102 protein-coding genes and 6 pseudogenes (2 of these 108 only partly in view) are annotated in these 115,343 nt (G+C 43.2%); 78 read left to right on the top strand and 30 right to left on the bottom strand.

What is annotated here, in order from left to right; all coding sequences use genetic code 11:
- The 3 genes from HUG20_RS11305 to HUG20_RS11295 all read left to right on the top strand — a co-directional run.
- On the top strand, positions 1–498 hold the 3' portion of the coding sequence (locus tag HUG20_RS11305) for a tripartite tricarboxylate transporter substrate binding protein (RefSeq protein WP_200084793.1). Its footprint begins 471 nt before the window's first position; 498 of the gene's 969 nt are visible here — the last part of the coding sequence; its start codon lies beyond the left edge, outside the window; it ends in the stop codon at positions 496–498.
- 220 nt (positions 499–718) lie between these two features.
- Entirely contained in the window at positions 719–1,708 is a 990-nt protein-coding gene (locus HUG20_RS11300; protein WP_200084792.1) for an NAD(P)H-quinone oxidoreductase, read from the top strand.
- 46 nt (positions 1,709–1,754) lie between these two features.
- Positions 1,755–3,164, top strand: a complete 1,410-nt coding sequence (locus HUG20_RS11295) for an NAD-dependent succinate-semialdehyde dehydrogenase (protein ID WP_200084791.1) — start codon at positions 1,755–1,757, stop codon at positions 3,162–3,164.
- A gap of 397 nt (positions 3,165–3,561) precedes the next feature.
- Here the strand turns inward: HUG20_RS11295 and HUG20_RS11290 are convergent, their stop codons facing one another.
- Positions 3,562–3,888, bottom strand: coding sequence for a helix-turn-helix domain-containing protein (locus tag HUG20_RS11290; protein WP_200084790.1), 327 nt, complete (start codon positions 3,886–3,888; stop codon positions 3,562–3,564).
- Between the two features lie 867 nt (positions 3,889–4,755).
- On the opposite strand from HUG20_RS11290, the gene HUG20_RS11285 reads away from it, so the two are divergent.
- The 7 genes from HUG20_RS11285 (at position 4,756) to HUG20_RS11260 (ending at position 10,925) form a co-directional block, all read left to right on the top strand.
- Entirely contained in the window at positions 4,756–5,487 is a 732-nt protein-coding gene (locus HUG20_RS11285; protein ID WP_200084789.1) for an RraA family protein, read from the top strand.
- Between the two features lie 244 nt (positions 5,488–5,731).
- The gene (locus HUG20_RS11280) at positions 5,732–6,445 is read left to right on the top strand and encodes an SDR family NAD(P)-dependent oxidoreductase (protein WP_200084788.1); all 714 of its coding nucleotides are present in this window, start codon (positions 5,732–5,734) and stop codon (positions 6,443–6,445) included.
- A 31-nt stretch (positions 6,446–6,476) separates the two neighbouring features.
- Positions 6,477–7,643 (top strand): type 2 periplasmic-binding domain-containing protein, encoded by a 1,167-nt coding sequence (locus HUG20_RS11275; protein ID WP_200084787.1) that lies wholly within the window; start codon positions 6,477–6,479, stop codon positions 7,641–7,643.
- Positions 7,644–7,781: 138 nt separating this feature from the next.
- Positions 7,782–8,576 (top strand): tripartite tricarboxylate transporter permease, encoded by a 795-nt coding sequence (locus tag HUG20_RS19540; protein WP_281392401.1) that lies wholly within the window; start codon positions 7,782–7,784, stop codon positions 8,574–8,576.
- The gene (locus HUG20_RS19535; RefSeq protein WP_281392400.1) at positions 8,533–9,255 is read left to right on the top strand and encodes a tripartite tricarboxylate transporter permease; all 723 of its coding nucleotides are present in this window, start codon (positions 8,533–8,535) and stop codon (positions 9,253–9,255) included. The genes HUG20_RS19540 and HUG20_RS19535 overlap by 44 nt, the downstream gene beginning before the upstream one ends.
- Complete coding sequence (locus tag HUG20_RS11265; protein ID WP_200084786.1) at positions 9,252–9,737, top strand: tripartite tricarboxylate transporter TctB family protein; 486 nt, start codon at positions 9,252–9,254, stop codon at positions 9,735–9,737. Before HUG20_RS19535 ends, HUG20_RS11265 begins: the two co-directional genes overlap by 4 nt.
- 60 nt (positions 9,738–9,797) lie before the next feature.
- On the top strand, positions 9,798–10,925 hold the full coding sequence (locus HUG20_RS11260; RefSeq protein WP_200084785.1) for a M24 family metallopeptidase: 1,128 nt from the start codon (positions 9,798–9,800) through the stop codon (positions 10,923–10,925).
- 237 nt (positions 10,926–11,162) lie between these two features.
- Here the strand turns inward: HUG20_RS11260 and HUG20_RS11255 are convergent, their stop codons facing one another.
- Positions 11,163–11,582, bottom strand: coding sequence for a sigma-70 family RNA polymerase sigma factor (locus tag HUG20_RS11255; protein ID WP_200084784.1), 420 nt, complete (start codon positions 11,580–11,582; stop codon positions 11,163–11,165).
- Positions 11,583–11,971: 389 nt separating this feature from the next.
- On the opposite strand from HUG20_RS11255, the gene HUG20_RS11250 reads away from it, so the two are divergent.
- The 5 genes and pseudogenes from HUG20_RS11250 to HUG20_RS11230 form a co-directional block, all read left to right on the top strand.
- The gene (locus tag HUG20_RS11250) at positions 11,972–12,898 is read left to right on the top strand and encodes a 5'-nucleotidase (protein ID WP_200084783.1); all 927 of its coding nucleotides are present in this window, start codon (positions 11,972–11,974) and stop codon (positions 12,896–12,898) included.
- Positions 12,899–12,914: 16 nt separating this feature from the next.
- On the top strand, positions 12,915–13,085 hold the full coding sequence (locus HUG20_RS11245; protein WP_200084782.1) for a nucleotidyltransferase domain-containing protein: 171 nt from the start codon (positions 12,915–12,917) through the stop codon (positions 13,083–13,085).
- 262 nt (positions 13,086–13,347) lie between these two features.
- A complete protein-coding gene (locus HUG20_RS11240; protein ID WP_200084781.1) occupies positions 13,348–14,496 on the top strand; it encodes a DegT/DnrJ/EryC1/StrS family aminotransferase in 1,149 nt (382 codons plus the stop codon).
- Positions 14,497–14,756: 260 nt separating this feature from the next.
- Positions 14,757–15,593, top strand: coding sequence for an RpnC/YadD family protein (locus tag HUG20_RS11235; RefSeq protein WP_200084780.1), 837 nt, complete (start codon positions 14,757–14,759; stop codon positions 15,591–15,593).
- Between the two features lie 316 nt (positions 15,594–15,909).
- A pseudogene (locus tag HUG20_RS11230) lies at positions 15,910–16,686 on the top strand (DegT/DnrJ/EryC1/StrS family aminotransferase); the annotation flags it as partial.
- A 152-nt stretch (positions 16,687–16,838) separates the two neighbouring features.
- Here the strand turns inward: HUG20_RS11230 and HUG20_RS11225 are convergent.
- The 4 genes from HUG20_RS11225 to HUG20_RS11210 all read right to left on the bottom strand — a co-directional run bounded on the left by HUG20_RS11225 (position 16,839) and on the right by HUG20_RS11210 (position 19,746).
- The gene (locus tag HUG20_RS11225) at positions 16,839–17,057 is read right to left on the bottom strand and encodes a hypothetical protein (protein WP_200084779.1); all 219 of its coding nucleotides are present in this window, start codon (positions 17,055–17,057) and stop codon (positions 16,839–16,841) included.
- A 1-nt stretch (position 17,058) separates the two neighbouring features.
- Positions 17,059–17,355, bottom strand: a complete 297-nt coding sequence (locus HUG20_RS11220; protein WP_200084778.1) for a hypothetical protein — start codon at positions 17,353–17,355, stop codon at positions 17,059–17,061.
- Positions 17,356–18,078: 723 nt separating this feature from the next.
- Positions 18,079–19,029 carry an Rpn family recombination-promoting nuclease/putative transposase gene (locus HUG20_RS11215; RefSeq protein ID WP_200084777.1) on the bottom strand — a complete coding sequence of 317 codons (951 nt, stop codon included), beginning with the start codon at positions 19,027–19,029 and terminating at the stop codon, positions 18,079–18,081.
- 480 nt (positions 19,030–19,509) lie between these two features.
- Positions 19,510–19,746, bottom strand: a complete 237-nt coding sequence (locus HUG20_RS11210; RefSeq protein WP_200084776.1) for a sigma factor — start codon at positions 19,744–19,746, stop codon at positions 19,510–19,512.
- A gap of 234 nt (positions 19,747–19,980) precedes the next feature.
- Between HUG20_RS11210 and HUG20_RS11205 the strand changes: the two genes are divergently transcribed.
- The 8 genes and pseudogenes from HUG20_RS11205 (at position 19,981) to HUG20_RS11170 (ending at position 27,886) form a co-directional block, all read left to right on the top strand.
- On the top strand, positions 19,981–20,646 hold the full coding sequence (locus tag HUG20_RS11205) for a transcriptional regulator (RefSeq protein WP_200084775.1): 666 nt from the start codon (positions 19,981–19,983) through the stop codon (positions 20,644–20,646).
- A gap of 139 nt (positions 20,647–20,785) precedes the next feature.
- Positions 20,786–20,971: a hypothetical protein gene (locus HUG20_RS11200; protein ID WP_200084774.1), complete on the top strand. Its 186-nt coding sequence runs from the start codon at positions 20,786–20,788 to the stop codon at positions 20,969–20,971.
- 650 nt (positions 20,972–21,621) lie between these two features.
- A pseudogene (locus HUG20_RS19530) lies at positions 21,622–21,874 on the top strand (DegT/DnrJ/EryC1/StrS family aminotransferase); the annotation flags it as partial.
- A 188-nt stretch (positions 21,875–22,062) separates the two neighbouring features.
- A complete protein-coding gene (locus HUG20_RS11190) occupies positions 22,063–23,457 on the top strand; it encodes a GntP family permease (RefSeq protein ID WP_200084773.1) in 1,395 nt (464 codons plus the stop codon).
- A 277-nt stretch (positions 23,458–23,734) separates the two neighbouring features.
- Positions 23,735–23,965 carry a hypothetical protein gene (locus tag HUG20_RS11185; protein ID WP_200084772.1) on the top strand — a complete coding sequence of 77 codons (231 nt, stop codon included), beginning with the start codon at positions 23,735–23,737 and terminating at the stop codon, positions 23,963–23,965.
- Positions 23,966–24,103: 138 nt separating this feature from the next.
- A complete protein-coding gene (locus tag HUG20_RS11180; RefSeq protein ID WP_200084771.1) occupies positions 24,104–25,717 on the top strand; it encodes a glutathione ABC transporter substrate-binding protein in 1,614 nt (537 codons plus the stop codon).
- A gap of 986 nt (positions 25,718–26,703) precedes the next feature.
- Positions 26,704–27,741, top strand: coding sequence for a hypothetical protein (locus HUG20_RS11175; protein WP_200084770.1), 1,038 nt, complete (start codon positions 26,704–26,706; stop codon positions 27,739–27,741).
- On the top strand, positions 27,725–27,886 hold the full coding sequence (locus tag HUG20_RS11170) for a hypothetical protein (protein WP_200084769.1): 162 nt from the start codon (positions 27,725–27,727) through the stop codon (positions 27,884–27,886). The genes HUG20_RS11175 and HUG20_RS11170 overlap by 17 nt, the downstream gene beginning before the upstream one ends.
- Positions 27,887–28,323: 437 nt before the next feature.
- Here HUG20_RS11170 and HUG20_RS11165 read toward each other — a convergent pair whose 3' ends face one another.
- Complete coding sequence (locus tag HUG20_RS11165; protein WP_200084768.1) at positions 28,324–28,467, bottom strand: hypothetical protein; 144 nt, start codon at positions 28,465–28,467, stop codon at positions 28,324–28,326.
- A gap of 787 nt (positions 28,468–29,254) precedes the next feature.
- Between HUG20_RS11165 and HUG20_RS11160 the strand changes: the two genes are divergently transcribed.
- The 12 genes and pseudogenes from HUG20_RS11160 (at position 29,255) to HUG20_RS19175 (ending at position 41,687) form a co-directional block, all read left to right on the top strand.
- The gene (locus tag HUG20_RS11160; protein ID WP_200084767.1) at positions 29,255–31,288 is read left to right on the top strand and encodes a hypothetical protein; all 2,034 of its coding nucleotides are present in this window, start codon (positions 29,255–29,257) and stop codon (positions 31,286–31,288) included.
- 422 nt (positions 31,289–31,710) lie between these two features.
- A pseudogene (locus HUG20_RS19985) lies at positions 31,711–31,887 on the top strand (IS1634 family transposase); the annotation flags it as partial.
- Positions 31,888–31,957: 70 nt separating this feature from the next.
- Positions 31,958–33,877, top strand: a complete 1,920-nt coding sequence (locus HUG20_RS11155; protein ID WP_200084766.1) for a BglG family transcription antiterminator — start codon at positions 31,958–31,960, stop codon at positions 33,875–33,877.
- 98 nt (positions 33,878–33,975) lie between these two features.
- On the top strand, positions 33,976–34,293 hold the full coding sequence (locus tag HUG20_RS11150) for a PTS sugar transporter subunit IIB (RefSeq protein ID WP_200084765.1): 318 nt from the start codon (positions 33,976–33,978) through the stop codon (positions 34,291–34,293).
- The gene (gene celB / locus HUG20_RS11145; RefSeq protein WP_200084764.1) at positions 34,286–35,632 is read left to right on the top strand and encodes a PTS cellobiose transporter subunit IIC; all 1,347 of its coding nucleotides are present in this window, start codon (positions 34,286–34,288) and stop codon (positions 35,630–35,632) included. The genes HUG20_RS11150 and celB overlap by 8 nt, the downstream gene beginning before the upstream one ends.
- Before the next feature lie 15 nt (positions 35,633–35,647).
- Positions 35,648–35,980: a PTS lactose/cellobiose transporter subunit IIA gene (locus HUG20_RS11140; RefSeq protein WP_200084763.1), complete on the top strand. Its 333-nt coding sequence runs from the start codon at positions 35,648–35,650 to the stop codon at positions 35,978–35,980.
- Positions 35,981–35,985: 5 nt separating this feature from the next.
- Positions 35,986–37,299, top strand: a complete 1,314-nt coding sequence (locus tag HUG20_RS11135) for a 6-phospho-beta-glucosidase (RefSeq protein WP_200084762.1) — start codon at positions 35,986–35,988, stop codon at positions 37,297–37,299.
- Positions 37,300–37,535: 236 nt separating this feature from the next.
- On the top strand, positions 37,536–39,080 hold the full coding sequence (locus HUG20_RS11130) for an exo-beta-N-acetylmuramidase NamZ family protein (protein ID WP_211199984.1): 1,545 nt from the start codon (positions 37,536–37,538) through the stop codon (positions 39,078–39,080).
- Between the two features lie 210 nt (positions 39,081–39,290).
- Entirely contained in the window at positions 39,291–40,295 is a 1,005-nt protein-coding gene (locus HUG20_RS11125; RefSeq protein ID WP_200084760.1) for an N-acetylglucosamine kinase, read from the top strand.
- A gap of 233 nt (positions 40,296–40,528) precedes the next feature.
- Positions 40,529–41,080, top strand: a complete 552-nt coding sequence (locus tag HUG20_RS11120) for an FAD-dependent oxidoreductase (RefSeq protein WP_200084759.1) — start codon at positions 40,529–40,531, stop codon at positions 41,078–41,080.
- Positions 41,081–41,104: 24 nt separating this feature from the next.
- Positions 41,105–41,464: pseudogene (locus HUG20_RS19520) on the top strand (2-oxo acid dehydrogenase subunit E2).
- A complete protein-coding gene (locus HUG20_RS19175) occupies positions 41,370–41,687 on the top strand; it encodes a 2-oxo acid dehydrogenase subunit E2 (RefSeq protein ID WP_281392395.1) in 318 nt (105 codons plus the stop codon). The pseudogene HUG20_RS19520 and the gene HUG20_RS19175 overlap by 95 nt, the downstream one beginning before the upstream one ends.
- A gap of 390 nt (positions 41,688–42,077) precedes the next feature.
- On the opposite strand, the gene HUG20_RS11110 is transcribed toward HUG20_RS19175, so the two are convergent.
- The 7 genes from HUG20_RS11110 to HUG20_RS11080 all read right to left on the bottom strand — a co-directional run bounded on the left by HUG20_RS11110 (position 42,078) and on the right by HUG20_RS11080 (position 50,345).
- The gene (locus tag HUG20_RS11110) at positions 42,078–43,460 is read right to left on the bottom strand and encodes an aminotransferase family protein (RefSeq protein WP_200084758.1); all 1,383 of its coding nucleotides are present in this window, start codon (positions 43,458–43,460) and stop codon (positions 42,078–42,080) included.
- Between the two features lie 117 nt (positions 43,461–43,577).
- Entirely contained in the window at positions 43,578–44,684 is a 1,107-nt protein-coding gene (locus tag HUG20_RS11105; RefSeq protein ID WP_200084757.1) for an arginase family protein, read from the bottom strand.
- Complete coding sequence (locus HUG20_RS11100; RefSeq protein ID WP_200084756.1) at positions 44,659–46,044, bottom strand: APC family permease; 1,386 nt, start codon at positions 46,042–46,044, stop codon at positions 44,659–44,661. Before HUG20_RS11100 ends, HUG20_RS11105 begins: the two co-directional genes overlap by 26 nt.
- Before the next feature lie 42 nt (positions 46,045–46,086).
- Complete coding sequence (locus tag HUG20_RS11095; protein WP_200084755.1) at positions 46,087–47,517, bottom strand: cytosine permease; 1,431 nt, start codon at positions 47,515–47,517, stop codon at positions 46,087–46,089.
- A 16-nt stretch (positions 47,518–47,533) separates the two neighbouring features.
- Positions 47,534–47,698: a hypothetical protein gene (locus HUG20_RS11090; protein WP_200084754.1), complete on the bottom strand. Its 165-nt coding sequence runs from the start codon at positions 47,696–47,698 to the stop codon at positions 47,534–47,536.
- Positions 47,699–47,712: 14 nt separating this feature from the next.
- On the bottom strand, positions 47,713–48,867 hold the full coding sequence (locus tag HUG20_RS11085; RefSeq protein WP_200084753.1) for an iron-containing alcohol dehydrogenase: 1,155 nt from the start codon (positions 48,865–48,867) through the stop codon (positions 47,713–47,715).
- Positions 48,868–48,881: 14 nt separating this feature from the next.
- The gene (locus HUG20_RS11080) at positions 48,882–50,345 is read right to left on the bottom strand and encodes an aldehyde dehydrogenase family protein (RefSeq protein WP_246476389.1); all 1,464 of its coding nucleotides are present in this window, start codon (positions 50,343–50,345) and stop codon (positions 48,882–48,884) included.
- Between the two features lie 276 nt (positions 50,346–50,621).
- Here HUG20_RS11080 and HUG20_RS11075 point away from each other — a divergent pair, with 276 nt between their 5' ends.
- From HUG20_RS11075 to HUG20_RS11060, 4 genes are all read left to right on the top strand, one after another.
- On the top strand, positions 50,622–52,175 hold the full coding sequence (locus HUG20_RS11075) for a C69 family dipeptidase (RefSeq protein WP_200084752.1): 1,554 nt from the start codon (positions 50,622–50,624) through the stop codon (positions 52,173–52,175).
- Positions 52,176–52,531: 356 nt separating this feature from the next.
- Entirely contained in the window at positions 52,532–53,788 is a 1,257-nt protein-coding gene (locus HUG20_RS11070; RefSeq protein ID WP_200084751.1) for an alcohol acetyltransferase, read from the top strand.
- A 6-nt stretch (positions 53,789–53,794) separates the two neighbouring features.
- A complete protein-coding gene (locus HUG20_RS11065) occupies positions 53,795–54,451 on the top strand; it encodes a DUF6320 domain-containing protein (RefSeq protein WP_200084750.1) in 657 nt (218 codons plus the stop codon).
- Positions 54,452–54,466: 15 nt separating this feature from the next.
- Complete coding sequence (locus HUG20_RS11060; protein WP_200084749.1) at positions 54,467–54,625, top strand: hypothetical protein; 159 nt, start codon at positions 54,467–54,469, stop codon at positions 54,623–54,625.
- Positions 54,626–54,872: 247 nt separating this feature from the next.
- Here HUG20_RS11060 and HUG20_RS11055 read toward each other — a convergent pair whose 3' ends face one another.
- Both HUG20_RS11055 and ggt read right to left on the bottom strand, forming a co-directional pair.
- On the bottom strand, positions 54,873–55,889 hold the full coding sequence (locus tag HUG20_RS11055; RefSeq protein ID WP_200084748.1) for a P1 family peptidase: 1,017 nt from the start codon (positions 55,887–55,889) through the stop codon (positions 54,873–54,875).
- A gap of 195 nt (positions 55,890–56,084) precedes the next feature.
- A complete protein-coding gene (gene ggt / locus HUG20_RS11050) occupies positions 56,085–57,701 on the bottom strand; it encodes a gamma-glutamyltransferase (RefSeq protein ID WP_200084747.1) in 1,617 nt (538 codons plus the stop codon).
- Positions 57,702–57,907: 206 nt separating this feature from the next.
- Between ggt and HUG20_RS11045 the strand changes: the two genes are divergently transcribed.
- Together HUG20_RS11045 and HUG20_RS11040 are read left to right on the top strand one after the other, a co-directional pair.
- Complete coding sequence (locus HUG20_RS11045) at positions 57,908–58,474, top strand: hypothetical protein (protein WP_200084746.1); 567 nt, start codon at positions 57,908–57,910, stop codon at positions 58,472–58,474.
- A gap of 4 nt (positions 58,475–58,478) precedes the next feature.
- Positions 58,479–58,679 (top strand): hypothetical protein, encoded by a 201-nt coding sequence (locus tag HUG20_RS11040; RefSeq protein ID WP_200084745.1) that lies wholly within the window; start codon positions 58,479–58,481, stop codon positions 58,677–58,679.
- 148 nt (positions 58,680–58,827) lie between these two features.
- Here HUG20_RS11040 and HUG20_RS19980 read toward each other — a convergent pair whose 3' ends face one another.
- Together HUG20_RS19980 and HUG20_RS11030 are read right to left on the bottom strand one after the other, a co-directional pair.
- Complete coding sequence (locus HUG20_RS19980; RefSeq protein WP_200084744.1) at positions 58,828–59,148, bottom strand: substrate-binding domain-containing protein; 321 nt, start codon at positions 59,146–59,148, stop codon at positions 58,828–58,830.
- Positions 59,036–59,542 (bottom strand): substrate-binding domain-containing protein, encoded by a 507-nt coding sequence (locus tag HUG20_RS11030; protein WP_200090480.1) that lies wholly within the window; start codon positions 59,540–59,542, stop codon positions 59,036–59,038. The genes HUG20_RS19980 and HUG20_RS11030 overlap by 113 nt, the downstream gene beginning before the upstream one ends.
- Before the next feature lie 169 nt (positions 59,543–59,711).
- Here HUG20_RS11030 and hisD point away from each other — a divergent pair.
- From hisD to HUG20_RS11005, 5 genes and pseudogenes are all read left to right on the top strand, one after another.
- Positions 59,712–60,984, top strand: a pseudogene (gene hisD, locus HUG20_RS11025) (histidinol dehydrogenase).
- Positions 60,985–61,109: 125 nt separating this feature from the next.
- Positions 61,110–62,429 (top strand): GntP family permease, encoded by a 1,320-nt coding sequence (locus HUG20_RS11020; RefSeq protein ID WP_200084743.1) that lies wholly within the window; start codon positions 61,110–61,112, stop codon positions 62,427–62,429.
- A 558-nt stretch (positions 62,430–62,987) separates the two neighbouring features.
- A complete protein-coding gene (locus HUG20_RS11015; RefSeq protein ID WP_200084742.1) occupies positions 62,988–63,731 on the top strand; it encodes a DUF7916 family protein in 744 nt (247 codons plus the stop codon).
- Between the two features lie 45 nt (positions 63,732–63,776).
- On the top strand, positions 63,777–64,298 hold the full coding sequence (locus tag HUG20_RS11010) for a DUF6933 domain-containing protein (RefSeq protein WP_200084741.1): 522 nt from the start codon (positions 63,777–63,779) through the stop codon (positions 64,296–64,298).
- Positions 64,279–64,833, top strand: a complete 555-nt coding sequence (locus HUG20_RS11005; RefSeq protein ID WP_200084740.1) for a plasmid pRiA4b ORF-3 family protein — start codon at positions 64,279–64,281, stop codon at positions 64,831–64,833. The genes HUG20_RS11010 and HUG20_RS11005 overlap by 20 nt, the downstream gene beginning before the upstream one ends.
- 359 nt (positions 64,834–65,192) lie before the next feature.
- Here the strand turns inward: HUG20_RS11005 and HUG20_RS11000 are convergent, their stop codons facing one another.
- Together HUG20_RS11000 and HUG20_RS10995 are read right to left on the bottom strand one after the other, a co-directional pair.
- The gene (locus HUG20_RS11000) at positions 65,193–66,089 is read right to left on the bottom strand and encodes a DUF4339 domain-containing protein (protein ID WP_200084739.1); all 897 of its coding nucleotides are present in this window, start codon (positions 66,087–66,089) and stop codon (positions 65,193–65,195) included.
- A 511-nt stretch (positions 66,090–66,600) separates the two neighbouring features.
- Positions 66,601–67,467 carry a GNAT family N-acetyltransferase gene (locus tag HUG20_RS10995; protein WP_200084738.1) on the bottom strand — a complete coding sequence of 289 codons (867 nt, stop codon included), beginning with the start codon at positions 67,465–67,467 and terminating at the stop codon, positions 66,601–66,603.
- Positions 67,468–67,810: 343 nt separating this feature from the next.
- Between HUG20_RS10995 and HUG20_RS10990 the strand changes: the two genes are divergently transcribed.
- Positions 67,811–68,050, top strand: coding sequence for a hypothetical protein (locus HUG20_RS10990; protein ID WP_200084737.1), 240 nt, complete (start codon positions 67,811–67,813; stop codon positions 68,048–68,050).
- On the opposite strand, the gene HUG20_RS10985 is transcribed toward HUG20_RS10990, so the two are convergent.
- Positions 68,043–68,930 (bottom strand): fructose bisphosphate aldolase, encoded by an 888-nt coding sequence (locus tag HUG20_RS10985; protein WP_200084736.1) that lies wholly within the window; start codon positions 68,928–68,930, stop codon positions 68,043–68,045. The two genes, HUG20_RS10990 and HUG20_RS10985, sit on opposite strands and share 8 nt — an antisense overlap.
- Before the next feature lie 211 nt (positions 68,931–69,141).
- Here HUG20_RS10985 and HUG20_RS10980 point away from each other — a divergent pair, with 211 nt between their 5' ends.
- The 6 genes and pseudogenes from HUG20_RS10980 to HUG20_RS10955 all read left to right on the top strand — a co-directional run bounded on the left by HUG20_RS10980 (position 69,142) and on the right by HUG20_RS10955 (position 75,749).
- Positions 69,142–70,992 (top strand): sigma-54-dependent Fis family transcriptional regulator, encoded by a 1,851-nt coding sequence (locus tag HUG20_RS10980; RefSeq protein ID WP_200084735.1) that lies wholly within the window; start codon positions 69,142–69,144, stop codon positions 70,990–70,992.
- 184 nt (positions 70,993–71,176) lie between these two features.
- A complete protein-coding gene (locus HUG20_RS10975; protein WP_200084734.1) occupies positions 71,177–71,743 on the top strand; it encodes a DJ-1/PfpI family protein in 567 nt (188 codons plus the stop codon).
- 26 nt (positions 71,744–71,769) lie between these two features.
- Entirely contained in the window at positions 71,770–73,482 is a 1,713-nt protein-coding gene (locus HUG20_RS10970) for an amidohydrolase family protein (RefSeq protein WP_200084733.1), read from the top strand.
- 49 nt (positions 73,483–73,531) lie between these two features.
- Positions 73,532–74,560: an NAD(P)-dependent alcohol dehydrogenase gene (locus HUG20_RS10965; protein ID WP_200084732.1), complete on the top strand. Its 1,029-nt coding sequence runs from the start codon at positions 73,532–73,534 to the stop codon at positions 74,558–74,560.
- 37 nt (positions 74,561–74,597) lie between these two features.
- Positions 74,598–75,173 (top strand): annotated as a pseudogene (locus HUG20_RS10960) (cupin domain-containing protein).
- Positions 75,174–75,254: 81 nt separating this feature from the next.
- A complete protein-coding gene (locus HUG20_RS10955; protein WP_200084731.1) occupies positions 75,255–75,749 on the top strand; it encodes a VanZ family protein in 495 nt (164 codons plus the stop codon).
- Positions 75,750–75,902: 153 nt separating this feature from the next.
- Here HUG20_RS10955 and HUG20_RS10950 read toward each other — a convergent pair whose 3' ends face one another.
- A complete protein-coding gene (locus HUG20_RS10950) occupies positions 75,903–77,876 on the bottom strand; it encodes an acetoacetate--CoA ligase (protein WP_200084730.1) in 1,974 nt (657 codons plus the stop codon).
- A gap of 146 nt (positions 77,877–78,022) precedes the next feature.
- Here HUG20_RS10950 and HUG20_RS19170 point away from each other — a divergent pair, with 146 nt between their 5' ends.
- A complete protein-coding gene (locus tag HUG20_RS19170) occupies positions 78,023–79,870 on the top strand; it encodes a tetratricopeptide repeat protein (protein ID WP_246476388.1) in 1,848 nt (615 codons plus the stop codon).
- Between the two features lie 24 nt (positions 79,871–79,894).
- Here HUG20_RS19170 and HUG20_RS19515 read toward each other — a convergent pair whose 3' ends face one another.
- On the bottom strand, positions 79,895–80,029 hold the full coding sequence (locus tag HUG20_RS19515; RefSeq protein ID WP_281392394.1) for a hypothetical protein: 135 nt from the start codon (positions 80,027–80,029) through the stop codon (positions 79,895–79,897).
- Between the two features lie 188 nt (positions 80,030–80,217).
- Positions 80,218–81,102 (bottom strand): DMT family transporter, encoded by an 885-nt coding sequence (locus tag HUG20_RS10940; RefSeq protein ID WP_246476387.1) that lies wholly within the window; start codon positions 81,100–81,102, stop codon positions 80,218–80,220.
- A gap of 99 nt (positions 81,103–81,201) precedes the next feature.
- Here HUG20_RS10940 and HUG20_RS10935 point away from each other — a divergent pair, with 99 nt between their 5' ends.
- Positions 81,202–81,687, top strand: a complete 486-nt coding sequence (locus tag HUG20_RS10935; RefSeq protein WP_200084728.1) for a thermonuclease family protein — start codon at positions 81,202–81,204, stop codon at positions 81,685–81,687.
- A gap of 747 nt (positions 81,688–82,434) precedes the next feature.
- Here the strand turns inward: HUG20_RS10935 and HUG20_RS10930 are convergent.
- Positions 82,435–83,268, bottom strand: a complete 834-nt coding sequence (locus HUG20_RS10930) for an alpha/beta hydrolase (RefSeq protein WP_200084727.1) — start codon at positions 83,266–83,268, stop codon at positions 82,435–82,437.
- A gap of 211 nt (positions 83,269–83,479) precedes the next feature.
- A complete protein-coding gene (locus HUG20_RS10925; protein WP_200084726.1) occupies positions 83,480–84,601 on the bottom strand; it encodes an AbrB family transcriptional regulator in 1,122 nt (373 codons plus the stop codon).
- Positions 84,602–84,819: 218 nt separating this feature from the next.
- Here HUG20_RS10925 and HUG20_RS10920 point away from each other — a divergent pair, with 218 nt between their 5' ends.
- The 22 genes from HUG20_RS10920 (at position 84,820) to HUG20_RS10815 (ending at position 109,365) form a co-directional block, all read left to right on the top strand.
- On the top strand, positions 84,820–85,020 hold the full coding sequence (locus HUG20_RS10920) for a hypothetical protein (RefSeq protein WP_200084725.1): 201 nt from the start codon (positions 84,820–84,822) through the stop codon (positions 85,018–85,020).
- Between the two features lie 142 nt (positions 85,021–85,162).
- On the top strand, positions 85,163–86,752 hold the full coding sequence (locus HUG20_RS10915) for an ATP-binding protein (protein ID WP_200084724.1): 1,590 nt from the start codon (positions 85,163–85,165) through the stop codon (positions 86,750–86,752).
- Positions 86,749–87,447 carry a response regulator gene (locus HUG20_RS10910; RefSeq protein WP_200084723.1) on the top strand — a complete coding sequence of 233 codons (699 nt, stop codon included), beginning with the start codon at positions 86,749–86,751 and terminating at the stop codon, positions 87,445–87,447. Before HUG20_RS10915 ends, HUG20_RS10910 begins: the two co-directional genes overlap by 4 nt.
- An 80-nt stretch (positions 87,448–87,527) precedes the next feature.
- Entirely contained in the window at positions 87,528–89,216 is a 1,689-nt protein-coding gene (locus HUG20_RS10905) for an SLC13 family permease (RefSeq protein WP_200084722.1), read from the top strand.
- A 336-nt stretch (positions 89,217–89,552) separates the two neighbouring features.
- Positions 89,553–90,983 (top strand): SLC13 family permease, encoded by a 1,431-nt coding sequence (locus HUG20_RS10900; RefSeq protein WP_200084721.1) that lies wholly within the window; start codon positions 89,553–89,555, stop codon positions 90,981–90,983.
- Between the two features lie 85 nt (positions 90,984–91,068).
- Positions 91,069–91,254 carry an aldolase/citrate lyase family protein gene (locus HUG20_RS10895; protein ID WP_200084720.1) on the top strand — a complete coding sequence of 62 codons (186 nt, stop codon included), beginning with the start codon at positions 91,069–91,071 and terminating at the stop codon, positions 91,252–91,254.
- A gap of 340 nt (positions 91,255–91,594) precedes the next feature.
- Positions 91,595–91,759, top strand: coding sequence for a hypothetical protein (locus HUG20_RS10890; RefSeq protein ID WP_200090597.1), 165 nt, complete (start codon positions 91,595–91,597; stop codon positions 91,757–91,759).
- Positions 91,696–92,244 carry a GntR family transcriptional regulator gene (locus HUG20_RS10885; protein ID WP_200084719.1) on the top strand — a complete coding sequence of 183 codons (549 nt, stop codon included), beginning with the start codon at positions 91,696–91,698 and terminating at the stop codon, positions 92,242–92,244. Before HUG20_RS10890 ends, HUG20_RS10885 begins: the two co-directional genes overlap by 64 nt.
- Before the next feature lie 97 nt (positions 92,245–92,341).
- The gene (locus HUG20_RS10880; protein WP_200084718.1) at positions 92,342–93,493 is read left to right on the top strand and encodes a CaiB/BaiF CoA transferase family protein; all 1,152 of its coding nucleotides are present in this window, start codon (positions 92,342–92,344) and stop codon (positions 93,491–93,493) included.
- A 27-nt stretch (positions 93,494–93,520) separates the two neighbouring features.
- Complete coding sequence (locus HUG20_RS10875; protein WP_200084717.1) at positions 93,521–94,042, top strand: MaoC family dehydratase; 522 nt, start codon at positions 93,521–93,523, stop codon at positions 94,040–94,042.
- A 15-nt stretch (positions 94,043–94,057) separates the two neighbouring features.
- Positions 94,058–95,215 (top strand): acyl-CoA dehydrogenase family protein, encoded by a 1,158-nt coding sequence (locus HUG20_RS10870; protein WP_200084716.1) that lies wholly within the window; start codon positions 94,058–94,060, stop codon positions 95,213–95,215.
- A gap of 73 nt (positions 95,216–95,288) precedes the next feature.
- Positions 95,289–96,167, top strand: coding sequence for an HpcH/HpaI aldolase/citrate lyase family protein (locus tag HUG20_RS10865; RefSeq protein WP_200084715.1), 879 nt, complete (start codon positions 95,289–95,291; stop codon positions 96,165–96,167).
- A 41-nt stretch (positions 96,168–96,208) separates the two neighbouring features.
- Positions 96,209–97,051 (top strand): fumarate hydratase, encoded by an 843-nt coding sequence (locus tag HUG20_RS10860; protein ID WP_200084714.1) that lies wholly within the window; start codon positions 96,209–96,211, stop codon positions 97,049–97,051.
- Between the two features lie 16 nt (positions 97,052–97,067).
- A complete protein-coding gene (locus HUG20_RS10855) occupies positions 97,068–97,631 on the top strand; it encodes a Fe-S-containing hydro-lyase (protein ID WP_200084713.1) in 564 nt (187 codons plus the stop codon).
- Complete coding sequence (locus HUG20_RS10850) at positions 97,628–98,686, top strand: tartrate dehydrogenase (protein ID WP_200084712.1); 1,059 nt, start codon at positions 97,628–97,630, stop codon at positions 98,684–98,686. The genes HUG20_RS10855 and HUG20_RS10850 overlap by 4 nt, the downstream gene beginning before the upstream one ends.
- Before the next feature lie 571 nt (positions 98,687–99,257).
- Entirely contained in the window at positions 99,258–100,427 is a 1,170-nt protein-coding gene (locus HUG20_RS10845) for a TAXI family TRAP transporter solute-binding subunit (protein WP_200084711.1), read from the top strand.
- Positions 100,428–100,460: 33 nt separating this feature from the next.
- Complete coding sequence (locus HUG20_RS10840; RefSeq protein WP_200084710.1) at positions 100,461–102,368, top strand: TRAP transporter permease; 1,908 nt, start codon at positions 100,461–100,463, stop codon at positions 102,366–102,368.
- 15 nt (positions 102,369–102,383) lie between these two features.
- The gene (locus tag HUG20_RS10835; RefSeq protein ID WP_200084709.1) at positions 102,384–104,516 is read left to right on the top strand and encodes an acetate--CoA ligase family protein; all 2,133 of its coding nucleotides are present in this window, start codon (positions 102,384–102,386) and stop codon (positions 104,514–104,516) included.
- Positions 104,517–105,165: 649 nt separating this feature from the next.
- Positions 105,166–106,962, top strand: coding sequence for an acyl-CoA dehydrogenase family protein (locus HUG20_RS10830; RefSeq protein ID WP_200084708.1), 1,797 nt, complete (start codon positions 105,166–105,168; stop codon positions 106,960–106,962).
- Entirely contained in the window at positions 106,949–108,199 is a 1,251-nt protein-coding gene (locus HUG20_RS10825) for an MFS transporter (RefSeq protein WP_200084707.1), read from the top strand. Before HUG20_RS10830 ends, HUG20_RS10825 begins: the two co-directional genes overlap by 14 nt.
- 376 nt (positions 108,200–108,575) lie before the next feature.
- Positions 108,576–108,776, top strand: a complete 201-nt coding sequence (locus tag HUG20_RS10820) for a hypothetical protein (RefSeq protein WP_246476385.1) — start codon at positions 108,576–108,578, stop codon at positions 108,774–108,776.
- Between the two features lie 406 nt (positions 108,777–109,182).
- Entirely contained in the window at positions 109,183–109,365 is a 183-nt protein-coding gene (locus HUG20_RS10815) for a hypothetical protein (RefSeq protein WP_200084706.1), read from the top strand.
- A 155-nt stretch (positions 109,366–109,520) separates the two neighbouring features.
- Here the strand turns inward: HUG20_RS10815 and dsdA are convergent, their stop codons facing one another.
- From dsdA to HUG20_RS10795, 4 genes are all read right to left on the bottom strand, one after another.
- Positions 109,521–110,885: a D-serine ammonia-lyase gene (gene dsdA, locus HUG20_RS10810; RefSeq protein WP_200084705.1), complete on the bottom strand. Its 1,365-nt coding sequence runs from the start codon at positions 110,883–110,885 to the stop codon at positions 109,521–109,523.
- Between the two features lie 46 nt (positions 110,886–110,931).
- Entirely contained in the window at positions 110,932–111,384 is a 453-nt protein-coding gene (locus HUG20_RS10805) for a hypothetical protein (RefSeq protein ID WP_200084704.1), read from the bottom strand.
- Between the two features lie 3 nt (positions 111,385–111,387).
- Positions 111,388–112,212, bottom strand: a complete 825-nt coding sequence (locus HUG20_RS10800) for a DUF3100 domain-containing protein (RefSeq protein ID WP_200084703.1) — start codon at positions 112,210–112,212, stop codon at positions 111,388–111,390.
- Between the two features lie 71 nt (positions 112,213–112,283).
- Entirely contained in the window at positions 112,284–113,735 is a 1,452-nt protein-coding gene (locus HUG20_RS10795) for a M20 family metallopeptidase (protein WP_200084701.1), read from the bottom strand.
- A 151-nt stretch (positions 113,736–113,886) separates the two neighbouring features.
- Here HUG20_RS10795 and HUG20_RS10790 point away from each other — a divergent pair, with 151 nt between their 5' ends.
- A protein-coding gene (locus HUG20_RS10790) for a helix-turn-helix domain-containing protein (protein WP_200084699.1) crosses the window boundary here: on the top strand, positions 113,887–115,343 show its 5' portion. It continues 583 nt past the right edge of the window; the window shows 1,457 of its 2,040 coding nt (coding positions 1–1,457); it begins with the start codon at positions 113,887–113,889; the stop codon falls past the right edge of the window.

Genomic DNA, 115,343 nt, shown 5'->3' with positions numbered 1-115,343 from the left:
AGTGATCCTGCTCCTGGAGGACTTAATGGTTTGGTTGTTGATTTACTAGACAGAGAAGAAAACGGGGAACTTCAAATTGAAAGTGTGCCATATGATGGTGGCGGTGAATCGACTTCTGCAGTATTAGGGGGGCATGTAGATTTTACGTCGAACAATCCATCTGCAGTAGTATCTGGTTTGGACAGTGGAGATCTTAAGTTGATTGCTTCAATGAGTGACGTTAGGTTTGAAGACGAACCCGATGTACCTACAGCTGAAGAACAAGGGTATGATGTGAATGTTACATCATGGTTCGGAATAGGCGGACCAGAGGGCCTTCCAGAGGAAATAATAGAAACTTGGGAGGAAGTTATACAACAAACTTTGGATGATCCAGAATTCCAAGAGGCAGCTGAGTCTTTAGATACGCCGTTAGAGTGGATGCCCGGTGATGAATATGAAGAACTTATTGATGAGAATTATGAATTATACGGTGAGATCATTTCTGATGAAAATTAACTTGTGAGATGAATCAGGTAGTGCACACATGACTTTTAAGCCCACTTAAAGACAGTGGGCTTCAGTCAAAATGTATAGTGTTTTCAAGGCCATTGGACGGTTCCATGCACTCGAAGTAGTTAAGCTAAAATAATAAAATTTCTAGAGTTGGAACCATTGTCGCACATTTTCATTCGAATAACGAGTTTTGGGAAAACATAAGTAATGAGGTGTTATATAAGTGAAAGCAGTATTAATAAAAGATAGCACTCATGATTTATATGTTAGTGATGTTGAAGATCCGAGCTGTTATGAAAACGATCTATTAATAAAAGTAATAGCGACCTCCATTAACCGAGCAGATTTACTCCAGCGAAAAGGTCAACATCCTCCGCCTAAAGGAACTTCGAATATTCTCGGTTTAGAAATGTCTGGGGTGATTGAAAAAAAGGGGGCTGGTGTGACAGATTGGTGCGTGGGTGATCACGTCTATGCTTTATTACCTGGCGGTGGTTACGCAGAGAAAGTTGTCATTCCATCGGATATGGCAATGAGGATACCTGCTGGATTGTCATTTGAGAAAGCTGCTGCCATTCCTGAGGCTTTTTTAACTGCATATTTAAACCTAATCCAACTGGCACAGATTAAAGAAGAAGAGTATGTTCTTATTCACGCTGGCGGTAGTGGTGTGGGAACTGCTGCTATTCAGATGGCTAAAGATATAGGAGCTAAGATAATTGCTACAACAGGATCTTCAATTAAAGGGAATCACTGTTTATCTTTAGGAGCAGACTATGTTATCAACTATAAAGATGGAGATTTCTCAACAAAAGTGTTAGATATTACTAAGGGCAAAGGTGTAAATATAATTATGGATTTCATCGGTGCATCATTCTGGGAATATAATTTACGCTCTATTAGTATGGATGGTAGGTGGATTTTGGTTGGGTCGCTTGGAGGGAGAGACGTTTCAAAAGTCAACTTAGGTTCTTTCTTACAAAAACGAATTAATTTTTTCGGTTCTACCCTACGTTCACGTTCTTTGAGGTATAAAATAGATCTCGTTCATAGATTTGAAAAATTTACAGATGGCAAGTTCAATAATGGGAGTATTGTGCCAGTAATCGATAGTGTATACAATTTAGAAGAAGTTGAAGAAGCTCATAAACGCATGGAACAAAATCTTAATATGGGAAAAATTGTATTAAGAGTAAGCTCTAGTAGAGGGTAATCTTCAGGCAGTTAAATACTTTAACATAATTTGAGGGGTATGATCTATGAAATGTCTTATAAACGGAAAATGGAAAGGGAATGAACTTGAACAAATCGACGTGGTTAACCCCGCGACGGGGGACGTTCTCGATACGATCCCCAAAGGTGGTGAAAAAGAAGCAGAAGCCGCAGCGACGGCCGCATATGAGGCGTTTCCGGCATGGTCCAAGCTTGCCGCCGCGGACAGGAGTGCGAAACTAGAGAAATGGTTTGAATTGATCGGTGAGAATCACGAAGACCTCGCGCAAACGATGACGAAAGAGCAAGGGAAAGCGATTAAGGAAGCGCGCGGCGAAATTTCTTATGCGAATTCATTTATCAAATGGTATGCCGAGGAAGGGAAGCGCAACTACGGGGAATCGATCCCGGCTTCTGCACCGGACAAACGATTGTTTGTCACCCATCAACCTGTGGGGGTCGTGGCATCGATTACACCGTGGAATTTTCCGGCGGCGATGATTACGCGTAAAATCGCGCCGGCACTCGCAGTCGGTTGCACAGCTGTCATTAAACCTGCAACGCAAACCCCGTTAACAGCTCTCAAATTGGCCGAATTGGCGGTGGAAGCAGGCATTCCCAAAGGGGTTGTCAACGTTGTCACCGGTTCATCCAGAGAAATTTCCGAGGCGTGGCAACAGGACAAACGCGTGCGCAAGCTTACCTTCACCGGTTCAACGGAAGTTGGCAAAACGTTAATGAGCGGCGCATCGGAAACGATGAAGAAAATATCGTTGGAACTTGGCGGCCATGCACCATTAATCGTTCTTGAAGATGCGGATATTGACAACGCGGTTGAACAGGCAGTGACCTCGAAATTCCGTAACGGAGGTCAAACTTGTGTCTGTGCGAACCGTATTTACGTGGCGGAATCGATTGAAGAGACGTTCACGAATAAATTTAAGCAAGCCGTTGAAGGTTTAAACGTCGGCGATGGTCTCGGTGATAATACTGACATTGGGCCTTTAATCGACGAAGATGCCGTTGACAAAGTCCTCTCCCATATCGAAGATGCCGAGAAACAAGGGGCAAAAGTTGTTACGGGCGGCAAAAAGAAAGATGGGCTCTTTTTAACGCCAACAGTAATTAGCGGGGTAAACGAAGACATGGCTTGCATGAATGAAGAGACGTTTGGCCCGCTCGCGCCTATCGCTACCTTTAAAACCGAGGAAGAAGCGATTGAACGGGCAAATAACACCATCTACGGATTGGCGGCTTATTTATTTACGAGCAATGTGTCTAAAGCGATCCGCTTGAGCGAACAACTGGAGTACGGCATTATCGGCTTAAATGATGGTGGTCCGTCCGCCGCACAGGCACCATTCGGCGGCTGGAAGCAAAGTGGTATCGGGCGAGAAGGAGGTCATCATGGCATGGATGAGTTCCTGGAAACAAAGTACATTTCTCTTAAAATTTAATATTCGTTATAAACAATAAAAGGTATAGCGAGGCACAAACATGATTCCATACCAAGAATCAAATCTACTATAAAAGAACTTTTAATTCAACTGAAATCTAATATACTCCAACAAAATCCTGCACAACTGATTCTTAGGCACATGTGTGGGATTTTGTTTACAATTAATACAAAGAGGGGGTCTACTAAGTAAGACTGATTATTTTTGATAGTATTGTGATATTGTAAAAGTGGGGATTGCAATTGATTGGCTGGGTGATGTGCGGTGTGAAACCGGGCATCACCCAGCCAATTTTACGTTGAAGTACTCACAATGGCAGTAGTGGATATTGCTTTCGCTCTCGTGTTTGCAACGTTATTACGATGTAAAAGTGGAAACAACTTTTAACAATAGCTTACTATTCAAGGTTATTTTTCTTTGCTCTTTTTACTGTAGATTGCAGAAATTGATTAAGGTACTCCCGTTCTTCTGATGAGAGTTTTTTAGCTGTTTCAATTAATTGAAGAATGTCTGTGGGGAGGTGGTCATCTTCATCTGCAAAAAATTCGGCTAACGGAATATCAATAGCTTTGCAAATATTGACGATTACGTCTATTGGCGGTTGCTTTCCACCAAGTTCTATTTGTGAAAGGTAGGGCTGAGATATTTGGATTTTTTCAGCTAGTTCAGTTAATGTCAACCCAGTATTTTTTCTAATTTCTCGGATCCTTTGACCAATTTCCATGATAAACCCCCATTTTATTACAACCAGTAATGGTGCCCTATGGAAAGCATATGTTTATCAAGGTATAACAGCAATAGAAATAGGTATAGTTTACTAATAGCAATATAAATGTTGACAAAATATTTCTATTTGTTATAATTGAAACAAGTTTAAAGCTGAAATTATAAATAAGCTGGTTCAATTATTATTAAAATTTTGTAAAGGATAGTACACAACACCTGAAGGAAATATATAAAAGGGTCTTTAATCTACATCACACATGTGGGGAATCAGGATCCTGATATATGTATAAAGAATTCTGCGACTGATGTTAGGGGTAATACAGATATCTCTTGGATATGACTCTCGGGATCAGAGAATCTTCTATAATGCTTAGTATCACATTGGGTAAAAATATTATGATCCAATCTGATGAAAGGAGAACATATCTTTAATATGTCCCTAATTATCAATAGAACTGTTACCCGCTAGACGATTGAAAATATCTAAGTAGCGCTTTTTCTATTATCCTCTATATCCGTACGCTTATGCGTACAACAATTTCTGTTATTGTAATGTACTATTATATTGAGTTGTAAATGGAAGGGGATTTTTGAAGTCTGATGGAAATAAGCCTTGTACTAGTAGTCTTTTCTGCTATAACGTTCTTCATTACATTGGAATTTCCTTTGGAACCTGCATTATACCTAAGGGCAATTTTAATTCTTGTTTTTATCCTAAGCTTCATTCCTATTATACGGTCCAAAAAATGGATGCTAAATGACATGAAGTAGATGGTTGTAATTTGTTAAATCACTTTGTTTATGTCCCTTGTTATTAATGATAACTAAGGGTAAACATAAAAAAACAATTGAGGGAGGAATTAAAATGATCGAACCTAAAGACGCGGGTTGGGAACAAATCTATCCTGAGGTGGGACTTAAAATCAATATGGATTTTGAAAGGCCTTCACAGGAGACAGTAGAAAGGTTTCGAGATTTTTTTGTGCCTGATATCTCAGATTGGGTTGGACCACTTTATTCAATGGATACTTCCATTAAACAGGGGTACAAACCAATGAAAAAAGTAGTAGGAACAGCTTTTACAGTTAAAATTCCACCTGGTGATAACCTCATGGTTAAAAAAGCGTTAACTTTAGCTGAGCCAGGTGATGTGATAGTTGTTGACGCAAGAGGACAATCCTCGTATTGCTGTGGAGGCGGGGGAATGCTACTAATCGCTAAAAGACGAGGTATTTCTGGTTTAGTCGTTGATGGCCCTTATCGCGATATGAGCCAAATTCAGTCCTTTGATTTTCCAGTATTCAGCAAAGGCGTTCAACCAGCTACGGGACCAAAACGAGGACCTGGTGAAATAGGTGTACCAGTGAACTGTGGGGGTGTCATTGTTCATCCAGGTGATATTATAGTGGGTGATGAGGATGGTCTTTGCTGTGTTCCTCAACAATATGCCGATCGAATTATTGCCAAATGTGAGAATATACCAATCAAGGAAAACGAAGAAGATTGGCCTGATGTTGTAGAGAAAAACAAAGAAAAAGACGCTTATTATGATCGTGTATTAGAAAATCGTGGTGTGGAGATTATTAGGAAGAAATAGGAGAAAATATTGTGCGCGACATTAAACATCATGATAATTGAATTTACTCGCTCATTCGGGATGAGGGTTTACCTTTATGAAAATAGGTAATGATCCACAAAAAATTATTAGATAATTACTAATATATTTATCTCTATCCCGTTTGAGGTTGTATTAGCAATGATTATGCAATATGAACTACATCTTAAGAACCGAGAATGGAATAAGGAACGACCATTTCAATCAATTCGTCGGAGGTATATTTATGAGAAAAGCAGTTATTATAACAGGTACATCAAGTGGGTTGGGAAAAGAAATATTTGACTTATTAACTGACCTATCTCCCATGTTAATCATTAGTTTATCAAGGCGATTTTTGGATTCACAATTAGATCTAGCTAAGTCAAACAAACATATTGGATTAATCAAACAGGATTTCGATCAACCTGAGCAATTGCTACAAACGAAGGAAATTTCTCAAAAACTATCTGCTTTTAACGTTGAAGAGATTATCTTTATAAATAATGCAGGAATAGTGGAACCTATTGGTAGTATAGAAGAGTTTGAACCAGATAAAATTCGGAAATCTATTGATGTTAACTTTACTTCGCCATTGTACATTACGCAAATGTTATACAAAGAAAGTTTAAAGTTAAAGACAAAATTCAGTATACTCAACATTTCATCGAAAGCAGCGACCCAGACCTATGATGGATGGGCTCTCTATTGTGCCACTAAAGCAGGAGCTAAAATGTTCTACGACGTTATTGATGAACAGCACAAGGATAATCGAAACGTAGAGGTAACGACTATCGATCCAGGTGTGATGGATACCCAATTGCAAGAAAATATACGCCAAGCTGAGAATGTATACTTTCCAAACAGAGGTCACTTTGTAAATTTAAAAGAAGAGCATCGTTTGCCAGCACCAGAGCAGGTTGCCCGAGATATTTTGAGTAAACATGTTCTTGATAAATGAAATTGCCGTAAAGCATAAAAGATGAAAGTGAGTGAACTTAATTGAAGGGGCTGAAATCATGAGGAGTAAGAAATGCTGTATTCTATTAACGAGTATTTTAATGGTTTTTGCTACAGGATGTGGTTCAGAAGGATCGGAGGGTTCAACAGATGATTCAGCGGAGTCTATAGACGAAGAAGCTTCCGAATTTTACGAGAATGGAGATGTCATTGAGCTCGTTATACCCTTCTCAACTGGAGGAGGATCTGATACTGCTAATCGGTATATGGCTCCATTTATAGAAGAATACACGGAAGGATCTCCTTCCATTCAACCTGTTAATATTCCGGGAGGCTCATCTATGACCGGAAGTAATGATTTTGCCATGCGCGAACCTGATGGTTACAGCCTGCTAGGGGCTAATCCTGCTGTTGTAATACAAGATTTGATCGGGAGACCAGAGGCTGAGTACGATGTAACTGATATGGATGTGATTATGAGTGTGCCGGGAGTCAGTGTGGTAGCAATTAGCACCGCAACCGGTTATGAAGAACCTGAAGACTTGCTAGCGTTCGGGGATGAAGATATCCCATATGGGCTTGCCGATCCAATTGCAGACCTCCGTCATATCCTCGCGTTTGAATTGTTAGATATAGCTGACAAGATGGATTTCGTTTCTGGTTATGATGGTGGTGGTGCTACCTTGATGGCTTTGGAACAGGGTGAACTGGGTCTTACTCTACAAGGGAATAACACTTATTTTAATGATATGATGCCCATGGTAGAGGAAGGGACTATTATCCCTCTTTTTCAAACAGGAATATTGAATGAAGAGGGTGACTTTGAAAGGGATCCTGAGGTAGATCTTCCAACCATACAAGAGTTTTATGAGGAATTACATGGTGAGGAACCTTCTGGTGAATTATGGGAATCCTATAAGCTTTTTCAAGGCTCGTTAGGCCAAATGTCTCGAAGGGTTTACATTCCAAACGATGCTCCTGAAGAGGCTACTAGAGCTTTGAAGGATGCGGCAGAGGATGTTGCTGAAGATCCAGAATTTTTAGAAGGAGCGGAGGATGCTTTGGGCACTACAAATGTTTTGGTGGGGGAAGAACTTGAGGCAGCTTATGAAAGAGAACAAGACTATATAGATCCTGAAACTATAGATTTTGTAAAGAATTTGTTAACTGAAGAATACGATGTGGAAGGATTAGACTAAAAACTTTTTGCGATAAAGTCCAGGAGCGGATGCGCCCTTTTGTGGAAGAATGGGCGCTTCTCGATACCATACGAACCGCATAGGCAATCAGCGCTGAAAGATAACATCTAATTTTATTTTAGTAAGAGGGGAATTAGAATGATTGAGGCAGCTATGCAAGCTTTAGCTACTGTATTAGATCCTATCAATTTATTATTCATGCTTCTAGGTGTGTTGATAGGTATACTCATTGGAATTCTACCAGGACTGGGCGGGACTGTTGGAATAGCGCTTGTACTTCCTTTCGTATTTGGGATGGATCCCAACTCTGCCATAGCGCTTATGATCGGTGTACTCGCAGTCACTCAAACGTCAGATACATTCCCCTCGGTTTTGTTTGGAATACCCGGAACAGCTGGATCCCAAGCCACGATTGTGGATGGTTATCCATTGGCTCAACAAGGACACGCCAGAAGAGCTTTATCAGCTGCTTTTATTTCATCGATGTTTGGAGGTATTATTGGAGGCATCGTCTTATTTCTAGTTATTCCAATTATTAGACCGGTGATTTTGAGTTTCGGTTCCCCAGAACTTTTCATGCTAACATTATTAGGGATCTGTATTATGGGTATGTTATTAGGAAAAAAACCTACACAAGGCATCTTAATAGGGCTTGTAGGACTATTATTAGGTACTATTGGAGCAGCACCAGCTGCGCCTGAATATCGTTTTACATTTGATTGGTTATATTTGTACGATGGAATACCCTTGGTTGTTCTCGTGTTGAGTTTTTTCGCCATACCGGAACTCATTCAACTTGTATCCTCGGAAAAGAAAATATCAAGTACAGGAAAACTTGAAGGAAGCAACTATCAGGGTCTCGTGGATGTATTCAGAAACAAGTGGCTAGTTGTTAGGAACATTAATGGGAGCTATACCTGGAGTCGGATCTAGCATTATAGACTGGATTGCTTATTTTTTTGCTAAAAAAACAGTTAAAAATAATGAAAAATTCGGAACGGGAGATATACGTGGCGTAATCGCCCCTGAAAGTGCCAACAATGCGAAGGATGGTGGAATATTAATTCCAACATTACTATTTTCGATTCCTGGAAGTGGTACCGCAGCCGTTCTTATGGCAGGGCTTATTCTTATGGGCGTACAGACTGGGCCGAGCATGGTTGATGAAAATATGCCAATAACTCTTTCCATCATATGGACACTAGTTATTGCGAACATTTTCGCCACGGGTTTGTGCTTTTTTATAGCAAAGCCAGTAAGTTTGTTAACTACGATTAACCCTAATAAATTTGTCCCCTTTCTACTCGTAATCATAAGTGTCGGTGCATACCAAGCTTCTCGAGATTGGGGAGATCTTTTGTTGCTTTTAACATTGGGTTTCCTTGCCTGGATTTTGAGAGAATTGGATTGGCCTAGAATACCCTTGATTATTGGAGTCGTTTTGGCAATTCCATCTGAACAATATTTATTCATTTCAATAGGTCGTTATGGATTTGATTGGTTGACACGTCCGGGTGTTATCATCATTGGGGTTATTATATTTTTAGTATTTTTGTACGGTCCTTTGGTCAACTTTATTAAATCTTATAAAAGTAAGAGGGCTAAAAAATGATAAAGCTCAAATTATCGATTGTTTTCTGCATTATCCTATTTTTAATATTTGCTAGTGTAACTTGGATATCCCTGGATTTTTCACCCACAGCTATGTATTTTCCATTAGTTGTTGGCGTTGCCGGTACTTTATTTTCAGCAATTAATATTTTGTCACAAGTGCGAACATTATTTCACTACAAAAGGCAAGGGGCAACACCGAACGATCAAGAAAACGGGAATGAATATGAGATTCCTATGACTCACAAATTCAAGGTGGCCGCTATTAACTTTCTTTGGGTGGCCAGTTTCTTTCTGTTAATTTTTATTTTAGGTTTTAAAATCGCTGCTGCAGGTTTCATTACTGCTTTTTTGAAAAAAAGAACTGATTTCAATTGGTTAGCCATTATTGTAAGTGTCGTTCTGATTGTTGGGCTATTAATTATTTTCGAAAATGTTATGGCGCTAGAATTTCCGAAAGGAATATTACATGTGCCCTTATAAAATTAACCATATCTAAGAGAGTGGATACTTCTAGATATTGCTATATGAGGAGTTGGTATAATGAATAATTATCATAAACGAATCAATGAATTGAGGAGCTACATGTTAGAGAAAAGCATAAGTTTAAGTATAGTAACAGACCCAGATCATCAGTACTTTTTAACAGGCTTTAAAGCATTTACTTACTCTCGTCCTATCACACTTTTAATTGATGAAAAACGTACACAGTTTATAATACCAAGTCTTGAAGAGAATCATGCTCATAAAGCTGTTGTTGATGATTTACAGGTTTATTTTGAGTATGAAGTAGATAAAGGAAGTAACTCGTATTTTACGACACTTAAAAACGCTATTGAAAGTGTTAGTTCACAAACGCTAGCGCTTGATATTGATAGCGCACCGATTACACTCACTCAGTATGTTATTCCTCAAAGCGCTACGATCAAAGATATCGGCCAAAGAATCGTGGAAATGCGTTATATTAAAGAGGACGAAGAAATTGAACATATCCGTGAAGCAAGTCGTTGGATCAATCAAGCTATGCAAGTTTCGTTACAGTATAGTAAACCAGGTGTTAGTGAACTCGAAATTGATGATCAAGGAAATTCGTTTTTGTATAGCGAAATCCCAAAGACCCATCCAAACTCCACTATTCAAATTATTGGTATGTCGCCATCGGGTACTGAACGAAGCGTAATGCCACATGTTTTTTCTAATTCAAGAAAATTGCAAAAAGGAGACGTCATGATCCATACGCGTCAGGTGGGCATTGATGGTTATCGAACAGAACTCGAACGTACTATTTTTATCGGTGAGCCAACTAATAAACAAAAGAAGGCATTCAATACAATGGTAGAGGCACAAAGTGCTGCTATTGAAGCCCTTAAACCAGGTGTTCGTGCCGGGGACATTGACGATATTGCCCGTAACATTTTCATTAGGGAAGGATACAAAGATTATGCAGTGCATAGAACTGGACATGGCATTGGTTTGAGCCCGCATGAAGAACCATATATACGTTTTGATAATGATCTTATCATTCAAGAAAGGATGGTATTCACAATAGAGCCAGGCATTTATATCCCCAATGTTGGTGGTTTTCGACATTCTGATACACTTGTTGTGTCCAGATATGGTTGCGAATGGTTAACAGATTATCCACGTGATTTAGAGTCATTGATACTGTAATTTTTTATTGGATGTTCAAGGACAATGACAAGAAGAACCATTTCTGCGTGCCTGTGGCACCAACACTAAAAACCCTTGAGATTATGTTTCCCAAAGGAACATTATTGTTTTCGTATAGAAGCCTGCAGCGTAGTAACTGCAGGCTTTCGATTCATTTTACATATTTTCTTAGTTTCGCAAGTGCTCCTTTCCGCCAGCCTTTAACGGTTTCGACGGAAACGTTGTACTTGGCGGCGATCATGCGCGGGGGAGGTCGTGCACGGCGTGCTCGATAACCCAACGTTGTTCGCGGTCGGATAACCGGTTTAAATATGGGGCTAAGGTGTCTACATCTGACATCCAGGATTCTGACATGGCCATGTCCACATTTTCCTGATCATTGGAACTGAAGGAGTGCCGATCGTAATAATTGGCATCCTTTCTCAGCATCGCCAACATTTCTCCTCTGACACGAAGGAAGGCATAAGCGGGAAATGATCCTCTTTCACCATCATGGTGTTGGTATGCAAGCCAAAGTCCTACATAGCCTGCTTGCAAAAAGTCCTCATGGTTGCTGTGAATGTGGAGTCGTTGAAGCATCCCATGCACTAACGGTGTGTACTGTTGATAGATGTCTTCGAATGAATACTGCTGACGGGCCGATTGATGATTGTTCACGGAAATTCCTTCCCGGAACGGCGCCGTCCCCCAGATTATTCCCCAGGGTACTATAACTATAGCACCAAACGATTCATAAATCAGTATAAATTCTGATAATTTTAAATAAAAATTACTTCTTATGGACTATTATATAAATTGAATTTCTGTCGCTTTCACTTCTTGGTATAATAGTGTTATCAAGACACGTGCCGTGGTTGTGGAGGATTGTAGCGGTGGGTGTCGATGTTATGTATTATTCCTGATGAAATGTTAGTCTTGGGTGTCCGCCGCAAAACCAATGAAGAATGATACATAGACCATCGTGATGTCGAGTTGGAGGCGCGGACGGGGGTTTCTTTTATGCAAGAGCTAGAAATGTTCATCTAAACGGAAGGAGTAGTGCCACAGTGCCGTATTCTTTGGAAGGAAAGCTGGTCATAGCTGTTGCGTCCAGTGCACTTTTTGATTTGTCGGAGTCAGATAGAGTTTTTCGCGAAGAGGGTGAAGATGTATATCGTGAGTACCAACGGGAAAATGAGTATTCATCGTTGGATCCGGGTGTGGTATTTCCATTAGTGAAAAGGTTGTTAAGTCTGAATCAAGGTTCTGCAGATCCTTTGATCGAAATTGTGTTGTTCTCTCGAAATGATCCTGATACGGGTCTGCGGGTCTTTCGCTCCATCGAAAAATATGAGCTGCCTATAAGTCGAGCCGTTTTCACAGCAGGCAAAAACCCATTTTCATACATGGAAGCATTTAATGCCTCTTTATTTTTGACTGGGAATCAAGCGGATGTTGAAGAAGCACTTTCAGAAGGGTTACCGGCGGGTGTCGTGCGTTCAACAAATTATGAAGATAATGTTGATGATAACGAGCTGCGTTTGGCCTTTGATTTCGATGGCATTATTGCTGATGATTCATCTGAGAGAATTTACAAGGAATCCGGAGACTTGTCGGTTTACCAGGAACATGAAAAAGAACATGGCTTGGAAGCAATGGCGGAGGGGCCTCTTCATGGTTTTCTAAGTAAAATCCATTTAATCCAAAGCAAAGAGCTCTCAAGAGAAGAAGATACATCTGTGAAGCCTAAGATCAGGATTGCTGTCATTACAGCGAGGAATGCGCCTGCTCATACCCGTGTCGTTACCACTTTAAGGAAGATGAATATAAGAGTAGATGAAGCCATTTTTTTAGGTGGAATGAGTAAACGGAAGGTGTTAGACATATACAAGCCACATATCTTTTTCGATGATCAAGCTGCAAATATTGATGATGTGGCCCATGCTTTTCCCTCGGCTCATATACCTTATGGGATTACGAATAAACCGAAGTAGACAATGAAAAATTGACATGGTTGTTTTATTTGGTTCTTATGGGAATGGCACAGCACATACTGACAGTGACATCGATGTACGAATGGAACCCATATTGGTGGAAAAAAATAAGGATCGCAGCGGTTTTTTGGTAGAAATTATGAAAACAGGTCAAGTCATTTATAAACGAGATCAAGCCTTCGCGTAAGTGGTCGTTTCCGTACCAATATAACGCTGAGGCTTTTTTGTGCTCAAAATGGGATGAAATGTTTAATAAAGTTCGTGTTTTTCACGGTTCTTTGCAATGAAAATTCGCCGATGGCTCTTTTAATTTTATGGTAAAAAAGAGATAATAGGAATAGATACGTGTCGATTTCTGGAAGGTTTGTGGGCGATTGTAGCGCTGGGATCCGGGGTTGTTGTTACAGACTGGATTAGAGTAAGTATTATACATAGAAGAGGGATTTATTATGTCAAAACAACAAGACCGCATTTTTTTATCTGCTCCGCATATGGGCGGAAATGAACAAGGATACATACAAGAAGCGTTTGAGCGAAACTGGATCGCGCCGCTCGGCAACAATGTGAACGCGTTTGAAGAAGCGTTGGCGGCGTACAATGGTGTTGCCGGTGCGTCCGTGCTGAGTTCGGGGACGGCGGCGATTCATTTGGCGTTGCGGCAGCTTGATGTGGGCGAGGGGGATGTTGTGTTTTGTTCCTCGCTGACGTTTGTGGCTACTGCGAATCCGATTTTGTATCAGGGTGCGCGGCCGGTGTTCATTGATTCCGAGCCGGCGACGTGGAATATGTCGCCTGGGGCGTTGGAGCGTGCGTTGGGGGAAGCGAGTGACGCCGGTGTTTTGCCAAAAACTGTCATTATTGTGAATTTGTATGGGCAGAGCGCGCGGATGGATCGGTTGATGGAGATTTGCCGGGCGTATGGGGTGCCTGTTATTGAGGATGCGGCGGAGTCGTTGGGGAGTGAGTATTTAGGCCGGAAGAGTGGTACGTTCGGCGATTTTGGTGTGTATTCGTTTAATGGCAATAAAATTATTACGACGTCGGGCGGGGGAGCGCTCGTGTCCGGTGATGTGGGAGCATTGGAGCGGACGCGGTTTTTGGCGACGCAGGCGCGGGAGCCGGCGCTACACTATGAGCATAGTGAGGTTGGGTATAATTATCGGATGAGCAATATTGTCGCTGGTGTCGGGCGTGGGCAGTTGGACGTTCTGGATGAGCGTGTGGCGCAGCGGCGGGGTGTTTTTGAGCGATATTATGATGCATTTGGAGATATGCCTGGCGTTGCGTTTATGCCTGAGTTGGAGGGCAGTAAGTCGAACCGGTGGCTGACGGCGTTGACGGTGGATCCTGAGAAGGCGGGCGTGAGTCATTTGGATATTATTGAAGCGCTGAGTGCGGAGAATATCGAGGCGCGGCCCGTGTGGAAGCCGATGCATCTGCAGCCGTTGTTTGAGGATGCGGCGTATTATGAGCATGAGGACGGGTGGAGTGTGTCGGATGAGCTGTTTCGGTATGGATTGTGCTTGCCTTCTAGTTCGAGTATGACGGAGGGGGAGCAGAGTAGGGTGATTGGGGTTGTTGAGAGGTTGTTGAGGTAATGAGATGATCATCTTGGCCATAGTAATATTTAAACCTAAAAAACCGGCAGGTGGATCCTCGCCGGTTTGAATATTTTTTAGTCTAACCAATCGCCCGTAATCATGCACCGTACGTCTAATGACTCTCGTTCATGATTTACAGTAATGATAATCCCAGCGACTATTTTAGAACAAATGTTTGTTATATGTTACGGAGTCTGCTATTATAATAATTGAAATAGTACAACTGGCAATCACCTTTAAGCAAAGGAGACAAAAATATGTCTGAAGGGATTTCGTATCATAATAAAGATGTACTATTTAAATTTTTGAGTGAATTGTATAAGGATACAACATTAGATGTCTTTGGTTTGCAAGACATGCCCAAGATTAAACAGTTATTGCCCAGCAACCTTCCAAAGGTGAGTGCTAATGAAAAGCGCTCGGATACCCAGTTTTTACTGGAAGATGGATCTATCCTCATGTTGGAATATGAAAGCAATCATTCAATCATTGAAAATCACATTAAATACCTTGACTACACTCAAAGGATTTTGGATCGAGCGTATAGAGAGGGCAAAAGCATTAAACCTATTCATATTGTGGTTATCTACACAAGCGATGTAGCGAGAGTTGGAAAAGGTTTAAATGCTGGGGATGTAGGGATCCAATCGAAACCCATATTGCTTAGCGATTATAATGGAGATGTGATACTGGAGAAAATAAGTGATAAAATAAAAAGAGGAGAGGAATTGACTCATGAGGAACTCATGAAACTGAGTATCCTCCCCTTAATGCATACCACGAAGAGCCGCGAGGAGAACGTGCGGGATTCTGTAGAATTGGCAAAACAAATCAAAGATGAACGGCAGCAAATGCAAGTTATTGCAGGCATACTCACAGCAACGGATAAATTTGTTAGCAACGAATTCGCTACAATGTTAAGGAGGTGGATGGGAATGACTAAGGTTGGAAGACTTATCGCTGAAGAAGCAAAAAAAGAGAAGTCTAGAGATATTGCAAGGCGACTGTTAAAGAAAATGTCTTCGGAAGAAGTCGCCGATATCACCGGTTTAGACATCGATGAAGTAAATGAAATTGAGGAGAAAAATGAATAAAAGTGTGATGCCAAGCTAATTAATATAGCTTGGCTTTTAACCGAAAAAAATACCCTTAATATAAGAGATAATTGGCATTGGGCGTGTGTCGATTTCTGTGAGGCTTGTGTTTGAATAAAGCAGAGTGTGACCTGGGGCCGATGTTACATATTGAATCCCTGCTATGCTTAAACCGATGAGATGACAGCGAAACCGATGAATGATTATAAATAGAAAATGGGTTTCATTACAACATAGCAATCGAAAACGCATTTTTTTATTTGACTAAGAAGCTTTTGAGTAAAACTGGATCGTGCCGTTGGTTAACAAAGTGAACGCATTGGAAAAAGCATTGGCTACGTATAGCGGCGTGCGGACGTTGCCGAAGGCTGTGATTGTCGTGAATTTGTATGGGCAGAGTGCGCGGATGGATCGATTGATGGAGATTTGCCGGGCGTATGGGGTGCCTGTTATTGAGGATGCGGCGGAGTCGTTGGGGAGTGAGTATTTAGGCCGGAAGAGTGGTACGTTCGGCGATTTTGGTGTGTATTCGTTTAATGGGAATAAAATTATTACGACGTCCGGCGGAGGTGCGCTGGTTTCCGGTGATGTGGGAGCATTGGAGCGGACACAGTTTTTGGCGACGCAGGCGCGGGAGCCGGCGCTCCATTATGAGCATAGTGAGGTTGGGTTTAATTATCGCATGAGCAATATTGTTGCCGGTGTGGGGCGCGGGCAGTTGGACGTGTTGGATGAGCGTGTGGGGCAGCGCCGGGCTGTTTTTGCGCGGTATGATGAGTCGTTGAGTGGGTTGCCGGGGGTGGCGTTTATGCCTGAGTTGGAGGGCAGTAAGTCGAATCGGTGGCTGACGGCGTTGACGGTGGATCCTGAGAAGGCGGGCGTGAGCCATTTGGATATTATTGAGGCGCGGCCGGTGTGGAAGCCGATGCATCTGCAGCCGTTGTTTGAAGGGGCGGCGTATTATGCGCATGAGGACGGGTGGAGTGTGTCGGAGGCGTTGTTTGGGTTTGGATTGTGTTTGCCTTCTGGGTCGGGGATGACGGAGGGGGAACAGGATAGGGTGATTGGGGTTGTTGAGGGGTTATTGAGATGATCTTTTCAACATTAATTGTTAAATGAAACTCAACCTTTGGCTCACGGCGCTGATGGTGGGTCCCGAAGAAGCGGTGATTACACACTTGGATATTGTCGAAGCGTTGGGTGCGAAGAATATTGAGTCGCATAAAATATAAAAAAAATCCTCGATTATTTCGAGGACTTTGATTCATCTGCTTTTAATTTAGAGGTGTCTATATAAGAGGGGACATTTGGGTCCTTTTCCTTCATTTCTTTGATGATGCGGCGTGTTTCTTCCCGTTTCTCTTCAGATTCTTGAGGGATGGCATAAACGCCGTTTAATTCAGTATCGATATAGTGGGCTAATTCACCATCAGTCATTTCTGAAAACTCGCGACTTGTAGACATCCTATCGCTCTCCTTTCTTCAAGTATAACTGAACGAGACGGGTTGAGGCAATGGTTGATAAAGCCATGCGATTTGGCCGTATAATTTCTGCTCCATATCGTTGATAATGTGAAATCACCGATGGATGATGCTTAATATGAATTGCAATATATCCGTAAAATCCATGGTCAAAACTAATAACTGCGGCAGCAGTGAGCAATGTTGGTGTCACTTTTAGTGCAGACTGTTGATGATGATTGGAAGGAGCGGACTCAAGAAGCTCGATAAGAATAAACCCTTCGTCCACCACATAGGACATCAATGCTTGAACTTTTGGATCTTCATTTACTTTTAAGGATAGGATGTTTCGATTTGGATAAATATACTCCTCATGCCAATCAAAAATCTAATCCCTTGTTTCCATGACGTCCGGTTCTGTGGCAGGTAATACACACCCATCGTACACTTCTTGATCATCTTTGGTTCCAACAATTACCTTCATATCATAAATAACTCCTCTTTTACTAACGGTGTGTACTGCTTTGAGATGTACTCGATTTGGCGGACCGATTGATTATTGCTCGCGGAAATTCCTTCTCGGAATAACGCCGCCCCCCCCCCCCCTTATTCCACATAGCATTATAAATATACCACTAAACGACCTATAAATACAGATAATTAATGGAATATATTTGGTTCTTAAGAATTAAAAAAGTAATAATCCGCAATCTTTTATGGAGAATAGTAAAAATCAAGGTAGGTAATGTGTTGCAATAAAATAGGTAAGCGAGGGGCTTAATATACTAAAATGAATCAAATGCACCTACGGCCGTTGTTTGGGGGGAGCAACCCGGATGATGAGGGGTGGAGTGTGTCGGACGAGTTGTTTGGGTGTGTTTGTGTTTGCCGTCGGGGATGGGGAGGAGTTGGAGGGGTGATTGAGGTTGTTGAGCGGATGTTGAGATGAGCATGCACGGATCTTCGACTGCATCATATCATATGGAAAGGACCCCAAGAAAATTCTGGCGTCCTTACTCAGCTGTTATTGCATCTCCCGCTGGATTTCAATGACTCTTTTCACATCAAGACCCGAGCCCTTGGCTACTGTCTCAACGTCCATACCCATTGTCAATAATCTGCGGGCAGTCGCTTCATTTGCCTTTTTCTTTCCTCTCTCTTCTCCTCTTTCCACAGCTTCCTGTTCGCGAAGTTCGTATTCTCGTTCCGCGGCTTCTTGATCCATAAGTTCTTTTGATCGCTCTTCATAGGCAACACGCTGTTCCTTTGTCGAGCTGAGTTCTTCCCAGTGGTTGAAAGCATCGTATAGAGTTTCGTCTTTCATGGCTATTGCCCCCAATTCCTTGTAAATGTCAGCATAAACCTTATCGTTTTTGCGATCAACAATGCCGAGCATCAAAAGCCACCGAGCCAAGACATCACTCCATGGGTCGAGTTTATTGGCTTTCCAATCGTTGATTAGTTTGGGCATTTCGATAAAATGAAATTCCATGTCATTGGTCAATCGGAAGTTTTCTTCGTCTTCATATAAGTGGTAGGTGGTATGAAATCGATCAGTTCGATCAAAGATATCAAAATTCAGAATGTTAATGGCGATGACCGGATGCAATTCTTTATAAGCCATCCTTTTTTTAAAGGACCGGCGGTAGGTGCCTGCCCAATAATACATGGAACGTTTAATCATGTCGTGCCGATTTGTGAATTGAATCTCAACATTAATGACTTCACCGGCATCGGTCGTCACTAACAAGTCTAGCCTCGAACGCTTATCATCACGGTCTTCTCCACCTGCTTCCGTGTTTTCGAAAGCAATATCTATGATGTGATTTCTACCGGTTTTTTGCAAAATGGCGTTCAGAAATACAACGGTAATCTCTTTGTTTTTTTCATTGCCAAAAAGCTGTTTGAAGGCGTAATCTATCTTGAGGTCCATGAGTCGTTCGAGTGGGATTCGTTTCAGCACCTTTGATTTCATTAATACGCCACCTTGCTATGATTTACTTTTATTATAGCATATTCACGGTGTATTGAAGTCGAATATATTAATGAAATAATGCTAGTACTTGGGATTTTAATGTCAATGAATGGGTTGGGGTGAAATGTAGCGGTGTGGCCACCGGAGCTTTTGTTATAACCCTCTTATTTTAGAATGAAATGAAACCTGACATAATTGTATCGAATATATGTGCCTTTAACGCTTGCTTTCGAATGTCCAGATGCTAGTTGTCGAATGGAAAGGCGAGTTCCGGGACCGATGTTACAGACTGTACCCCTGCTGAGGCTGAAACCGTTGGGATAGCCGCGATACCGATGCATCTTCTTAAATAGACGAGGGATGTTATTGTGGTCGACAAAAAATGGTTCTTTTTACTACCACAGCAAAGCATTCGACGGCGATTATGTGAGGGGCTTGATCCGTGGATGGTGAGATCAATCATCCATAGGTGCTGTCTTTTCATAACATTGTCAGCATTTCGTATTTGACGCGCATAAACGCGTACGAAGAGAAGGGTCCTTTCGCTTCATCATAATCCCGATATGCATACCAAAGACTCAAATAGCCAACCTGTAAAAAATCGTCATGATTGCTATGGATGTAGAGTCGGCGGATCATACGATGGACGAGCGGGGTATAGTCGTGATAAATGACGTCAAACGGAGGGCAAGGCGAGGGGGTTCGAAAGCTGTTCATTGATAGTCCTTTCGGAGCAGCGTTGTTCGATGATTTACCTTGGTACTTATAGCAATAAATTGGGAAAAAGGGTGTAATTGAAGAGGAATAAAATCGCACATTTGTTTTCTAATAATTCAAATATCTCGTTTTCCTTTTGCGATTAGAACATTTGTTTGTAATGCAACTTCTGTTATGATATGATCATGCTACATTACCAAACTTATGTTCCTTTTAAATGAAGGAGGAAAAGTTATGACAGAAGGCATTTCATATCATAATAAAGATGTGCTGTTTAAGTTTTTAAGTGAGCTTTATAAAGATGCAACTCTAGATGCTTTTGGTATTCAAGGATTACCTAAAATCAGTCAGTTATTACCGACGGCCATGCCGAAAGTTCAGGCAGATGAAAGGCGCTCGGATACACAGTTTCTGTTGGACGATGGCTCTGTTCTTATGCTGGAATATGAGAGCGATAATCGTATCGATGAAAACCATATCAAATATCTCGACTACGCTCAGCGAATTTTAGACCGAGAATATCAAGAAGGAAAAGTGGTCCGAGCCATTCGCCTCGTGGTGATATACACGAGCGATGTGGTCAGCGTGGGAGAGCGCCTGAACGCTGGGGATATAGGGGTTCAGTCAAGAGCTGTTCTGCTTAGTGAGCATAATGGAGACGTGATCTTGGAGAAGATAAGTGATAAAATAAAAAGAGATGAACCACTGACTCATGAGGAACTGATTAAGTTGAGCTTTCTTCCTTTAATGAACAGTACGAAGTCTCGCGAAGAAATGGCACGGGAATCCATTAATTTGGCAAGAAATATACCGGATGAACGGGAACAAGTCCAAGTCATCGCCGTTATACTGACAGTAACTGATACAGTGAAACTTCCATCAGAGGCGGTTTCCCTCTGATGGTTAGTTGAACAAATCGGGGTGTTAGTCGCTCGTTAACTCTCGCTTCCGGGTTTGAAGCGGGAGTTTTACGGGCGCTTACCACCGGGATAAATTTATAGATGATGAATTTTCTACCAAGATAAGGGAGTGGTTAAGCATGACGAAGGTTGGAAGGATCATTGAGAAGGAGATTGAGCAAGAAAGAGAAGCAGCTGTCAAAGAAACTAAACGGGAATTAGCAAAGAAAATGCTAAAGAGATTTTCAGTTAAAGAAGTTGCTGAAGAAACTGGATTAGACATTGAGGAAGTCGAAAAACTCATAGAAGAAAGCGGGGGTTGGTAGTGCATGGCGTGCTCGATGCTCCAACGTTGTTTGTGGCCGGACAACATGTTCAGGTAAGGGGTGAGGGTGGTCTACATCTGATCTCCAGGATCCTGTATCTGTGTGCACTTGAGCAGGCTCCTGATCATTGGAACTGGAAGCATGCCGGTCGTAATAAGTGGCACCCATTTTCAGCATTGTCAGCATTCCTCTCACTAATGGCGGGCCGATTGTATTGTGCTCACGGAAAATCCTTCCCGGAACGGCGCCGGCGCCGTTCCCTAAGCTATTCCCCAGAAAGTATTATAATTTTTGATAATCAGTAATAAAAATTGATTTTTATGGACTATATGAAAAAATAAATGAAATCCATCAGTCATGCTTTGCATTTTTTGGTACAATAGTGTTTGTGTTGGACACGTGTTGATGTTTGGCATGGTTGTGGAGCAATGTAACGGTGGAGCCGTTGTTATGTATCATATGTATGATGGACTGTTAGCCTTTGGCGCACGTGAAAACCGATGAAGAATGATGGATAGAGGCAGGATGTTATTATCTCATAACAACAAGATTGCATTTTTTTATAAAAATACATACAAAAAGCGTTCGATTTAAACCGGACTGCACCGCTGGAAAACAACATGCAGGAATTTGAGAGGGTGTTGGGGCGGGGAGAGCTGCCTGGGTTCGTGATTGTCGTGAATTTATACGGGCAAAGTGCGCGGATGTGCCGGTCGTATGGCGTTCCTGTTATTGAGGATGCAGCGGAATCGTTGGGGAGTGAGTATCGCGGGCAGAAGAGTGGTACGTTTGGCGACCCAGGCGCGGGAGCCGGCGTTACACTATGAGCACAGTGGGGTTGGGTTTAATTATCGGATGAGCAATATTGTTGCCGGTGTGGGGCGCGGGCAATTGGACGTGCTGGGTGCGGCGAATATCGAGGCGCGCTCCGTGTGGAAGCTTATGCATCAGCAGTCGTTGTTCTGATACGAGTTGTGTTTGCCTTCAGTGTCGAGGATGACGGGAGGGGGGGGGGGGGAGTAGAGTTATTGAGGTTATTCAAAAAGTGGTAAACAGTAAATAGTTTTTATTAAGTATATGAGAGGGTGCCTATGGATCCGTTACTATTCGTTATAATTTTAGTTGTAAGTTTACTTGTTTTAGTCCTGATGATTGTTAAGTTAAATGTCCACCCGGTTCTGGCGCTTTTGTTGACAGCAATAGGGATGGGGGTTTCTTTTGGCTATTCGCTTCTTGAGACGATCGAACTCATCAATGAAGGCTTTGGTGCTACGATAGCTAGTGTTGGTTTAACAATTATTTTAGGTGCTATTTTGGCAATGGGAATACAAGATACAAGAGCTGCTGACTCTATCGCTCATTTTTTCAATAAGTTATTTAAGGGTAAGCGTTTGGAATTGGCTCCATCCTTAACTGGATTTATTATATCTATTCCGGTTTTTGGTGATGTTGCGATGGTGCTGTTGGCTCCCATTGCTTCTAGAATGGCGCATTTGCATAAAATATCAATGTCAACGATGGCTACTTTTACTGGGTTAGCGCTGATAGTGACACATGCTCTTGTTCCTCCTACACCCGGAATTCTCGCTGCATCGTTATCCGTTGGTGCTGATCTGGGTTTTGTTATTTTTTGGGGAGTGATACTGAGTATCATCGCATTTTTCGGAACGTGGTTGATTATGAAAAAATGGGTAGCCAAAGAGTTCATCGTTCCTCTTGAAAAATTTACTGAGGATATTGGACATGCAAGTGCCAAGGTTAAATTTCCGCCGGCATTTATAGCATTCATGCCATTGGTGTTGCCTGTTATTTTTATATCCTCTGCCTCATTTGCGGATGCGTATATGGCAGAAGGGTCATGGATACATACTGTCTTAACAACAATGGGTGACCGTGTTGTAGCGTTGTTGATCGGTGTTATCTTTGTGATGATGCTTGCGTTTCTTTACAAGCAAAATGTACGGGCTTCAGCGATTAAAAATAGTTCTGATATTGATAATGATACCTCATTTCATAAAATCATATTCAACATATGGATAAGCAGGGGATTAGTTATTGCGATTCTTCCGCTACTAATCACGGCTATGAGTGGGGCGATGGCAGATATAGCTAGTTCCATGGATTCAGCTGAAAAATTAGCAAATATGATTGCTGAAACAAATATTATACCTATTTTAATTCCATACTTTATTGCTGTTATTCTCATGACATTTATCGGATCAATCACAACCTCCGCTATTGCAGCAACAGCCATTACGTCTCCAATGATGGGTGTGCTGGGATTGTCGCCCGAAGTACTTGTACTGGCAGCTGGAGCGGGGACGTTAACATTAATTTTCCTAAACAACAGCGGATTTTGGGTTATGAGCCAGTTTTTTAACCTGACGACAAAGCAAGGAATCAAATATGTTTCTTTACCACCAGCAATGGCATCAGTAATCGCCATCATCACATTGATTATTTTTGACAGCATTGGAATTGTATGAAATATATACAGACAAGGACTATCTGAGTGGGGAGCTCTGCTGCCGGGCGTATGGTGTGTGCCGATGATTAAAGATGGAGCGGAACCCTTGAGTAATGAGTTCAATGGAAATAAAATTATCACCTCTCAGGGCGGTGTCAACGTTTCCAACGAATCGTAGGCACTGGATGTTCCCCTTTTCTGGCAACCAATCCCGTGAACCAGTGCTCCATTACCAACATGGGTGCCTGTGATTGCGCTCGTGTCGGGCGCGGGCAATTGGAGTGGTGGATGAGCGTGTGGCGTATTGGAGGGTAGTTTTTGCACGGTATGATGAGGCGTTGAGTGGGTTGTCGGGGGTGGATTTTATCCCTGAGCTTGAATGGAGTAAGTCGAACCGTTGGTTGACGGTGTTGACGATGGACCTTGAAAAGGCGGGCGTGAGTCATTTGGCTATTATTGAAGCGTTGAGTGAGGAGAATATCGAGGCGCGGCCGGGGTTGGGGATGACGAGAGGGGAGAGTGATTGAGGTAATTGAAAGGATAATATCTGAGGATTTTCAAATTAAATCTACATATTTAATAACGCTAAAGACGGAGATCACGAACTTGTTATTCGGAATCGGAATAGAAGATTTTCAAACCAACGAAGAAGGAGCATCGGTGCTGTGAAAAGGCCAGAACGACGTTTTGTGGGTGGAGTTCTCTTATTTTTATTATCTGGGCTACTCGTAGCCTGTTCGGATGAACCACAAGAAGAGGGAGAAGGTAGTGGCGAAACGAATAACAGTGACAGCGGAGGCGATGACCTGGTGTTGACAGTGGTTGCGGATGCAGTTGATCTTGATCCACATGGTTCTAATGATACGTCGTCCGCACATATCCGCACGAATCTCTATGACAAACTTGTTGAATACGATGAGAATATGGAGATTCAACCAGAGTTAGCCGATGGTTATGAGCAGATAGATGATCACACCTGGGAATTTAGATTGAAAGAAGACGTTACCTTTCATGATGGGGAACCATTTGATGCAGAAGATGTGGTGGCAACGCTTGAGCGGGTGACTGATCCGGAATTTGCCTCTGAAAAAATGTTTTTATATGAAATGATTGAAACGGTAGAAGCTATTGATGATTATACTGTTCAAATTACTACAGAGTATCCATTTGCTCCACTACCTGCTAATTTGACACACGATGGTGGAGGAATGATGAGCGCTAAAGCCATTGAAGAAGAGGAGGATGGCGGACGTAATTTGAATACAGAGCCAGTAGGAACAGGTCCATTTAAATTGGAAAACTGGGCTCAGGGTAACGAGGTTATTCTCACACAGTATGATGACTATCATGAAGGTCCGGTTTCTCTGGATTCGGCCACTTTTCAAGTTGTTGATGAAGAATTAACCCGAATCAGCATGGTAGAAAACAATGAAGCACATGTAGCTGATAATGTTGAACCAGAACAAGCGGGACAGTTAGAAAGTATGGAAGGAGCAGATAGTTCTTCTACCGAAAGTTGGCGCATGGATTATATTGGAATGAATAATAATGCTGAGCCATTTGATGATTCGGAAGTTCGTCGTGCGATTTCTATGATGATTGATAAAGATACCATTATAGAAGGAATATACGATGGATACGGAGGACAAGCGATCGGACCTTTAAATCCTCTTGTCTTTGGCTATAGCGAGGATATCGATCCTATAGAGTACGATGTGGAAGAAGCACAATCATTGATGGAAGATGCCGGTTATGAAGATGGTTTTGAAGCTACGTTATTGGTAGAAGACGCTGATCAACTTAATCTTCAGGTTGCTGAAGTTGTTCAAGACCAACTTCAAGAAATCAATGTCGATCTTTCCATTGAGCAACAAGAGTGGGGTTCATTACTTGAAACTACGGGCGCTGGTGAATATGAAATGGTTATGCTTGGTTGGACGACTGTAACAGGCGATGCGGATAATGGGTTGTATCCAGTTTTTCACTCAGATAATCAAGGACCTTCAGGAAACCAGACATTCTATTCGAACGATGAAGTAGATGAGCTTTTGGAAGCCGGGCGCCAGGTAGACGAAGAAAATGAAGATGAGCGTCTAGAAATATATGAGGAAGCACAACAAATTATTATTGATGATGCCCCCATCGTACCAATCATTTACGATGATTTTCGAATAGGTATTTCTGACAGCGTTGAAGGGTTTATTCAGCTTCCAAGCGGCCTTTTTGACTTACGGGAAACTGAAATTGTAGATGAAGGGGTTGATCAAGGAGGTTATTAATTAATGGTGCTAGTTGAATGGTTAAATGAGCATGATGAGTAATAACCCAGAGTATAAAAACCGGCACGCATGACCGCCGGTTTTTTTGCGTTTATTTAAGTATTGAATACCGCCAAGGAAATGTACCACTCATTGCAGAGTCCGTTACCATGCAAAGTTGCTGCTCCTGTAGCCGCAGGCTAGGTGAAAGGGACCATTACAATCCTGACAGATTCAGAACTGCACAAATATACCTTGCCGAAATGGCGTCATATATGGTTAAGCCAAAATTGGTATTTGCAAAGTCGAATCATTTGTTAAGTCGATCGCCCAAGATTGTTGCTTATGATGTCGTAGACTTTGAATAATGTGATTTTAATATATTCAATTTCTAAACGAAATAAAAGGTCTATGTCCTCCTTGATGATATCATGTATATCCATATTGTATCCCTTTTCAAGCCATCTAACATATTCAGGCGGAAGATCATCGCGATGATTGCCTAAAAGGTCAATGCCGCCTTTTTATATTCTTAAAATGATTCTATATTCGAGATAATCATCAGTCTACACAAAAAATAGTTTCAGCGTAAAATGTATTCGCTTTTATACTTTATAGTAAATATTTTTAAAATAATAAAATAGGCAAAATCGATCATCATAACGCACAAATCACAATAATGGGCGAAGCAAGTATGGATGTTATTTTACTTAAGATAAATTGGCGTAGATGGTTGGGGACAATGATGAAAATACTGCAATCGTCCAGCGGGATGCTTACTTTGGAAAGTTCCAATCTACGGTGATGTAGCCGAGAGCCGTTGTTTTTTTGCCGAAGAATGTTTCACTTATCATGTTTCCGATCACAAAACACGAACATATGTGTTATAATATAGAAAAATCGGAGGCTTGCCCATGTGTAATGAGCCTAATCTAGACCATAAAATGTACCATCTAAAAGAGCATCTGAGCCCACTAATAGAAACCTCGAAAAGGAATTATCGTGTTGTGAAAAACAAGCGAGGAATGGAACGCATGTGGTTGCCACTTTTGCTTTATCACCCTTTGAAACAACTTTGGAATTTGGTGATTTTGGGAAAATCGAGAATTAAAGTGACGCCGGTTATCAACATCATCACCATTTTGCTAGCTTTTTTAGCAACTGTACCGGCGCTTCCAACTGTACTCGCAATACAAGGCTACATCACAGATACTACGACTTATTGGTTGGTTATTTTGTTGGTTTGGTATCTCTTGACCGTGGGATACACATTGGTTCAAATGACGAATTGGAAAAATGATTATTTTTTTCACATTGATGCCTACAGAAGAATTCGGAGCAATGAGTATAACATTATCGAACCCTTCTTAGATGACGATTCATCCCTTTCTTCAGCCATTGATTATATGATGAGAAACAGTGGGGATAAGGCTGTAAGAGCAATTTATCAAGAAGTTACGAAGAGAACCGATGAGATACAAGATGAAAAAGATAAATATGTAAAGCTACTTGAAAGCAATGAATCAAATGTCGTCATGTTAAGTGATTTCGTTAAAAACCTTTCTGAAAACTTTAGCCTTATTGAAGGAAAAAAGCTGGATTTTGAACATTTATATCTTTTGAATTTTCACTATACTGTGTTCCATCTCGATAAGAACAGCGAAGAATTGCATTTGCTGTATCAGTATTATCCAAGAGGAGACATACCGAATAAACTGTATGTCACCGATACAAATAGCATAGCAAGCCAACAATTCAACACCATTCATTCTGACGGCATTTATGAAAGCGATATTGGGATTTCATTTCGCGTTAATATACACTATTCAAGTGAAAGTTGGATAGTAACCTTCTACAAGGGATCAAAAGAGAAGGATAGTGAGTTGAATATCTTAAGGCGAGGAGATATAATAGAAGGACAAGCTTTGCTCTCGGAACTGAACTTTCATCAAATCATTGAGACTCATTGTAACTTAATTGAGATGAATAGAAAATGTAATCTATTAAGAAGCGAAAGGGTGTGTTCTTATGACAACAACCCGTAAAAAGAGTATTCGCAATCGAAAGGAAAAATCAGAAACACAAAAAATGATTGAACGACGTCAAGAAGAAAGAAAATACGAACTGGAACAAAGCAAGAAGAAAACAGAAGAGTTTAAAAAACGTATCAAAGAGTTAGCAGGACAATAGTACGAACAAAAAGCCTTTATTTTTTAAGGGTCAACACTAAAATCAATGGTTGATATTCGTGATTAAATAGGGAATGCTGAATAGCGGAAAAAGACTGGCACATAAGTATTTTCCGTTCGTCCGCGGAAAGCGAAGCCATGGAAGCGGCATCCCGGCTTCAGCTGATAGCTGCAAGTTGTTCAGCATTCCCTAAATATGGTAATAACACTAGTGAGCGAAGGAAAAACACGTAGACTCCTGTGGGAAAGCGCAGGGCGAAGACCCCGCAGGAAAAAAGCGAATTCTTTTTTTCCGAGGAGGCTGAGCTCGGGGCCCATGGAAAGCGTAGTGTTTTTCCGTAGCGGTCACTACCAATCATAATTGCCCCTAGTTTTTCAGCCATAGATTTTGGTGAAGAGCCTTTTTTAACGAGGCTTTTTTATTTTAGGAATGGAAACTTATTTTTCCATGAGCTTCTTTCTGAGATTTGTTTGAAACTTTGCTGTTTTTGCCCTGGATTTTTCAATTTCGGCCCTTCGCTGCTTCTGTTTTTCTTTCAGCTTCTTCCTACTCTGCTCAAAGCGCCTCTCTCTTTCCTTCATATAAACCTCCATACCACATGCAATCTTTTACATAAGGCTATCTGATTTACCTCCATTGTGTCCGAAAACACAGAGAAGTATAACAATCCCAGTGAGCAGGAAAATGTCGAAGGACGGGGGAATGATTGATGAACAAAGAAGCTTTGGAACGGGTCCGTTGTTACAGATCATATTCTTGATGAAACAATAGCTTGGTGTACCCGAATAATCAATTAAGTTGTTTACAATAAATATGTTATGTAACTATAAGTAAACAACAATAATGCTTATTTTTAACAAGGGCTGAAAAGCGATACATTCGGAGATTTTGTCATCGGAATTGCCCGTTTCGATAGGGTAAACAGAGATACATGATCAACCTGTTGGGCATCCAAGCTGAGAAGATGGGTATGAGTCATTGGATATTATTGAAGAGCTGAGTGTTACACGCATGATGAGGGGGTGGAGTAGTTTTTAATGAAACGTCCTCAAACAAAAAACCTCAATTAAATGAAAACTTAATCATTTTTACGATCCTCATTATTATGTTATATGACTTCATTCATTAGACGGTCTGATCTTAGTTTGGATAGTTCCATCCTTTTTTAGGAAAATATATAATAAGGTGCACGGTCGGTGTTTATTAATAAGCAATGAAATATAATGAACAATGATAATTCATTGAATTATTTATTTTTAAATATTTACTACTTGCATATTATTATGATATTGTAATAATAAGATAATTGATAACATCAATTACAGTATTAACAATATGTTAAACTATTCAAAGGAGGGTGTTACAGTCATGCATAATATACTCCCGTTTCAACCCCCAAAGTCTAGAGAGTGGAGTGCAAAAGTTTTTGCAATTCCCAGAATACCTCGCTCAAATCAAGGGTATCCAGAATCTCTTGCTAAAATATTACATGCAGTACAAATCCGAACACCAAAGGGTTCTATCATCACAATACCAGGAAGTGACTCTAGAAAATCACTTGAAGAATTATGTATAACATTAAGACCTACTGGTTTGGTGTATCAAAATGCACCAGGGAGTAATTGGGAAATAGCAGATGAAGCTCTATATTGGTTAGAACATAAGGATGACTTATATCTTGCATTATATCTGAATGCAAATATTAGATTTATTTCGGAATTATTGAATGCTCTTATTCAACGTGCAAATACTACTAAAGAACTTTTAGAAATTGCAAATAACTATTATTTTTTAAGTTGGAAAGGGAAGGCACAAATCCATGACCGCCTTTCATGGCTTCGAGATCTTCAATTAGTTGAATTTAAGGATCATTTAAATCAATATTGTATATCAACATTAGGAGAAAAGTTATTATCAGTAGCTCCCCCTGTTAACCCTGAAATTTTAAGCATAAATACTGATGAGACGATTGATGAAGAAAAATTACAAGTTTCAGATTGGGCGTTGAGATTATGCGATTTATCAGAACATGAACTTCAGTCACGAATGCCATCGATTGGTTATATTCCTGGAAACAACCATAATATTCATCAAACAATAAATGGATATTTACAGCTGATGCAACAGCCAATTTCCAAAGAGTCCATAATCAATTATTCTCAAAAAACTTATTCAATTAATGCTTCTTCAGTTGGAAGTGTATTATCAACTTTGACCAATGCTAATTTAATTGAAAAAATATCCAAAACTCATTATGAAACCACTTTATTAGGGAAGCAACTTATAACAGATGACTTTCAATTAAATCTCATTTGTTGTCTACATAATAGATTTCTCTTTTTTTTAGAGATTTTACAAGAACTTCAAAAGAGCAGCCTTTCTACAAAAAACTTACCCTCAATCGGTGTTGTATCTTATGGTTTACCAAATGAAAATGTCGATGGGGCGCGAAAACGAATTAATATCTTAAAAGGTGCAAAGCTCATTCAACATTCAAAAAACAACACATTCACTTTGACGGAACGTGGAAAAAAACTCCTTACTAAAGTTAAAACTCAACAATCCAAGAGTATAAGTAGTCATGAAAAAGAAACTAGTATAAATTCTTTAAATAAAATTGATTTAGGCGAACTTTTGACTGAATTGAGACAATCTTCGTATGACTCGGACAATCATCAAAGATTTGAGAAAGCAATTTGGAATGCTTTTTCCTACTTGGGCTTTGAATCTGAGTTGTTAGGAGATCGAGGGGAGACTGATGTATTGATAAAAGCACCAACAGCCCCTCAATTCACATACACAGTCGCTGTTGATGCTAAAACAGCCAAAAACGGTGTTATTAGTGATGGGCCAATTGACTTTGATACATTACTAGAACATAAAAAGACACATAATGCACATTTTTCAATAATAGTAGGTTATGAATTTAAGGGTCAACGAATTTTTGAACGTGCTAAAAATCATGGTGTAGTATTATTTGATGTTAAATCGCTCGAACAACTGATTAGATGGCATATCGATGTGCCATTGCAATTTGAAGCGTATAAGAAATTGTTTTCTGAAGCGGGCAAGGTAAATCTATCACTTATCGAGAGTGACAGAAAGTTGATGATAGAGAATCGTATACTTTTTCAAAATATCTTAAAATGTCTATCAGATGAAAGTACGGATGCTGAAACTAAGGGATTGTTATCCTCACGAGATATTTATCAATTATTGAAACATAAATCAGATTTTGAAAAGTCGCCTAAAATTAAGGAAATACAGGATATGTTAGAGTTTTTATCATCACCACTAATTGGTTGTGTTGGAAAAACTGAGGATGATTATTTTGCACTTGGTTCACTTGATGATGCAGCCACAAAGTTTGAATTTTATCTAGAAGCAGCCCGAAATATATAATGTGCGCGTTCATTGCGAAAGATCCGAATCTATTGAGCGATCTCGTATTCGGATCCCAGCTTAGCGAAGTCCGCTATAACTACCGCATGAACAACACTATCGTGAGCGTCGGGCGGAGATCCGCGGATGCTCACAGGGCAATTTTTATGTGCTATTGGATGATTTTCCGGGCACGTTTTAGTCGAATCGTTGGCTGACGGTGGACTCCGGGATGGTAGGTGAGTTAAATGTAAATAGTAATAGCGTTTTAATAAATAATTAACTAAAAATCTCAAATCACGTTAAAAGTTCCTCCGGCGAATTGGAAGGCAAGCTCGACTTGTTGCTAGGTTGAGAAAACAAATCGAAAGGAGTTATAATATGGAATTATTGTTGACGATGACAAAATAGATTTAGATATTATGAATGAAAAAAGCCGTAGTAGCGTCCGCCGTGACGAGCGTCCGGGGAAACGCGAGAAGCGCGGACGCCCGAAAAAAAGGGAAGCACCACCTCCGCCGGTCACCGTCTATCGCGTGCAATGAGAGCTGCAATCGCCATTAGATGAAACCATCGAAAAGCTTTGTAAAGAAGCGTCCATCTTTATTCTTGTCACGCATCAGTTTTATGTCCCTGGGTGGATCCCCGCGAAATCTGGGACATGAATATTTCTAAAGGTAGTGATTAATAGTGAAGGAGCGGCATCTCGATATTCTTGATATTTTGCAAAATGAATCGATGCCTGTAACCAGCAGTATGCTTTCAAAGCGATTGTTTGTATCTAGTCGAACAATTCGAAATGACCTTCATGCTCTTCGACCCCTTTTGGAGTCAGGCGGAGCAAAGTTATATATAAATCGTGGTGAAGGTATTAGACTAGAAATTCAAAATAACCCTAAGTTTCAACAATTATTGAACGATGAACGAGCATTTGTCAGAGAAAATGTTTCCACTCCTAAAGAGCGCGTGGACTATCTCATTAGAACTTTACTTTTCACCAAAGACTTTCGCAAAGTTGATGATCTGGCAGATGAAATGTTCATCAGCCGTGGAACATTATTGCTTGTTTTACAGCGGGCTAAAGAGATCTTCAAGGAAGCAAGCCTTGGAATTATAAGCAAACCATATCATGGAATAAAAATTGACGGCGATGAGGCACGGATTCGCTTTTTTATTTCAAATTACAGTGAACAATTTGAAGTAGGTACCAAAGAAGGTTTTATCAAAACAAAAGATTTATCCATTGTAAAAAGAATTATTTTGCAAATAATTGATTGCAATTTCATTAATATGTCTGATATTGGATTCCAAAATTTAGCGACGCACATTGTTATAACCATATCCAGGATAAAGAAAGAACACTTGGTTGATTTTCCCTATATGGAGATGGAAAAGATACGTAATCATCAAGAATATCTAGTGGCTAAAGAAATCTCCTTGGAAGTAGAAAAAGAATTCGATGTTCTTTTATCCGAGGAAGAAGTGGCATATATAGCTATTCATTTGAGGGGAACTAAATTAGTGGGGATCAATCCCGATAGTCAGGAAGCCACTTATTATATCGATGAAAACACCAAGGCATTGACCTATAGAATGCTAAGAAAAATTTCAAGTTCTCTGGACTTTAACCCGTTAAAAGATGAAGAATTATTCCTGCATTTAGCCCTTCATATGAAGCCAGCAATAAACCGTTATAAATACCATATGAATATGAAAAACCCTATATTAAAGCAAATTAAGACCAAATATTCGTGGGCTTTTGAAATTGCCTTGGAAGGGTCTTTAGTTTTAAAAGAACAGCTAAATATTGAAATTAATGAACATGAAGTCGGTTATATTGCCCTCCATATACAATCAGCAATCGAGAGAAATCAAACTTATAGCAACTCAACGAAAAAGTGTCTCATTGTATGTGCATCTGGGGTTGGCAGTGCCCAACTTATTCGCAATAAGCTTATTAGAATATTTGGAAACGATTTGGAAATTGTTGGAGTCACCGAACGTTTCAATATAAAACAGTATCATCTTAGGACTCTTGATTTTATTGTGAGTACCGTTCCTATTCAAATGGATCTTCCGGTCCCGGTTGTCAACATCAATACAATCATGGAAAAAAAGGATTTACTGAAGATAGAAGACGAAATGGAAAAAAGACAGGGAGAAAGTGTAGGTGACTCATATTTATACCCTTCCCTTACCTTTTTGCAAAAAACATTTGATGATAAAGAGGATGTTTTGAAGTTTTTATGTGATCAATTAATCAAAAAAAATTTAGTCCCTTCTCATTTCTATGAAAACGTACTAGAAAGAGAAAATATTGTTTCGACAGCTTTTGATAATTTAATTGCTATACCACATCCCCTTGAACCGGTAACAGAGGAAACATTTTGGACCGTCTGTACTCTGAAGAACCCAATAAATTGGTCGGGAGATCCGGTGCAGGTTATTTGTTTGTTAAACATTGCTAAAGATAAAATGGAAAATTTACAAGACATGTATCAGATATTAACCGATTTTATTGAGACCCCATTTCGAGTAAAAACGGCGGCGAACGCAAATACATTTCATGAACTACATGTTGCATTTTTCCCGAAAATATCGTCGGATTAATTTTTTTCCGCAGCGTTTTGGAAAAAATCTATATGTAATTGAAAGCGCTTTCCTTTTAAAATGTATGTAACACTAATTAAAAGGAGAGTAAATGCATCATGAACATTTTGTTAGTATGTGCAACAGGCATGTCAACGAGTCTATTAGTCAGCAAAATGGAAAAAAGTGCAAAGGAACAAGATAAAGACTACAACATATGGGCAGTCTCAGGAAGAGACCTATCTAGTGATATTGATAAAGCTGATGCTGTATTGCTTGGACCTCAAGCACGATATATGCTTGCCGATGTTAAGAAAACAGGTGAAAAGAAAAATATTCCTGTTGATATGATTAATCCGCAGCACTACGGAATGGCAAACGGTCCAGAAGTGTTAAAAACAGCTGAAGCACTGGTGTTAGGTGATAATCATGGCTAATTTTACTGATACCCTTGATAACAAAATTATGCCAATGGCTAGAAAACTATCGAATCAAAAGCATTTAGTCTCTATCCGTGATGGGATCGTTTTAGTATTACCCATTATTATTATCGGTTCTATCTTTCTTATCTTGCTGAATCTCCCTATCCCTGGTTATGAGGCATTCATGACCAGTGTCTTTGGCGAAAATTGGGATACCGCTCTTCAATATCCAGTTAGTGCCACTTTTGATATTATAGCACTTATTGCTGCCTTTGGCATTGCTTATCGCCTCGCAGAAAAATATGATGTGGATGCCATATCAGCTGGAGTCTTATCAGTGGCTGCTTTTTTATTGGCTACACCTTACGAAGTGGAATTTGTGCCAAACGAAGAAGCTGATCCTATAATGGTAGAAGGGGGGATTCCGGTTGAATTGATAGGGCCCGAAGGCTTATTTGTCGCCATAATCATAGCCCTGTTTTCAACAGAAATTTATCGTTTCATTATACAAAAGAATTTTACGTTTAAGATGCCGGAAGGGGTGCCACCAGCAGTTTCCAAATCCTTTATGGCATTGGTTCCTGCGTTTATAGTCATTGTCCTCGTTTGGCTGGTTAGGCTTTTGATTGAGCAAACCATTTTTGGCGATATACATGAATTAATTTATTCAATTGTGGGCGCGCCCTTAACTTTAGCTGGAGGTGGCTATATTGGAACAATGATCGCCATCTTGTTTCAACAGGCGCTCTGGGCTATTGGCATTCATGGAGCCATTACTGTTTCGGGGGTTATGTCGCCCGTTTGGTATACTCAACTTGGGGAAAACCAACAAGCTTTCGCAGCAGGTGAAGAAATTCCAAATGTTGTTACCCCAGAGTTTATAACATTATTTGTAAATACTGGAGGATCAGGGGCCACCATCGCTCTTGTTATTTTGATGGTTTTACTCGCAAAGAGTGCGCAAATGAAGCAGATGGGTCGTCTTAACATCGGTCCTTCGCTGTTTGGTGTCAATGAACCATTACTTTTCGGAGTGCCGATTGTATTAAACCCTTTGATAATCATCCCTTTCATTCTTACACCCTTAGCGATAACAACAATAACGTTTGTTACCATGTCAACAGGTCTGGTGGCCAAACCAGCTGGAATCGCAATGCCATTTACGATGCCTCCTATCATATCAGGCTATCTGGCCACAGGAGGGCAAATATCAGGGGCAGTCATACAGTTTGTCAATATCCTAGTAGGCGTTGCCATTTACTTTGGGTTCTTTAAAATCATTGATCGATCAAGGCTGAGAGAAGAGCAAGAAGCTGAAAAAAAGGAATCAAAGTCAAACGAAGAAAGTGTTTAACACGGAGGAGTGTCTATGAGTGAGGCAGGAAACACAGAGCAGACAGCCATGCAATTAATATTACATGGGGGCGAGGGGAAGAGTTTAGCCATGGAGGCGATGGCCGCTGCAAGAGAGCACCAATTTAAAACCGCTTGTCAAAAACTTGATAAGTGTGAGAAAGCCATAAACCAAGCTCATTCTATTCAAACCACTTTAATTCAAAGTGAGGCTCAAGGGGATGAGAATATCGAAATAAACTTGCTTATGATCCATGCTCAAGACCACCTGATGAATGCAATGACAACAAAAGATTTGGCCAAAGAGATCATTCATCTTCATGAAAAATTAGAAAATAAAGAGGTGTAAATGATATGACCAAAGGGTTAAAAGTCGCAACCATTGGAGGCGGTTCGAGTTACACACCAGAGCTTGTCGAAGGTATTATCAAGAGGCACGCAGAACTACCGATTCAGGAACTGTGGTTGGTTGATATTAAAGAAGGAGAATACAAGCTGCAAACGGTTGGAAAACTTGTTCAACGGATGGTTGAGAAATCAGGAATAGATATGAAAGTGCATCTAACTTTCAATCGAGAAGAAGCATTAGAGGATGCTGATTTTGTTATGACACAATTTCGTGTCGGTTTACTTGAGGCAAGGGCAAAAGATGAAAGCATCCCCCTAAAATATAACGTGATTGGCCAAGAAACGAATGGTCCTGGTGGGCTCATGAAAGGGCTTCGGACGATTCCTGTCATTTTAGATATTGTTTCTGATATGAAAAGACTGTGCCCGGATGCTTGGTTAATCGATTTTACAAATCCAGCCGGCATGGTCACAGAAGCTGTTTTGCGTTACACCTCTCACGATAAAGTTGTCGGTCTTTGTAACGTACCGATTGGCATGAAAATAGGTGTAGCTAAAGCATTAGATGTCGATGGAGAACATATTAGTGTAGACTTTGCTGGTCTGAATCACATGGTGTTTGGGTTAGATATTAAATTGGACGGCGAATCGATTAAAGAGAAAGCGCTTGAAGCGGTGACCACCCCCGAAAATACGCAAAGAATGAGTGCAGGTTTCGAATGGGATCGTGATTTTATCAAGGGGCTAGGCATTCTTCCCTGTCCGTATCATCGTTACTACTACAAAACAAAAGAGATGTTGGAAGAAGAAAAATCAGCAGCTCATGAAAAAGGAACAAGGGCAGAAGTTGTGAAAGAAGTTGAAAAAGAACTCTTTAAACTTTATGAAAACAAGGACCTTGCCGAAAAGCCTGAGCAACTTGAGCAGCGAGGCGGGGCATACTATAGTGAAGCTGCATGTAATCTCATTTATTCCATTTACAACGACAAAGGGGATATTCAGCCTGTAAATACACGTAATAATGGAGCAATTGCTAGTATACCTAATGAATCAGCCATAGAAGTTAACTGTGTCATTACAAAAGCAGGACCAAAGCCTGTTGCCATTGGCGACCTTCCCGTAGCTGTTCGTGGTTTGGTTCAACAGATCAAATCCTTTGAACGAGTGGCTTCCGAAGCTGCAGTAACAGGTGACTACCATACTGCACTTTTGGCAATGACCATCAATCCTCTGGTACCATCTGATAATATCGCAAAAGAAATTTTAGACGAGATGTTAGAGGCTCATAAAGAAAATCTACCGCAGTTTAGGATTAATTAAGCAACTATTAGAATGATGTGTCGGATTTAGAAGTGAAAGAGAACGAGGAAAAATAATATCCAATATTTTCAATATAATTATTCAACTTAAGATTCATAATCTATAGAGATGATAAATAATGAGCTTGATTGGACATTTACTGGTAGCAAAAAGGGAGGAGGTGTAAGGAACCACGTGGTTCTGAGCAGCATTTTTGTGTGCAAAAACGCTTCTAATAAACAAGGAGGAGTGCAATGATGTTTAAGCGATCGTGGCCCTCGATTCCAACGTCACTATTTCTAATCGTATTAATTGGTGTTCTTGTAGGAGCGACTACCGTATTAGCAGAAGGAGGAGACGGCGAGCAAGAAGAGGATTCTGTACAAGTAAAGCCAGGAGTTGAAGTTTTTCTAGATGACCATCTTGATTGGATCGAAGGAAAACGCGTCGGCTTGGCTACCAATATGACCGGAGTGGACCGAGATTTGAACAGTACAATTGATCTATTGTATGAACATCCAGATGTAGACTTGACGGCCCTATATGGTCCTGAACATGGCATTCGTGGTAATCAGGAAGCTGGAGAATATGTTGAATCCTATACGGATGAAAGGACGGGTTTGCCTGTTTATAGTTTGTATGGCCCTACTTGGGAGCCTACTGAAGAAATGCTGGAAGATGTAGATGTATTGATTTATGACATTCAAGACATTGGTTCCAATGTTTATACGTATATTTATACGCTCGGGTTCATTATGGAAGCAGCAGCTGAACATGATAAAAGTGTTATCGTTCTTGACCGCCCAAATGCCATTGGCGGAGAACATGTAGAAGGTCCGGTACGAGAACAGGAATCGGTTAGCTTTATGGGAGACTTTTTGCTTCCCGTACGCCATGGTATGACAGCAGGGGAGTTAGCCACTATGTGGAAGGATGAACACGACCTTAATATTGATTTGAAAGTTGCTGAAATGGACGGATGGGAGCGCGACATGCATTTTGAAGACACAGGACTTCCGTGGGTAATGACTTCTCCGAATATCCCAACGCCTGATTCTGCAACACTTTATACTGGAACCATTCTTGTTGCGAATTCAACTTTATCTGATGGTTTGGGAACGACACGTCCATTTGAGCTTGTGGGCGCTCCATGGATTGATGCGGAAGAATTAGCAGAGGAAATGGAGCAAAGGGACATAGAAGGTGTTTCTTTCCGTCCGGCGTATTTCGATCCTATGTATGATATGTACGAAGGAGAGATTGTTGGAGGTGTGCAAGTTCACATCGAGAATGAAAGTGCTATTGAAGTTGTTCAACTCGGTCTTGAGCTTGCTACAGCCATGCGTGATCAAGATCCTGATAAATACGAATTGGATGATGATTACAATGAATTAATCGGTTCTAAAGAAGCGCAAGAAATGTTAAGCGACGGTGCAGAAGCTGAAGACATCATCGCTACCTGGAAAGGGGATCTGAACACCTGGATTGAAGATGTACGAAATCAGTATTTATTATACCCACCGCACCCAAGCGATCCTATCAGCACGGAAGATATTCAAGGCGTAGTGACGGATTTAGAGGAAAGCGGTGATATTATAGATGATGATGCAGTCCATGACATGCAGTTACACTTAAGAGCTGTTAGCCAATACGAAAACCAAGAAGATGGAGATACTGTCATTCAACATATAGGAGGATTTCAAGATTTGCTAGAGCATCAGTTAGACAATGAATTGATTTCTGAAGAAGCGTATGACGATCTCCATTCCCAGTCTGAGCAACTAATAGAGCAGTGGGAATAGCATAAGTGTTTCTCTATGGAAGTTGATCATTGCAATAAATATCTTAGTTGTATGCCCGGAAGTGGATAAATACAAAAGGGCTATTGGTGAAGCGCCGATAGCCCAATCCTGAGTAACAAGGATAGTGTATTTGCTGGCTAATATGCCTTAAGCTATAGTGAAAGCATCGAAATTATGACAGTATGAGCCTGTGAAACAGGAGATGAAAAAGTGGAGGGCTTTTCTATTTTTGTATTAGGCATCGATGGTGGTGGAACGAAAACAACAGGCGTACTCTGTGCGGATAATGGTAAAATTTTTGCACAAGATACTGTTGGCGCAACGAACCCCAATAGTATCGATTACGATATTATCCGCAATGAATTTCAGAGTCTTTTTGCTGCTTTGAAAAGGCAGAACAAAATAGCTTTTGACAACTTGGATGCTGTGTTTATTGGCATGGCAGGTGTAGGCAGAGAAGAGATGAAGCTGAATATAAGAAAAATGGTTTCCCCTTTCTTTTCAACGAATACGAAAGTTTATATCGATCATGATGCCATCAATGCCCTGTATTCAGGAACATTGGGCGAGCCTGGGGTCGTCAATATCGCGGGTACGGGTTCGATTACATTTGGTATTAATGAACATAGTGAAAGAGGCAGCGTCGGCGGTTGGGGGTATTTGCTAGGGGACCCGGGAAGTGGTTTTGCAATCGGTCGAGAAGCGGTACAAGCTGTCTTCCATGCTTATGACGGCAGTGGCCCTCTTACGCAATTGACGGATGTTATTTTACAGTATTTCGACCGAAATAGCCCACCTGAACTATTAGGTCACATCTATGAGGTAGGTAAACCCCAAGAGGTCATTGCCCCAATAAGTAAAATTGTCATCGAAGCAGCTGATCGCGAAGACGACGTTGCGAAAAATATTATCAGTAATGCCGGTAGTGAAACTGCTCATGCGATTCAAACTCTTTCAAAACGATTGCTATTACAAGAAAGAAATCAGAATGTCCGAGTAAGCTTGACTGGAGGTGTGTATCAACGTTCTGATTGGTTGCTTCCTGCTATTCAAAAGGGGTTTCATGAAAATGTTCGTGATGCTCATTCGTTTACGATACCTGAGGTTCCACCTGTTACAGGGGCTTTGGTGGCAGCATTAAAAGAATTGGGAATAGAAGTGGACCCATCGTTTCTAGAGTATGTCAAAGCAGGATGTGCTGAAAGTGACAGTTAATTTGGTTCTGTTTATTTATCCTACCTATATGGGGTAGAGCCAGCATCGTTGTCACGAAGTACAATCTGCCCAAAATATGAATATGCTCTTGCTCACATGTCTCCCGAAATGGCAGAATAAACCTATAAAACAAGAAATTCCTCGCATAAAAGTGTGAAAATTTAATATCAGTTTCGACTTTACTATGATGATATAGAAAACATTCAAAAAATTCATATAAGTGATCGGGATATATGCAAATATTCGATGTCGTTGTTATCGGCACTGGCCCCGGCGGCTATGTTTCAGCCATTCGCGCTGCTCAGCTTGGAGAGAAAGTAGCGATTGTTGAAAAACACAAAGTAGGCGGAATCTACCTGAATGTGGGCTGTATTTCATCTAAGACTTACCTACAGTATAGTGATACGGTCAGGAAAATTAGACAGGCCAACGACTGGGGGATCGAAACTAACGAACCCCACATCAATTTTGATAAACTTCGCGAGCGAAAAGATAAGATTGTAAAAACGCTTACGGGTGGCGTGCAGCACCTTCTAAAGAATAATGGCATTACCGTATTTGAGGGCGAAGCTGCCGTTGACAAAAACAATACAGTAACCATCGGAGAGGAGAAGATTGAAGCGAAAGATGTCATCCTGGCAACCGGTAGTACACCTTTCATACCACCGATAAGCGAACTGGAACAAGTCGACTATGAAACGACCGACACCTTATTTGAGATGACTAAACTGCAAACCTCTGAACGTGAACCGATCACATCCACCAGAAATGAAGCCAGTTCTTAGGTTATTGGCGAAGGTTTGAGTCCGATGCGCAAGGCCATCGCTCAAAACATGCGTAACAGCCAGGATCAGACAGCGCAATTGACGCTCCATCGTAAAACACGGGTCAACCAGCTTATAGATTTCTAGAAAACACTGCGAAATGAGGCTGGGGAAGCAGAACTCGACGTAAAAATCAGTTTAACCGTCATGATTGCGAGAGCAGCAGTCCTCGCACTTAGAGACTACCGGAAAATGAACGCCATTTATTAGGACGGACATCTATCTGAGTTCGATGAGGTGCATCTCGGCATTGCTACGGCACTTGATGAAGGTCTGGTCGTCCCTGTCGTCAAAAACGCTGAACAGAAGACTATTGAAACCTTGCACAGGCAATGGAAGATGTAACAACCGCTGCTCAAAAGGTAAAGCTGGGAGCGATCTGCTGTCTGGATCAACCTTCACAATCACAAATATGGGTGCGAGCAGCATTGAATATTTCACGCCTATCCTAAGCAGCAATGAAACAGGTATTTTAGGCGTCGGTGCCCTTCAAGAGGAACTGGATCTTGGCGACGATGGTCAAGTGGAAAAGATCAAGAACGTTCGTTCCGTTCAGTCTGGCATTTGATCACCAGATTTTGGATGGCTGATGCAGCAGAATTTCTGGGGATCCTAGTAAAATATATTAAATCTCCTTACCTGCTGGTGTTATAGCAACAGTGTGAATGCCTCCTGGAAATGGAAACTGCCCATTTCAACCATCGGCGGTGCAAGATGGAGAAAAAGATCTCGATCGGGTTCATCAAGAGGTATGCTTCGGCATATAATAAAAGAAAAATCGGTGGCCATGCCTTTTGTTGAACTTGCTCCATCGCTCGGACGGCCCGTCATGGTGAATGTTTAAGTTATCCCTAACAATAATGACCTCTTTTCAAACAAGAACGAAAGCGAAATTTACTTGCTCAGTAGGCTTTATAATTAAAATGTTCGCTGAGTGATTCCCCAGCGAACATATGGTTTAAAGTGCGAGCCATTTCTTTTCTATAAACGAGAGCGTGTCATCTAATATGGAGAGAACCTCGTCTATTTCTTCTTTTGTTATGATGATCGGCGGTGCGACTGCGAGGATATTCATGCCTTCCTCGTAATCAAAGGAGCGGATGAGTAAGCCGCGTTTGCTGCCTTCATTCACGAAATCTCCTGCGATGCTTTCGTTTTCATGATTTTTGAATGGTACCTCATTTTCCCGATCGCGCATAAGTTCAAAGGCGCCAAGCAGGCCAACGGTACGGGAATGAGTGAACGTCGAATGTTTTTTCTCGAGCTCGTCGAATCCTTGCTGCAAGCGCACACCCATTTCAGCCGCATGTGCAGTTAGGTCATCTCTATCGATGATTTCAAGATTCTTCAGCCCAACGGCACACGCTGTTGGATGTCCACTGTAAGTGAAGCCATGGGGAATATCTTGGTCATACGTATCGATGGTTTTCTTTATTTCGTCGCTGAGGATGACACCGCCTAGTGGGAAATAACCACTCGTCACGCCTTTGGCAAATGTAATCATATCCGGAACCATGCCCCAGTGGTCTACGCCAAAGTGCTTTCCGGTACGGCCGAATCCACAAATGACTTCGTCGGAAATAAATAGCACTTTATTGTCTTCACAAAGCGTTTTGACAGCTTCAAGGTAGCCGTCCGGAGCGATGTGTACGCCGCCGGCACCCTGAATGGGTTCAATGATGACCGCGGCCACATTGTTACTGCCGTGCTTTTCAATCAAACCGCGAATACTGTTTTCGTAATCCGGGTGTGAACGATCCCCTTGTTCAGCGGCTGTTAAGTGCGGGGCGGCATTATAGATGTAAGGATCTGATGAGCCTGAGAAGGCACGGAACTCTTTAATGCCGGTAGCCCGCTGTGTAGAGATTGTCACTCCATGATATCCCCATTTCAAGGAAATAATGATTTTCTTATTTTCATAGCCCTTGAGTTGCCAGTAAAAACGAGCGAATTTAAAGGCTGAATCGTTCGATTCCGATCCACCCGATGTGTAGAAGACAGAATTCAAATCTCCCGGGGCTTTATCGACGATTTTTTCGGCAAGGCGGATGGCAGGCTCGTTGCTATTGCCGTAGAACTGGGAACCATAAGCCATCTCTGACATCTGGTCATAGGAAGCTTGCGCTAATTCCTTGTTGCCATGGCCAAGGTTCACGTTCCACAACATAGAAACGCCATCAATGTAAGTATTGCCTTTCATATCAGTGAAACGAATGCCTTCCCCTTTAGAGAAGATCATGCTTGGTCCGTTTGTGGAAACTTCTTTTGGTGTTGACTGGGGATGTAAGATCATGTCTCTGTCGATGTTCTTTAACTGTTGTAAACTGTATTCCTTTGTCATAAGCTCTCGCTCCTCCGTAGTCATGTGCGTTCGCCGCTAGCTAAAAGCGGGAAACGTTACAAGTATGTTGTTCAGTTGTTTTTCAGGTTGACAGATAGCTTCATTGTACCATTGCCCCTATCGAAGTCCAAATAGATGGGGGAACATGGCTTGGACATTTTGTATGATGCCATCAATAGGTGGTGAAAAATGATTGGACGGTTTTCCTTCTTCAATCGTAAATGTGATCGGACTTGTATAATCGAGCAATCCCTCTGCTAAACCGAGTGTTGCAATAGGAGCATAAGGTAGGCTGTATCCACCTTCTTGGATGACGGCAAGTTTGTTATGGCATACGTTTGATGCCAGCCGTCGCAACCATTGCGCCATCTTGCGATAACCTGCTCTTGTCACCATCATTCTCCCTAGAGGATCGTAGAGATTTGCGTCTTGTCCTGCTGATAGCAAGATCAGCGCAGGTTGAAAAGATCGGGCAATTGGGCCTATGATCTCTTCCAATACCGTGCAATATTCTTGGTCACTACAACCTGGCGGCAATGGAATATTGACATTATAGCCTTTGCCACGGTCTGCACCCGTTTCCGAGATATCTCCTCCCGTAGTGGGGTAGTTGTGTTCTTGATGGATGGAAATGAAGCATGTGTTTGGATCTTCATAATAGATCTCTTGTGTGCCATTGCCGTGATGCACATCCCAATCGACAATCAAAATTTTTTCGGTTCCGTATTGTTTTCTACTGTATTCTGCGGCTACCGCGACATTATTAAAGAGACAAAAGCCCATGGATTGATCTTTGCCGGCGTGATGTCCGGGAGGCCGAATGAATGCATAGGATTGTTCGATGTCAGGCTCTGTGAACAGTACTTCAACAGCTTTCATTGCACCGCCGGCCGAACGTTGGGCGGATTCAAAAGATCCTGGTCCCGCCAATGCCGATTCGCCAACTTCTATGATATCATTTTGCCTGCTCGCCCGAATGACTTTGTTAATCATTTCTTCCGAATGAACGCGCAGTAAGTCTGGCATTTCAGCCTTAAGCACCTGGTATTGAGGCATTTTATTCAATAGTTCCGTGTGACTGAAGATGTCATACGCAAGCTGAAGACGCCTGGGATTTTCAAACTCAACATCTGAAGGAATCGACGTGTCGGTAAACGTAAATGATTGGTAACCAATATCGTGCGCATGACCGAAAGACTCATCCCAAATGAACGCTGTCGTCATATTTTTTCACCTTCTTCGTCGTTTCTTCAGGATTAAAATCAAGTGATGGCGCAGTTTTTTTGAAGCCACGAGTGATATAAATGAGGAAACAGACGCCAAGTAAATTCCAGGCGATGCCGAGCGTAAGGGCAAGCGGTTCAATGTTGTACCACATGACCGCAAGAAAGGCAATCCCGATACTGGGAAAGAGGCCAAACAAAATCAACGCTTTGCCATCTTTTCGTTTACGTTTCACGAGAAAGTAGTAAATCACGCAAAGATTTACGGATGTAAACGCTGTGAAAGCGCCAAAACTGATGACCGAAGAGGCCGTATCCAGCGTTATGAAGATTGCCGGAAGGCTGGCAACGCCTGTTGCCAAAATGTTAAAGATCGGAATGTGACTTTTCGGATGCAAATAACCAAAGATTTTCTTCGGAAATACGTTGTCTCTTCCCATTGCGTATAATAGACGCGATGTCCCCATCTGAGCTGCGATCCCACCAACGAATGTTGCAGCAATTACGATGCCCGTGAACACAGCGTTAAAGAACATTCCCCCGACTTGAATGGCAATTTCCACAACTGCCGAATCTGGTGTGGCAAATACAGTCACATCGGGAAAAGCGCGCTGCATGAAATACGTAATGGTCGTATACAGCACACCTAGAAAGAGAACAAGAGCAATCATTGCCCGCGGTATATTTTTCTTAGGTTCAATCGTTTCTTCAGCTAATGTGCTGATGGCATCAAAGCCGACAAAAGTATAGGCAAGAATGACCGACCCTGCAAACACATTTGTAAGTGTGAACTCCTCCGTATAGAAAGGCGCTAACGAGAAAAGTGTTGCTGCCCCTTCGTTTACCACATAGAAATTGATGAGCAATGCGATAAATATACCAGCGATGAGCACTTGCAAAGCAATTAAGATTGTACTGAAAGATACGGCAACCTTCACGCTGAATATATTGCTGAGCGTAATGATAGCCAGTGTGCCAACAATCCATACCCACTCAGGCACATTGGGGTACAAGGGAACCATATAGATCGCAACACTTAATACATACACCATTGGCAAAAACAGATAATCGAGGAGCGCTCCCCAACCGACGAGAAACCCTAAATTTGGGTGAAACGTTTGCTGGACATACGTATAGGCGGAACCTGAGCGCGGGAACACCTTGACCATATGTGTATAACTTAACACCGTGAATAATATTGCAATCACTGAAAACAAATACACGGCAGGGACGTGGCCATTCGTATTCTGAGATGCGATTCCGAATATCGTAAAGACTGTGGCGGGTGTTAATAAGGACAACCCGATGACGAAAACACTGAAAAAACCTAGTTTGCGTTGTAGTTTTACTCCATTCCCCATCTTTTCTCTCCTTCGCTGTCTTTGAAGTTGATCGGATGAGTGTTATTTCCCCCTCTTCTTGTCTTTTCTTAAGTAATCATTCAAAGGTTTAATCATGCTGAGCAATAAGTAAGTGAGACCACTGATGATCATGGAAAATCCCGTTGCCGTCGTATATAAAAAGATATCGTTTCGCGGCACGGCTTCAATCGGTTCATATACCCACAGGTAACCGATAACCCCCGCAATAAACGAGAGAATCGCCACGAGGTTGAAACCGCCTGTATAGCGGTAGGCGTTTCTGCCGCCAATTCGGTACAAGTCTTTCATGGATATTTTCTGTCTGCGAACGATAAAAAAGTCGACAACGATTAAAGCAACCACTGATCCTGATGTAGCACCGACGAGGGCGAGAAAAACGCTATAATACTCCCAAATGCCGCCCCAGAATAGCAGGAGTACAACCCATGCTGACCAAAAGATGACAACTTTGCTGAAGCTTAATTCGGGTTTTAATACTTTGGTACTGATCGATATCCCATACAGCGATACAGCAACCGTCGTTACGTTGGCAACGGCGACAAATAGTATCGCCAACAAACCTAACACCGGACCGCCAAGTTCAAGTAGCCAATCCGTTGGATCAACGCTCTCTACACCTGTGGCAAGCAGCATAGCCAGCGCTGTTAATACACCAATGACCGTAAAGGAGGCCATCACAATGGAGAAACCGCCAACGTGCCCCCAGTATGCGGAGCGTTCTGTTTTGACAAGCCTGGATAGGACACCTATTGAGGCAAACCAAGCAAATATAAAAGCAATGTTCCATTCTAATACGACCATGTAATTCGCGAGGCCACTGCCATATTCAGCTTCGTATAAAGGCTCAACATTCAGCAATTCTTGAAGTGAAAAGTTACGAAACACGGTGATGATAATAAACACACCGAGCGCCATAAGACAAGGAACCATAATGCGCGTAGCTGTTCGTACTGCGATAGGGCCGCGAAGGGCAATCCATGCACCGAATATGACACAAGTCGTAGCGATATATGGCGTTAAGTATTCAGGAATCGTGATCCCAAATTCGGCGAACACTTTCATTATTGAACTGGCATACACTTCGGCGTTGATCACATCATAGCCAAGTTGGCTTGCAAGAATTATGACTGCAAAGATGACGAGGCCAAAGTAGCCAAACAATGCCTTTTGATACATCCATATGTCAATGCCATATCGTGTTGTAATCAGGACACAAAGGCAAAGAAACAGTCCTGCCAGCGTCATGCCAAAGAACGTGTTCGTCACCGCTTCTTCTAAACCAATCATGGTTGCAATTTGTCCACCTTGGACATACGCCCATGTGGCAATTGCCCACCCACCTGTAATTAAAAAGATATCCCAGAATCCGTATATTTTATCTTCTTTTCCTAATGGCACTGTCCCGTAATAGACTTCACTATCGATTGCTCTTTTTTTCGCTTGTTTACTCATACAACGATAATTCCCCCTATATTAGAATGCCCCATACTAAACTGATCACACTTATCAATGCGATGACCGCAATGGCAATGGCATCTTTTTTATTTAGTGATGGACCGGATACAAATTCCGGATCATCCATTTGTTCCGTTTTTTCTGTGATTGCCTTATACAACTCCTGTTTATTTTTCATACTAAACACCTCCATTAGCGGTGATTATTAAATGCTGTTTGCAAGATGAAAAGGTAATCTTCCGGCTCCATGTGTCTTACGTTATCGTCATTGGAATAGTTTTGGAAAGCGCGCGTTGCCAAATCGGCAAGGTCTGCTTCGTTGAGTTGTGGAACTTCGTGGAAGCGAGGGATGTTCAGCGCCTCATTCCATTGAAACAGCTTGGCTACACATCTGTTGGCAGCCTCTTCATCTGATTTATGAATGCCAACTCCCATCGCCCGCGCAACATCTGCATGTCTTTTTATGTCTGCGGCTTTGTTATACTCAAAGACGAATGGCAGAAACATGGCGTTTGCTTCTCCATGGGGAGTATCATAACGCCCGCCTATGGCTTCAGATAGACAATGGACAGCAGCGGTATCCGCGTTGCCAAATGCTGCCCCCGCTACGAGACTTGCCACTAGCATTTGTTCTTTGTGTTCAATGTTTCCCAGATTGATGGAATCGGACAAGTGGTTACTTATTAACGTAATCGAATATAAGGCTAAAGCGTCAGATATGGGGTTGGCTGCTTTGCATGTATAAGCTTCAATGGCATGGGTGAGGGCATCCAGTCCTGTGCTTGCGGCAATCGCAGGCGGTAACGAAACTAATAGCTCAGCATCAAGGAGAGCGAGCTTCGGAATCATTCTTTCATCCCCAATGGCCATTTTATATTGCTGCTTTGTGTCCGTAACAACTGCCCAAGAGGTGACCTCGCTTCCGGTTCCAGCTGTTGTAGGGATACAGACGAGCGGCAAAGGGGGTTTCTCAGCAACATTTACGCCTTCATAATCCTTGATTGTTCCCCCATTTGTTGCGAGGATGCTGACTGCTTTTGCAGTATCGATGACACTCCCGCCCCCAAGCGCTATAATGCCGTCAATGCCTTTGCCATCGATCTCTTGTGCACAGTGATGGCAATCGTTATCCTTTGGATTAGGCTTTACGTCTAGATATATTGACGTCCGAATATGATTTTGCCCGAGATCTTCGATTACATCATGGAGCATACCGGCTTCGCCAATGCCATGATCACTGATAATCAGGGGTTTTTCTAGTTGTAAGTCTGCAATGTACTGTGAAATCCGCTTCCGAATTCCCTTTTCCATCACGACCTTTGTTGGAAACATGAATTCAAAATTCATTAAGAAGTCTCTCCTTAATTTGCGAACCATCCGAGTTTTTCGTTGTAAAGTGCTACGTTAATTTGTTTTGCCTCTTGAAATTCCTTTAAACCGTCCGGTCCTAGGCTTCTGCCAATCCCGCTCATTTTAGGACCACCCCAAGGCGCCTTTACATCTCCCATGCCGTAAGTGTTAATCCCTGTTAAACCGGCTTTCACTCCGCGAATGACTCGCATTCCCTTTGCACTGTCGCCGGTGAACACAGCTGCCGCCAGCCCGTATTTCGTCTTATTTGCAAGCGAGACCGCTTCCTTTTCATGCGTGAATTTCTGGATGACAACGACGGGGCCGAAGATTTCTTCTTGCACGATCGACATGTCTTCATTTACATCGGTAAAGACGGTAGGGGCAACAAAAAAACCATGATCTAAACCTTCGCCGTGCATCCGGTTTCCGCCGCATCGCAACGTAGCCCCTTCTTCCTCTCCGCGTTTAATGTCTGCGAGCACGTTGTTCATATGGGATTCCGTGTACAACGGACCCATCTCTGTCTGCTCGTGTTCTCCGGGGCCAACACGGATTTGTTTCGCTCGTGCGACAAAATGATCGACAAATTTCTCATAGGCACTTTCTTCTACCAGAATTCTTGAACCTGCCGAGCACACTTGCCCGCTGCCGAAATAAATGGCATATAGCGCATGGTCGACAGCATGCTCAATATCCGCATCAGCGAAAACGATGACCGGAGATTTTCCACCCAATTCCAGAGTCACATTCGTAATATTGTTGGCAGCAGCAGCCATGATCTTTTTGCCGGTCTCTGTGCCGCCTGTAAAGGATACTTTATCAATCGCCGTACTGTTCGTCATCGTGGCGCCCACTTCATCCCCTCCGCCGGGAACGAGGTTTGCAACACCTTTTGGCAAACCAACTTGATCGAAGATTTCATACAGCATGTACGCGCTGATCGGCGTATATTCCGAAGGTTTAAGGACAATTGTATTGCCTGCAGCTAAAGCCGGGGCTATTTTCCAAGCGGTAATGAGAATAGGGTGGTTCCAGGGAATAATTAATCCACATACACCGATGGGTTCATAAGTAACGAGTCCCTGTATTTCCGTTCCGCTCGTGAATGTATAGCCGTCGGTGGAAGAAATGAGCCCTGCATAATAGCGAAAACATTCGCTTGCGGTTTCAACATCTGCGGAGGTCTCGCGAAGCGGCTTTCCATTATTTCTCGTTTCCCATTTCGATATCTCTTCTTTTCGTTTTTCCAATTGATGGGCGATTTGATATAAATAATCCGCTCGTTCCGACGGGGGCAATGCCGACCATTCATCGTATGCGTTGTTGGCTGCGCCGATGGCGTTTTTAGCATCCCTTGCCGTTGCCATTGCAGTCGTACCGATAGATGTGCCGTCAGCCGGATTGATGAGGGATGCAAGGCGATCCTTCGCCGGCATTTGCCACTCACCGTTCATGTACATGTTTACTTGCATGTTGAAGACTCCTTCCGTCTCGGATTACCAATATTTTTCATTAATAACCGTAAATTATATATACAAGTCTTGATTATACTCAATAATGCAACTAATGTCGAATTTTTTTGCTGAAAATGTCATATGTTATACACAAATAATGTGAACTAAATAACCAACCAGCGGGGTGGTTTGTCCGCTTTCTTTTCAGGCTTTTACTCTTTGAGTGTGGAAACATAATGAACGGTTGATGGGCATAACGTAAATTGATATGGCTGTCAGAGGGGTGTTTTTTTTATGAGCATTGGTTTCTATGTAGGAAATCAATTAACAAAAGACGGTTCTACATTACTTGGTGGGTTTGGTCATGAACCTTCCAGTCATTGGATCGATATTGTTCCGGGTCAGCATCATCCGGAAGGAGCGACAACGCAGGTCGGCGTAACGGAGGAAGCCAATATTCCCGGCAGACTGATCGACATTCCGCAAGCATCCTATACAAACAAATTTATTAGTTCATCGTATTCGGAATTCGAAGGGTTTCCTCCTCCCTTAACGAATGGAGGATTAAATGAGTATGGGGTAGGTGGGCGTGACATTTGGTCTAATTCCCGTCCCGAATTAGTAGAGATGACGTTGGAACCGCAGCAAGGACCGAATTATAGTGATCTTGCCCGTATCGCCATGGAACGTGCCAGGACTGCTCGAGAAGCTGTTGAAATTATTGGAGGGCTTATTAACACTTATGGATATTCCACCTATGGAGGGAACTCTCATCTCTTTGCGGATAAACAGGAAGGCTGGGTGGTGATCGAGTACGCGGGCGGCCAAGGACTGTGGGCAGCGGAGCGATTAGGGCCGGATGAAGTGCGTGTGTCGTATCCCGGTTATATTCATAATTTCCCTGTTGATTTTGAAGGTAATGACAACTATATGGGGTCAGATAATATCGTTTCGTTTGCAAGAGAGCAAGGATGGTGGAATCCTGAAACAGATCATCCTGATTATTTAAACTTGCAGGATGTGTATGGAGAGCCTTTTGAGGGGGAAGGGGTGAGCATGCAAGAAAATCATTTTGTTTCTGTGCGTGTTCCTCCGGAAAGAGAAGCAGAGGTCATGGGCCAAACGCCGGTTAGCCTCGAAGACATGCTGGCGCTTGTGCGTGACCCGCGTTGGTCAAACGATCGTGCCGGTTACGGTCAGGTGGCTCACATCCGGCCTAGCGTACCTGATCGACTGCAAACATTGTGGCTCGCCGTCACAGGAGCCGTCACCACTCCTTATGTGCCGATACCGATAGAAACAGACCCTTATGCTGTGCCCCCTGAATTTGTCCAGCATCGGTACTTGACCAAATACGCGGATTCGACTTATTTAAGTGCTGATTATGCTCCTCAGGAAGCGACGAGGTATGCTGTAAGAGAATTTAAACGATTGCTGTACTTTACGAGTGAACATCCGGTGCAATTTTTAAATTACATCACAGGGGCTATGGAGTACTTCGAGCAAGGAGAAATTGCGGAGAGAGCAGAGTTGGAAGAAAAATATTTCTGGTTACTTCAGCACCATCAATATGAAGAAGCTAGAAAGCTAATCTCACAGAATGTTCATCAACGCCTTCTTGAAAGTTTACGTCTCGGCATGCAATTGACAGATATTGTAGATGGTGAAACACGCCGGTTATACGGCATCCGTATGCCCACCGGCACGAGCGATCCCGGGGAAACCACACCACCATGGAGTCAAGAAATGATTGAAGAAACCGATGATGAACTGGTTACGTGTTATGATCCCCGGCTGGATATATACCCCCGATCGTTTGGTGTTTTCAACCATTATGCTGGGTGTTAGATAGCGATAGTGAAAAGCAATGACATTGGCATTTGCAACTATAGGGTGAATAGCCCAAAACCTTAGGTATATAAGGTTTTGGGCTATTTTTGTCAAAAATTTTTAGTGTTGGTGGATCGCTCCGTTTTAAATTTTTGGTTGTTTTTAACGGAATGGCTGATAGCGGCGTTTTCGGCTGATAAAACCCAGCAGCGCTATGAAGAATCAATGCAAATCATTGTTGAACCGTCTTTCCGTTAAATGTCACATGGTCTCACGAGGACTTTGTGTATTTTTGCCGTTGATTTTTAGGATTTCCCATTTCACCGACAGGAAATGTTATGATAGCAACAAACAATGTCAGGGGAGTTTGTTGCATGGACCAATGGTATAAAATTGACAATGCAGGAAAGATATTCCACGCGGTGTCTGGACGCGCGAACTCTTCTGTGTTTCGAATTGCGATGATCATGAATTCCCCGGTGGAAGAAGACAAGCTTCAAAGCGCTTTAGATGATATCTTAAAGCGGCTGCCGATGTTTGCGGTTAAGCTGGGGAAGGGGATTTTCTGGGACTTCCTCGTAGAAAATGATAAAAAACTGTTCGTACAAGAAGAACATCATTTTCCTTGCGCACCGATAGATCCGATTGAAACGAATGGCTTCTTATTCCGTGTGCTCTATTACAATAAACGAATCGCAGTCGAGTTCTTTCATTCGGTCACGGACGGCACTGGGGCACTTGAGTTTCTTAAAGCGCTCGTTTATTATTATTTGCTCGAGCAACATGCTCTGATTGAAAATGACGGTTCGGTTCTTGATATTGAGGATCCACCGAGCACTTATGAATTAGATGACAGCTATTATCGTTATAAATCCAATCATTCGGTTAAAAATCCACGCGAAGGACATGCGTTTCAAGTTAAAGGGACGCCGACCGAAGAGACGATGGTCGTTCATGGCGTCATGCAATCAAGCGATATACAAAAAGCAGCGAAAGCCTATGGCGTAACGATTACCGCTTATATCACTTCAATATTGATTGCTGCTATTTATCATGAAAAATTGCAATATCGGTTACGAAAAGAAGAAATTAAAATTGCGATTCCTGTTAATTTACGGCAAATGTTTCCGTCAAAATCACTCCGAAACTTTTTCGCTGTTGTGAACGTAGGAATGCAAGTTGAGGAACATACAACGCTCGAAGACATCATGGCAGAAATCTCGAAACAGCTGCAAAAAAAAGCAGAGAAAGAAGCCTTACAACTTGGATTAAATCATCATGTTAAATTGCAGACGATGCTAGCTGCCCGTTTTGTGCCGATTTTTATAAAATATTACGCCATCCGCTATGGGTATAAAAGCTATGGAGAACGCACGAAAACGATGACGCTCACCAATTTAGGCAACGTTCAATTGCCGGAACAGATGATGCCTTACATTGAACGTATGGAAATGGTCATGTACCCAACGAAAAAAAGTCCGGTGAACGGCGGCATTTGTTCCATTAATGATCAATTTGTCATTTCGTTTGCAAGATCGATTGAAGAAGCCGACGTTATTCGTTCCTTCTTCCAAGAGCTCACAAAAACATCAGGCATTGATATTGAAGTGTATGCCAATGACGAAGGGTGACCCCATATGCATCGATGCAAGAACTGCGGCGTGTGGATCGCCCATCGGCATTGCCCGCTATGTAAACGCCAACTAACGGAAGAAAATGTTTCATTGGATATGTATCCGCCTTATCACTCGGACGTGAAACGCCGAAACCTAAAACAGCGAGTGTTCTTGTTTATTGCGATTTTCATCATTAGTTCAAGTCTGCTCATTAATTTGCTCACCACACCAGACCAACTTTGGGTGTTTTACATCGTAGGTCCTGTTTTATATGCGCTGTTATTCATCAACCATACGATCCTTTCAAAAGCGCATGCCGGATCAAAAATAATCTTTCAAGTTCTCGCGCTTTCGGCGATGCTCGTCGTGATCGACGTTGCGGCTGGGGGTACACGTTGGTCCGTTCATTATGTTATCCCTTTCCTCGTCATCGTAGCGACATTGATGGTTACGATTATTATATTAAGCAAACCGATGAAATGGAGAGAGTACCTCGGATATATGATGACGATGATATCCCTTGGTTTTATCCCTGTCCTTTTGTTTTTAAGTGCCTTATCCTACGTCTTGTGGCCGAGTGCAGTAACCGCACTGTATGCACTATTAACATTCATCGGCATGGGATTGTTTGCAAATAAAACGATGAAAAACGAACTTGTACGTCGGTTTCATTTTTAACAGAGGGGGACGGGCGTGCTCGTACTTCTTATTTTTATTAGCATAAATGAAAGGGAAGAGGCGCCTATTTCAGCTCCGCATCATAATGAAGCTTTTGATATAGATGAAAAAGTGTTGGCCCCAACTGTGAATCTTCTGGAACGAATTGCAAATCGGGAATTGAAAGGGTCCTAGTAGGTCCTTTCCATGGAGAAGTAGGGGATGCATCGGCTTCTGAACAAGCGATTGCTCTGATCACATGTCGATGCAACCCAATCTTTGGCCTATTCACTGCTTTTTGTTTCTTTTCTATGCCGAAGCCGAGTGTGCTTTGGTTTCCTGGCATTCCTTTGCTTTCATTGCCGAGGCCGTGCATGTTTCGGCTTCAGAGCATGCTTTTCCGGCTTGCATTCTCATTTCGGTCCCGGGGTGCATATTGCCATTAGTCCTTCATTCCAACCAGTGACTGTCTTATCTCAAGAGCTTCTTCCCGAGTGATCGCTCGTTCTTCGTTCCCGTCACGGCCAACCGTTGTTTCCGCGGCAAACAATGAGTTCCAGATCGCTTCTTCCGTCGCGCTCGCGGTTGCATTGAAAATATCGTTCATTACGGAATGATCATCGCGCAAAAACTTAAAACGCTCTAGTTCGTCGCCTTCATGGTCTATTTTTTTGGCTGTTGAAAATGCAATAGCGATATCGCCGCTTCCGTGATGGGCTGTCGACCCCGTAAGGGCTAGGCCGAATGTAGTCCGCTTGGCGACACGTTGGAGTTGACGTTCATTCAATGCATAATCCGTCGCCACAATCATCATGATTGATCCTGTTGGTAGATCTACATCATTGCGTGCGCCAAAATTTGAAACAACGAGTACACCGAGCGTTCCATCGCCAACAATGCGCGAACTCGTGCCAACTCCGCCTTTAAAGCCAAGGCAACTCATGCCGGTGCCTGCCCCTACGACTCCCTCTCCTACATGGCTCGAGGCTCTTTTAATCGAAGAATTCGCATGATCTGGACGCACATGCAAACCGCGAATATCGTTTAAAGAACTATCGTTGCATTCACCGACAACGACGTTAACCGTGCCAGTGGTTGTGCCGATTTCTTCGTTTTCTTGTAAGAGATATTGAAGTGTACCTTCGGTGACCGCGGGCACACTGAACGTGTTCGTGAGCATAATCGGACTTTCAAGGAGGCCAAGTTCGTCGATTTGAACGAGACCGGTCGTCTTTCCGAAACCGTTGATAACAGAGGTGCCAGCCAATACTTTCTCTCTGAACAGATTACCTTCATGAGGCAGAACCGCCGTGACTCCGGTGCGAATGTCTTCTCCTTCGAATAAGGTGATTTGACCGACGGAAACGCCGGGTACATCCGTGATTGTATTTTCTTTTCCGGTCGGCAAAGTACCGAAAGTGAGACCGTGATCACGGGCGCGTTTTTTTATTTTGTCCATATTCGGCTTCTCCTTTTTCTCCTCATTTTCTAAATGTAATCAATCTTAATACGTCCAAAGGGTCTGCTTCATACTCAAATATTTATGAATGGATGAAGAACTTTAGTATCTTAACAGGCCGCTGTCATTGCATCTTGCTATAGAAAACATTCCAACCCGGAAATCCTTGGTATGGATTTCCGGGATGATTTGATCTCAATAGGCTGCGATTGTGCCATCTGTACGCGATTCGGAGCCACCGATGAGTATACCTGTTTTCGAATCTCGCCAAATGATTTGCCCTCGACCGAAATCACTGATCGTATTTGAAGAGATTTCTATATTATGTCCTTTATTTGTGAGGGCGTGCGCTAGATGAGAAGGGAACGTTTTTTCTATAGAAATGGTTTTATTTTCCTCCCATCTCCACCTTGGTGCATCTAAAGCGGCTTGGGGGTTTAAATCGAAATCAATCGTATTCATCAACGTCTGCATATGGCCTTGAGGTTGCATTAAACCACCCATGACCCCAAAAGGACCTACGGCCTGATGATCCTTAGTTAGAAAGCCGGCAATAATGGTATGATACGTTTTTTTCCCAGGTTGTAAGGCATTGGTATGGGTAAGATCTAAGGAAAAATCATGGCCGCGGTTATGAAGACTAATGCCAGTGCCAGGAACGACAAGGCCTGAACCAAAGCCCATATAGTTACTTTGAATGAAGGATACCATATTCCCATCCCCGTCAGCGGTTGCGAGATAGATGGTTCCATCTTCTGAAGGTTTACCAGCGTCAGGTTTAAGCGCTGTATCACCAATGAGCGAGCGTCGTTCATTCATGTATGCGTCGGATAACAGTGATTCCATGGAAACATTCATATAACGCGGATCCGTGATATAGGTTTGACCATCAGCAAAACTAAGTTTCATCGCTTCAATTTGTTTATGGTAAGTGTCAACAGTATCTTTAGCCAAAAAATCGAATCCATTTAACATTTTTAAAGCTTGTAAGCCAATCATTCCTTGGCCATTGGGAGGGAGTTGCCACACATCGTAGCCACGGTAATTGATACCAATCGGCCGAATCCACTCCGGTTGGTAAGTGGCCAAATCTTCTTTTGTTAAATACCCGCCGTGCTCTTGAGAGAACTGAGCGATTTTATCCGCCAGCTTCCCACGATAAAAAGACTCTGCCTTCGTTTGTGCAATGGTCCGTAACGTCTTAGCGTGATCAGAAGATGCCCATACATCACCAGCTTTAGGAATCTGACCACCCGGAGCGAACGTGTCAAACCAGCTCGAGAACTCCGGACCAACCAAATTATCTTTATAATCTTCATAGGTCTGTTCCCATAGATGAGCGACGACCGGAGAAACGGGAAAACCGTTTTCGGCATAATCAATTGCTGGTTGCAACACCTCCTTGAAAGGTAATTTTCCAAATTCTTCGGAAAGCGCTGCCCATGATGATGGCGTGCCGGGAACAGTGACCGGAATCCAGCCTGTCTCGGGGATTTCCTCATATCCAGCTTCATGCAAGGCATCAATGGAAATAGACCGTGGAGCCGGTCCGCTGGCATTCAATCCATAAAGATTTCCTTCTGTCCATACAAGCGCAAAAGCATCTCCGCCAATGCCATTCCCTGTTGGTTCAACGACAGTGAGACAAGCAGCCGTCGCAATCGCTGCATCAATCGCGTTTCCACCTTTTTTTAGGATGTCCAAACCGGCTTCTGATGCTAAAGGTTGGGAGGTAGCCACCATCCCGTTTTTTGCGAATACTGATTTTTGGGATAATGGGTAAGGTTGATAAAGAGGATCCAAAATGTTCATCTCCTTTGATTCATTTTTTGACAAAGCCTTTCCAGCATTGTCTATTGTTTAAAGAACGTTGCCTCGTTTAAAAACAACCACCGTATCATATAACCCATGACAAAAAAATGATTGTATGCTAGAATACGAACAAATGTTTTCGTTGTGGTTGTTTTTTCCTTTCTTTTGGTTCTTTATGTCTTAGATTAATTGATTGGAGGGAGAACATGATAAAGAGAGGTCCGTCGTTGGAAGATTTCATAAGAACCCATATTCAATTCTTTCAAGACCCACTGGTTCAGGCCTTTATGGAGAAAAATCATCATTGGGGATTATTGCGTGCCGCGATTGAACAGGAGGATCAAGCCTCCTCGGATATATTAAATCAACGCTTTGAAATGTTCTATTTAAAAATACGCATGATACGATATATCACTACATTGAGCCGCTTTTATGTCAAAACTTATGACCAGTCCCAACGTAAACAAATGGCGATGTTAATGTTGGATGCTCCGAGCGATGCGGAAGAGGAAGAAGGGAAGTCGCGAGGAGATTTAGTGCCTGCGGAAGGCCCATCCTCAGATGATGCCATAGCGCGAGAAGTTCAAGACCTTCTGCCAACCGCCGATATGCGAAAAACCTTTCAGGCTTTTAGTCAAAAGAAGCAAATCATCGTTTATTTTCATTTATTTTTTCAAGCTAAAGATCAAGAGATTGCAGAAATGTTCGGGTGCACCCCTCAAAATGTTTCGAAAATGAGGAGAATGGCGTTCGCACAACTTCGAGGAGGCTGATAGGATGGATCAAAACGCACTCATTATGGAAGTATTAAAGGATATGGAACCTAGGATCCAAAAGGGTTTACAGGCGACCCATCCGCAAGAACGCGAAGATTTAAAGCAAGATATGAGGGCACGCTTGGTCAAAGTAACTAGCGAGATGGAAAGGATCTCTTTTTGGACATTCAAGGAACAATTTTATGAAAAAGGATTGAAATGAAGTGAAGGTCAAAACATATATCCAATAAGGACTTGAAAGGACGTAAAGATGTTAATAATCGTTGTAAACGCAGAGTGTTTTCCACTAAACAAAGGAGCCAATTGGAGCTCCTTTGTATTTTGTTATTAAATTAGAACAATAAAATGCTTTACTCTCTCGGTCCGGTTGTTCCACGAAGCAGTATCCTCGGTTCTAACGTTCTCCGCATACTGTTTTGCTCTCCTGGTTCAGCATCCATCATATGAATCAAATGTTCAATTGCATGCAGACCCATAGATTTCTCGGATTCATGTGCTATAGTGGTCATTTGAATGGCGGCGTGGGCAGTCATATCGATATTGTCCATCCCGCATATGCTAAAGTGTTTGGGGATTCGGTACCCCATTTGCAGTAAGTAATTTTGGCAAAATAATGCAATCGAGTCTGTCGCCGCGAAAATGGCGGTTGGTGTCCAATAAAAGCAACGCATCTACCGCCTTAACCACTGATAATTCAGTTGTATCTGTTTCTTTTATCCATTCATAGCCCACAGGGTGATTAGCACTTGTCATTGCTTTTTGGTATCCGGATAACCTTCCTTGAAACGTTGACGCATGTGTTGGTCCACCTATCCAGGCAATTTTGACATAACCAAGTTTTAATAAATGATTGGTCGCTAATTGTCCCGCTTTTTCATCGTTAATTTCTATATAATTTCCACCTGAACTATACCGGCGGTTAAACATGACGAAAGGAATGCCTGAAGCTACCAGCTCTTGATAGATAGGGTCATCGATAAAAATCGAAGATAAAACAATGCCATCCACTTGTTGTTTTAGAACTTCCTCATAGACAGAAAGATTTGCACCTTCTCCCGTTTCGATGAATACGTATTTACATCCATTGTGAACGCTTTAATATTAGATGTAAACATAAACAAGCATAAAAACCATGGTACATTTTTAAAATTAACCGTTTACAATTAAATATCTTCTGTATTACAATGAATACGTATTCAACCATGTTTACAAACGTAGAGGAGTGTATAGATCTATGGCGACTTTTTTAAAACACGGGAAAACCGATCAAGAAAAACAAGAAGCGGACGCGAAGGTTCAACAGGCAGTTAGCAGCATCATAGGAGACATTGAAGAACGTGGCGATGTGGCTGTACGAGAGCTCTCGGAGAAGTTTGATAACTGGTCTCCGGAAAGCTTCCGGCTCACGAAAGAAGAGATTGACGCTACGATTGCTGAGTTGCCGGACGATGTAATTCAAGACATTAAGTTTGCCCAAGAACAAATTGAAAATTTTGCAAAGCACCAACGTGAATCAATTCAGGATATCGAAGTAGAGACCCGTCCGGGTGTCATTCTTGGCCATAAAAATATCCGTAAATAGTGTTGGCTGCTATATACCGGGCGGTCGTTATCCGATGGTTGCTTCTTCTCATATGAGTATTGTCACTGCTAAGGTCGCCGGTGTTGAGCGTGTGATCGCTTGTACCCCTCCGGCAAATGGTGAAATCCCGGCTGCTACCGTTGCAGCGATGCATATGGCAGGCGCCGATGAAATCTACTTGATCGGCGGCGTGCAAGCCATGACAGCTATGGGCGTTGGAACCGAGTCGATCGATCCGGTTGATATGATTGTTGGTCCGGGAAACGCTTTTGTGGCAGAAGCAAAGCGCCAACTTTTTGGACGAGTCGGTATTGACTTGTTAGCGGGACCAACCGAAACGCTCGTCATTGCGGATGATACAGCCGATGTGGAAATGGTCGCCACAGATATTCTCGGACAAGCGGAGCATGGCCCTACGTCCCCGGGTGCATTGATCACCACATCCCACTCCTTGGCCGAATCGCTGGAGGATGAAATTTCTCGCCAATTACAAACATTGCCTACGGCAGATGTCGCCGAAATAGCTTGGAGAGATAACGGATCGATCATTATCGTTGAAGATGAAGCAGAGGCTGTGCGTGAAGCGGATAAACTTGCTTTTGAGCACGTTGAAGTGCTTACGAAGGACCTGGATTATTTCTTGCACAACCTTACGAATTACGGTGCCTTGTTCTTAGGCCCTGAAACGAACGTTGCTTATGGAGATAAGGTAATCGGCACAAACCATACACTCCCAACAAAACAAGCGGCTAAATATACAGGTGGCTTGTGGGTTGGAAAGTTCCTGAAGAACTGCACGTACCAGAAAGCAACCCAAGAAGCCAGTGTGGAAATTGGTAAATATGCCGAAAGGTTATGTGAACTGGAAGGCTTTATGGGACATAAAGAACAAGCTTCCCTACGTGTTCGTCGTTACGAAAACTAGGAACGTTTAGCGTCCAACACTGTGCGGCTGTAAAAGGGCGGTCGGGATTATTCTCCTGGCTCCTTTTGCTGTTTAGTATTCTTAAATAACCCTCCATTTGAAAGGTAGTAAAAGGAGAATTTTTTATGCTGAGCATGATTGGTTTACTAGGAGGGATAACATTACTCATTATCCTTACCATGCGTGGCATGAATTTGTTAGTTGCCGCGCCCTTGAGCGCATTGTTTGTCGCTGTTTTCAGTGGCCTTCCTCTATTTCCGGAACTTACCGGTGAAGGAGAAGCAAGTTTTGTCGGAGATTATATGAATGGTTTTTCCGGATTTGTTGCTAATTGGTTTTTAATGTTTTTGCTCGGGTCTATTTTTGGCAAAGTCATGGAAGACAGTGGTTCAGCGCTTAGTGTTTCCAAATGGGTGGTTGGTCGTTTCGGGCTTAAATACGCCGTTCTGACAGTTGTTGTTGCATGTGCGATTTTAACCTATGGCGGGGTGAGTCTATTCATTGTAGGATTCACGGTCTTTCCGATTGCGCTGAGCCTTTTTAAGCAAGCGAATTTACCGCGCCGCTTTATCCCGGCCGCACTTGCGTTTGGTTCCGTAACATTTACCATGACGTCCGCAGGCTCCCCTGAAATACAAAACTGGATCCCCATCCCTCACTTGGGAACAAGTCCTTACGCTGGTTGGGAAGTCAGTTTGATTGTAGCAATATTTATGATGATCTTCGGTTATATGTGGTTAAAATGGATCATCAACCGTGCGCTTAATAAAGGTGAACAATTTGATGAACGCAACGGAGAACCCGTGGAAACGGAAAGGGAATTACCGAATCCACTGTTTTCCGGGCTTCCGTTACTAGCCGTATTGATTACAGCATTTATTTTTCATGATACCCTTGGGACTTCAGCACTCATCATTGCCTTATCCAGTGGCGTGTTTACCGCGTGGCTCGTCAATCGTCGTTATCTTGAAAATGTATGGACATCAGCTTCGAACGGAACAACTGGAGGGCTCTTGGCCATTGCCAACACCTCGGCAGTCGTTGGATTCGGTACTGTCGCGGAAGCAACGCCTGCATTTGACAATGCTGTTCAGGCGATGACAAATGTCCCGGGTGACCCGTTAGTTGGTGCAGTCATTGCAGTAATCGTGATCGTTGGGCTTACCGGTTCAGCATCTGGCGGACAAGAGATTGCTTTGCCTAATATTGCCCCAGATTATTTAGCACAAGGGGTAGATCCTGAGGCACTGCACCGTGTCACTGCGCTTTCGTCCGGTGCATTAGATTCATTGCCTCACGGTGGTTATACAGTGACAACGATTCGTGTTATTTGTGGAGAAACCCATAAATCAGCATACCCGGCCGTTTTTGCAGTAACTGTTGTTGTGCCATTACTTGGCGTTATCCTCTCCATTGCTCTTTTCTCATTAGGCATTGGGGTTTAATAAAAGAAGACCGTGATGCCGTGATTACGAAAAAACTGTGATGCATCCATCAATCATTACCTACAAAGCGAAGAATGAACCAACTATAAGTCGCGTAGAACTACGGGTTTTCCCCCTGAGTGCCAATGCCAAAATCATAAATCCCAGCCATGACAGTTTAAAACCTAATGACATTTATCGTCCTTTTTTCCGTTAAAGCAAAATGATGGACATGTGTTTTCATCTGTCAATGTTCAAATTCGGTGATTGGCCGTCATTTGGCGTGGTTTTCTTCTGAGCAGGGCACGCGTAATTTCATGGAAATATATGGTGAACGAAAGCCTTTGTCTTTTCATTTTTGACGCCATCATAATCAGGCGTAGGAACTTTCATGGTGTCATTGTTGCCCATGGACGCCATTAAATGTAGACATGCGTTGTTTTATGGCGTCATAACTATCCGATGACGCCATTATATGCTGGATTCTGTAGATTCATGGCTTCAAACGTTTGTACTCTGACATCATTTGTAAACACGCTTTCCACTAACGTTTCGCTACTCTAAAGCTTTATTTTAATTTTGGCGGAGGCTCTGAATGTATTTGATGTCGATCAGCCGAACATCCAAGGGCTTTCGGTGGACAATCCGAAGCACTATATCACAGAATTGAAAAAATTGGTTGGTAGACCGATCGGAATTAATTTGGAATCGTTAGATCCTGATGCTGATCATGCAGAGACGTTGGATACACTGCCAAAAGGACGTACTGCAGTCAGTGAATCGTTGGACAAGGCTAAAGAACTGGGGATGGATTTTGTCTGCTTCACCGGTAACCCGAAAACGGGTGTGACTAACACGGCGATTTTAAAATCAATCCGAGAGGAAAAAAATATTTTCCACGATAACATCTTGATTATTGCCGGAAAAATGTATGGCGCTGGTGTGAGAAATAAATCAGTTGATGGCATTGTAAGTAAGAATGTTGTAGTGGAGTTTGCTCAAGCGGGTGCCGACATTATCCTTCTCCCGGCTGTTGGCAGTGTTCCGGGGTCGACACTTGCCAAGACAGAGGCGTTGGTTCTAACTGTCCATGAAGAAGGCGCACTGGCATTAACGGCAATTGGAACAAGTCAGGAAGGAGCAGCAAGGGAAACAATTCAACAGCTAGCTCTTCAAAATAGAATGGCTGGCGCAGATGTTCACCATATCGGTGATGCCGGAGAACATGGGATTGCCGTTCCGGAAAATATCATGGATTATTCAACAGCTATTCGCGGGAAAAGACATACATATGTACGAATGGCGGCTTCAATTAACCGGTGAGTCGAATCCAGATCGTTGATATTAAAAACAAAGGAGTTCCACCCCATGCTCATCCAATGTACGAAAAAGCTGTTAGATGAATTATATGAAAAACCGGATTCAGACGTGGATCAGGCGTCATCTCTGTTTTCTTGGCATGCCAATGTGATAACGATCAATCGGAGGAAAGCCGTCGTTGTTGTGAATGATAACAATCGTTATGTCGTCGTTTTATATGGGCTGAAGGCAAAGGATTTTCGGAAATTAAATGAGTTGATTGTTCATGCCATTCGCCAAACGTTCCGTGAAGAGGGGATAAAAGACGACGTTATTGAGCAATATCTTGAGACGGCCGGGACAATCATTTTTTCAAAAACAAAGAATCGTACCACTGTAACTAGATTGAACAAAGCTTGTGAGACGGTCCAAGCTTTTGATGATTTGCTTCAACATGATTCTTTTCATCAAATAGAGGAAGGGATTCGAGTAAGCCGTCTTTTGGTGACGGACGGCGGCAATGGCTATATTTACCCCAATGAAGAAATGTATAAGGACTTGGAAAAATTCGTTGGTAGGACCGATCATTAGCAGTCGAGCGGCTGTGTTGAGGGTGACACTCGAGCTTGAACATCGTGAAGTTTCGCGTGAAATCATCGTTCCCGCAAACATGACTTTTGATACAGTCCACATGGTTATACAAAGGGCTTTTGGCTGGAAAAACATGTATTTGCATGAGTTTTATATTTTAGGAAAAGAAGGGCAATCGATTGTAAATCTCGTTGGTGACAATGAGAATCTCGCTTATGAAGATGATCTTCTTGTGAAACTAGAAGATGGCTTCAAGCTTTCCGAGTACCTCCCGGCTACGATGAAGTATGTCTATGACTTCGGGGATGATTGGTTGCATCGGATTGAAACTGAAAAAGTCATCACCGACTATGATAAAAATTATCCGGTTTGCCTTGAAGCTCATGGCAACGCGCCGCCCGAGGATGTTGGCGGAGAAACCGGATACGAAGAGTTCTTGGACGTTATTGCTGATGAACAACACCCCGATCATAGGGACTTGAAAGCATGGGTGCCTTATGCAAGGGTATCGGGACGTAAATATAAAAGAAATTAATTTTGATCTGGAAAGAAGGTTGTGAGGGGGATGGAAAGCTCTTGGCTCCTGCCGATTTTTATCCCGGAACTAACTCACCCCCGCTTGGTGCTCCGAACGTGAGTCCATCAGCCTCTGTGAGTTGCCGCGTGAGATTTGTTTTAGCCCCGCGTTGATGATAGAGAAAACAAATACCCAGGCAATGACAATGAGGGCAAGTAGGAATAGCGTTTGGTCAAAGAGAGCCAGGGATCCGTTCCAAGCAACGTGCAAAATGATGGGTACTGCAAATAATTTAACAAACGTTGGATCCGTAAAGTGATCGGTTCTTAATGGATCAGCGTTTTTGACGAGCGCGAGTGCCCCCCAGAAATGGCTCCTCATACAGTATGGGCACCGATCGACGACCAAGCTCGGTTAAATAAGACATCGATCATTGCCCCATCTCCCAACATCATAAAGGCGTTCATTGCATACCCGGAAGTCTCAAAAGCAGCGAAAGTGGCGCCGATCGTTGCGCCAATTAACAAGCCGTTCAGCACATAATGCGTATTTAGTTTATAAATAAAATACCCGATGATTACCAACTTACCGACTTCTTCGATAATGCCTACCATAAAGACTTCGAAGAAACCCAAATTCTCGATTGAAAACCAATTGAATAAGATCAATGTAAGGAATAATGAAAGCACGCCGCCGACAAAGAACATTTTTACAATCTCAAACAAACTAATATTTCGTGGCGCGTTCATCTCCCAAAAAAAGATCATAAGCGAAAAAGGCACGGCGAATGACCCTATAATCATCAATCCGGAGAATAAAATAGGGTTATAAAATAAAGACGCGCTGTAAAAAAGGATAATATAAGTGACGATCAAGGTGAAAAACACACGGGAAAACAGCCACGGCTTTGGCCACATGGCAGAAATCTCTTCTTCTCTGGGAGTGGTTGCGGCAGTTCCCGCGATAAACAGCTTTTCAGCTTCTTCTTTTGAATGCTTATTGAAAACCTCGGAAAACACATCGCGAAGTTGGACATTCATCGCCCCTTCTTCACCGACCATTTGATTCACGCGTGTCGTTGCTTGATCAAAGACACTTTTAGCTGTGTAATCAGCCTGTCTAGTGTTATCGATGTATAAGGATTCTTGAAAATAGTTCCATTCTGGGAGCCCTTCTTGCCAAACGTAGGTGTCCATTCGAATGATGTGATCATTGTAAAAATGAAGCATGTCGTCTTCCGTATATGGACCAATTTTCTCGCCATCTTCCGACAAATAATACCATTTTTTTCATATGTACCTCTTGATGGGGAAAAAATGAGCACATTCAAGGAAATAGTTGTTTTTATATGCTCATATTATACTATAAATTTTAATTATTAATGTATAAATTGTGGCTCTTCACCAAAATCTATGGCTGACAAACTAGGGGCAATTATGATTGGTAGTGACCGCTACGGAAAAACCCTACGCTTTCCGTGGGCCCCGAGCTCAGCCTCCTCGGAAAAAAAGAAGTTCGCTTTTTTCCTGCGGGGTCTTCGCCCTGCGCTTTCCCACAGGAGTCTACGTGTTTTTCCTTCGCTCGCTAGTGGTATAACCATATTTAATCACGAATATCAACCATTGATTTTAGTGTTGACCCTAAATTGTAAATGAAAATGATGATAAATATTTACGGAAACATTGAGGGGGCAGCTGGATTTGGACGTTGAAGGAAGAAAAAAAGAGCTGCTCAGCGGCAACCCCTTTTGTTTCCCGGATCAACGGATACCTTTGCCCGACTCGACTAAACGGTGACACCCCGCTCCATCCCGTACAAAATCCAAGGGGAGGGGAGCGCGAATGGATGGTTGTCCGGGAGAAGGTTAACTTCTTCTTTGGTGAGATCGGTCCATACGTAGGTGTCTTCCCCCGTTTGTTTTTTCAACGTGTGGTATTCAGTAGAAACGGTCTCCCATAAACCATTTTGAGACCATAGATCGCTCCATGGGTAAACGACATGCAAGTAATGATATTTTTTCTGATCGGTTTTTGCGATGAAGAATCGCGTTTGGCTTTTATTTTCATAAAAAGACCAGTTTTGTAAAAGGTTATCTGAAAATAACGCCGGTGACGCGGGAAAGGGATAATAGCATTCGAAAGGAAAAACTTTAGCCGATTGAATATAGGTTTTTTCTAGCCATTCCCGCTTCTTTTTTAAATCATCGATCGGCAGCCAAGGTTCGCTGCCCGATTCCAGTGAAGTTACATTGTCGGTTGTGGCATTAAATAATGTGGTTTGTGGCGTTAAGCCCAGCTTTTCAAGCACACGTTGCGCAGGCGTATTATGTTCTTGGGTATTCGCGCCGACCCACTGGATTTCCGGATGCTCCCATGCCTGTTCGATCACATAGGTCATTAGCTTTGTGGAAAAGTTTTGTCTTTGCACGGATTGGTTACTCCGAAGTCTTCCAAGCATGGCATAGCGGTTTGCATAAACGGTATAACCACCTGTACTGATAAGCTCGCCATCTATAAATAGCCCATAAAGTCGATGATTTCCGGTTACTAAACGATCAAATATTGCCAGGATGTAGTCATCTTCGATCCCCGTGTTCATTTTTTTATACCGAGGTAAATCTTCAACGTGCAATTGCCGAATCAAAAGGTTCACTCCTTATTTTCCCTACCTTCGCCAATTGTAGCTGGATTTTAAAGGTGGCGCAAAATAATTCTACCTCGAAGTTATAATTGTGTAATGAAAAGAAATGACAGGGGAGTGAGCATGTGACGGGTTTCAAGATTGGGAAACGATCGGGTATGGAGGGCGGACTCAAAAAGAAGAAATCGCTGGTTTCGGGGCTATCACGATCTATCCAGCTACATAGGGACTGCTGAATAACGGAAAAAGCCTGGCACATAAGCATTTTTCCGTTGGTGTTGTCAAAGCTGGGTGCAAGGAAATCCATCCTATAAGCAAAAAAACCCTTGCACTTCCGGCAACGTACGGAGGGACGGTGCTGCAATGGCGAGACTCCAGCGGAAAAACGGACGCGTCAAGCCCCCGCAGCGCCGGTTTTTGCGCGAGGAGGCTTGACCGTTCGTCCACGGAAAGCGAAGCCATGGAAGCGGCATCCTGGCTTCGGCTGATAGCTGCATGTTATTCAGCAATCCCTGCATATTTCGTTCGATCCTCGTTTTATCAAAAGCACCCGGGGTACACTTTGGCCCCGGGTGCTTTTGATATCTTTACGTAATAGAAGCTCGATAAATAGAGTCTACCGCTTTTTGAAGCGTGTCATTAAATTCATCAGCAGTTTGATTGACATTCAAATCTTGGGTGAGCGCTCGGGAGAAACTGGCGATGAGGTTCTTGTTATCGGTCAGTTTGTCATTCGCTTCGTCGGTCGGGTAACCGCCGGACAGAGCGACAACACGCACGACATTTGGATGGTCAATCAGTTCCTTGTACGTGTTTGCGACGGTTGGAATTGTCAGCTTTAACATCACGAGATCGTCTTGGCCGAGTTGATCGAGGTGGCTGTGAATTTCCGCCTTTAATATTTCCTCACATTTTTCTTTTTCCGGACTGTTAATATCCACTTCCGGTTCGATAATCGGAACGAGTCCTGCTTCAATAATCTTTTTGCCAATCTCGAACTGCTGATCAACCACAGCTTTGATGCCTTCCGGACTGGCTTCCTTAATCACGGAGCGCATTTTGGTTCCAAATATATTCCGTTCATTCGCCCGTTTCAATATTTCATCCAAGTCGTGGATCGGCTTCATCATCTGCACGCCATTTGACTCCTCGGCAAGGCCTTTATCCACTTTCAGAAAAGGAACAACGCCCTTTTTTTCAGCCAAGTAATCGGCTGTGTACATATCGTCGATTTTTCGGTCCATCGTTTGCTCAAACAGAATGGCGCCGAGGATATGCTCGGAATCAAAGGAAGGGGAGGTGATGATGCGTGTTCGCATCTCGTGGACTAAATCGAACATCTCATCTTTGTTCGTATACTCGTCTTCCGAAATGCCATATAGGGCCAGTGCTTTTGGCGTACTGCCGCCACTCTGGTCAAGTGCTGCGATAAACCCATTCCCATTTTGGATTTGTTCAAATTGCTTTTGTTGCATGCGTGACACTCCTTACGGTGTTAAGGTATTTGGAATAAAAAAACGTATGTAATGCAGGGAAGCAGTTACACTCTCATTATATCATTAAATGGGGGAAGGTTGTAGTGATTGTTCAGTCTTTTTCGATGGCAAGAACTAATAATGAGCGTGTTATAATGACCCCACAATAACTGGAAAAGATATCTGGTCATTTAGGCGAGGAGGTAAATACATGAGAGAAACTATTGAACGTTCATGGAATAGATGTGAAAAAGCCGGTTTAGACCGCTTTCAAGAAGAAATGGAAAAACGAATGACCGCTCCTCAATTCGAAAAACTAAAAAAATCACATGATGGCCTACTGAGTGTTGCTGCTCCAATAATTCAGGACTTACACGATATAGTATATGGCACTGGATTCCTGACCCTTTTGACCACTGAAGAAGGTGTTGTGATTAAAGTATTTAATGATCCTTCAACTGAATCTTTCATTCAAAAATATAAGCTGCAATCTGGACGTATTTGGAGTGAAGATGTTACTGGGACAAGCGCTATTGGGCTTGTGGTTCATGAACGGCAATCAAATCAAGTCATAGGCAAAGAGCATTATTGGGAGCGTTTACATGGCATGACTTGTTCTGCAGCTCCTATCAAAGATGAAGAGGGTATCCTACGTGGCATTCTAAACGTTTCCGGACCTGTCGAACTTGTACATGAACATACACTTGGAATGGTAGTCTCAGCAGCAAAAGCTATAGAGCGGCAATATGCTCTAAATCATAAGATCTCTGAGAGTAATCAGATAAATCATACTCTGAGCATGTTGCTTGATGTGATCGAAGATGGTGTATTGGTCGTTAACCAATCTACTAGAATTATAAATACAAATGAAAGAGCGGCCACTATATTAGGAACCACTTCGAAATCATTGTTAGGTCAAAAGGTGAGCGACATTTTTGACGATTCAAAACTTCTAGAAGCTATGCGCACTTTCTCCACCCTGAAAAATGAACAAGCAATGGCATTAAATACAGGAAGATCATGTTTATTACAGGTGAAACCAGTTTCGAATATAGCGAATTACACGACAATTGTAGTAACATTTCGTGAAGTCAACCAAATTCATCGTCTGGCACGTAGCGTGGAGGGGAATGAAGCTTATCGATCAATACAATCTCTTAAGGGTAGAAGTGAACTCATGAGTCGATTACGTAATAAAATTGATCGAATAGCCCGTTCAGATGCTACGGTCCTTTTGTTGGGGGAAACAGGAAGTGGAAAAGAGATCGTTGCACATAGCATTCATAATTTAAGTCACCGCCATAATGGTCCTTTTGTTGTTGTTAATTGTGCGGCATTGCCACGTACTCTGTTAGAAAGTGAACTTTTCGGTTACGAAGGAGGGACATTTACAGGCGGATGGAAAGATGGAAAACCTGGAAAATTTGAGATTGCAAACGGAGGTACACTTTTTCTTGATGAAATAGGTGAAATGACACCGGATATGCAAATCAATCTCTTGCGTGTGCTTCAGGAACAAATGGTTACTCGTTTAGGTGCCAATCATGCCATATCGGTCGATATTCGTATCATTTCAGCTACGAATAAGGACTTAAAAGTTGCAATGGAGTACGGTGAGTTTCGGCAAGATTTGTATTATCGATTAAATCTACTAAGGATTCCTATTCCCCCATTACGCGAAAGGCGAGAAGATATTGAAGAATTAGTCACTTGGGTCATCCGGAGACAGTGGAATGACTACGCAAGGAGTTTTACACCTGAAGCGATGGCATTGTTAAAAGACTACGACTGGCCTGGTAACGTAAGGGAACTTGAAAATATTATTTCTCGCTGTCTTATCATGAGTGATTCTTCTGTAATAGAGCGTGATGAAGTCCTCAATATTATTGACGAAGATATACAAAACTACTCATTTAAAGATAAAGAACTGGTTGAAGATGTAAAAAAAGATATATTTATAAAAGCTTATTATCAAAATAATGGCCATGCTTCAAAGATAGCAAATCAATTGGGAGTGAGTAGAGCAACAGTATATCGGTGGAAAATGAAATTTGGATTATAAGCGTATCAAAATGAGATTAAATGACTCAAAATGATACATTCTCGCTTCAATATATAAGATAGAAATTTATCGAATGCCTGACTATAAAGAGTTAGTTATTGTCGGCATGAAAATTGCATATTAACAAGAAAAGCGCAAGTAACCAATATTGTAAGCGCTTAAATTAAAATAGGAGGGATTCTTCATGTCAAAAAAAGTTCTTATTGTCACGGGCGATGCAGTTGAATCATTAGAAGTTTATTATCCCTATTTTAGATGTTTAGAAGAAGATTTTGAACCGCACATTGCAGCAGGTTCAGTCAAAAAGCTTCACACAGTTATTCATGATTTTGAGGACTGGGACACCTATACCGAAAAGAAAGGTTATGGCATTGATGCGACGCTTGCTTTTTCAGACATTGTGGAAAATGAATTTGATGCTTTAATAATTCCTGGCGGCAGAGCTCCTGAACACATTCGTATGGATGGGGAACTTCAAAACATTGTAAGACACTTTTTCGAGACAGAAAAGCCAATTGCAGTCATGTGTCATGGTAGTCTTGTTTTTACTCCTATTGCGGATGTTGTAAAGGGTCGAAAAATGACTGCATATCAGGCTTGCAAGCCCGAGGTAGAAAGCATGGGAGCTGAGTATGTAAACAAGATGAATTATGTCGACGGTAATCTCGTTTCAGGTCATGCCTGGCCGGATTTACCGGCAATCATGAAAGAATTCATTAAAAAGGTAAAAAAGATACCGGAAAGGGTATAAAATTTTAATATCAGGAGGATTTTATCATGTTTCGTACAAAATCAGGCCATGAATTGTTTATCATTGACGCCCATATTCACAACTGGAATGCTAGCCGAGAAAATCAACTAAATGATTATGGGAAGCAGTTTATCGATTGTTTTTATAATTACCAACGGAATCTATCTCCACCAGAATATATTTGGGATTACGATGATTTTTTAAAGCCAGATCATAACAGGTTGATAGACGATGTTTTTAACCGTGGCTATGCTGATATGGCAATATTTCAACCGGTACCATTAACTGATTTTTATCGGGAGCCATTTGGTTCGGTAGAAAATGATTTGGAGTTATCACAACGTTATCCGGGACGTTTTATTTGTAACAGCAGTTTCGATCCTAGAAATAAAGAGGAAGGGTTGAAAGTTTTAGAAGATGAAGCTAAAAGATTCCAATTACAAGGAATTAAACTATATACAGCTGAGTGGCGGGGGGATTCAAAAGGATATAAATTAACAGATTATTGGTCGAAAAAGTATTTGGAAAAATGTGAGGAACTGGGTATACGGAATATTCACATTCACAAAGGACCTACCATTACCCCACTAAACAAAGATGCATTTGATGTGGGTGACGTTGACGATGTAGCCAGTACATTCCAAAATCTAAATATTATCGTAGAGCATGTTGGATTGCCCCGATTAGAGGATTTCTGTTGGATTGCAACGCAAGAAAAGAATGTTTACGGAGGCTTAGCTGTTGCGATGCCATTTGTATATGCCCGTCCCCGTTACTTCGCACAAATTATCAGTGAACTGTTATTCTGGCTTGATGAGGACAAAATTATATTCAGCAGCGATTACCCAATTTGGGAACCGGGCTGGATTATTGAGAAGTTTGTTGATTTTGAGTTGCCAGAGGATATTAGAGAGGAAACGGGAGCAGTATTTGATATAAACGTCAAAAGAAAAATTCTTGGAGAGAATATTGCTCGACTATACAACATTGATATACCAAAGCAAAAAGAAATCCTTAAAAGCAGCCCTACAGATGGGATTAGGGGAGGTCTATTGTTTAAAACTAAACAAGTTTATGACAGTCTTGAGTTAGTTATGGATCCTGAACTTGACCGATCATTACTGGAGATGGATTTCATTGAGAATGTAGTAATAAATGAGGGGTCAGTTCATGTGATCTTTAGGCTCCCTACGTATTGGTGCTCACCTAATTTTGCCTATATTATGGGAGAAGATATTCGTGATGAAATCCTACGATTGAAATGGGTAAAACATGTACAAGTAACATTGTTGGATCATTCTGAATCAGAAAAAGTGAACAGAGGTGTAACGGAAGGGTATTCATTCGAGGAGATGTTTCCTGATAAAACGGATGGAAGTGGACTAGATGAGTTACGTTCCATTTTTAAAAGGAAAGCATTTTATGCTCGCCAGGAACGTTTGTTGCAATATTTAATCAGAAAGGGGCAATCAAAAGATTTTATTTTGGCTTTGACAATTAATGAAGATCTCTTAGAATCTATAAGTGATCGTAAGTTGGAGTATTTGGTCTTGAATTATTTGGACATCCGCAAGGATTTTAATCTATCTAATAGTTTACTGATCACTGACCATACGGGGAAACCGATAGAGAAAGATGATTTTGATCAACATTTATTACATGCCAGACGTTCGCGACTAACTATGGATTTTAATGGACATTACTGCCAAGGATTATTGAAAACCAGATATGTAAACTAAGGCACAGTATCGTTTAGAACACTGACTGAGTGAAGGGAGAGGGATTAGCATGAAAGCCTGGCGCTTAAAAGAATTCGACCAACCGTTGGAGTATGAAGAAATTCCTAATCCGGAAATCGAAGACCCAACGGATGTTATTATTAAAATCGGTGGAGCAGGTGTTTGCCGCACAGATCTTCATTTGATCGAAGGTGTATGGGATAGAGCATTGGAAACGCCGCTGCCTTTTACCATTGGACATGAAAATGCCGGGTGGGTTCATCAAAAGGGGTCCAGTGTAACGATGTTTGATGTAGGGGATCCCGTGATTGTTCACCCTGTTGCTAGTTGCGGGAAATGCTTGAAATGCCGAGCAGGGGAGGACATGCATTGTGAAAACCTTGTGTTCCCGGGATTAACGGATGACGGTGGATATGCGGAATATTTAAAGACGTCTGAAAGGGCGCTTATAAAACTGGAAAATGGGGTGAAGCCTGAGGAAGTTGCCCCTTTAGCCGATGCCGGTATTACTGCGTATCGAGCTGTTCAACGGGCAACGCCTTTTGCAAGACCGGGGACTATGACTCTTCTTATAGGAATGGGCGGCCTTGGACACATTGCAGTGCAACTCATGCGAGAGTTTGGGAATTCGGACATTATTGCGCTTGATACAAATGAGGAACGATTAGAAATGGCGCTCGAATATGGGGCTGATCACGGGGTGCTGGCAAAAGACGGTATGATTGACGAAGTATTAAATCTTTCAAATAACGGAAATGGTGTTGACTTGATTATCGATTTGGTAGGAGAAGACGACACGCATGCGAATAGCATGAAAATGCTTAAAAAAGGTGGCTCTTACTTCGTTGTCGGTTATGGCGGAGCATTGCACGTCCCATCCCTAGATATTATTAACAATGAATTCAGTATTATAGGCAGTCTCGTCGGAAACTATAATCAATTATATGAACTCATGCAGATGCATGCGAAAGGAAAAGTTCGACTCCACTCAACAACGTATCCAATGAGTCAAGCGAATGACGTATTGAAAATGCTGGATGAAGGCAAGATCAACGGTCGAACCGTGTTAGTGCCATAAATAGGAACGCCCACCCCACTTCGATTAAAGAGGGAAGATGATATTGAGGCGGGGTTTTTCCTTTGATGGAAAATTAATTATATCTTGTCACTCTTCCTTGCTTCCACTTTTGATGAACGGTAATATACATGATGAAGGAGGCGGTTTTTTGGAACCAGCGTCTTATTGGATCGAGCGTTTACATATGAATCCACACTCGGAAGGTGGCTACTTTGTTGAGACCTTTGCTTCGAGTAATAAGATGGAAACGTCTTCCGGTTATTTGAGAAAAACTTATTCCAGTATTTACTTTTTGCTTGAACCGAGCATCAGTCCCATTTTCATCGCTTAAAAAAACGATGACATCTGGTATTATCATGCTGGATCATCGCTCACTGTGCATATGATTCACCCCGATGGCGTTTATGAAGCCGTTGAAATAGGCCCGGATCTTGACGTAGGGCAAAAGCTGAGTACTGTCGTGCCGCCCGGAACTATTTTCGGTTCAAGCGTTCACTTGGACTATGCACTCGTGAGCTGCATGATCTCTCCTGGAATTGAATACGAAGACTTTGAGCTTTTTACGCAGGGACTATCCGCAACACGAGCAGGTGATTCGAATAATGGCCTATGAAGCATTGCCGGAAAATAAATAAATCTATGATGTGTGGGTAAAGAGTGAATCAGTAAAGATCATGTTACGGATGTGCATAAAATGAGGAATCTATCAAAACAGAAGATCGTAGCATGGCTCCTTGTGATTGGATGGATGGGGCTTATTTTTTATTTTTCGCATCAGTCGGGGGAAGCGTCGAGTTCGCTTAGCGGTGGAGTGACGGAAGTTGCGTATCGTTGGAGCCAACGTCTAATCCCGTTTGTGACCATCGATTTTGAAACCTTTCATACGTTGATTCGCAAGGCGGCGCATGTGGCCGTGTACGTCGTGTTCGGCATTTTTGCTGTCCATGCGTTACGGGTTTCAACAACCGCTGGGAGGATGCGGCGAATCGTCTTGTGGGCGTGGTTGCTTTGCGTCTGTTACGCGATTACGGATGAAGTGCACCAGCTGTTTATTCCGGGGCGGAGCGCGGAAGTAAGTGACGTCGTCCTTGATAGCATCGGTGCTATCGTAGGCATTAGCGTTTATGTGATCGTGAGGGGAAAGTGGTCTTTTAGAAGAGTTATGGCACCATTAACAGGTAAGAAATAGAAATGAAAGGTGCCATGAACGACCCATGGCACCACGGGAAAGAAAAAACGGCAACAGGTGGTGCCAATGTGCCGCTTCCATGGCACCGATTAGGGCGAGAATACTCCAATATGGGGTGTCATGAAGCGCTCAACGCACCTGCCTCCGATGCACCTATCTCTTGTTTGCAAACTCAATAAAATAATCCAACATTTCCGGATTTTTCATCGAGCCTTCGTTCACCGCTTTTTCAATTGGTGTGCCCATAAGGATTTTTTTGATGGGGACTTCCATTTTTTTGCCGTTTAATGTGGTGGGCACTTCGTTGATTTTGAAAATGTCGTTGGGCACGTGTCTGGGAGAGCAGTGCTCGCGGATGTTTTGCTTGATTTCTTTTTCCAGTGTTTCGGTCAATGTGGCACCTGCTTTCAGTACGACGAAAAGCGGCATGTAGTCGTTCCCGTCCGGATTGCTGATGTCGACGACGAGGCTGTCTTCGATTGCTTCCACCTCTTCGACGGCGCTGTAGATTTCACTCGTTCCCATGCGAATGCCGCCGCGGTTAATCGTGGAGTCGGAACGTCCGTAAATCTGGCAGCTCCCTATGGACGTAATTTTGATCCAGTCCCCGTGTCGCCATACGCCGGGGAAGTCGGCAAAATAGCTATCATAGTAACGCTCATTGTTCTTGTCGCCCCAAAAATATATCGGCATTGATGGCATAGGCTTGGCGAGCACAAGTTCTCCGACTTGATCGAACATCGGTTGAGCGTCTTCCGTATACGCTTGCACATCTGCCCCGAGTGCCCGGCATTGGATTTCGCCCGCGTGTACGGGCAAGAGTGGGGACCCGCTGACGAATGCGGAACAAAGGTCTGTCCCACCGCTGACCGAGGCGAGCCACAGATCTTTTTTCACATTTTCATAGACCCATTCCGATCCTTCCGGCGGGAGCGGCGAACCGGTAGAGGCGACGCTTTTCAAGTGCTCTAATCGATAAGTGTCCCCGGGTGCCACATCGTTATTTTTATTTGCCATTAAGTAGCTCGCACTCGTGCCAAAAACGGTCACGTCTGTTTCCTCTGCGAATTGCCAAAGCGTGTCCATCCTCGGGTACGTCGGGCTCCCATCATATAGGACAATCGTGGAACCGGTGAGTAAACCGCTTACAACGATATTCCACATCATCCATCCGGTCGTTGTAAACCAAAAGAAGGTATCCTCCGGTTTTAGATCGGTGTGGAAAGCCAATTTTTTCAGATGTTCGAGCAAAATGCCGCCTTGTCCTTGCACGATCGCTTTCGGAAGTCCGGTCGTCCCGGATGAATAAAGGATCCAGAGCGGATGGTCAAAAGAAACATAGGTGTAGGTGAGAGACGTCGACCGGTTATTTTCCATAAAATCTCGCCAGTACTTCACATTCGTTAGCGCCTCGGTGTTCGGTTCCTGTGACAAATAGGGGAGGACGATCGTTTTTTCCAGTGTCGGGATCGCTTTTTGAATTTCACGTACCGAATTAATCCGCTCATGATCTTTGCCGTTATAACGATACCCATCGACGGCAACGAGCAATTTCGGTTCGATCTGCTGAAAACGATCCACGACCGTTCGGCTGCCGAAATCCGGGGAAGCGCTCGACCAAACAGCTCCGATGCTCGCGCACGCCAAAAAAGCAACTGTTGCTTCAGGGATATTCGGCAAATAAGCAACGACCCGATCCCCAGGTTTGATGCCTTCAGCTTTTAATCCTGCGGCAAATGAAGCCACTTGTTCGTACAGCGTTTGCCACGTTATTTTCTCCGTCGGACGAATTTCCGACTTGGAAATGATCGCCGTTTCCTCCGGCCGGGCGCGGCGAAAGGCATGTTCCGCATAATTAAGCTTGGCACCTTCGAACCATTTCGCGAAGGGAACGCCTTCGGCGTCCAACACACGTCGGTAGGAAGGATTTGCTTGAATATCAAAATAAACCCATAACGTTTCCCAAAAATCTTCGACGTTTGTAACGGACCATTCCCATAGTTCGTGATAGGCATTAAACGTCAATCCTTTGTTGTCTTTGAGCCACGTCATGTAATCGTTGAGATTGGATTGGTTGATAAATTCCTGCGACGGTTCCCAAAGAAGGGATCCTTCTTTCACTGGCATTGTGTAACCTCCTGTTGTTTTCAATGAGAATATATTCATTGTATCATAGGAAAGCGCTTTTTTGAGCAGTGTTTCGCTGTCCTTTCGTTTAGCATGATCTTCTCCCTTATGATAGACTGTGAAAAAGAGCGTTGGGGAGTGATAGGATGGCTAAAATCGGACGTAACGAACCGTGCCCGTGTGGAAGCGGGAAAAAGTATAAACAATGTTGTTTGAAAAAAGAAAATAAAGTTATAGATATCGCAACGAAGATGGCAGCGCAAGAATTGGAGCAGTTAAACGAGGAACTGGAAGAATTTGCGTTTCAATATAGCGACCGCTTTTTTGCTTTGTTTAAAGATTATGTACGTGAAAATAACTGGGACATCGATCCTGATTATGAAGCAGAATATTATGTGTTGTTTGTAGGGTGGGCAATTTTCAATGCTCCGTTGGTTGAAGGAGGAGAAACGGTTTTTCAAACGTTTTTGGATGAGCAAAGAAGCGCATTGCGTCCCGAGACAAAAGCTAGGATAGATGAGTGGGTAACGGTGCCCGGCATGTATGAAGTCATTGATCATATTGATGACGATCATTTTAAAGTGGCTTCATTGGAAACCGGTGAACGCGATGTGTTCTGCGATAAAGAGGACGAGTTGCCTGAAATCGGAAATGGTGTGGTCGGAATCTTCGTCCCCTTTGACAACAACATCAACCATTTTTTGTTCACCTATGATGAGTTTCCCTTGGAGTGGCTGCAAAGCGTATATGAGCAATATCGAAGTGACTTGGACCTTGCCCGTTTCTCAAACGCGATGAAAAACGAATACCCCTTTGTTTTGTACGATCTGTTTAACGATGAAGCGGACCCGCGTGAATTAATCGATACGTATGAATGGGCTTCGAAAAAACATCAGGCGGTGATTGAACTTTTATATGAAACGAACAGACCGATTTGGGATGATGACCTCCTCAATTTCGCGATTGAAGTATGGCAGGAGTTTTGCGAGGACGAAAATCCCCTTGTGAAAAAAGAAGCGGTATTTGCCGCCGCACTTGAATATCTAGTAAATATGATGGAAGGGGATGAAGCTACGCAAAAAGAGATCGCGGAAAAATACGGGATATCCCCGAGCACTTTATCGCAACGGTATCAAGAAATGAACTATTTGATGTATGATTTTTTCGATGATATCATCGACGATTTTTCGCCATTTGACCCCGATACGGAAGGGGCTTCGGAGTTAGCGGAGCAACTTTTTAATGAATTAAAACAAACGGTTGAAAGCAAAGAATTTTCGTCTGAAGAAGAGATTGAACAATTTATAAACGAACTTCTTCCGACCGATCTGCCAATGGATAACCAACCGAGCACAAGCGAGGTCACCGGAGATCAGATCGATCGATACGTGCGTTTGGCAGAAAAAGCAGACACGGTGGAAGAACAAAATGATTTGTATTTTGATGGCATGATCAAGGGCGAAGCGGAGTTCGGCCCGGGTTTTTTTGAAAATAATCGTGGGTTATTTTGGGGGCTCACGGAGACAAGGCCGTACATGCGAGCCAAACAAGGCTACGCTGAGACGTGTGAGCAATTGGGCGCTTTGGATCTCGCGACGGAACACTACCGAGAACTGCTAGACTTAAACGAGATGGACAATCAAGGCATTCGCTACCTCTTGCTTGGCGCGTTAATGAAGGCGGGCGACTATGAAGAAGCGAAAGAACTTGTGAATGAATATGACGAGCCGACAGCCAATATGGGCTACAATCGCGCTTATGCTGAATATAAGCTAAACGGATGGACGAAAAAAGCGGAGAAAGGCTTAAAAGAAGCGATCGATCAAAATCCGCACGTTCCGGAGTACTTGCTCGGAAAAAGAAAAATTCCGGAAACGATCCCCCCTTTTTATGGAATCGGAGATGAGAACGAGGCCATCGATTACGCGCAACGTTACGCTGAGTTGTGGCAATCGGATCAGGTGTTGATACAGAATTTGAAGGCATTAATTTAGGGAATGCTGAACAACTTGCAGCTATCAGCTGAAGCCGGGATGCCGCTTCCATGGCTTCGCTTTCCGCGGACGAACGGTCAAGCCTCCTCGCGCAAAACCGGCGCTGCGGGGTCTTGACGCGTCCGTTTTTCCGCTGGAGTCTCGCCATTGCAGCGCCATCCCTCCGTACGTTGCCAGACGTGCAAGGGTTTTCTGCTTTTAGGATAGATTTTCTTGCATCCAGTTTTGACAACATCAACGGAAAATGCTTATGTGCCAATCTTTTTCCGTTATTCAGCAGTCCCTAATTTAGGGGGATAATCGCCAAAGACCACCTGCTGATAGGGTGGTCTTTTGGCTTCTTACTCTTAACCTTTCTTCGAGATCGTCGCGATAACAATCCCGGAAATAATCAGCGCAGATCCGGTCAATACGCCAATAGTCATTTGTTCGCCGAGCAAAATGCTGCTGAACGTTAATCCGAAGATCGGAACGAGTAATGTGGAGATCGTCGCGGTGACCATATCAATTTTGCTGATGATAAAAAACCAGGCGGTAAAAGCTAACGCTGAGGCGAGCACACCGGTGAATAAAACATAATAAATGCTCGCTGCATTAAAAACAATCGGCTCGCCCCATTCCGTGATGAGGGCAGCAAGCGTGATGCCAATGGACCCGAAGAACATTTGCATGGCAGATACTTGCAATTGCGATAGCCCGGACACGTGACGTCGATAGTAAATGTTTGATATCGCCCAAGCGATGGCGGCAATAATGATCAGAAGTTGCCCAAAGATCACCTCGAATGATTGTCCGATCCACATATCCCACCCGACAATCGTAAATAGCCCGATGATCCCGACAATCAAGCCTGTTAGCTTCGCCGGGGTTATTTTTTCGCCAAGGAATTGAACGGCGAGGAGGCTGCTCCACATCGGCATGGAGTACAGTAGGACGGAGGATTGGCCGGCGTCGACGAATTCTAGGGCGTACATGACGAGCGTGAATACGACCGTTGTTTGCAGGAAGCCGATGACGACCAAATGTTTCCAGTATTGTCGGGGCGGAAAGCCGATTCTCAGGATCCATACGACGAGGAGCAGTGTGACCGCGCCGGTGCCGAAACGAAACGCCGAAAACGTGAACGGTCCCATGTATGTAAGCGCGTCTTTCATGAGCACCCACGCATAACCCCAAAGGAGCGTGATGACTAACATAAGAATGTAGATGATGAGTTTGTTTGATTGTTTCATAACTGTCATTCTATCATGCTATGATGTGAAAAAGAACCGTGGCTTTTCGGCTAATAAAGTGGTGTTTTTGGCCGATATAATCAAAAAGGGGAGGGTGTTATGTTTCGGTATTTATTTTTGTTCGGTGCAATGATTATGCTTTTGGTTGGCTGTCAAACTTCTGAGGGTGGCGAGCTTCAAGGGACGGTCGTGAACATCGTGGACGGCGATACATTTGATGTGAATATTCAAGGGATGGGGGACGAGCGGGTGCGTCCGATTATGGTGGATGCCCCGGAGATCTGTCATCAACATGATCCCCCGGAATGTGAGCCGGAGCCATATGGGGATGAAGCCACAGAATTTGCGACTGAAGTTTTGCTCGGAGAAACCGTGTATCTTGAGCAAGACGAGTCGGAACGGGATCAATATGATCGGTTATTGTTCTACGTGTACGTGGAAGAAGATCGGATGTTTCAAGAAATGCTGTTGGAAGAAGGATTAGCTGAAGTCGCCGTCTTTGAGCCGGACGTGCGCTATGAAGAGGAATTTTACGAGATTCAGGAAGAAGCGCAGGAGGATGGAAAGGGGATGTGGTCAGAGTAAAAAGTCGACTCGTATGGTTTAACGCTTGTCGAAGAGGGGTTACTTGAAATGATCGAGCTTAATGCTAATAGATGAAGGATGTGAACAACGTTTCTAATAAGAGAATGGACAGTGGTTTGCTCATTTTAATTGTTGAATGTTCTGCTAATCGGTTTAATGCATGCATTTTCGGCGATACTTGAGAAGTATCATGGATGATAGCTGCTGTAAGCATTTTTTCACAGTGCCAATGCCAACATCATAAATCCCAGCCATGACAGTTTAAAACCTAATGACATTTATCGTCCTTTTTTCCGTTAAAGCAAAATGATGGACATGTGTTTTCATCTGTCAATGTTCAAATTCGGTGATTGGCCGTCATTTGGCGTGGTTTTCTTCTGAGCAGGGCACGTGTAATTTCATGGAAATATATGGTGAACGAAAGCCTTTGTCTTTTCATTTTTGACGCCATCATAATCAGGCGTAGGAACTTTCATGGTGTCATTGTTGCCCATGGACGCCATTATATGCTGGATTCTGTAGGTTAATGGCGTCAAACGTTTGTACTCTGACATCATTTGTAAACACGCTTTTCATTAACGTTTCGCTATTCTAAAGCTTCATTTTAATTTTGGCAGAGGCTTACAGGAAAGATAACAGAAATATGCTGCCTCCAGGTATTTGCTTTTGTAAAGATCCAATAGGCTACTTGTCATCCATGCGTATTCAACTTTTCGTTAGGATGTGTTCATTATATTATGGCAAGAGTCACCTTTCTCGAATTTTCGTTAAAAAATCCTTGATATATGCTTGGTATTCATCATTTAAATGAACTGTATTATGCCCCTCTCCTTCAATCATATAGCTCTCCTTGGGACCGCGCCATTTTTTCACGAGGGATTTCGAATATTCCGGATCAACAATCTCATCTTCCCCGGCGATTAGCGCCAACAACGGATGCTCCATTTGTGGCGCGATTTCCGTGGAGTCGAAAGAATATCTCAACAAGCTTTCCACCGGTAGAAAAGGAAATTGGGACCGGGCGACGTTCAGAAATTCATCAAACGGAGAGACGAGAATCGTACCCTGCACACCCCTTTCTGCGCTGAGATGCGTGGCCACCGCAGACCCGATACTTCTGCCCATCGTGACGATGTTATCCTCATCAATCTCATCGCGCCCGGCCATTTCGTCATAGATCTGCAATGCGTCTCCCAACAACGCCTCTTCATCCGGGCTGCCTTCGCTTAATCCATATCCGCGGTAGTTCATCAATAACACCGACCAGTCCTCGAGTTCCGCTGTTTCGGGAATCAACTGCGATACTTCCTGCGCATTCCCGCCAAAATAAATCAGTAATGGAGCCGGTTCTTCCTCAGCGTTGGAGATCAACCACCCATGAACGTTTACTTCATCCGCCACAGGAATAGTGATCTCTTCCGTCTCGGGATGTTGGGACCGGATCTCAGCTGTTTCATCTTCCGATAGGGAAGTAGGGTGAAAAATCAGACGATGTTGAAAAAAATATAGAAGTGCAAGCACGAGGACAATAAAGACAACTCCAATAATAATTAACCAAACCCATCTGGGTAGCCCATGCATAGTTTCACCACCAACGGTTTAGGGGTAAGAATACATCTTGGAACAACAATTAGGTATTCTATTATCAAAATTAACATATTGCCTTGGGTGAATCGAATAAGTATACTCCATTTTTGAAAGGCTCATAGCGAATGGAAGCGTTGTCCACGTTCGGACACGGGTACCATGATTGGACGATCTGCTGGGAGATCGTCCAGAAAATGCCCGCTTGTCATGATGCCTTTCGATGGTTTTCTTTTTCTTCCTTCAGAACATACTTGCGTAACAGTTGAAACAGCGGGGGCAGGACGAGCAGCACTGCCATAATCCGAATGATTTGTACAGCGACGACGAAGGTTGAATCGGCATCGAGTTCAACCGCGGTGGCGGCCATTTCGGCGACACCTCCGGGTGAAAAGGCGAGGATCGATGTGATCATGTCCAGTCGTGTTTGGGAGGCGACCAGGATGGACAAAGCGGCGAGCGCAACGATTAACGCTAGCGAGCTGATGATGCCGACAATGATCACGGCTTTCGAATCTCGAAACAAATCTTTTTGCATTTTGGCGCCGATGCTTGCCCCTAAGAATAATTGGGCAACCGGCAATGCCCAGTCGGGCCACCAAAGCGTGGCTGCGGGGAAAGCTTGAGCCGAAATGAGATTGAAGGCCGCGGCGGTTACCATTGCGCCGAGTAACCAGGGCGCGGGGATTTTTATTTTTTTTGATGTGACAGCAACGATAAGTGCCAGTGCCAACAATAAAAACGTCCATCCGAATTGACCGAAGGACAGCGGCAAAACGGTGGCGTCATACGTGATACTTTGGATATTTTCGGTCGCGCCCCCGTTTCCGCCATTGAATGATAATAAAACCGGAACGGTACTGATCACGAGCACGACGCGGAGCACTTGTGTCACACTGACAGCTGCCACGTTTGCCCCAACTTCTTGTGCGTAAGCAGGCATCGCGGCAACTCCGCCGGGAGCCGTGGCGATAAAACTGGATAAAAGATCCGTTTTTGTAAAGTGAAAGAGGAAAAACCCGGTAATGAACGCAAAAATAATAGAAAGCACGAGTACAGAGAGAATGATGAGCCAATAGTTGCTGAGCGTTTCAATGAGCGTCATATTGATATAGAGGCCAAGTTGGATTCCGAGGATGCCTTGGCCAAGCCAAAGCCAACTGCTGGGCATTTCGTTTACTGCGCGTTTTAGGTTGAAAAAGTCGGGTTGGAAAATCGCGACAAGGCTACCGACCACTAGTGCACCGATCATCCATGCAATCGATAGATTCGTAAATGAAAACAAAAGTCCGCCCAATGCGCACAAAATAAAATAAACAATGTAGGGCATGTGTATTCCTTCTTTCTTGGTGCAGACACTCTATACAGTATAATAATGATACGGCGCGTGGGCAAGAGAATGGGATTATAGGGGAAGGTGTTAGGAAGCTTTGCGCAGGAGATTGGAGGCGGATGATAGTCGTTAACAAAAAATAATTTCCCATGTCTGGCATGACCGTTTCCCCGGTGATAGGATAGAAGAAGACGATCACGAACGGAGGAAACGCCATGACAATTCGATATTACATACAAACATACCTCAAATGGCTATTCGGTGTGTTTTTCGGCGCTTTTTTATTAATCATCCTGAATTACGTGTTTCTCATGGAAATAGAAGGGATCCCACTCGTCATAATACTATTTGCTCTTATCGGTATTCCGTATCCCTTTTTGCAAGCGAATAGGGATAAAAAGAAACAGGATGAGTAGGGCTTAAATATTTCACATCCATGAAACGCACCCCACAATTGGTATTTTGTCCGGGTGCGGTTTTATTTTTTAGATGAATTTATGGGCTTTTGAATAAGCTCCAATCGTGCAATATAATGGTAGTAAGGGGGCGGGTGCAACTGTGACAAAAAAGAAGAAATGGCCGCTTCAATACCGGATCATGGTTTATGCGATGGCACTTTTATTCGGAACGCTGCTGCTAGCGGGTATACTCATGGCTTATTCACAAGCCGAGCAGGCACGGCAGTCGTTGGAAGATCAAGCGGTACTTAGTGCGAGTCACCTTGCCGAAAGTCCGATGGTTATTGATGCGCTCATCACCGGCGAAGCGGATGAGGAGCTAAGGGAGCTGCTCGCGAATCTGCGCACCGAGAACGACTTGCTCTATATCGTCATTATGGATATGGATGGTATTCGTCTCACGCATCCGACACCCGAACGAATCGGTGAAGAATTTGTTGGCCCGGACGTTGCCGATGTGCTCGAGCAAGGTGAAGCTTATACATCTGAGGAAGTGGGCACACTCGGCCCATCGATGCGTGCATTCCGCCCAATCATCGATGATGATGAACAGATTGGCGCGATTTCGGTTGGCATTTCCACGGAACGAATTGATAACTATGTTTCGCAAAGCCAACGGATCGTTTATATTAGCACAGGTCTTAGCTTAATATTAGGTGCTGGTGGCGCATACATACTCGCTCGCCGGATTAAACGGACGTTGCACGGCCTTGAACCGGAAGAAATTGCCCAACGGCTTCAAGAGCGCGAAGCGATGCTTGAAAGTGTACACGAAGGCGTCGTTGCCACCGATAATAAAGGAAAAATCATTGTCACGAACAATACTGCTACCGCAACGCTCGGCAACTATACGCTCGGCAAGGCAATCGAAGATGTATGGCCAGCCCTTTCTATAGATGAGCAAATTTACGAAGGCAAAACGACTACTGATGACATGCAATGGTTCAAAGATATACAAATGATCACAAGCCGTATGCCCGTCATGGTTGGTAACGAAACCGTCGGTGCGCTTATTACCTTTCGTGACCGCAGTGAGCTCGACCGTGTCCTCGAACGGCTCGTCGGTGTTGAGCACTACGCTCAGCAGCTACGCCTGCAAACGCATGAATTTATGAACAAACTTCATATTATTGGAGCCATGGTCTATACAAAATCGTATACAGAACTTGAAGATTACATTGACTCTCTCTCGATTCAATACGAGAAAGGGATTAACGAAATCGGGCAACACATCAAAGACATAACCTTAGCTGGCTACATTACAAACCAAATCGAACGCTTGGAGAAGGCCGGTGTGACTGTCTATTTACATGGAGAGACGAGTTGGCCAGTACTTACAAATACTGAGCAGCTTGACAGATGGATCACTGTCATTGGCAACGCACTCGATAACGCTTATGAAGCAATGATTGACAGAAACGAGAAAACGATAGACTTAACATTCGAAAGGGATGAAGACATGCTCTGCTTTCTTTTAAAAGACAGCGGTAAAGGTTTTGATGTCAAAAAACTTCCAAGGTTTATTGAACAAGGTGTGTCATCGAAAGGTGCGCATCGCGGGTTCGGTCTCTCCCTTATGGCAGAGGCCATTATGAAAGCTGGGGGAACGTATGCATTTGATTCAACCCCGGGAGAGGGCACTGTGTTTACGGCGCGGATTCCGTTGAAAAGACAGGAGGATAAACGGTGATTAAAGTAGGAACTGTTGAGGACGAGCCTTTGGTCGTGAAATTTCACAAACTCTACTTGGAGAAGCTACCCGGATTCTTGTGGACAGGCTCCGCAGCGACACTAGCTGAGGGGAAGAGATTGGTGAAAGAAAGCAGTATAGATGTTCTGCTTCTTGACGTTTATTTGCAAGAGGAAAGTGGTTTGGACTTACTTCGTTATATACGTCAACAAGAATTGGCGCTGGACGTTATTCTTATCACATCTGCCAATGATCGGGATTCCGTACAAATTGGTTATCGATTCGGCGCAATCGATTATTTAATCAAGCCCTTTACGTATGATCGCTTTCAGGACGCAATGCTCAAATACAAGGACAGCTTGGCAGGTGATCCATTCATCTACAGTCAAGAAGATGTGGACCGATTATTTCGTGACCGGCAAAGCACTGAAACCCGCACCTTGCCAAAGGGCATAACAAAAGAGACAGCATTGCGGGTACTTGGTGCTTTTAAGGATCAAGAAGAATGGCTGACGGCAGCTGCCCTGAGTGAAGCAACAGTTATTTCACATGTGTCGCTTCGTAAATATTTACGGTACTTTCTCGAAAATAGCTGGATCGAAAAAGACGTCGTGTATCAATCATCGGGAAGGCCGCTGCAGCATTATCGACTCACTTCTCAAGGATTAAAAATAAAAAATTCCAGTTTCGTTTAATTAAAAATACTAGTCGAAATCCCTCAAATCATGGAGAATAAATTGCGTAAGCGTTTCCAAATTAGTGAGGGGGATATTTGATGAAAGCGGTATTTCAATCAACTTGGCAACATTTATGGAAACAACATCATCGTGCAAAAGATCTCATTAATATTTTTTCATATAAAAAAGATGTGGACAAGTCAGTTAAAAAGCGTGAACAAGAAGGAAAGCACAAGGCTGCAGATTCGCCGGGCGGAGATGGAGAAAACCCTAAACCGGAACAACCAAAAGCTTACGCGAAGGCACAGATCATAGGGTTGATTCTTGGACCTGCACTTTTCTTGCTCACCCTGTTATTCTTCCAACCTCCAGGACTTACTTCAGAAGCGCAAGCAGTTTTGGCTGTAACATTATGGGTTGCAACTTGGTGGGTGACTGAAGCCCTTCCTATCCCGGCAACGTCACTATTACCGATCATTTTATTGCCGATGACAGGTGCAGTTGAAGGCGATGACGTTGTTTCTTCTTATGGTGATGATATCATCTTCTTATTCCTTGGCGGTTTCTTTATCGCAACGGCAATGGAAAAATGGAATTTACACAAGCGGATCGCGCTTTTCATTATTGCCATGATTGGTACAAGTACTCAACGGATTTTGCTCGGTTTCATGGTAGCAACAGGTTTCCTTTCGATGTGGGTTTCCAACACCGCGGCTGTCATGATGATGGTCCCAATGGGCCTCGCGATTACCGCACAAGTCGCATCAGCTTTAAAAGGCAGACCAGAAGAGGAAGATTTTCCTAAGTTTGAAAAATCATTGATCTTTGGCATTGGTTATGCCGGTACGATAGGCGGTGTCGGCACATTAATCGGAACGCCGCCAAACATTATTCTTGCAGGTCAGATGAACGAAATTTTTGGTGTTGAAATTTCGTTCGCCACTTGGATGATATTCGGCGTCCCAGTTGTGGCGTTGATGATTGCGTTTGCTTGGATTTATCTCGGACGTTTTGCTTTCAAAACAAGCATTAAAGAATTGCCGGGGGGTCGTGAGGTCATTCAGCAGGAACGCGAAGGTCTAGGTAAAGCTACTTATGAAGAGTGGATGGTCGGCATCATATTCATTTTTGCAGCTTTCATGTGGATTACGCGTGAATTTTTCTGGGATGTCGATGATGGACTCATTTTGGGAATTCCAGGTCTGTCAGACGGAATGATCGCGGTTCTCTCTGCAGTGCTTTTATTCTCTATTCCGGCCAGTCGTCTAAAAGGTGGGCGCATCTTGAATTGGACCGACTCTCGTGATATCCCATGGGGAGTGTTGCTTCTCTTTGGTGGTGGGCTTGCGATCGCTCAAGGATTCACAGCATCAGGGTTATCTGATTGGATCGGTGAACAATTGACCGTTTTTGAGGGCTTTAATTTAATTATAATTATCACGGCAGCAACCATCTTAATCATGGTTCTCACTGAAATCACCTCAAATACAGCCACAGCAACGATGATCCTGCCTGTGGTTGCCGCGTTGGCTTTTGCTTTAAACATTCATCCGTTCGCATTAATGATACCGTGTGCAATGGCTGCAAACATGGCATTCATGTTACCTGTCGGAACGCCGCCGAACGCGATTATATTCGGTACCGGGAAACTCAAAATCATTGAAATGGTCAGAACCGGATTCTTTGTAAACATTGTTGCAATAGTGATTATTATTTTAGGTGTATATTTTCTCGTACCGTTAGTATGGGGGGTAGATTTAACGGTCTTCCCTGATGCGCTTCGATAATATTTTCATGCAAAAGACCGGCTCTGAAAGTATGTAAAGGCAGTTTAAAAGAATATTTGTTGGACCAAGAGGTGATTCGTAAAAGTGTACGGAGGTTATGTGAGTATTTTACGAAATCCTATTGGACGGATATCGATTTGAGCGGAAATTCCGGGAGGCGTGTCTTTTTAAAGCAGCCCTCATCACGAATAACTTAATCCGTGGTTATGCCGGGCAGCATGTGCTCGGTTTTCCGCGGTCGTTTTAAATGGAGGCGTTTTATAAGCCTTTGTAAACGGTTATTATGAAAATATGAATAAATAGGGATCGAACTTTATGTAAAAGAGAGACTTATATATGCCGATTCATAGAATAAAAGGAAAAATTTTATCCAAACAGACGGTTTCTTTCAGCGTTTCGATTCTCTTTTTTCTGGGATGCCTGTTACTCTTGCCGGAAGGGATTGCTTGGGAGGCCAGGGCTACTATATCCATCATGGTGTTTGCGATTTTTCTGTTTGCGTTGGAGCCTATTCCCTTGGGGATGACATCCGTCTTAGCAATGGTTTTATTATTATTTTTCCAGGCGGTTCCCATTGAAGTAGTATTAAGCGGTTTTGCCAACCCGGCCGTGTTTCTGATTATTGCCGGAATGATGATCGCCGAAGGCGTTAGGCAAACTCCTTTAATGAACCGGGTAACGTATGCGTTACTGTCGAGAGTGGGGCACTCGGCAAAAGGAACGTTTAATGGGTTGTTTTTGTTAATGCAACTGCAAGCTTTTTTCATCCCAGCTACTGCCGTACGTATGACGCTTATCATGCCGATGGTTCTTTCCGTGCTCTCAGTTGTTGGGGCAAAAAAAGAGAGCAATTTCAGCAAATTAATGATGGTGGGAACCGCTTACGCCGGGAACATCAGCGGGACGGCGATATTGACGGCAGCAGTTGGGAACATTTTAACCGTTGAAATCTTGCAGTTGTATGTCGGCGAAACCCTGTCATATTTGGATTGGTTATTATATGCCTTCCCGATATGGATGTTATTGATGATAACGATCCCGTGGATTGTTTGGAAATGCTTCCCACCAGAAAATGGCTATTCGTTTGATGCATTAAAGCGCGACATGAAAGAAAAACGGGCGTCCCTCGGGGCTTTCACCCGTGCGGAATGGAAATGTATCGCTATTTTATGTCTAACGGTTTTGTTGTGGATGACCCAGCCGTTCCATGGTTATCACCCAACCGTTCCGGCCCTCCTTGCGGTTGTGTTGATGGGGCTGCCAAAAGTGGGATTTATCGAATGGAAAAACCTTGTAAAAGTTAACTTCGATATGGTTCTTTTGATTGGTGCAACTTTGTCATTGGGGTTTTCTTTAATTGAATCCGGAGCGATTGATTTACTGGAAGAGGTTCTTTCTGCGGAGTGGTTGCTTGCGGCGTTCAGCCAGCCGTGGTTGGCGCTTTTGCTCGTCGTGATTATTTCGCAAATCTATCATTTAGGTGTTACCAATGTCTCGACGGCTGTCGTCACATTACTTCCGGTCTTTATTGGTTTATCGGTACAAGTGGGACTGGACCCTGTGGTTATCAGTTTCGCAGCCGGTCTTACGACGTTGTTTGGCTATATTTTAGTTGTGGAGACGATGCCCAATGTCGTTGCGCACGGAACCGGGTTAGTTAAGCAAAAGGACTTTTATATTCCGGGGCTATGGGCGACTTTGGCAACCACAATCATAACATTGGTTGTTATATATACATGGTGGAATTGGTTAGGCTTTTGGCCTTAGATAAATAGAAGAAAAAAGGAGCCGAAATGGAAAAACATCGCACTTGGCTTTTTGTCCCTGGCAATTGCCCGCGATGGGGAAGACGATGGGTTCAAAATCGGATGTGATTATTTATAATCTTGAAGGTGCTGTTTCAATGAAGGAGAAGGAGCAGGCTCGGAATGTCATCGCGCAACACTTACAAGAGGAGCATGCCGATCAAGCGCTTGATAAGTTATTTCAGGTGAAGGAAAGCAGATCTCATTTTTTCTTGCACTATCAGAATGTATAAATTGTTCGGATGATAGTATAAGAAAAGACTTTGACTTTCGCCATCCTTGGCGATAAGTCAAGTTTTTCTAAAAGATGTAAAGATCGGGATTCGGGGTGGCATTGACGTCATTGTGTTGACTAAGGCAGAGAATCCCGACGATATGAAAAAGTCGATCAACCGATGAACAGTTTTGAACAAGAACTGGGATATACGATTGGCGATATTTAATTGTTTCCACTGTTAGCATCCGCTCCCGGCATTCACTAGCTATTTGCAAGGGCTGCCTTTAAAAGAAATTACGTATTACTATTGCAAGCATATATTGGATACGATATACTATGTTTCAAGGAGAATGATCATGGAAAATTTTCAGTTAGAAAATAAGGATTCGATTGAAACAAAAGCTTGTAATGCGATTCGAAAGGCCATTCTAAGGGGGATTTTCCGCCCGGAAAAAAATTGGTTCAGGAACAACTGGCGAGACAATTGGGGATCAGCAGAATGCCGATACGAGAGGCTTTAAAGCAACTGGAAATTGAAGGGCTCGTCATGATCGAACCTTATCGGGGTGCTTTTGTGAACGAATTGGACATGGAAGCGATCCTTGAAAATTATGTTTTGCGCTCGGAATTGGAGAAAATGGCCCTTCAGAAGGCATATCCTTTTATCACGGAGAAAGATTTATCCGATATGGATACGCTTACAAAAGAGATGGATCAAGCCACTCATGAAGCGTTCGTGCAAACCAATATTGATTTCCATCATTTGCTTTTAAAGCGATGCCCTTGGAAGCGGCTTTCCACGTTTATTCAAGTATTGTGGAACGGCTATTCACAGCAAACACCGGAATTTTTACATGGTCAAATGGAGAAATCGAATGAAGACCATAAACAAATCGTTCAAGCATTAAAGAATCAAGAACCTGAGCGCGCGGCTTCGTTGCTTCATGATCATATTTTCAATACAGGTAAACGATTAATCGCGTTTATTCAGGCGGAGGATGATTAATAGGATCATCGCTCTTGCGAATTAATATTGGATACAATATCCTCTTCATTCGTTTTTATGGATACAAGTACTTACTTAGAAAATAGGAAGGGTCAATATGAAACCATTAGAAGGGATAACGGTTCTCTCCGTTGAACAGGCTGTTGCCGTTCCTTTTGCCACTCGGCATCTTGCCGACCTTGGCGCAAGAGTGATTAAAGTAGAGCGTCCCCATACAGGTGATTTTGCCCGTGATTACGATAGCACCGTTCATGGTTTGTCCAGCCATTTCGTTTGGCTGAATCGTTCGAAAGAATCGCTGACACTTGATTTAAAATCGGAGGATGCAAGACCGGTGTTCAACCGGTTATTGGGCGAAGCGGATATATTCATTCAAAATCTCGCGCCCGGGGCAATGGAACGGTTGGGGTATGGGACAGAGATGCTTCGTGAACGATATCCGGAATTAATTATTTGTAATTTAACAGGATACGGGGACACCGGACCATACAAAGACAAAAAAGCCTATGATCTGCTCGTCCAATGCGAAGCCGGGCTCGTATCCATTACCGGAAGTGAAGACGTTCCCTCCAAGGCTGGAATTTCCATTGCCGATATTGCTTCGGGCATGTACATGTATTCCGGGATTCTTACGGCGCTTCTCGAGCGATCTCGTACCGGAGAAGGACAAACCGTCAATGTTTCCATGCTGGAAGCGTTGGGCGAATGGATGGGATATCCAACGTACTATGCGGCTTATGGCGGCGAAGAGCCGCAACGGAAAGGGGCCAGCCATTCAACGATTTTTCCTTATGGTCCGTTTCGATGCGGGGATGGGAAAACCGTTTTTGTCGGTCTTCAACATGAACGGGAATGGCAGAGTTTTTGTGAAAATGTGCTACAAAAGCCTGAAACAGCAGAAGATCAAAGGTTTGTGAGTAACGCCAAACGTTCCGAACATCGACAGGCACTGACGGAACTGATCGAGGGCATTTTTTCAAAGTTAAATAGAAATACCGTCATTGAACGGTTGGAAACCGCTAACATCGCAAACGCGAGATTAAATTCCATGAAAGAATTCTTCGATCATCCCCAGTTACAAGCAAGAGAGCGTTGGCAGGGGATTGATACACCCCAAGGTCCCATTCAAGCTTTGCGTCCTCCGGCATCCATCAGTGGAGTAGAACCTGTGATGGGAGATGTCCCTGAGCTCGGGGAACATACTAATTCGATATTGGAGGAATTTGGATTTGGGAACATGAAAATATGAATCCAATAAACATAAGGAGGAATCATTGTGAGTGTTAAAGATGGTTGGAAAGGGCGTTTTTTTGAGGATTTTGAAGTAGGGGATGTGTACCAACATCCACTGGGAAGGACGGTTACGAAGACAGATAACAGTTGGTTCACGATGCTAACGCAAAATACGAATCCGATTCATTTTGATGATCATTATGCCGAACAAACAGACTTTGGCCGGACACTCGTGAACTCAACCTTCACATTGGCACTTGTCACCGGTCAGTCGGTGAACGATTTATCCCAAAATGTGATGGCAAATCTTGGTTGGACAGATATTCGATTGCCCAATCCCGTTTTCGAAGGGGATACGATCTATTCTTATTCCGAGGTCTTAGATAAAAGAGAATCCGGCTCAAGGGATAATGTAGGCATCGTCACAGTAAAAACATATGGGTATAATCAGGAAGGCCAAGTCGTCATCGATTACAAACGAACGTTTATGGTCTATAAAAAAGACCATGCGCCTTCAGGAAGAAATGCTTTATTTGAAAAAGTTCATCGGGAAAACTCTCAATAATCAGGAGGATGACAAATGACACAAACAAAACTGGATCATGAAATGATTCGAAAAAGTGTACGTAGTTTATGCGAACGTTTTCCGGAATCGTATTGGCAGGACATCGATAAACGGCATGAATATCCTGAAGAATTTATCCAAGCTTTGACCGATGAAGGATGGTTAGGCGTTTTAATTCCGGAAGAATACGGCGGTGCCGGTCTTGGGATGACAGAAGCGAGCATTATAATGGAAGAAATTAATCGTTCTGGCGGAAACGCGGCTGCCGGACACGCGCAAATGTATACGATGGGGGCAATCCTGCGTCACGGTTCGGAAGAGCAAAAACAGCGTTGGCTCCCGCCGATTGCCACCGGTGAAAAGCGACTGCAGGCATTTGGAATTACCGAACCGACCGCCGGCAGTGATACGACGAGCATTTCCACATTTGCCGAAAAACAGGGCGATTACTATATCGTTCACGGCCAAAAAATCTGGACATCGAGAGCGAAATATTCGGATTTGATGTTGCTCCTTGCACGAACAACACCAAAAGGTCAGGAAAAGAAAAAAACCGATGGATTAAGTTTGTTTGTCCTTGATATGAACGAACAAGCGGAACATATCGACATTCGCCCAATCGATACGATGATTAACCATGCGACGACGGAAGTATTCATTGAAGGGGCAAAAATCCATAAGGAAAACTTAATCGGTGAAGAAGGCAAAGGGTTTAAATATGTGCTCGGTGGAATGAACGCCGAACGCATTTTGATCGCTTCCGAGAGTGTCGGAGACGGTTTATATTTTATCGATCGAGCGGTTAATTACGCGAATGAACGTGTCGTCTTTAATCGTCCGATCGGTCAAAATCAAGGCGTACAATTTCCATTGGCCGAAAACTATATGGAGATTCAAGCGGCGACATTAATGCGAGACAAAGCAGCGGATTTATTTGATCAGGGAGAGAACTGTGGCGAAGAAGCGAACATGGCGAAGTTCCTGACTTCTGAAGCCACCTGGAAAGCGGCAAACAGCGCGATGGATACGTACGGCGGTTATGGGTTTGCGGCGGAGTATCATATTGAACGGAAATTTCGGGAAGCGCGTCTCTTTATGGTCGCTCCGATCACGAATAATTTAATCCGCAGCTATGTTGGTCAGCACGTGCTCGGATTGCCCCGGTCGTTTTGATGATGACAAGCGGTTCTAGTTATTTCTAGAACCGTTGTGTTATTTTATCCGAAGATAGAGGGAGAGGATGAAGATGAAAAAACATCGCACATGGCTTTTTGCGCCCGGCAATCATCCGCGGACGATGGAAAAAGCCATGGAGACCAATGCAGACGTCGTTATTTATGATTTGGAAGATGCGGTGCCATTGAATGAAAAAGATGAAGCAAGGGAAACCGTCGCGATGCATTTGCAAGAGAAGCATATTGATAAAGCGCCATATAAGCTACTTAGAGTCAATGAAAGTACCTCTTCTTATTTTACGGAAGATATAAAAGCGGGCATTCGTGCCGGTGTTGATGGTATAGTGCTCCCAAAAGCGGAGAAACCCGACCATATCAATGACGTTGATCAACAGATGATGGCTCTGGAGAAAGAACGGGGCTACGCGTCAGGCGAGATTCCCTTGTTCCCGTTAATCGAGTCTGCGCTCGGTATTCACAACAGCTATGAAATTGCGAAAGCGGCTTCGAGAATCGTAAGGCTTAGTTTTGGAGCGATTGATTATACGGCTGATATGCAAACGCGACTTAGCGGGAGCGGGGAGGAGCTGCTGTACGCCCAATCACAACTCGTTAACAGCAGTTACGCAGCTGGCATTGAAGGGCCGATTGATACGGTTTATGCGGATTTTCAAAACGAAGATGGGTTGCTTCGTGACACACAAAGAGGCAACCGTCTTGGATTTAAAGGAAAAATGATTATTCATCCGAAACAAATTGACGTCGTTCATAACGTCTATACCCCGTCCGAGGAGGAAGTCGAAGAAGCTTCGGAAATTGTCGATGCATATGAGCGGGCAAAAGAACGTGGGGACGGCGCGATCCAGTTGAATGGCAAAATGATCGACGTGCCTGTTGTAAAAAGCGCCCAGCGAACGTTGGACATGATGGAGGCGTTGAAGGAAGGGTAAAAGGTGCCAGATTATCGCGGGAGTAAGGATGTGTATGGGTTATGAGAGAAATCCATGTGGACGACATCACGGAAAATGTTGCTTTCCTGTGCCAAGCGGCCAGTTTTGATTTAGGCGATGACATGATCCGCGCGTTTCAATCTTCCTTGAAAACAGAGAAATCGGAGATTGGCAAGGATGTGATTGAGCAGTTATTGGATAATGCTGAAATTGCCAAGCAGGAACACATCCCGATGTGCCAGGATACAGGGGTGGCTGTATTTTTTATAGAATTGGGGTACGATTGTAACATCGTGGGCGGTAGCTTGTATGATGCCATCAATCAAGGGGTGAGCAAAGGTTATGGGGACGGTTATTTACGTCAATCGATCGTTCGCGATCCTCTGGATCGTAAGAATACAGGGGATAATACACCTGCCATCACATACGTGGAAATGGTTGCAGGCGATCACCTCACGATCAAGTTCACCGCGAAAGGCGGTGGCGCGGAAAACATGAGCCGCTTGCAAATGTTAAAACCGTCCGACGGTTTGGAAGGCATCGAACATTTCGTGCTGGAGTCTGTTCGCCTGGCGGGTCCTAATGCTTGTCCACCCATGATCGTTGGTGTCGGGATCGGTGGCAGTTTCGAAAAATCCGCCTACATTGCCAAAAAATCATTGCTGCGCCCCGTAGGAGAGCGCAACGAAGAGGATCGGGTTGCCGAACTGGAAGAGAAATGGATCGAACAATGCAACGATCTTGGGATCGGTCCGCAAGGCATGGGAGGCTCGACGACAGCCCTTGATGTGAAAATTGAAGTTTATCCTTGTCACATTGCCGCTTTGCCGGTGGCGGTGAACATCCAGTGCCATGCCAATCGGCATAAAGAGGTGACATTATAAGGAAGGGCGGACTTAAATGGGACAAAAAATAGTAACGCTTCCCCTAACAGATAAAAAGGTTCAATATTTAAAAGCCGGAGATCGGGTACTGTTAAGCGGTGACGTATACGCAGCACGGGATGCGGCGCATAAACGATTGGCGGAACTCATTGAGAACAACGAAGAATTACCGATTAATCTGAAAGGGGAAGCCATATACTATGTCGGACCGACACCGGCAAAACCTGGCCAGATCATCGGCTCGGCAGGTCCGACGACAAGCGGCAGGATGGATAAATACACCCCTAAAATGCTGTCCATGGGATTAAAAGGGATGATCGGCAAAGGGTATCGAAATGAAGCGGTAAAAGAAGCGATCCAAAACTATCAAGCCGTCTACTTTGCCGCCATCGGAGGCTCTGGAGCATTGTTATCCAAAAAAATCCAATTCGAAACAGTCGTTGCCTATGAAGACTTGGGACCTGAAGCGATTCGTCGCCTCACAATTAAAGATTTTCCGGTTACGGTCATCAATGACTGTTATGGTAATGACTTGTATCAACAAGGCGCAGAAGCTTATCAAGGGAGACATCCACAATGAAAACATACGACATTGCTTCTATCCCCGGCGATGGGATTGGAAAAGAAGTAGTTCCCGCTGCGATCAGGGTATTACAAGCAGCCGAAAACGTTCACGGGGGTCTAGAATTCAAATTCACTGAATTTCCTTGGAGCAGTGAATACTATTTGGAACATAATCAAATGATGCCCGACGATGGTTTGGATACGTTAAAAAACTTTGATGCCATCTTTTTAGGTGCGATCGGTAACCCGGAAATTGTGCCGGATCATATTTCTTTGTGGGAGTTACTAATTAATATTAGACGTCACTTTGAACAAGTGATTAATATACGGCCGGCACGAACATTTGAAGGTTTGAGTTCCAAACTGGCAAATCCAAAAGACTTTGATTTAATCGTTGTCCGCGAAAATAGTGAAGGAGAGTATAGTGAGGTAGGAGGAACCATCTACCAAGGGGAAGACAAAATCGCGATTCAAAATGCTATTTTTTCCAGAAAAGGTACGGAACGAGCCATGAATTATGCCTTTGCATTGGCCAACCAGCGCGGAAAAAAAGTGACAAGCGCGACGAAATCAAACGGGATCTATCACTCCATGCCGTTTTGGGATGACGTATTTAAAGATGTATCAAACCCTTTTCCCGAGATACAAACGGAACAATTTCATATAGATGCGCTCGCCGCATCTTTTGTTACACAGCCTGAAAGGTTCGATGTGATCGTTGCGAGCAATTTATTCGGCGATATATTAACGGACATAGGGGCGGCTATCATGGGGAGTGTGGGAATTGCGCCCGCAGCCAATATCAATATAAATGGAAAATATCCTTCCATGTTTGAACCTGTTCATGGATCGGCACCTGATATTGTCGGGAAAGACATCGCCAATCCGATCGGACAGATTTGGACAGCGAAAATGATGCTTGATCATTTTGGGGAAACCGACATCGGTGACCAGTTGTTGAGAGCGATTGAAACCGTGATTCAAAAAGGCGTGGTTACCAAAGATATTGGAGGTAAAGCAACAACGAACGAAGTCACCGACGAAATCATCAAGCAACTACGGAGGGCTTGATAGGAGGCTTATAAATATCGATAAAAACTGGTGCGATTAATAGTAATATCCTTTTCTGCCGAAGAACTTATTTTAAAAAATCGGAGAAAAAGAGATCCTTTTGATCGGATGAACCGATTGAAAGGGTTTTTTTGTGCGATAAAAGCTTATATTTTTATTGGCTCTTCACCAAAATCTATGGCTGACAAACTAGGGGCAATTATGATTGGTAGTGACCGCTACGGAAAAACCCTACGCTTTCCGTGGGCCCCGAGCTCAGCCTCCTCGGAAAAAAAGAAGTTCGCTTTTTTCCTGCGGGGTCTTCGCCCTGTGCTTTCCCACAGGAGTCTACGTGTTTTTCCTTCGCTCGCTAGTGGTATTACCATATTTAATCACGAATATCAACCATTGATTTTAGTGTTGACCCTTTTTATTGACAAAAAAGATTCTAGTATATAAAATAATATTAACTTATTTGGAAGCGATTACACATAAATTGGATACAATAGACAAATGAAATATATATAAGGTTTAAAAATAGAATCATTGTTGCTAAGTATTTGAAAAAAATCTGCAAGCAGGAGGTACATCATTGAAGTATCGATATTTAGCCTTTATTGCACTACTGGTGTTGGGAGTCATATGTGCTAGCTGCACAAATCCGAGAGCATCATCGGAAGCGCTTGAAATTGGGGAAGATGGCGAACAAATGCCGGAGGAGATGGTCTGGAGTGTGTATGATATTAATGCCGGAGGGTATGCAGAGGCGTCTGCAGTGGCCAATGAGATCACAGAAGAATACGGTACCCAAATACGAATGCTTCCATCTTCTAGCGGTGTTGGCCGTATGATGCCTCTTTATTTAGGAGATGCAGACGTCGGAAAGATCGGGGATGAAGTAAAGTTCGCTTTTGAAGGAACTGAAGAATTTTTTCATCTTGGCTGGGGACCTCAAGATATGCGTGCGTTATGGGCGCCTATTTCTCCGTTAGGCTTTGCGGTTAGTGAAGACTCTGATATCGAGTCAATAGAAGATTTGGAAGGGATGCGTGTTCCTCATATTAGCGGAAATACGTCTATAAATATAAAAACAGAGTCCATGCTTGCTTTTGGTGGATTGACATTCGATGATGTCGATGTCGTGGAGTTTAACGATTATGGTGGACAAGGGGAGGCATTGATTCAAGGTGAACTTGATGTAGCGTCGATCAATCCATTAGCCGGAGGGATGTTTGAAGCTGATAGCCTTGAAGGGATTCGCTGGTTGCAAATGCCTGCATCCGATGAAGAAGGATGGGATCATGCCCAAGATGTTGCATCTTGGTTTAGTCCGAGAGAGTTAGATGATGGTGCCGGCATGACTGATGATAATGAAGTTTTGGGGCATGGTTACTTGTTTGCGGCGTATGCTGATCAAGACGAGGAAGACATGTACGCTTACACGAAATCGATCGTTGAGCAGTACGAGAACTACGAAGGCGCAACATCGAATATGTGGACGTATCATCCTGATGAAGTGATTACAAGCCCTGCGGAAATGGGTGTGCCTTTTCATGAAGGCTCCATCCGATATCTTGAAGAAATCGGGTTATGGGATGAACAAAAACAAGAAGAAAACGACGCTTTAATTGAGCGCCAAGAGCAACTCCAAGAGGCGTGGACGATGGCCGAGCAGGAGGCAGAAGAAATGAATCTATCCGAAGACGAACATGAGGAGCACTGGTTGGAGCGAAAAGAAGAACTAGTGCCGGAGGAATTCTAGAGAAGTGTGCAGCTTAGAATGGAGGGATAGGTTTTGAATCGTATACATGGACCTTGGAAAGTCATTGTTATTATTTTGACGCTCTTAGGCGTATTCTTATCTGTTAATCATGTGTTTTATCTGAGATTATTCGGATTTGCTCCCTTGCAAAATGAATATTTATACTATTTGCTTGCCGCATTTATGTCAATCTCATTTCTAGTGTTGCCGGCCAGGAAAACAGACACCTTCATTCGTTATTATGATGTGATTTGTTTTTCGTTGACACTTGTTGCGACCATTTATTTAGGGCTCAACAGTGAACGCATTATATTGGAAGGATGGGACTGGATGGCTCCGGTGGCACCGTCCATCGCCGCAGTTGTGATGTGGGCGCTCGTCCTTGAAATATTACGGCGAGCCGGTGGGAAAATTTTATTTGCCATTTGCGGCCTCATTTCGATTTATCCACTCTTCGCCCATATAATCCCTGTGTATTTTTTGCAAGGGCACAGCTTTGACTTCATTACGCTTGCGAATAACCATATCATGAGTACAAACAGTGTGCTGGGTGTCCCCTTATCTACGGTAGGGACATTGGTTGTTGGATTTCTAGTATTTGGTGTGATCCTCACACATACCGGAGGAGGACAGTTTTTCTTCAAGCTGGCGCAGTCGATTTTCGGTAGCCAAAGAGGCGGAGAGGCGAAAGTCTCAGTGGCCGGGAGTGCATTTTTCGGGATGTTGAGCGGAAGCGCGATTTCGAATACCGTAACGACCGGTCAAATGACGATACCGGCGATGAAGAAATCCGGATATGACTCTGAATATGCGGCGGCTGTCGAAGCAACCTCATCAACCGGTGGAACGATTGCACCGCCCATTATGGGCTCTGCTGCTTTTATTATGGCATCGTTCATCGGGGTTGCGTATTTAGAAATCGTAGTGGCAGCGGCCATTCCGGCAGCTTTGTATTTCATAGCCGTTTTTCTCCAGGTTGATGGTTATGCTGCCAAAAATGATTTGCGCGGGATTCCGAAAATAGAGTTGCCACCGGTGCTAAAAACTTTAAATGAAGGTTGGATTTATTTAGCGAGCTTGGTGACATTGATTCTCGTTCTTATATTTATTCAATCGGAGGGTCAGGCGCCATATTATGCCAGTGCTTTAATTCTTATATTGACTACATTAAAGAAGCCTACGCGACTTAATGGGCAGAAGCTCGGGGATATGATCGCGGATATGGGCAAAGTGCTTGGAGAAATTGTCTCCTTGATCGCCGGTGTTGGTTTGATCGTAGGTGCCTTTTCAGCAACAGGCGTTTCTTTCTCATTTTCAAGGGAATTGGTCATGATGGCAGGAGACAATCTTTTACTGCTATTGATTGCCGGCGCGATCACAAGTTTCATTCTCGGTATGGGCATGACCGTTTCCGCGAGTTACATCTTTTTGGCGATTGTGTTGGCTCCTGCATTAGTGGCTGTCGGCGTTGATCCGATTGCGGCCCATTTATTTGTTCTTTATTGGGCGACTGCATCTTACATTACGCCTCCTGTTGCCCTTGCTTCGTTTGCGGCAGCCGGAATAGCTAATTCGAGACCGTTGAGAACATCGATTGTATCGACAAAATTAGGGATTGTAACGTTTTTCATTCCGTTTTTCATCGTGTACCAACCTGCGTTAATATGGAGCGGAACGATGACCGAATCGCTGCTTAGTATTGGTTCAGCCTTGATCGGTGTCGTCCTCATTGCATCAGCGTTGCAAGGATATCTTATTGGCTATGGAAGCCTGTTTATGATTCACAGGGTTATTTTTTCTCTCGGAGGGATCGCAATGCTAGTCCCTAACGTTTTTATAAATGCCACCGTTGTTTTGCTGGTTATCATCTTTTATTTCATCTCATATTCAAGGAAGAAAATAGGGAATACAGCTGCAGAGAACGCGAGTCACAGGTATTAATAAGGAGGTTTCAATATGTCCAAAAGAGAAGCCATTGAGCGATTATTGAACCCGGGGTCGATAGCGATTGTAGGGGTTTCCAAAGATTTCACATCTATCAGCGGAAAACCGATGAAAAATTTGATTCGGCATCAATTTGAAGGGGATATTTATCCGGTAAATCCGAAATATGAGGAGATAGAAGGATTTACTTGTTTTCCAAGTCTTCTCGATGTCCCCGGCAAAATTGACGTTGCTTTAATTGCTGTTTCTTCCAAAAGAATGATGCAGATTCTCTCCGAATGTGAGCAAAAACAAGTTCGCAGTGTGATTCTTTTCGGTTCAGGTTTTGCGGAAACCGGCGAAGATGGTGAACGATTACAAGCGGAAGTGCTGGAGAAAGCGAAAAAAGCGGGGATCACGATTTTAGGCCCTAACTGTATCGGCTTGTTAAATGTGAGGACAAGCATTCCACTCGGGTTCTCCACTTCGTTTGAAACAGAGGAAGGTTTTCTTTCCGGAAACGTAGGTTTCGCATCTCAAAGCGGTGCCCTTGGATTCTCCCTATTCGGATTGGCTCAGGAGGAAAATATCGGCTTTTCCCATGTTATTAATACAGGTAATCAGATGGATATTCATACATTGGATTGTATCGATTATATGCTTGAAGATGATGGCACGGATGTGGTGGCTGGTTATTTGGAAGGAATTCCTGATGGCGAAATGTTGATCCGTTTGGCGAAGAGGGCAAAAGCGTTAAAGAAACCGCTCATTATGTTAAAAGCCGGTCGCTCGGAAATTGGCCGGAAAGCAGCGATGTCTCATACTGCTTCATTAACGGGATCCGATGAAACGTTCCAAGCGATTGCAAAGCAATATGGCTTGGTGGTTGCAAATGATGTCGATGACATGATCGATCTAATGAAAGTTTTTTCTCGCGGCAAACAAACAAATGGAAATAATGTAGTAACTATTTCCAATTCCGGGGCGGCAGGCATTGCTATGGCCGATTACAGTGAACCACTCGGATTGGAGCTCGTCCGTTTGCCAAATGAAACGCAAGCGAAAGTAGAGGAAATTATCCCGTCCTACGGATCTGCACTAAATCCGATTGATATAACAGCCCAGGCTTTAAAAGAGCAACATATTCTCACAGATACCCTCGAGGTTTTGATCAACGAGGACGAGGTAAATGTCATCGTTGTCCAAACAACATTTGGGGGAGAGCTAGGCCAGAACATATGCGAAAAAATCGCCGAAATTGATAAGACAACCGAAAAACCTATCGTTGTTACGATTACGGGAACGACGGAAATAACGGGTGAGGGACGAGCGATCCTGGAAAAAGCGAGTGTACCTGTTTATAAAACCTCTTATAAAACGATGTTTGCGGTCAAACATTTGGCAGACTTCTCTCGATTTTGCCTGAAAGAAGAGAAGGATCCGTTTGAACTTCCTGCCATTGAAGAGCGTGACGATCCGACCGGTATATGGACCGAAGTTCGTGTCAAAAAGGAACTCTTTTCTTTAGGAATAAGGATTCCGCAAGGAACGCTTATTAAAGATCGCGAACACTTGCAGAAAGTAAAAGCGAACGTTCCATATCCGGTGGTCTGTAAAGGAATTTCCAAGGATGTTTTGCATAAAACGGACGCTGGCAGTGTCAAAGTAAACATCAAAAACGCCGTCGAACTGGAAGATGCTTATGAATCCATCGCCTCCTCTTTACGCGCATATAATCCTGATGCGGATATCGATGGCATTCTTGCCGAGGAAATGTTGCAAGATGAAAGCGTTGAGATGTTCATCGGGGTTAAAGAAGATCCTCAATTCGGTCCGCTGATTGTGTGTGGACTCGGAGGCATATTTGTAGAAGTATTGCAAGATATATCCATTCGACATGCTCCCATCGATGCCGAAGAAGCATCCGACATGTTAAAAGAACTAAAAGGTTATCCGCTTCTTGAAGGGATCAGAGGTGGAAGTCGCCGGGATATTCCCGCGCTCGCAGAAACGCTTGCCCGCATTTCTCAATATGCATCTACCCACAACGGACACATTCAGGAGATGGATATAAATCCGTTATGGGTGTTTGAAGAGGGACAAGATGTAGCAGCTTTAGATGGCATTATTGTATGGAAAAATAAGAAAGATACTGTTGTGAATTAGACCAATGGAGAGGTGTTACTGAGTGGGTTCGAAGTTACAAGGCAGGTTACTCCCCCTTTGGTTAACTTTTCAGTACAATAGTATATGAAAAATAAAGGGGGGCGATATGCCGAACAAAACCAATGAGAAAGGGATCAATACTAAAACATATGATTGACAAATAGATGTACTTGATGATAAACGCTACGGAAGAACACGACACTTTCCGTGGGCCACGAGCTCAGCCTTCTCGAAAAAAGAAATTCGCTTTTTTCTGCGGAGTCTTCCCACTGCGCTTTCCCATGGGAGTCTCCGTGTTTTTCCTACGCTGGCTCGTTCACTTTTATCAATGATAGATTTTGGTGAAGAGCACCAAAGGAATGTTCTTTAAATATTGCCATCATTCTTTCTTATCACAAGAAACTCATTGAAAGATCCGATCTCACAGCGAACCACGCAAAAAGTACGCTTAAATCACCCGAAAGCCAGAAATATCTTTAGTCTCATGTTGCTGTGTGTAAAATCCGGAAATAACCCGATATTTACAAAACTTTGCACGAAAAGCAACGGCTGCCATGGGCATGACGACAAAGATCATGAATGAACATTTGAACAAGGAAAGAATACTCCAATTTATGGGGAGATAATACCTGAAAGGAGAGACCCGGAAATGATAAAAAATCGTCAAGTCCCAAATCCGGAAGCAGAAGTTCAAGGTATGTACGATGCACATGGGCTTAACTTTTTTGAAACAGATCCAAATGTTGCATTTTTGCTTCGTTACTACGTATCCGAAGATGAATATGAAAAAGTGCACCCGCTTTTGAAAGATTTGGGGGAGGTAGCGGGAAATCAAGTGGATGAACTGGCACATGATGCGGATCGCAATCCCCCTGAATTGGTCTCTTATAATAAGAAAGGGGAACAAATCAACCATGTAAAGTATCATCCTTCATACCTTAGGTTGGAAGAAATCGGATACGGCCAATTTGGACTTGCAGCCATGTCTCACCGCGCGGGCGTGTTGGATTGGCCTACCCCTTTTTCAAGAGTTTTGAAATACTCCTTCTGGTACTTATTTGCCCAAGCTGAATTTAGCCTTTGTTGTCCCATGAGTATGACAGACTCGGCGGCAACTATTCTGGAAAAATATGCGAGCGGTGATATAAAGGAAAAATACTTACCTCGATTAACGAGCACTAATATGGATGAGCATTGGACAGCCGGCCAGTTTATGACCGAAAAACAGGGGGGTTCCGATGTAGGTGCCAACACAGTAACGGCAAAGCAGGTCGGTGATCATTGGGAAATATGGGGAGATAAATGGTTTTGTTCCAACGTGTCCGCTGATATTGCATTGGTCCTCGCCCGGCCCGAAGGAGCGCGACAAGGTTCAAAGGGGCTAGCAATGTTTTTAGTCCCTAAAAGATTGGAAAATGGGGAGCATAATGAATTCCGCATCAATCGATTAAAAAATAAGTTTGGAACCAAGGACATGGCATCAGGGGAGGTCACCTTTGAAGGGGCCGTTGGATATGTCGTAGGCAACATAGAAAACGGCTTTAAACAGATGATGTCCATGGTTAATTCATCAAGGCTATCCAATGCAGTTCGTTCAGCAGCATTGATGAGACGCAGCTATTTGGAATCGATTGTGGCATCTAGAGGGAGGCATGCTTTCGGCAAGCAACTCAGTCAGTTGCCTTTGATGCGGGAAGGTCTCTTTGAAATGCTTCTCGATACGGAAGCGGCCGCATCCATGATTTTTTATACGGCAAAAGTGTTCGATCAGTCGGATAACGGTGATGAGAATGCCAAAAAATCATTGCGCATTCTGACGCCTTTACTGAAAGGATATATATGTAAACGTGCCCGCTATGTGACCGCGGAGGCTATGGAAATCCGGGGCGGGAACGGATACATTGAGGATTGGGTAAACCCGAGACTCGTACGCGATGCCCATTTGGGTTCCATCTGGGAAGGAACGACAAATATTGTTTCCCTTGATGTATTAAGGGCGATCCGCAAGGAAGATGCAGGCAGCACGTTACTGCATCATCTTGAACAACGGCTTTCAGGGATGGATAACGCTTATACCGGGCGAACAGCAAAGCTCATATTGGAACGTGCCGGCGTTATTTCCAGGCAGATGGAACACATTTCGCAAGAACAAGCAAGCACACATGATGTTGCAGCAAAGCGTTTTATGGAGCAAATGTACCATCTTGTTGCTGCGAGTTTATTGTTGGAAGAAGCGGAGCATGAAATAACGGTGGATGGTAATTACCGTAAGCTGTTTTTGTTGCTTCATTATTATCATCGCTATATAAAAGCTGCAGATAATCCCATCTTGTTTGATCAGTCGGTTGATGAATGGTTGGATACGGTCATAGATTGGGAGGAGATTCCCGAGGACGTCGTTGATGTATTGTTGGAGCCACTTGAAGGAGGTGATGATCGTTCCTAAATGGTATTTTGGCTGGAATATTGTCGGGGCGGCTGCCATCATTACGTTGTTGACGGTAGGCATGCGGATGGGCGTCGGCCCTTTCGTCCTGCCTATTATGGAAGATTTAAATTTCTCCCGTACCGAGTTGTCAACGATCATCGCTGTAGGGATGATCGTGTATGGCATTGGGATGCCGATCGCGGGTTATTTGGTAGAAAAATATAGCACAAATATGGTGCTCATCTTAGGAATTATAATCGTAACCATTTCCTGTGTATGGACAGTTTTGGCGCAACATCCGTTAAACTTTTTCATGGCCTTCGGTGTCTTTTTATCGTTTGGGCTTGCTTTTACGAGTCCGGTTGCGCTGACACCGGTCATTAGTCGTTGGTTTACTCAGCTTAGAGGCAGGGCGTTATTTTACTTGTCGACGGGTTCCATGGCTGGAATCGCCATCATGACTCCGGTGTTCTCATTTTTAATTGAGGTGTTTGGGTGGCAAGCAACAATCTTGATTTTCGCCGTTGCTTTTCTCATCATCATCATTCCTACGACCATATTCATTATTCGAGACCATCCGCCGGAAAGCGCTTTGCAATCAGCATCTTCATCAAATGCTCGACAGGATCCAGACACTACCTTGACATGGAAAAAAGCAATGGCCACGCCCCCTTTTTGGTTGATCGCATTTGGTCTGTTTGCATGCGGGTTTAGCATGAATCTGTTGGGTACCCATGGTGTGCCGATGCTCCGGGATCATGGTTTCGAACCGATCACCGCATCCTTTGCAATCGGTTTAATCGGTATAGTAGCTATTCCGAGTACTTTGTTTATGGGGGTTCTTTCAGACAGGTTGCAACGCAAGCATCTGCTCGCATTAATTTATTTTGTGAGAGGTTTAGGGATGGTGGCACTAGTCGTCGTGACAGTTACTTGGCAGCTATATATGGTAGCCGCCATAGCTGGTATCGTATGGGCAGGGAGCATTGCCCTATCTTCCGCGATATTGTCGGATGTCTACGGGGTGCGGCTCGTCGGATTATTATATGGATGGACATACTTCGGCCACCAAATTGGAGCGATGTTAAGTTCCTGGCTCGGGGGTTGGGGATATGAAACCTATGGCACACATTTGGTGTCTTTTGGAGTCACAGGCATTCTATTAATAGCCGCGAGTATTGTTTCCTTGTGTATAAGCAATACATTAAAAGAAAGACAGAATTATAAGCCTAAGGAGATAGCGCAGTCAGGGTGAAAGACTTTTCATTGTTGGAGGTGTATCGTTTGCAACCTGTTTGATACTTCTCTAACATGAAAATGTCGAATTTGGCCGGGAGGAAATTATAATGACAGAGCATTTGTTGTATGAACGAACTGAAAATATCGAGTGGATCATAATGTCGATTTTGCTTCGCAGTTTGATCGACCTTTTATCAAAATGGAAGCTTTAGATGACAGAAATATTTTAAGTGTTGCACATATCAATAGGTTTTTAAATAAACTTTTGTAAGCAGTTACAGTGAATTTCATCTATTTTAAGTTGTATAACCAACATTCAAAAAGCTAAGGGGAACTCCAGTGGTGAAAGCACTTGTGAAGAGAAAAAGTAAGCAAATAGAAGACATCGGTGTGTGGGAGCTTATGAGACGCTCGTCTCCGATTCATTGGCGGTTATACGTGAACTGGGCTTGCCTGATGTAGATGTTAATCGAAACGGTGGTACAATCGCTTTGGGTCATGCGTTCAGAGCCACAGGAAATGAGGCTAAGTGCTGGATTAATAAAGAAGCTGGGATACAAGATCCCGGCTTCTTAGTGGTGCGCCCGGCATGAGCTATAACTTGGTGGTGAAAGTCCACTACAGGCTTGGCAGTAGGAACTGTTAGCCGATGGCAAGGGTGTCCATCGCGAGATGGAATCTGAAGGAGCCGGAGGCAAAATCCCCGAACTGACGAACTGTATCGTAGGCTGAATTGGAATGAATGAGTTTGTCGCTCAAAACGAAGTCCGATACTGCCCGAGTTCCATACAGTAAATACAGCAGTGACATGGGAGGAAGGTTATAGCTCTTACCTGGGGAGGTCTTACAAGGGTTCCCGACAAGAGAGGGTCATTCCCAGAGGAACAATTGGGGCAGCGATGGCTTGATGAATTGTAAGAAGTCAGCAGAAGCTATAGTAGTCCGGAGAGGATGAAGGGCTGAACAATCGTAATCTTGGGAACCGTGGAGGTGTGAGGAATGCAGAAACCACAGACAACGTCTACAGACGGCTATCCACAAGAGAATAGGTTGGAATCCGAAGGTAAGGTGGAAGTGTGCAGTATTCCCCGCGGCGAAACGGATGAACGAGATGATGTGCCTTACCTTATAAACAAGGTGGTTAGCCGGAACAACCGTAATGCGGCATATAAAGCCGTATAAAGGGAGTAAAGGAGCTCGTACGCCTCTTCAGAGACCGAGCTCCTTCAAAATTTACGATGCGTGACGTTTATTCGAGCAAAATTGCATAAATAAACGTTTTAAAGCATGCTCACCAATCAATTGTTAGACAGTACGGTGGTATGTGAGGACGGCAGTTAGTCACTGTCTCCTACTCGATTCCCGCTCATTAGTGTTTTCCCCTTTTCATAAAACATTCTCATCTCTTCGTCGGGAACGAGCGATCCGCCTGTGGACCATGCGATGTGTGTTGCTTGATGCATCTTTGAAGATAAATGGTGTTTGTCGATGTAACTGGGACACCTGTTTAAAAGAATAGGTCCTTGTAAACCGGAAGCAGCTGAAGGCTCGACTTTTATTTCTTCTGTATCCATTAACAATGTAAGAAGTTTGAACAACTCGTTGTCATGAATGGTATAATTACCACTTACAAGTTTTTCGCTAATTTCAGTGGCAAAGCTTGATGGTCTTCCAACGGCGAGCCCGTCAGCTTCGGTTAAATTGTCGAGGCCAAAGTCCCGGACGCTGACTTTTTCCTTTTGGCCTGTCAGAAGCCCGATTAAAACCGAGGGTGAATGGGTAGGTTCCACGAAAAAACAGTGGGCATGAGGCCCAAAGATACTTTTCAAACCAAATGTAATCCCGCCGGGAGATCCGCCGACGCCACAAGGCAAATAGACAAATAAAGGGTTGTCCGCATCGACATAAATACCTTGTGATTCAAGCTGATCTTTCAATCGTAAAGCGGCTACGCTATAGCCTAAAAATAAATCGCGAGAGTTTTCATCGTCTATAAAATAGCTATTCGGTTCATAACTGGATAGTTCTCGTCCTCTAGCGATCGCCCGGCTGAAATCAGCGTTGTATTCCCGAACGGTAGCACCTTTTTCTCGAAGCAATTCCTTTTTCCATTCCTTAGCATCTGCTGACATGTGAACGGTTACGTTGAATCCGAGCGCGGCACTTATAATCCCGATGCTTAGCCCTAAATTACCGGTGGAGGCGACGCCGATGGAATACTGCTTGAAAAAATGCTTAAACTTGGGCGATGCAAATTGTTCGTAATTCTTTTCTTTTGTTATGAGTTGTTGCTCAATCGCCAACGTTTCCGCATATTTTAACACTTCATAAACGCCGCCGCGAGCTTTGATGGAACCTGCAATCGGCAGTTCATTGTCGCATTTTAAATACAGGCGGCCCCTTATACGGGCATGGTAATGACGTTCCAACGCTTGTTGCATCTTCGGGATCGACCGGAGCGGTGACTCGACGATTCCATCACTTGCTTTTGTTTCCGGAAATAATTCTTTTATAAATGGGGCAAAACGTCTCCATAGAGTTTTTGCTTCTTCGATATCATCTTCGCTCACAGGAAGCCCCGTCGCATCTGTTCTTGAAGGGTTTTGCCAAAATACCGGCTTCATTTCCATAATGTCTTCCAAAAGCGGAAACGACTGTGTCCATTCTGACCAGGTTTTTCCTAGACCGCTGTTCCCTATCATTAGGCTTCCTCCCTCCATTAATTAACAATGGTGATCTCGACAGACCTTATACGATTCCTTGTATTCGTAGAACAATTTCAGCAATAATTGCGGAGCCAAGAAAAGTCCCGGATAAAACACAAAATCCGACCACGATAACTCTCCATCCCAATTTTCGAAAATCAGCCCAACGTCGACCGATAGCAATGCCGGCAAAAGCCAATACCGGTGTTGTAATCGCGAGCATATCGATTTGATCCGTTGCCTGGACAATGTATTCGGATCCTGGTGTAACTGGCAAGGAGACCAGAACGCCTAAGATCGCTATATAGATCATGCTGGGGAGGTTAAACGGCAGAATTTTTCCGATAAATAAACCAATTAAACAAATAAGCACGAGAATAAGCATTCCTGGAATAGCTTCAAATGGCATGACGCCAAATCCCATCCAGTTTCCAAGGATAACAATAGCCCCCACAATTAATAAAACGACGGACCACTCTTGTATATTTCTTAGCATTTCTTATTCCCCCGCATCCATTTTTGAATTGGCATTTGGAGATTTTCGTTTCGTAAACAACTGGTAAAGTTTAATCGTTAACGGGAGGGCGATAAACGTGAATACAAATATGCCGGTGATCATCGTCAAAAGATTACTGGCACCTGCAAGTGCAACAATGTCATTTTCGAAAGCGGGAAATGCAGTGACTAGAGAACCGCTTGCCGCAGCCATCATACTCGTGCTGCCAACCCCTGAAGCCATGGCCAGTGCTAACGGATGAAAAGGTGTAAATGCTGCTAAGAAACTTGCGAAGATCCCAAAGAATACTGCACCAAATATGGTGCCAAACACATACATACTCATAACGCCGCGTGTCTCCGGTGAATCGAAACCGTATTTTTCTGTTATAATGGCCACAGAACCTTCCCGGCCTATACCCGGAGCCATACCAATGGCTTCTCGCTTTACGCCGATTAATACAGCAATTGGTATTGCTAAGAGAATTGTCCCTAAATTTCCAATTTCCTGGAGCAATAACGCCGGACCTACCTCCATAATTGTATCGATTGCCGGTCCGATCGTTCCTCCTATTTTGGCAACGAGTAGACCAATGGACAACGTAACAAGCGGTTGTGAGTTTTTGGATTGCTTTTCTTTTATAACCGGTGTGAAATATAGAGCAAAACCGATCGCAAATGCAATGAGCAACGGTAATAGTGAGATGACACCCGGTCCAACGGAAAAATGAATGGGCCCGACTAACTCTGCAACAAGAACGATACATAAAATAAGAAAATACAAACGCCAATCTTTCCAAAATTTCAATGGCTCTTGATTTCTCGTCATCTTTTTCCCCCCTTAATTAGAAATAAAATCAGTAAGGGGTCAACGATAGCGTGACCCCTAACGAATACAATTTACTGACACAGCATATGCGGAAGCATTTGCTCCTTCGGTAACAAACAATCATATTGGTGTGCGCCCGCACCTTGCCGATGTAACTCCTCTTTTGCTTCCCTTAGCACATCGGGTGTCTGCAATACATTGATGACAGTGCTTGCTATACTTTTGCTGGCATAAAGCATCCCTTTTTTTGCATAAGAAGTTTGTCCTTGAGCTACGACTTGCCACGTATGCAACGGCGTCCCGAAGGCCTCGGTTGCCGCCATTAATTGTGCGGTTGGAGTCACCCAGCTGACATCCCCGACATCTGTAGAACCTGTTCCTTTACTTGATGCTCTCGGTTCGCTGTACGGGGCAGCTTCATGAATGAGTGGACGCTTGGACAATTCTGCTGCCCTTTGATCACCAACAAGCGATGCTGCCATTTGTTTTTCGTTATCAGAAAGCGTTTCATAAAAAGCTTTGCTTGTCCGAATTTCTTCGTCGGTGAAATTATCTTCTTCTAAAGCAATCATATTTCGGTGGAGTAACTGATCCAGGACACGATTGGGTACAATGTTTGAACACGCACCCTCAATGCGGTGTTCCACTGTTGTTTCCGTCATTAAAGAGGCTCCCTTGGCAATGTTTTTCACTCGTTCAAAAAGTTCCCTTGCCTGTGCAGATTGAGGAGCGCGGACAAAATAAGAAACCTCTGCCTCCGGTTGGACAACATTTGGTGACATGCCACCTGTATTGGTTATGGCATAGTGAACGCGCGCTTCATCCGGCATATGTTCGCGCATATAGTTTACGCCAACATTCATCAATTCCACCGCATCAAGGGCACTTCTCCCAAGTTCCGGTGAAGCGGCGGCGTGAGAGCTTTGTCCCTTAAATGTAAAATGGGCATGAACGACAGCAAGCGTCGGTCCATTAAATAGCCTGTTCATATAATGAGGGTGCCAAGAGAAGGCTGCATCCACATCTTCAAAAAGTCCTGCCTTAACCATATACGTCTTTCCATAACCGCTTTCCTCAGCCGGACAGCCGTAATAACGAATCGTTCCTTCCATTCCTTGTTCTTGCATATAGGTTTGTACCGCCACAGCGGCAGCAATTCCTCCAACACCGAGCAAATTATGTCCGCATCCATGGCCAGGGGCTTCTGATTTAAGAGGCTCTTTTGATGTTTTCCCAGCCTTTTGACTGAGGCTGGGGAGAGCATCAAATTCTCCCAAAATCGCGATGACAGGTCCAGATGTTCCGGAAGTTGCCGTAAAGGCAGTTGGAATCTCTGCTACGCCCCGTTCGACGTGGAAATCTTGTTCTTCCATGAAGGATGCCAAACATTCAGACGACTCAACTTCTTCAAACCTGACTTCAGCGAATTCCCAAATCTGGTCACTAATTGCTGTGAATTTGTCCTTTTGACTTTCAATTATTTGCGAAACGCGTTCAACAACATTTTTTGTATCCGCTTGCATATTTCCACCCTTTCATTACATGGACTCTGCATAAAGTATAATTCAAAATTTATTGTGAAAATAGTGTATTAATCTCTATAATAATATATAATATATGTGAAAAAATACATCAGTTGTTTCACTGTATTTTGAGATAAGGAGCGAGATTTCAATGTCGGATATTTTAACAGATGTTTTGCAAGCAGCTCCTTTTCAACTTTGGGCTTATTCTGAAGGGGGCGGGTTAAGGATGATCACGAAGCAAGCGTTGGACATGCCTGAACAACCTGATATTTTCCCATTAAATGCCGGAGATGTCGCATATACAGACGGGGGCTTCCGGGATTATAAGGAATATCATTTTCAATATTCTTATGGGAAACGCTTGATTTTACGGATAGAGTCGGTAGTTTCGTTATCTAAATATGAGGAGGAACAATTGGCGATAGAACTGCCTTTGTTTGTTCATCATACCACTGAAGCGCAACAAAAACGTCTTCTTCAAAAGTTGAATGAGAGCATTGGTGCGATTACAGCGTTGACGGATTTGGATGCATTGCTTTCAAAAATTCTCGATACGACGATGGAAGTGATATCCGAAGCGGATATTGGCGTTTTGTGGATGTATGATGAAACCGAGGATTGTCTTAAAGTACAAAAAACTTCAGCTGAAGTGAACACGCGCACGATGAAAAATATGCGTATGAAGCCGGGGGAAGGAATGGTTGGCACCGTTTTTGAAAAAGAAAAAGCGGCTTTATATCCAACACATCGTGACGTTTTATTCGCTGCTTCAACGATGTCATACGATAATCTTTCTATTCTTGAACGCTCCTACCCGTTCGGTGAAGCGGCGTCCGTTCTGTGTGTTCCCGTGAAAATCCGGCAAATAACGAGATGCGTGTTAATTCTTTACCAATTTCGATACGCTTCCTTTACAAAGCATGAACTTAATCTATTGCAAAATTTTGCGGATCAAGTGGGGATCGCCCTTCAAAATGCCGAATTGTTTGATCAGCTACAAGAACAAAATCATCTCCTCGCGAAAAGAAATGACATTCATGAACGATTAGTCAGCCTTTCTATTCAAGGGAAGGGAGCGCCGGCGATTAGAGAAACGTTGGAAGACGTGCTCGGATTCCCGCTTATGTTGTTAAGCTTATTTGACGATCCCGTTGACTCGAATGCGTCGACGTTTGCTGCTTATCACCAAAATGTTATTTTTGAACGGAAGCGCTCGCTAAGTACCCCCTTTATTGTTGAAGATTTCCGAGAGGAGGTGCACGAAGTATTGCCCATTGTCGGCGTAGGTATATGTCTGGGGTACATCATCTGCCGGAAACGTGAGCCTTTGTCATCTCTGCAACGAATGGCCCTTGAACTCGGCATTCCTATATTGGCGTTGGAATTTATTCGCGAAAAATCCGTGACTGATCATTCGTTTAAAGCATCTGAAGAAGCGTTTCAAACGTTGTTAATGGCAGAGACGACCAAAGAGTTGAAAGAGGCTTCCCGTTTGTTAAAGATAGAAGAGCATCGCCCGGTGATGATACTCAAATTTGAACTTGAATTTGACATGGATCCGTCATTTATCAATCTCTATATCCATCGTTTCATCACTGACATCAT

This window comes from Salicibibacter cibi (genome assembly GCF_016495865.1).
GTDB classification, from domain to species: Bacteria; Bacillota; Bacilli; order Bacillales; family Marinococcaceae; genus Salicibibacter; species Salicibibacter cibi.
Note: the sequence above shows the minus strand (reverse complement) of the source record. Positions and strands in the feature narration are given on the sequence as shown.

Excerpts from the sequence above, each read along its gene's own strand:
- HUG20_RS11295 (WP_200084791.1), top strand. The coding sequence starts at position 1,755 with ATGAAATGTCTTATAAACGGAAAATGGAAAGGGAATGAACTTGAACAA.
- HUG20_RS11290 (WP_200084790.1), bottom strand. The coding sequence starts at position 3,888 with ATGGAAATTGGTCAAAGGATCCGAGAAATTAGAAAAAATACTGGGTTG.
- HUG20_RS11285 (WP_200084789.1), top strand. The coding sequence starts at position 4,756 with ATGATCGAACCTAAAGACGCGGGTTGGGAACAAATCTATCCTGAGGTG.
- HUG20_RS11280 (WP_200084788.1), top strand. The coding sequence starts at position 5,732 with ATGAGAAAAGCAGTTATTATAACAGGTACATCAAGTGGGTTGGGAAAA.
- HUG20_RS19540 (WP_281392401.1), top strand. The coding sequence starts at position 7,782 with ATGATTGAGGCAGCTATGCAAGCTTTAGCTACTGTATTAGATCCTATC.
- HUG20_RS11265 (WP_200084786.1), top strand. The coding sequence starts at position 9,252 with ATGATAAAGCTCAAATTATCGATTGTTTTCTGCATTATCCTATTTTTA.
- HUG20_RS11260 (WP_200084785.1), top strand. The coding sequence starts at position 9,798 with ATGAATAATTATCATAAACGAATCAATGAATTGAGGAGCTACATGTTA.
- HUG20_RS11245 (WP_200084782.1), top strand. The coding sequence starts at position 12,915 with ATGGTTGTTTTATTTGGTTCTTATGGGAATGGCACAGCACATACTGAC.
- HUG20_RS11240 (WP_200084781.1), top strand. The coding sequence starts at position 13,348 with ATGTCAAAACAACAAGACCGCATTTTTTTATCTGCTCCGCATATGGGC.
- HUG20_RS11235 (WP_200084780.1), top strand. The coding sequence starts at position 14,757 with ATGTCTGAAGGGATTTCGTATCATAATAAAGATGTACTATTTAAATTT.
- HUG20_RS11225 (WP_200084779.1), bottom strand. The coding sequence starts at position 17,057 with ATGTCTACAAGTCGCGAGTTTTCAGAAATGACTGATGGTGAATTAGCC.
- HUG20_RS11220 (WP_200084778.1), bottom strand. The coding sequence starts at position 17,355 with ATGTCCTATGTGGTGGACGAAGGGTTTATTCTTATCGAGCTTCTTGAG.
- HUG20_RS11215 (WP_200084777.1), bottom strand. The coding sequence starts at position 19,029 with ATGAAATCAAAGGTGCTGAAACGAATCCCACTCGAACGACTCATGGAC.
- HUG20_RS11210 (WP_200084776.1), bottom strand. The coding sequence starts at position 19,746 with ATGAACAGCTTTCGAACCCCCTCGCCTTGCCCTCCGTTTGACGTCATT.
- HUG20_RS11205 (WP_200084775.1), top strand. The coding sequence starts at position 19,981 with ATGACAGAAGGCATTTCATATCATAATAAAGATGTGCTGTTTAAGTTT.
- HUG20_RS11200 (WP_200084774.1), top strand. The coding sequence starts at position 20,786 with ATGACGAAGGTTGGAAGGATCATTGAGAAGGAGATTGAGCAAGAAAGA.
- HUG20_RS11190 (WP_200084773.1), top strand. The coding sequence starts at position 22,063 with ATGGATCCGTTACTATTCGTTATAATTTTAGTTGTAAGTTTACTTGTT.
- HUG20_RS11170 (WP_200084769.1), top strand. The coding sequence starts at position 27,725 with ATGACAACAACCCGTAAAAAGAGTATTCGCAATCGAAAGGAAAAATCA.
- HUG20_RS11165 (WP_200084768.1), bottom strand. The coding sequence starts at position 28,467 with ATGAAGGAAAGAGAGAGGCGCTTTGAGCAGAGTAGGAAGAAGCTGAAA.
- HUG20_RS11160 (WP_200084767.1), top strand. The coding sequence starts at position 29,255 with ATGCATAATATACTCCCGTTTCAACCCCCAAAGTCTAGAGAGTGGAGT.
- HUG20_RS11150 (WP_200084765.1), top strand. The coding sequence starts at position 33,976 with ATGAACATTTTGTTAGTATGTGCAACAGGCATGTCAACGAGTCTATTA.
- celB (WP_200084764.1), top strand. The coding sequence starts at position 34,286 with ATGGCTAATTTTACTGATACCCTTGATAACAAAATTATGCCAATGGCT.
- HUG20_RS11140 (WP_200084763.1), top strand. The coding sequence starts at position 35,648 with ATGAGTGAGGCAGGAAACACAGAGCAGACAGCCATGCAATTAATATTA.
- HUG20_RS11135 (WP_200084762.1), top strand. The coding sequence starts at position 35,986 with ATGACCAAAGGGTTAAAAGTCGCAACCATTGGAGGCGGTTCGAGTTAC.
- HUG20_RS11130 (WP_211199984.1), top strand. The coding sequence starts at position 37,536 with ATGTTTAAGCGATCGTGGCCCTCGATTCCAACGTCACTATTTCTAATC.
- HUG20_RS11120 (WP_200084759.1), top strand. The coding sequence starts at position 40,529 with ATGCAAATATTCGATGTCGTTGTTATCGGCACTGGCCCCGGCGGCTAT.
- HUG20_RS11110 (WP_200084758.1), bottom strand. The coding sequence starts at position 43,460 with ATGACAAAGGAATACAGTTTACAACAGTTAAAGAACATCGACAGAGAC.
- HUG20_RS11105 (WP_200084757.1), bottom strand. The coding sequence starts at position 44,684 with ATGACGACAGCGTTCATTTGGGATGAGTCTTTCGGTCATGCGCACGAT.
- HUG20_RS11100 (WP_200084756.1), bottom strand. The coding sequence starts at position 46,044 with ATGGGGAATGGAGTAAAACTACAACGCAAACTAGGTTTTTTCAGTGTT.
- HUG20_RS11095 (WP_200084755.1), bottom strand. The coding sequence starts at position 47,517 with ATGAGTAAACAAGCGAAAAAAAGAGCAATCGATAGTGAAGTCTATTAC.
- HUG20_RS11090 (WP_200084754.1), bottom strand. The coding sequence starts at position 47,698 with ATGAAAAATAAACAGGAGTTGTATAAGGCAATCACAGAAAAAACGGAA.
- HUG20_RS11085 (WP_200084753.1), bottom strand. The coding sequence starts at position 48,867 with ATGAATTTTGAATTCATGTTTCCAACAAAGGTCGTGATGGAAAAGGGA.
- HUG20_RS11080 (WP_246476389.1), bottom strand. The coding sequence starts at position 50,345 with ATGCAAGTAAACATGTACATGAACGGTGAGTGGCAAATGCCGGCGAAG.
- HUG20_RS11075 (WP_200084752.1), top strand. The coding sequence starts at position 50,622 with ATGAGCATTGGTTTCTATGTAGGAAATCAATTAACAAAAGACGGTTCT.
- HUG20_RS11070 (WP_200084751.1), top strand. The coding sequence starts at position 52,532 with ATGGACCAATGGTATAAAATTGACAATGCAGGAAAGATATTCCACGCG.
- HUG20_RS11065 (WP_200084750.1), top strand. The coding sequence starts at position 53,795 with ATGCATCGATGCAAGAACTGCGGCGTGTGGATCGCCCATCGGCATTGC.
- HUG20_RS11055 (WP_200084748.1), bottom strand. The coding sequence starts at position 55,889 with ATGGACAAAATAAAAAAACGCGCCCGTGATCACGGTCTCACTTTCGGT.
- ggt (WP_200084747.1), bottom strand. The coding sequence starts at position 57,701 with ATGAACATTTTGGATCCTCTTTATCAACCTTACCCATTATCCCAAAAA.
- HUG20_RS11045 (WP_200084746.1), top strand. The coding sequence starts at position 57,908 with ATGATAAAGAGAGGTCCGTCGTTGGAAGATTTCATAAGAACCCATATT.
- HUG20_RS11040 (WP_200084745.1), top strand. The coding sequence starts at position 58,479 with ATGGATCAAAACGCACTCATTATGGAAGTATTAAAGGATATGGAACCT.
- HUG20_RS19980 (WP_200084744.1), bottom strand. The coding sequence starts at position 59,148 with ATGCGTTGCTTTTATTGGACACCAACCGCCATTTTCGCGGCGACAGAC.
- HUG20_RS11020 (WP_200084743.1), top strand. The coding sequence starts at position 61,110 with ATGCTGAGCATGATTGGTTTACTAGGAGGGATAACATTACTCATTATC.
- HUG20_RS11010 (WP_200084741.1), top strand. The coding sequence starts at position 63,777 with ATGCTCATCCAATGTACGAAAAAGCTGTTAGATGAATTATATGAAAAA.
- HUG20_RS10985 (WP_200084736.1), bottom strand. The coding sequence starts at position 68,930 with ATGCAACAAAAGCAATTTGAACAAATCCAAAATGGGAATGGGTTTATC.
- HUG20_RS10980 (WP_200084735.1), top strand. The coding sequence starts at position 69,142 with ATGAGAGAAACTATTGAACGTTCATGGAATAGATGTGAAAAAGCCGGT.
- HUG20_RS10975 (WP_200084734.1), top strand. The coding sequence starts at position 71,177 with ATGTCAAAAAAAGTTCTTATTGTCACGGGCGATGCAGTTGAATCATTA.
- HUG20_RS10970 (WP_200084733.1), top strand. The coding sequence starts at position 71,770 with ATGTTTCGTACAAAATCAGGCCATGAATTGTTTATCATTGACGCCCAT.
- HUG20_RS10965 (WP_200084732.1), top strand. The coding sequence starts at position 73,532 with ATGAAAGCCTGGCGCTTAAAAGAATTCGACCAACCGTTGGAGTATGAA.
- HUG20_RS10955 (WP_200084731.1), top strand. The coding sequence starts at position 75,255 with ATGAGGAATCTATCAAAACAGAAGATCGTAGCATGGCTCCTTGTGATT.
- HUG20_RS10950 (WP_200084730.1), bottom strand. The coding sequence starts at position 77,876 with ATGCCAGTGAAAGAAGGATCCCTTCTTTGGGAACCGTCGCAGGAATTT.
- HUG20_RS19170 (WP_246476388.1), top strand. The coding sequence starts at position 78,023 with ATGGCTAAAATCGGACGTAACGAACCGTGCCCGTGTGGAAGCGGGAAA.
- HUG20_RS19515 (WP_281392394.1), bottom strand. The coding sequence starts at position 80,029 with ATGGCGCTGCAATGGCGAGACTCCAGCGGAAAAACGGACGCGTCAAGA.
- HUG20_RS10940 (WP_246476387.1), bottom strand. The coding sequence starts at position 81,102 with ATGAAACAATCAAACAAACTCATCATCTACATTCTTATGTTAGTCATC.
- HUG20_RS10935 (WP_200084728.1), top strand. The coding sequence starts at position 81,202 with ATGTTTCGGTATTTATTTTTGTTCGGTGCAATGATTATGCTTTTGGTT.
- HUG20_RS10930 (WP_200084727.1), bottom strand. The coding sequence starts at position 83,268 with ATGCATGGGCTACCCAGATGGGTTTGGTTAATTATTATTGGAGTTGTC.
- HUG20_RS10925 (WP_200084726.1), bottom strand. The coding sequence starts at position 84,601 with ATGCCCTACATTGTTTATTTTATTTTGTGCGCATTGGGCGGACTTTTG.
- HUG20_RS10920 (WP_200084725.1), top strand. The coding sequence starts at position 84,820 with ATGACAATTCGATATTACATACAAACATACCTCAAATGGCTATTCGGT.
- HUG20_RS10905 (WP_200084722.1), top strand. The coding sequence starts at position 87,528 with ATGAAAGCGGTATTTCAATCAACTTGGCAACATTTATGGAAACAACAT.
- HUG20_RS10900 (WP_200084721.1), top strand. The coding sequence starts at position 89,553 with ATGCCGATTCATAGAATAAAAGGAAAAATTTTATCCAAACAGACGGTT.
- HUG20_RS10895 (WP_200084720.1), top strand. The coding sequence starts at position 91,069 with ATGGGTTCAAAATCGGATGTGATTATTTATAATCTTGAAGGTGCTGTT.
- HUG20_RS10890 (WP_200090597.1), top strand. The coding sequence starts at position 91,595 with ATGGAAAATTTTCAGTTAGAAAATAAGGATTCGATTGAAACAAAAGCT.
- HUG20_RS10880 (WP_200084718.1), top strand. The coding sequence starts at position 92,342 with ATGAAACCATTAGAAGGGATAACGGTTCTCTCCGTTGAACAGGCTGTT.
- HUG20_RS10870 (WP_200084716.1), top strand. The coding sequence starts at position 94,058 with ATGACACAAACAAAACTGGATCATGAAATGATTCGAAAAAGTGTACGT.
- HUG20_RS10865 (WP_200084715.1), top strand. The coding sequence starts at position 95,289 with ATGAAAAAACATCGCACATGGCTTTTTGCGCCCGGCAATCATCCGCGG.
- HUG20_RS10860 (WP_200084714.1), top strand. The coding sequence starts at position 96,209 with ATGAGAGAAATCCATGTGGACGACATCACGGAAAATGTTGCTTTCCTG.
- HUG20_RS10855 (WP_200084713.1), top strand. The coding sequence starts at position 97,068 with ATGGGACAAAAAATAGTAACGCTTCCCCTAACAGATAAAAAGGTTCAA.
- HUG20_RS10850 (WP_200084712.1), top strand. The coding sequence starts at position 97,628 with ATGAAAACATACGACATTGCTTCTATCCCCGGCGATGGGATTGGAAAA.
- HUG20_RS10835 (WP_200084709.1), top strand. The coding sequence starts at position 102,384 with ATGTCCAAAAGAGAAGCCATTGAGCGATTATTGAACCCGGGGTCGATA.
- HUG20_RS10830 (WP_200084708.1), top strand. The coding sequence starts at position 105,166 with ATGATAAAAAATCGTCAAGTCCCAAATCCGGAAGCAGAAGTTCAAGGT.
- HUG20_RS10825 (WP_200084707.1), top strand. The coding sequence starts at position 106,949 with ATGATCGTTCCTAAATGGTATTTTGGCTGGAATATTGTCGGGGCGGCT.
- HUG20_RS10815 (WP_200084706.1), top strand. The coding sequence starts at position 109,183 with ATGCAGAAACCACAGACAACGTCTACAGACGGCTATCCACAAGAGAAT.
- dsdA (WP_200084705.1), bottom strand. The coding sequence starts at position 110,885 with ATGATAGGGAACAGCGGTCTAGGAAAAACCTGGTCAGAATGGACACAG.
- HUG20_RS10805 (WP_200084704.1), bottom strand. The coding sequence starts at position 111,384 with ATGCTAAGAAATATACAAGAGTGGTCCGTCGTTTTATTAATTGTGGGG.
- HUG20_RS10800 (WP_200084703.1), bottom strand. The coding sequence starts at position 112,212 with ATGACGAGAAATCAAGAGCCATTGAAATTTTGGAAAGATTGGCGTTTG.
- HUG20_RS10795 (WP_200084701.1), bottom strand. The coding sequence starts at position 113,735 with ATGCAAGCGGATACAAAAAATGTTGTTGAACGCGTTTCGCAAATAATT.